General features: G+C 55.7%; 106 protein-coding genes (1 of these 106 running past the window's edge). 44 read left to right on the top strand and 62 right to left on the bottom strand.

The features are described from left to right. Positions 1-908, top strand: partial view of an ABC transporter ATP-binding protein gene (locus tag OGY07_RS03535; RefSeq protein WP_211935168.1) — the final stretch only. Its footprint begins 994 nt before the window's first position; 908 of the gene's 1,902 nt are visible here — the last part of the coding sequence; its start codon lies beyond the left edge, outside the window; its stop codon occupies positions 906-908. Between the two features lie 15 nt (positions 909-923). After that, on the top strand, positions 924-1,856 hold the full coding sequence (locus OGY07_RS03530) for a LysR family transcriptional regulator (RefSeq protein WP_211935167.1): 933 nt from the start codon (positions 924-926) through the stop codon (positions 1,854-1,856). A gap of 65 nt (positions 1,857-1,921) precedes the next feature. Here the strand turns inward: OGY07_RS03530 and mdcH are convergent, their stop codons facing one another. The 8 genes from mdcH to mdcA form a co-directional block, all read right to left on the bottom strand. Further along, positions 1,922-2,821 carry a malonate decarboxylase subunit epsilon gene (gene mdcH / locus OGY07_RS03525; RefSeq protein WP_286598682.1) on the bottom strand — a complete coding sequence of 300 codons (900 nt, stop codon included), beginning with the start codon at positions 2,819-2,821 and terminating at the stop codon, positions 1,922-1,924. Next, the gene (locus OGY07_RS03520; RefSeq protein ID WP_286598679.1) at positions 2,821-3,438 is read right to left on the bottom strand and encodes a malonate decarboxylase holo-ACP synthase; all 618 of its coding nucleotides are present in this window, start codon (positions 3,436-3,438) and stop codon (positions 2,821-2,823) included. The genes mdcH and OGY07_RS03520 overlap by 1 nt, the downstream gene beginning before the upstream one ends. A 2-nt stretch (positions 3,439-3,440) precedes the next feature. Beyond that, the gene (locus OGY07_RS03515) at positions 3,441-4,400 is read right to left on the bottom strand and encodes an AEC family transporter (RefSeq protein ID WP_205612542.1); all 960 of its coding nucleotides are present in this window, start codon (positions 4,398-4,400) and stop codon (positions 3,441-3,443) included. Positions 4,401-4,524: 124 nt separating this feature from the next. Then, on the bottom strand, positions 4,525-5,325 hold the full coding sequence (mdcE, locus tag OGY07_RS03510) for a biotin-independent malonate decarboxylase subunit gamma (protein ID WP_286598708.1): 801 nt from the start codon (positions 5,323-5,325) through the stop codon (positions 4,525-4,527). Further along, a complete protein-coding gene (locus OGY07_RS03505) occupies positions 5,325-6,158 on the bottom strand; it encodes a biotin-independent malonate decarboxylase subunit beta (protein ID WP_211935163.1) in 834 nt (277 codons plus the stop codon). The genes mdcE and OGY07_RS03505 overlap by 1 nt, the downstream gene beginning before the upstream one ends. Continuing rightward, entirely contained in the window at positions 6,151-6,450 is a 300-nt protein-coding gene (mdcC, locus tag OGY07_RS03500) for a malonate decarboxylase acyl carrier protein (protein WP_042286285.1), read from the bottom strand. Before mdcC ends, OGY07_RS03505 begins: the two co-directional genes overlap by 8 nt. A gap of 9 nt (positions 6,451-6,459) precedes the next feature. Then, the gene (locus OGY07_RS03495) at positions 6,460-7,317 is read right to left on the bottom strand and encodes a triphosphoribosyl-dephospho-CoA synthase (RefSeq protein ID WP_286598673.1); all 858 of its coding nucleotides are present in this window, start codon (positions 7,315-7,317) and stop codon (positions 6,460-6,462) included. After that, positions 7,317-8,972, bottom strand: a complete 1,656-nt coding sequence (gene mdcA / locus OGY07_RS03490) for a malonate decarboxylase subunit alpha (RefSeq protein WP_042286290.1) — start codon at positions 8,970-8,972, stop codon at positions 7,317-7,319. Before mdcA ends, OGY07_RS03495 begins: the two co-directional genes overlap by 1 nt. 250 nt (positions 8,973-9,222) lie before the next feature. Here mdcA and OGY07_RS03485 point away from each other — a divergent pair, with 250 nt between their 5' ends. From OGY07_RS03485 to OGY07_RS03475, 3 genes are read left to right on the top strand one after another with little or no spacing between them, the layout of a single operon-like run. Then, a complete protein-coding gene (locus OGY07_RS03485) occupies positions 9,223-10,245 on the top strand; it encodes a hydrolase (protein ID WP_286598671.1) in 1,023 nt (340 codons plus the stop codon). Continuing rightward, positions 10,242-10,460 (top strand): YheU family protein, encoded by a 219-nt coding sequence (locus tag OGY07_RS03480; RefSeq protein WP_042286296.1) that lies wholly within the window; start codon positions 10,242-10,244, stop codon positions 10,458-10,460. The genes OGY07_RS03485 and OGY07_RS03480 overlap by 4 nt, the downstream gene beginning before the upstream one ends. Before the next feature lie 54 nt (positions 10,461-10,514). After that, a complete protein-coding gene (locus tag OGY07_RS03475; RefSeq protein ID WP_042286299.1) occupies positions 10,515-11,384 on the top strand; it encodes a phosphoribulokinase in 870 nt (289 codons plus the stop codon). Positions 11,385-11,451: 67 nt separating this feature from the next. Here the strand turns inward: OGY07_RS03475 and OGY07_RS03470 are convergent, their stop codons facing one another. Further along, on the bottom strand, positions 11,452-11,856 hold the full coding sequence (locus OGY07_RS03470; RefSeq protein ID WP_042286302.1) for an OsmC family protein: 405 nt from the start codon (positions 11,854-11,856) through the stop codon (positions 11,452-11,454). A 307-nt stretch (positions 11,857-12,163) separates the two neighbouring features. On the opposite strand from OGY07_RS03470, the gene crp reads away from it, so the two are divergent. Both crp and OGY07_RS03460 read left to right on the top strand, forming a co-directional pair. Beyond that, a complete protein-coding gene (gene crp, locus OGY07_RS03465) occupies positions 12,164-12,796 on the top strand; it encodes a cAMP-activated global transcriptional regulator CRP (RefSeq protein ID WP_000242758.1) in 633 nt (210 codons plus the stop codon). 51 nt (positions 12,797-12,847) lie between these two features. Next, on the top strand, positions 12,848-14,935 hold the full coding sequence (locus OGY07_RS03460) for a YccS/YhfK family putative transporter (protein WP_286598664.1): 2,088 nt from the start codon (positions 12,848-12,850) through the stop codon (positions 14,933-14,935). A gap of 13 nt (positions 14,936-14,948) precedes the next feature. Here OGY07_RS03460 and argD read toward each other — a convergent pair whose 3' ends face one another. The 5 genes from argD to ppiA all read right to left on the bottom strand — a co-directional run bounded on the left by argD (position 14,949) and on the right by ppiA (position 18,288). After that, positions 14,949-16,169, bottom strand: coding sequence for a bifunctional acetylornithine/succinyldiaminopimelate transaminase (gene argD / locus OGY07_RS03455; RefSeq protein WP_286598662.1), 1,221 nt, complete (start codon positions 16,167-16,169; stop codon positions 14,949-14,951). Between the two features lie 85 nt (positions 16,170-16,254). Then, positions 16,255-16,818, bottom strand: a complete 564-nt coding sequence (gene pabA, locus OGY07_RS03450; protein ID WP_181822440.1) for an aminodeoxychorismate synthase component 2 — start codon at positions 16,816-16,818, stop codon at positions 16,255-16,257. Between the two features lie 31 nt (positions 16,819-16,849). Continuing rightward, complete coding sequence (locus OGY07_RS03445; RefSeq protein ID WP_042286314.1) at positions 16,850-17,452, bottom strand: putative adenosine monophosphate-protein transferase Fic; 603 nt, start codon at positions 17,450-17,452, stop codon at positions 16,850-16,852. Further along, positions 17,442-17,609, bottom strand: a complete 168-nt coding sequence (ficA, locus tag OGY07_RS03440) for a FicA/YhfG family antitoxin (protein ID WP_060571196.1) — start codon at positions 17,607-17,609, stop codon at positions 17,442-17,444. Before ficA ends, OGY07_RS03445 begins: the two co-directional genes overlap by 11 nt. Before the next feature lie 106 nt (positions 17,610-17,715). Next, on the bottom strand, positions 17,716-18,288 hold the full coding sequence (gene ppiA / locus OGY07_RS03435) for a peptidylprolyl isomerase A (protein WP_042286322.1): 573 nt from the start codon (positions 18,286-18,288) through the stop codon (positions 17,716-17,718). Positions 18,289-18,581: 293 nt separating this feature from the next. Here ppiA and tsgA point away from each other — a divergent pair, with 293 nt between their 5' ends. From tsgA to OGY07_RS03405, 6 genes are all read left to right on the top strand, one after another. Further along, entirely contained in the window at positions 18,582-19,763 is a 1,182-nt protein-coding gene (gene tsgA / locus OGY07_RS03430; protein ID WP_042286325.1) for an MFS transporter TsgA, read from the top strand. Between the two features lie 326 nt (positions 19,764-20,089). Then, positions 20,090-22,633, top strand: a complete 2,544-nt coding sequence (gene nirB, locus OGY07_RS03425; RefSeq protein ID WP_200035616.1) for an NADPH-nitrite reductase large subunit — start codon at positions 20,090-20,092, stop codon at positions 22,631-22,633. Continuing rightward, positions 22,630-22,956, top strand: a complete 327-nt coding sequence (gene nirD, locus OGY07_RS03420; RefSeq protein WP_286598656.1) for a nitrite reductase small subunit NirD — start codon at positions 22,630-22,632, stop codon at positions 22,954-22,956. The genes nirB and nirD overlap by 4 nt, the downstream gene beginning before the upstream one ends. 191 nt (positions 22,957-23,147) lie before the next feature. After that, positions 23,148-23,957 (top strand): nitrite transporter NirC, encoded by an 810-nt coding sequence (gene nirC, locus OGY07_RS03415; RefSeq protein ID WP_042286332.1) that lies wholly within the window; start codon positions 23,148-23,150, stop codon positions 23,955-23,957. An 11-nt stretch (positions 23,958-23,968) separates the two neighbouring features. Further along, a complete protein-coding gene (gene cysG, locus OGY07_RS03410; RefSeq protein ID WP_042286335.1) occupies positions 23,969-25,342 on the top strand; it encodes a siroheme synthase CysG in 1,374 nt (457 codons plus the stop codon). A gap of 245 nt (positions 25,343-25,587) precedes the next feature. Next, on the top strand, positions 25,588-25,755 hold the full coding sequence (locus tag OGY07_RS03405; RefSeq protein ID WP_042286337.1) for a YhfL family protein: 168 nt from the start codon (positions 25,588-25,590) through the stop codon (positions 25,753-25,755). Between the two features lie 69 nt (positions 25,756-25,824). On the opposite strand, the gene trpS is transcribed toward OGY07_RS03405, so the two are convergent. From trpS to OGY07_RS03345, 12 genes are all read right to left on the bottom strand, one after another. After that, positions 25,825-26,829 carry a tryptophan--tRNA ligase gene (gene trpS / locus OGY07_RS03400; protein ID WP_042286340.1) on the bottom strand — a complete coding sequence of 335 codons (1,005 nt, stop codon included), beginning with the start codon at positions 26,827-26,829 and terminating at the stop codon, positions 25,825-25,827. Then, positions 26,822-27,580 carry a phosphoglycolate phosphatase gene (gene gph / locus OGY07_RS03395; protein ID WP_060571192.1) on the bottom strand — a complete coding sequence of 253 codons (759 nt, stop codon included), beginning with the start codon at positions 27,578-27,580 and terminating at the stop codon, positions 26,822-26,824. The genes trpS and gph overlap by 8 nt, the downstream gene beginning before the upstream one ends. Then, positions 27,573-28,250, bottom strand: a complete 678-nt coding sequence (rpe, locus tag OGY07_RS03390) for a ribulose-phosphate 3-epimerase (RefSeq protein ID WP_042286346.1) — start codon at positions 28,248-28,250, stop codon at positions 27,573-27,575. The genes gph and rpe overlap by 8 nt, the downstream gene beginning before the upstream one ends. 17 nt (positions 28,251-28,267) lie before the next feature. After that, positions 28,268-29,104, bottom strand: coding sequence for an adenine-specific DNA-methyltransferase (gene dam, locus OGY07_RS03385; protein WP_042286349.1), 837 nt, complete (start codon positions 29,102-29,104; stop codon positions 28,268-28,270). 65 nt (positions 29,105-29,169) lie between these two features. After that, entirely contained in the window at positions 29,170-30,459 is a 1,290-nt protein-coding gene (damX, locus tag OGY07_RS03380; RefSeq protein WP_286598650.1) for a cell division protein DamX, read from the bottom strand. A gap of 97 nt (positions 30,460-30,556) precedes the next feature. Beyond that, positions 30,557-31,645 (bottom strand): 3-dehydroquinate synthase, encoded by a 1,089-nt coding sequence (aroB, locus tag OGY07_RS03375; RefSeq protein WP_042286355.1) that lies wholly within the window; start codon positions 31,643-31,645, stop codon positions 30,557-30,559. An 80-nt stretch (positions 31,646-31,725) separates the two neighbouring features. Next, positions 31,726-32,247: a shikimate kinase AroK gene (gene aroK, locus OGY07_RS03370; protein WP_042286358.1), complete on the bottom strand. Its 522-nt coding sequence runs from the start codon at positions 32,245-32,247 to the stop codon at positions 31,726-31,728. 306 nt (positions 32,248-32,553) lie between these two features. Further along, a complete protein-coding gene (hofQ, locus tag OGY07_RS03365) occupies positions 32,554-33,792 on the bottom strand; it encodes a DNA uptake porin HofQ (RefSeq protein ID WP_286598646.1) in 1,239 nt (412 codons plus the stop codon). Beyond that, complete coding sequence (locus OGY07_RS03360) at positions 33,704-34,108, bottom strand: HofP DNA utilization family protein (RefSeq protein ID WP_181822434.1); 405 nt, start codon at positions 34,106-34,108, stop codon at positions 33,704-33,706. Before OGY07_RS03360 ends, hofQ begins: the two co-directional genes overlap by 89 nt. Further along, complete coding sequence (locus OGY07_RS03355; protein WP_181822433.1) at positions 34,101-34,556, bottom strand: HofO family protein; 456 nt, start codon at positions 34,554-34,556, stop codon at positions 34,101-34,103. Before OGY07_RS03355 ends, OGY07_RS03360 begins: the two co-directional genes overlap by 8 nt. Further along, positions 34,540-35,079 (bottom strand): PilN domain-containing protein, encoded by a 540-nt coding sequence (locus OGY07_RS03350; RefSeq protein WP_286598643.1) that lies wholly within the window; start codon positions 35,077-35,079, stop codon positions 34,540-34,542. The genes OGY07_RS03355 and OGY07_RS03350 overlap by 17 nt, the downstream gene beginning before the upstream one ends. Beyond that, entirely contained in the window at positions 35,076-35,858 is a 783-nt protein-coding gene (locus OGY07_RS03345) for a DNA utilization protein HofM (protein ID WP_286598641.1), read from the bottom strand. The genes OGY07_RS03350 and OGY07_RS03345 overlap by 4 nt, the downstream gene beginning before the upstream one ends. A 120-nt stretch (positions 35,859-35,978) precedes the next feature. Here OGY07_RS03345 and mrcA point away from each other — a divergent pair, with 120 nt between their 5' ends. Next, entirely contained in the window at positions 35,979-38,531 is a 2,553-nt protein-coding gene (gene mrcA, locus OGY07_RS03340) for a peptidoglycan glycosyltransferase/peptidoglycan DD-transpeptidase MrcA (protein ID WP_042286376.1), read from the top strand. Positions 38,532-38,618: 87 nt separating this feature from the next. Here mrcA and nudE read toward each other — a convergent pair whose 3' ends face one another. Beyond that, entirely contained in the window at positions 38,619-39,179 is a 561-nt protein-coding gene (gene nudE / locus OGY07_RS03335; RefSeq protein WP_060571183.1) for an ADP compounds hydrolase NudE, read from the bottom strand. 324 nt (positions 39,180-39,503) lie between these two features. Between nudE and igaA the strand changes: the two genes are divergently transcribed. The 5 genes from igaA (at position 39,504) to pckA (ending at position 45,670) form a co-directional block, all read left to right on the top strand. Beyond that, positions 39,504-41,636 carry an intracellular growth attenuator protein IgaA gene (gene igaA / locus OGY07_RS03330; protein WP_042286382.1) on the top strand — a complete coding sequence of 711 codons (2,133 nt, stop codon included), beginning with the start codon at positions 39,504-39,506 and terminating at the stop codon, positions 41,634-41,636. Between the two features lie 65 nt (positions 41,637-41,701). Beyond that, positions 41,702-42,370: a GMP/IMP nucleotidase gene (yrfG, locus tag OGY07_RS03325; protein WP_286598638.1), complete on the top strand. Its 669-nt coding sequence runs from the start codon at positions 41,702-41,704 to the stop codon at positions 42,368-42,370. Between the two features lie 10 nt (positions 42,371-42,380). Continuing rightward, positions 42,381-42,782, top strand: coding sequence for a ribosome-associated heat shock protein Hsp15 (gene hslR, locus OGY07_RS03320; RefSeq protein WP_042286386.1), 402 nt, complete (start codon positions 42,381-42,383; stop codon positions 42,780-42,782). 24 nt (positions 42,783-42,806) lie between these two features. Next, positions 42,807-43,685: an Hsp33 family molecular chaperone HslO gene (hslO, locus tag OGY07_RS03315; RefSeq protein ID WP_042286939.1), complete on the top strand. Its 879-nt coding sequence runs from the start codon at positions 42,807-42,809 to the stop codon at positions 43,683-43,685. A 365-nt stretch (positions 43,686-44,050) separates the two neighbouring features. After that, positions 44,051-45,670: a phosphoenolpyruvate carboxykinase (ATP) gene (gene pckA, locus OGY07_RS03310; RefSeq protein WP_042286388.1), complete on the top strand. Its 1,620-nt coding sequence runs from the start codon at positions 44,051-44,053 to the stop codon at positions 45,668-45,670. 81 nt (positions 45,671-45,751) lie between these two features. Here pckA and envZ read toward each other — a convergent pair whose 3' ends face one another. After that, positions 45,752-47,104: a two-component system sensor histidine kinase EnvZ gene (gene envZ / locus OGY07_RS03305; RefSeq protein ID WP_042286390.1), complete on the bottom strand. Its 1,353-nt coding sequence runs from the start codon at positions 47,102-47,104 to the stop codon at positions 45,752-45,754. Beyond that, a complete protein-coding gene (gene ompR, locus OGY07_RS03300) occupies positions 47,101-47,820 on the bottom strand; it encodes an osmolarity response regulator transcription factor OmpR (protein ID WP_001157751.1) in 720 nt (239 codons plus the stop codon). Before ompR ends, envZ begins: the two co-directional genes overlap by 4 nt. A 226-nt stretch (positions 47,821-48,046) precedes the next feature. On the opposite strand from ompR, the gene greB reads away from it, so the two are divergent. The 6 genes from greB to OGY07_RS03270 all read left to right on the top strand — a co-directional run bounded on the left by greB (position 48,047) and on the right by OGY07_RS03270 (position 55,302). Next, the gene (greB, locus tag OGY07_RS03295) at positions 48,047-48,520 is read left to right on the top strand and encodes a transcription elongation factor GreB (protein ID WP_042286394.1); all 474 of its coding nucleotides are present in this window, start codon (positions 48,047-48,049) and stop codon (positions 48,518-48,520) included. Between the two features lie 88 nt (positions 48,521-48,608). After that, positions 48,609-50,930, top strand: a complete 2,322-nt coding sequence (locus tag OGY07_RS03290; RefSeq protein ID WP_205612553.1) for a Tex family protein — start codon at positions 48,609-48,611, stop codon at positions 50,928-50,930. Between the two features lie 429 nt (positions 50,931-51,359). Continuing rightward, positions 51,360-51,587 carry a ferrous iron transporter A gene (gene feoA / locus OGY07_RS03285; protein ID WP_286598628.1) on the top strand — a complete coding sequence of 76 codons (228 nt, stop codon included), beginning with the start codon at positions 51,360-51,362 and terminating at the stop codon, positions 51,585-51,587. Positions 51,588-51,605: 18 nt separating this feature from the next. Further along, positions 51,606-53,930, top strand: coding sequence for a Fe(2+) transporter permease subunit FeoB (gene feoB, locus OGY07_RS03280; protein WP_042286400.1), 2,325 nt, complete (start codon positions 51,606-51,608; stop codon positions 53,928-53,930). Between the two features lie 10 nt (positions 53,931-53,940). Next, on the top strand, positions 53,941-54,177 hold the full coding sequence (feoC, locus tag OGY07_RS03275) for a [Fe-S]-dependent transcriptional repressor FeoC (RefSeq protein ID WP_060571179.1): 237 nt from the start codon (positions 53,941-53,943) through the stop codon (positions 54,175-54,177). 198 nt (positions 54,178-54,375) lie between these two features. Further along, positions 54,376-55,302 carry an Rpn family recombination-promoting nuclease/putative transposase gene (locus OGY07_RS03270; RefSeq protein WP_286598625.1) on the top strand — a complete coding sequence of 309 codons (927 nt, stop codon included), beginning with the start codon at positions 54,376-54,378 and terminating at the stop codon, positions 55,300-55,302. A gap of 37 nt (positions 55,303-55,339) precedes the next feature. Here the strand turns inward: OGY07_RS03270 and bioH are convergent, their stop codons facing one another. After that, positions 55,340-56,110 (bottom strand): pimeloyl-ACP methyl ester esterase BioH, encoded by a 771-nt coding sequence (bioH, locus tag OGY07_RS03265; RefSeq protein WP_042286408.1) that lies wholly within the window; start codon positions 56,108-56,110, stop codon positions 55,340-55,342. Positions 56,111-56,147: 37 nt separating this feature from the next. Here bioH and gntX point away from each other — a divergent pair, with 37 nt between their 5' ends. From gntX to gntT, 3 genes are all read left to right on the top strand, one after another. After that, positions 56,148-56,831, top strand: coding sequence for a DNA utilization protein GntX (gene gntX, locus OGY07_RS03260; protein ID WP_060571176.1), 684 nt, complete (start codon positions 56,148-56,150; stop codon positions 56,829-56,831). 58 nt (positions 56,832-56,889) lie between these two features. Then, the gene (gene nfuA, locus OGY07_RS03255; RefSeq protein WP_012908340.1) at positions 56,890-57,465 is read left to right on the top strand and encodes a Fe-S biogenesis protein NfuA; all 576 of its coding nucleotides are present in this window, start codon (positions 56,890-56,892) and stop codon (positions 57,463-57,465) included. A 347-nt stretch (positions 57,466-57,812) separates the two neighbouring features. Then, a complete protein-coding gene (gene gntT / locus OGY07_RS03250; RefSeq protein ID WP_042286414.1) occupies positions 57,813-59,129 on the top strand; it encodes a gluconate transporter in 1,317 nt (438 codons plus the stop codon). An 87-nt stretch (positions 59,130-59,216) separates the two neighbouring features. Here gntT and malQ read toward each other — a convergent pair whose 3' ends face one another. Further along, positions 59,217-61,301: a 4-alpha-glucanotransferase gene (gene malQ, locus OGY07_RS03245; protein ID WP_286598621.1), complete on the bottom strand. Its 2,085-nt coding sequence runs from the start codon at positions 61,299-61,301 to the stop codon at positions 59,217-59,219. 9 nt (positions 61,302-61,310) lie between these two features. Further along, positions 61,311-63,704 carry a maltodextrin phosphorylase gene (gene malP / locus OGY07_RS03240; RefSeq protein ID WP_286598619.1) on the bottom strand — a complete coding sequence of 798 codons (2,394 nt, stop codon included), beginning with the start codon at positions 63,702-63,704 and terminating at the stop codon, positions 61,311-61,313. A 386-nt stretch (positions 63,705-64,090) separates the two neighbouring features. Between malP and OGY07_RS03235 the strand changes: the two genes are divergently transcribed. The 4 genes from OGY07_RS03235 (at position 64,091) to malT (ending at position 68,978) form a co-directional block, all read left to right on the top strand. After that, positions 64,091-64,570: an Hcp family type VI secretion system effector gene (locus tag OGY07_RS03235; protein ID WP_286598617.1), complete on the top strand. Its 480-nt coding sequence runs from the start codon at positions 64,091-64,093 to the stop codon at positions 64,568-64,570. Positions 64,571-64,598: 28 nt separating this feature from the next. Next, entirely contained in the window at positions 64,599-65,459 is an 861-nt protein-coding gene (locus OGY07_RS03230) for a hypothetical protein (protein WP_286598615.1), read from the top strand. A 32-nt stretch (positions 65,460-65,491) separates the two neighbouring features. Continuing rightward, positions 65,492-65,899: a DUF1240 domain-containing protein gene (locus OGY07_RS03225; RefSeq protein WP_286598612.1), complete on the top strand. Its 408-nt coding sequence runs from the start codon at positions 65,492-65,494 to the stop codon at positions 65,897-65,899. Positions 65,900-66,272: 373 nt separating this feature from the next. Then, positions 66,273-68,978, top strand: coding sequence for an HTH-type transcriptional regulator MalT (malT, locus tag OGY07_RS03220; RefSeq protein WP_286598609.1), 2,706 nt, complete (start codon positions 66,273-66,275; stop codon positions 68,976-68,978). 27 nt (positions 68,979-69,005) lie between these two features. Here the strand turns inward: malT and OGY07_RS03215 are convergent, their stop codons facing one another. Then, positions 69,006-69,914, bottom strand: coding sequence for a LysR family transcriptional regulator (locus OGY07_RS03215; RefSeq protein ID WP_211935141.1), 909 nt, complete (start codon positions 69,912-69,914; stop codon positions 69,006-69,008). A gap of 416 nt (positions 69,915-70,330) precedes the next feature. Between OGY07_RS03215 and OGY07_RS03210 the strand changes: the two genes are divergently transcribed. The 6 genes from OGY07_RS03210 to OGY07_RS03185 all read left to right on the top strand — a co-directional run bounded on the left by OGY07_RS03210 (position 70,331) and on the right by OGY07_RS03185 (position 75,890). Then, positions 70,331-71,635 carry a CitMHS family transporter gene (locus OGY07_RS03210; protein WP_181822417.1) on the top strand — a complete coding sequence of 435 codons (1,305 nt, stop codon included), beginning with the start codon at positions 70,331-70,333 and terminating at the stop codon, positions 71,633-71,635. A 34-nt stretch (positions 71,636-71,669) separates the two neighbouring features. After that, a complete protein-coding gene (locus tag OGY07_RS03205) occupies positions 71,670-73,010 on the top strand; it encodes an acyclic terpene utilization AtuA family protein (protein WP_286598606.1) in 1,341 nt (446 codons plus the stop codon). Then, entirely contained in the window at positions 73,010-73,309 is a 300-nt protein-coding gene (locus OGY07_RS03200) for an AtuA-related protein (RefSeq protein ID WP_211935139.1), read from the top strand. The genes OGY07_RS03205 and OGY07_RS03200 overlap by 1 nt, the downstream gene beginning before the upstream one ends. A 90-nt stretch (positions 73,310-73,399) precedes the next feature. Further along, positions 73,400-74,056 (top strand): acetate CoA-transferase subunit alpha, encoded by a 657-nt coding sequence (gene atoD / locus OGY07_RS03195; protein WP_286598603.1) that lies wholly within the window; start codon positions 73,400-73,402, stop codon positions 74,054-74,056. Then, the gene (locus tag OGY07_RS03190) at positions 74,056-74,715 is read left to right on the top strand and encodes a 3-oxoacid CoA-transferase subunit B (protein ID WP_181823228.1); all 660 of its coding nucleotides are present in this window, start codon (positions 74,056-74,058) and stop codon (positions 74,713-74,715) included. Before atoD ends, OGY07_RS03190 begins: the two co-directional genes overlap by 1 nt. After that, on the top strand, positions 74,712-75,890 hold the full coding sequence (locus OGY07_RS03185) for an acetyl-CoA C-acetyltransferase (protein WP_286598600.1): 1,179 nt from the start codon (positions 74,712-74,714) through the stop codon (positions 75,888-75,890). Before OGY07_RS03190 ends, OGY07_RS03185 begins: the two co-directional genes overlap by 4 nt. 46 nt (positions 75,891-75,936) lie before the next feature. Here OGY07_RS03185 and OGY07_RS03180 read toward each other — a convergent pair whose 3' ends face one another. The 3 genes from OGY07_RS03180 to glpE form a co-directional block, all read right to left on the bottom strand. Then, a complete protein-coding gene (locus tag OGY07_RS03180) occupies positions 75,937-76,695 on the bottom strand; it encodes a DeoR/GlpR family transcriptional regulator (protein WP_042286437.1) in 759 nt (252 codons plus the stop codon). A gap of 15 nt (positions 76,696-76,710) precedes the next feature. Beyond that, positions 76,711-77,541: a rhomboid family intramembrane serine protease GlpG gene (glpG, locus tag OGY07_RS03175; protein ID WP_042286439.1), complete on the bottom strand. Its 831-nt coding sequence runs from the start codon at positions 77,539-77,541 to the stop codon at positions 76,711-76,713. A 74-nt stretch (positions 77,542-77,615) separates the two neighbouring features. Then, a complete protein-coding gene (glpE, locus tag OGY07_RS03170) occupies positions 77,616-77,942 on the bottom strand; it encodes a thiosulfate sulfurtransferase GlpE (protein ID WP_286598597.1) in 327 nt (108 codons plus the stop codon). Between the two features lie 207 nt (positions 77,943-78,149). Between glpE and glpD the strand changes: the two genes are divergently transcribed. Continuing rightward, the gene (gene glpD / locus OGY07_RS03165; protein ID WP_042286444.1) at positions 78,150-79,658 is read left to right on the top strand and encodes a glycerol-3-phosphate dehydrogenase; all 1,509 of its coding nucleotides are present in this window, start codon (positions 78,150-78,152) and stop codon (positions 79,656-79,658) included. Positions 79,659-79,747: 89 nt separating this feature from the next. Here glpD and glgP read toward each other — a convergent pair whose 3' ends face one another. The 6 genes from glgP to asd all read right to left on the bottom strand — a co-directional run bounded on the left by glgP (position 79,748) and on the right by asd (position 90,546). Beyond that, on the bottom strand, positions 79,748-82,195 hold the full coding sequence (gene glgP / locus OGY07_RS03160) for a glycogen phosphorylase (protein WP_042286448.1): 2,448 nt from the start codon (positions 82,193-82,195) through the stop codon (positions 79,748-79,750). A 19-nt stretch (positions 82,196-82,214) separates the two neighbouring features. Then, positions 82,215-83,648: a glycogen synthase GlgA gene (gene glgA, locus OGY07_RS03155; protein WP_042286452.1), complete on the bottom strand. Its 1,434-nt coding sequence runs from the start codon at positions 83,646-83,648 to the stop codon at positions 82,215-82,217. Then, complete coding sequence (glgC, locus tag OGY07_RS03150; RefSeq protein ID WP_042286454.1) at positions 83,648-84,943, bottom strand: glucose-1-phosphate adenylyltransferase; 1,296 nt, start codon at positions 84,941-84,943, stop codon at positions 83,648-83,650. The genes glgA and glgC overlap by 1 nt, the downstream gene beginning before the upstream one ends. Before the next feature lie 13 nt (positions 84,944-84,956). Then, positions 84,957-86,933, bottom strand: coding sequence for a glycogen debranching protein GlgX (gene glgX / locus OGY07_RS03145; RefSeq protein ID WP_286598593.1), 1,977 nt, complete (start codon positions 86,931-86,933; stop codon positions 84,957-84,959). Continuing rightward, entirely contained in the window at positions 86,930-89,116 is a 2,187-nt protein-coding gene (glgB, locus tag OGY07_RS03140; RefSeq protein ID WP_042286460.1) for a 1,4-alpha-glucan branching enzyme, read from the bottom strand. The genes glgX and glgB overlap by 4 nt, the downstream gene beginning before the upstream one ends. A gap of 326 nt (positions 89,117-89,442) precedes the next feature. Then, entirely contained in the window at positions 89,443-90,546 is a 1,104-nt protein-coding gene (gene asd, locus OGY07_RS03135; protein ID WP_042286462.1) for an aspartate-semialdehyde dehydrogenase, read from the bottom strand. 190 nt (positions 90,547-90,736) lie between these two features. Here asd and yhgN point away from each other — a divergent pair, with 190 nt between their 5' ends. Next, positions 90,737-91,330, top strand: a complete 594-nt coding sequence (yhgN, locus tag OGY07_RS03130; protein ID WP_012908322.1) for an NAAT family transporter YhgN — start codon at positions 90,737-90,739, stop codon at positions 91,328-91,330. Positions 91,331-91,408: 78 nt separating this feature from the next. Here the strand turns inward: yhgN and gntU are convergent, their stop codons facing one another. The 5 genes from gntU to OGY07_RS03105 form a co-directional block, all read right to left on the bottom strand. Further along, positions 91,409-92,749 carry a gluconate transporter gene (gntU, locus tag OGY07_RS03125; protein ID WP_042286465.1) on the bottom strand — a complete coding sequence of 447 codons (1,341 nt, stop codon included), beginning with the start codon at positions 92,747-92,749 and terminating at the stop codon, positions 91,409-91,411. Between the two features lie 3 nt (positions 92,750-92,752). Next, the gene (gene gntK / locus OGY07_RS03120) at positions 92,753-93,280 is read right to left on the bottom strand and encodes a gluconokinase (protein ID WP_042286469.1); all 528 of its coding nucleotides are present in this window, start codon (positions 93,278-93,280) and stop codon (positions 92,753-92,755) included. 139 nt (positions 93,281-93,419) lie between these two features. Next, positions 93,420-94,415 (bottom strand): gluconate operon transcriptional repressor GntR, encoded by a 996-nt coding sequence (gene gntR, locus OGY07_RS03115; protein WP_042286472.1) that lies wholly within the window; start codon positions 94,413-94,415, stop codon positions 93,420-93,422. Positions 94,416-94,556: 141 nt separating this feature from the next. Further along, positions 94,557-95,252, bottom strand: coding sequence for a pirin family protein (locus OGY07_RS03110; RefSeq protein ID WP_042286476.1), 696 nt, complete (start codon positions 95,250-95,252; stop codon positions 94,557-94,559). A gap of 124 nt (positions 95,253-95,376) precedes the next feature. Continuing rightward, complete coding sequence (locus tag OGY07_RS03105) at positions 95,377-96,414, bottom strand: oxidoreductase (protein ID WP_286598587.1); 1,038 nt, start codon at positions 96,412-96,414, stop codon at positions 95,377-95,379. 468 nt (positions 96,415-96,882) lie between these two features. On the opposite strand from OGY07_RS03105, the gene yhhY reads away from it, so the two are divergent. Next, positions 96,883-97,371: an N-acetyltransferase gene (gene yhhY, locus OGY07_RS03100; RefSeq protein WP_181822408.1), complete on the top strand. Its 489-nt coding sequence runs from the start codon at positions 96,883-96,885 to the stop codon at positions 97,369-97,371. A gap of 86 nt (positions 97,372-97,457) precedes the next feature. Here the strand turns inward: yhhY and ggt are convergent, their stop codons facing one another. Next, positions 97,458-99,203, bottom strand: a complete 1,746-nt coding sequence (gene ggt, locus OGY07_RS03095; protein WP_286598585.1) for a gamma-glutamyltransferase — start codon at positions 99,201-99,203, stop codon at positions 97,458-97,460. A 121-nt stretch (positions 99,204-99,324) separates the two neighbouring features. On the opposite strand from ggt, the gene OGY07_RS03090 reads away from it, so the two are divergent. Further along, complete coding sequence (locus OGY07_RS03090; RefSeq protein WP_042286487.1) at positions 99,325-99,693, top strand: DUF2756 family protein; 369 nt, start codon at positions 99,325-99,327, stop codon at positions 99,691-99,693. Here OGY07_RS03090 and ugpQ read toward each other — a convergent pair. The 12 genes from ugpQ to livK form a co-directional block, all read right to left on the bottom strand. Next, complete coding sequence (gene ugpQ, locus OGY07_RS03085) at positions 99,677-100,423, bottom strand: glycerophosphodiester phosphodiesterase (protein ID WP_286598582.1); 747 nt, start codon at positions 100,421-100,423, stop codon at positions 99,677-99,679. The two genes, OGY07_RS03090 and ugpQ, sit on opposite strands and share 17 nt — an antisense overlap. Then, complete coding sequence (locus tag OGY07_RS03080; RefSeq protein ID WP_286598580.1) at positions 100,420-101,490, bottom strand: sn-glycerol-3-phosphate import ATP-binding protein UgpC; 1,071 nt, start codon at positions 101,488-101,490, stop codon at positions 100,420-100,422. The genes ugpQ and OGY07_RS03080 overlap by 4 nt, the downstream gene beginning before the upstream one ends. A 1-nt stretch (position 101,491) precedes the next feature. Next, positions 101,492-102,337 (bottom strand): sn-glycerol-3-phosphate ABC transporter permease UgpE, encoded by an 846-nt coding sequence (ugpE, locus tag OGY07_RS03075; RefSeq protein WP_286598578.1) that lies wholly within the window; start codon positions 102,335-102,337, stop codon positions 101,492-101,494. After that, a complete protein-coding gene (gene ugpA / locus OGY07_RS03070) occupies positions 102,334-103,221 on the bottom strand; it encodes a sn-glycerol-3-phosphate ABC transporter permease UgpA (RefSeq protein WP_042286499.1) in 888 nt (295 codons plus the stop codon). Before ugpA ends, ugpE begins: the two co-directional genes overlap by 4 nt. Positions 103,222-103,319: 98 nt before the next feature. Then, positions 103,320-104,636, bottom strand: coding sequence for a sn-glycerol-3-phosphate ABC transporter substrate-binding protein UgpB (ugpB, locus tag OGY07_RS03065; protein ID WP_286598576.1), 1,317 nt, complete (start codon positions 104,634-104,636; stop codon positions 103,320-103,322). A gap of 242 nt (positions 104,637-104,878) precedes the next feature. Beyond that, positions 104,879-105,247 carry a type II toxin-antitoxin system death-on-curing family toxin gene (locus OGY07_RS03060; protein ID WP_060571156.1) on the bottom strand — a complete coding sequence of 123 codons (369 nt, stop codon included), beginning with the start codon at positions 105,245-105,247 and terminating at the stop codon, positions 104,879-104,881. Next, positions 105,244-105,465, bottom strand: coding sequence for a type II toxin-antitoxin system Phd/YefM family antitoxin (locus OGY07_RS03055; protein WP_060571155.1), 222 nt, complete (start codon positions 105,463-105,465; stop codon positions 105,244-105,246). The genes OGY07_RS03060 and OGY07_RS03055 overlap by 4 nt, the downstream gene beginning before the upstream one ends. Before the next feature lie 142 nt (positions 105,466-105,607). Continuing rightward, the gene (gene livF, locus OGY07_RS03050) at positions 105,608-106,321 is read right to left on the bottom strand and encodes a high-affinity branched-chain amino acid ABC transporter ATP-binding protein LivF (RefSeq protein WP_042286504.1); all 714 of its coding nucleotides are present in this window, start codon (positions 106,319-106,321) and stop codon (positions 105,608-105,610) included. Between the two features lies 1 nt (position 106,322). Continuing rightward, positions 106,323-107,090 carry a high-affinity branched-chain amino acid ABC transporter ATP-binding protein LivG gene (gene livG, locus OGY07_RS03045; protein WP_286598571.1) on the bottom strand — a complete coding sequence of 256 codons (768 nt, stop codon included), beginning with the start codon at positions 107,088-107,090 and terminating at the stop codon, positions 106,323-106,325. Continuing rightward, complete coding sequence (gene livM / locus OGY07_RS03040) at positions 107,087-108,364, bottom strand: branched chain amino acid ABC transporter permease LivM (RefSeq protein WP_286598569.1); 1,278 nt, start codon at positions 108,362-108,364, stop codon at positions 107,087-107,089. Before livM ends, livG begins: the two co-directional genes overlap by 4 nt. Continuing rightward, the gene (gene livH, locus OGY07_RS03035) at positions 108,361-109,287 is read right to left on the bottom strand and encodes a high-affinity branched-chain amino acid ABC transporter permease LivH (RefSeq protein ID WP_042286511.1); all 927 of its coding nucleotides are present in this window, start codon (positions 109,285-109,287) and stop codon (positions 108,361-108,363) included. Before livH ends, livM begins: the two co-directional genes overlap by 4 nt. 61 nt (positions 109,288-109,348) lie before the next feature. Beyond that, on the bottom strand, positions 109,349-110,458 hold the full coding sequence (livK, locus tag OGY07_RS03030) for a high-affinity branched-chain amino acid ABC transporter substrate-binding protein LivK (RefSeq protein ID WP_181822399.1): 1,110 nt from the start codon (positions 110,456-110,458) through the stop codon (positions 109,349-109,351). A gap of 424 nt (positions 110,459-110,882) precedes the next feature. Here livK and panM point away from each other — a divergent pair, with 424 nt between their 5' ends. Further along, positions 110,883-111,266 carry an aspartate 1-decarboxylase autocleavage activator PanM gene (gene panM / locus OGY07_RS03025; RefSeq protein WP_199957570.1) on the top strand — a complete coding sequence of 128 codons (384 nt, stop codon included), beginning with the start codon at positions 110,883-110,885 and terminating at the stop codon, positions 111,264-111,266. Between the two features lie 134 nt (positions 111,267-111,400). Here panM and livJ read toward each other — a convergent pair whose 3' ends face one another. Both livJ and OGY07_RS03015 read right to left on the bottom strand, forming a co-directional pair. Beyond that, positions 111,401-112,504 carry a branched chain amino acid ABC transporter substrate-binding protein LivJ gene (gene livJ, locus OGY07_RS03020; RefSeq protein ID WP_120714933.1) on the bottom strand — a complete coding sequence of 368 codons (1,104 nt, stop codon included), beginning with the start codon at positions 112,502-112,504 and terminating at the stop codon, positions 111,401-111,403. Between the two features lie 252 nt (positions 112,505-112,756). Continuing rightward, on the bottom strand, positions 112,757-114,001 hold the full coding sequence (locus OGY07_RS03015; RefSeq protein ID WP_042286519.1) for an aromatic amino acid transport family protein: 1,245 nt from the start codon (positions 113,999-114,001) through the stop codon (positions 112,757-112,759). A gap of 73 nt (positions 114,002-114,074) precedes the next feature. Here OGY07_RS03015 and OGY07_RS03010 point away from each other — a divergent pair, with 73 nt between their 5' ends. Continuing rightward, on the top strand, positions 114,075-115,079 hold the full coding sequence (locus tag OGY07_RS03010; protein ID WP_000427619.1) for an IS110-like element IS5075 family transposase: 1,005 nt from the start codon (positions 114,075-114,077) through the stop codon (positions 115,077-115,079). Positions 115,080-115,343: the final 264 nt, after the last annotated feature.

Raw genomic sequence — 115,343 nt, 5'->3', positions numbered from 1 at the left:
AGCTGAATCTGGTGCCTGGCTCGCGCATTGGCCTGCTTGGCCGCAACGGCGCCGGGAAGTCTACGCTTATCAAGTTGCTGGCGGGCGAGCTCGCGCCGGTCAGTGGTGAAATCGGCCTGGCGAAAGGCATTAAGCTTGGCTATTTCGCCCAGCATCAGCTGGAGTACCTGCGCGCCGACGAGTCACCGCTGCAACACCTGTCGCGCCTGGCGCCGCAGGAACTGGAGCAGAAGCTACGCGACTATCTCGGCGGCTTTGGCTTCCAGGGCGATAAGGTCACGGAAGAGACGCGGCGTTTCTCCGGCGGCGAAAAAGCCCGTCTGGTGTTGGCATTGATTGTCTGGCAGCGCCCGAACCTGTTGCTGCTTGATGAACCGACCAACCATCTCGATCTCGACATGCGTCAGGCGTTGACCGAAGCATTGATCGAATTCGAAGGCGCGCTGGTCGTCGTGTCGCACGACCGTCACCTGTTGCGCTCCACCACCGACGATCTCTACCTGGTCCACGACCGTAAAGTCGAACCGTTTGACGGCGACCTGGAAGATTATCAGCAGTGGCTGAGCGAGGTACAGAAACAGGAAAACCAGCCTGCTGAAGCGCCAAAAGAGAACGCGAACAGTGCGCAAGCGCGTAAAGATCAGAAGCGTCGTGAAGCCGAGCTGCGTACGCAGACCCAGCCGCTGCGCAAAGAGATCGCCCGTCTCGAAAAAGAGATGGAAAAACTGAACGCGCAGTTAGCGCAGGCGGAAGAAAAGCTGGGCGACAGTGAACTGTACGACCAGAGCCGTAAAGCAGAGCTGACCGAGTGCCTGCAACAACAGGCCAGCGCCAAAGCCGGGCTGGAAGCATGCGAAATAGCCTGGCTGGACGCGCAAGAGCAGCTTGAGCAAATGCTGGCCGACTAACCACAGGAAACCACCATGACGCCGCTCATCACCAACGATATTACTTTCCGCAAGCTCAGCATCTTCATGACGTTTATGGAGAAAGGGAATATTGCCCGCACGGCGGAAGCGCTGGATATCAGTGGGGTGAGCGTGCATCGCGCGTTACATACGCTGGAAGAAAATGTCCGTTGTCCGCTGTTTGTGCATAAAGGTCGCAACCTGATCCCGCAACCGGCGGCCTGGACACTGCTGGAATATTGTCAGGAAGTCACTCAGCTTATGGCGCGAGGGCTGGAGGAAGCGCGTAAAACGGCGGGTGTCGGCCAGGGGCGCTTACGCGTCGGCACACTTTACTCGCTGACGCTGGAGACCGTCCCGCATCTGATCATGGGCATGAAGCTACGGCGTCCCGACCTCGAACTGGATCTGACGATGGGATCTAACGAAGCGTTGCTTGCGATGCTGGAAGAAGGCACGCTGGATGCGATCCTGATTTCTATTTCGGAAAGTGAAATCGATCGCAACAGTCTGGAAGTGCTGCCGCTGTTTCATGACGACATCTATCTCGCCGCACCGTCAACGGCGACGCTGGACAGCTCCTCGCCTGCCGATCTGCGCGATTACCGGGAGCAGAAGTTTGTTTCTCTGGCGGAAGGCTTCGCCACCTATGCCGGCTTTCAGGAAGCCTTTCACATCGCCGGATTCGAGCCGGAGATCGTCACCCGCGTGAATGACATTTTCTCGATGCTCAGTCTGGTGCAGGCGGGTGTCGGCTTTACCCTGATGCCGGGACGCATGAAGAAGATGTATGAGAATTCCGTGCAGCTACTGAAGCTGGCGCAGCCCTACCAGATGCAGCAGCTTATCGCGATTGTCTTCGCCCGCAACCGCGAGCGCGACCCGAATCTGCTGGCGCTCGCCGCTGAAGGTCGGATGTACGCGCGCAGTCTGCAGGCTGGCGTTTGATTGCCGGTTAGCCTGAAGCCAATACATCCTGTAAGCAGGAGAAGCATCGCGCCAGCGGGCAACAATCACAACAACTGTACCCGCCGCGCCAGATGCACGGCAACGTCCACGCCGCTACGTTCCAGGGAAATCGACTCCCCTTCCCACGCCGCCTGACGCGTCAGGCAGGTCAGCACGCCGCCGGGCGGCATCTCAATGGCTAACCGCGCCTCGCGTTCGTTCGCGGCAATGACCGCTTCCTGCCAGCGCACGGTGCGCGCCATGTTCATCGCCAGATCGTCGGCAATTCTTTCCGGCTGCCAGAGCACGCGCCCGGTGCTGCCGCTCAGATACGCGCAGCGCGGGCGTGAAAGCGTGACCGAGTTAAACGCCGCCGCCAGCTTCTGCGCCGGTTCCGCCAGCAGCTCGCAGTGCGACGGCACGCTCACGGCCAGCCGCTTTGCTTTGCTCGCGCCTTTTTCCAGGGCGCGTTTTGCCACCTGCGCCATCCCTTCATCGGATCCGGCAATGACAATCTGCGTTTCGGCATTCAGGTTGGCAATGTATGTTCCGCTACCTTCGATCAGCTGTTCCACCTGCGGCAGGGTTAAGCCCATGATTGCCGTCAGGCCGTAGCCGTGCGGCCAGGCCTGTTCCATCAGATCGCCGCGCAGCGCCACCAGCTTCAGCGCGTCCGTAAATTCCAGCGCGCCCGCCACCACCGCCGCGGGATAAGCGCCAATCGATAAACCGCTAACGATGTCAGCCGACACGCCGCGTCGCTCCAGCTCGCGCGCCCAGGACACGCCGGCAATTAACAGCGAAAGCTGCACCGCGCGGGTGTGGGTTAACGAGGCTGCGCTGTCCAGCGTATCGACTTCCGCCCCCAGCACGTCACGAGCCTGTTCCAGCTCCGTTCCCGGCAGGTTTTGCAGCATACCTTCATGCTGCGTGCCCTGGCCCGGAAAGGTAAACAGTATTTTCATCACTCCTCCCTGCGCCATGGATCTGCCACCAGGCGTGGCCCACGGCGGGTTTTCAGCAGCGTTTTACCGTCGCGCAGCCACTCCGCCAGCGCGAATCCGCCTTCCGGCGTATCCACCTGCGTATCCGCCCGGCACAGCGCGCGGCCGAGCTGAAGCTGCCAGCCAGCAAAAGCGTCAGGGGAAACGGCGTGCGGAGCGCGGATCAGCAGGTCGAGATCGCTGTCGGCATGGATCACCGGAATACCGGTCGCCAGCGCGTAGCCGGTGCTGCCGGTAATGCCCCACGTCCACGGCCACGCCTGCTGAGCAAGCTGAAGCGCCACCTGTACCGGCGGCTGGGTGACAAACGGCGAACGCAGCAGATCGGCGGTGACGCACAGCTCTTCAGGCGACACCACGCGTAGCACATTCTCAGGCTGCACCCATCCGGCTGCCCGCTGGTCGCGGCGCAGTCCGCGCACGCCAACGGGAATTCGGCCTTCGTTATCCACATCACGCCGTACCACCACCGGCAGGCCGATATGCCAGGCTGATTCAACCCAGGATTCGGTAATACCTTCCAACGCGTCGCGCGAGGTAAGCCAGATGAGGTCGTGGGGGCGTAATGTTGTGGTCATAATTACATTCCTGACGTCAGCGAGATAAACAGCGGCAGCGACAGGATACACAGTACGGAGCTTAACAGCAGCACGGCTTCTGCATCCGGCGACTGCACGCCAAAGCGGTTACCGAACACCACGCCGAAGAAGCCCGCGGACAGCGCAATCATCAGGATGGCGGTGATCGCCACGGAGCCATGCAGACCGAAGATTAAAACGATACCCCAGGCGATCGCCGGCTGGATCAGCAGTTTGGCGACGGTGGAGGTGATCACCATGGTGTTGATCTGCAGCTTACGGGCAGAGAGGATCACGCCAGTCAGGAACAGCGCCGCAGCGGTTGCGGACAGCCCCAGCGGTTTAATCGCCGCCAGCACCAGTTCCGGCATTTTGATGCCGATAGCGGACAGGATCACCCCCAGCAGCGGGCCCATCACGATCGGTTTTTTAATGGAGCGCCACATCAGCACCGGCAGCATGGAGAGCGTTGAGCCGGAGTTATTGCCCTCGGCGCGCGCTTTTTCACGCTCCAGAATCAGCAGGCAAAACGGGGTCATCAGCACGGAACCACAGGCGATAGAGACCGCCACGGACAGTGAGGTGGAAGAACTTTCGCCCAGCACGCTGCCCAGAATCGGCAGGCCAAGCGCCGCATAGTTTGGCAGGGCGACGGTGAGCGTCAACACGGCCGCATCCTGCGGCGATTTTTTGAATACGCCGGTAGCAAGGAAATAGATCGCCGCGTAGGTGATCCACATCGCCAGCGTCAGTACCACAATCAGCGGCGACTGCGCCACGATGCCCGCCCAGGGCGTCTGTACCGTCGCGCTGAACAGCGCCGCAGGTAATGCGAAATCCATGACGAAGATGTTGAGCAGGGAAACATTCTTGTTATCAACCATTTTGGCCTTCCCGGCCCAGAACCCCAGCAACATGATGACGAATATCGGTGCAAGAGCATGAACAATCACGTAAGTCATAAATCACCTGTAATGAAGAAAAAAGTTAGCACGGACGCGATGATTATTATTTTTCGGATGTAGCGGCCCGCGCGGGCGCAGCGCGTGCGCCCACGGAGCCGAACATTCGGCAGGTCTTAATTACTTACCAGCTGGCTCGCATACGTTCGCGTACGAGCGCCGAGCTGCGGCGGTTGTCAGCACCCAGACGGCTTTTCAGCGTGGTGTCCTGACGCGCGTCACTGATGGCCTGTTGCAGGGTGGTTTTCACCTGCGTCAGATCGTTATCGGATGGGGCATCCGGGTTGCTGATGTCCAGCAGGTCGGAAAGCAGCCCCAGCGTGGCGTAGTTGCTGATGTCATACGCCATGGGCGGAATGGTTGCCGCCAGTTTTTCCAGCGCGTCAACGGTACGCAGCGTAATGCGCGCCGCAGACTCTTTGCCCATCGCGTGGATCAGTACGCCTTTATCGTTAAAGGCAATCAGACGGTTAGCCTGGTAGCCGTGCGCCAGAAACGCGCCTGACATTGCCTTACCGACGATAAGACCAATCACCGGATGACCCGCCAGACGCGCGTTGGCGTAGGCGGCAGCGGCTCCCGCCAGCGCCTGGTGGATACCAAACGCCTCTTCGCGACGGCCATAGGCCTGGCTTGGGACGTCGATCACCGCCACTATCGGGCGCTTCACGGCTTTATCAGCATCCGCCGCGACGGTTTCGCTGACCACTTTCGCCAGCGTCCAGCCTTCCAGCAGACCGACTTCCCCTTTCGCCGCGCGCGGGAAGTGGTTGTTGGCATCCGGCACCACGGCGACAAAACGCACCGTTTCACCGTTCAGCTCACCGTCAGCCGCCTGTACAGACGGGCACAGCCCCTCAATACGTTTGGCGTTCGGGGCGAGCGTTTCCAGCCAGCGTTCGCCACGGCTTGTTGCGTTATTCATCATTTCACCTCCCGGGCAAAAAGCGCGTTAATCTGTTCGGCATCGGCCTGTTTGCGGGTGTCGAAATTCGTCAGACGGTTCAGGTAATCGTCATAGTTATCGGTGCGATGTTTCGCCGGTACGCCTTTCGCGATGGCCTCGTTCATCGCGGCTTTCACCGCGTTCACGCCGTCGCCTACCAGCGCATCCACCAGCCCGCTTTCATAGCGTACTTCGCCGCCGGTCATGCTCCAGATAAACGGACGGTCGCGCGAGTCGTACTCTTCAACGCCTGCTTCCTGCTCGATAACCTGCGGGCCGTTGAGGCCGAGACGCGCTTCGCGGGTCACAATCAGGTAGCTGCACAGCGCCGCGGCGATAGACATCCCGCCGAAGCAGCCCACGGTTCCGGCCACGATCCCGACGACCGGGGTATAACGACGCAGGTCAACGATCGCGGCGTGGATATCGGCAATCGCCGCCAGGCCAAGGTTCGCTTCCTGCAGGCGTACGCCGCCGGTTTCGAGGCACAGTACCGCCTGCGTCGGAATGCCGTTGCGGTTATCTTCCGCCGCCAGCTCCAGCGCCGCCGCCATTTTGGCGCCGGAGACTTCGCCCATGCTGCCGCCCTGGAAGGTCCCTTCAATCGCCACGACTACCGCTGGCTGGCCGTTGATGGTCCCTTTCGCGACCACCATGCCGTCATCGGCCTGCGGCACAATGCCCTGTGGCCCAAGCCACGGAGAGATAATGCCTTCAAACGGATCCAGCAGTTCGCGGTAGCTGCCCTCGTCGAGCAGCGCCTGCGCACGCTGGCGCGCTTTTAATTCGATAAAGCTGCTGTCATCACGCATGGCTCACCCCTTCAAACACCTGTTCAATACGAATGCGCGCCACGCCCGGCGTCGCGCCGAAGTCGTGGATGGTCAGTTTGCCTGCGGGCAGGCTGCTGACGGTTTCCAGGCGGCTGAACAACGCCTCCCAGCGTCCGCGGCTGTTGTCGACGGAGGTGGTGATATCAACGGTCAAGGTCTGGCCCGGTTCGGCGGTGAAGAGCACCTCCATATCCCCGGAGCCGACGACGCCTGCCAGCGCCCTGCCGCTGACTTCGCGGCGGGCGGGCACGGTCAATGTAATTTTTTCCATAACATCCTCTTAATGCTTTGAATATGGCGTTTCGACGCGATCGAGAAACAGCGTGGCCGCAAGCAGGTCTGCGGCGCCGCCCGGTGAGGCGTTTAGCGTCAGCATCTGGCGGTCTAACTGCGCCAGCGCCTGCTGCCCCGCGAGGGTTGCGCATCCTCCGGCGTTCAGCACCGCCCGGGCGCCGTTCTGCATGGCGTCCAGCCCCTCCATTCCGGCGCGCGACAGCACGCAGGTATCGGTGAGCGAGGTCATTATTGCCATCAGCGCGTCGAGTCTGGCGTGCGTTTCGCTGCTGCCGTTAAGGCGGCTCAGGCGAAGCTGCGGCAGCGCGCGCTGCATGATGTGCGGAAACGCCTGCTGCGCCTCTTCACGCGCGCCGGGCACGCGGTATCGGTGCGTGGCGCGTAACCCCTTGCTGAACACCTTCGGCGCCACGTCGTCCGGGAGTTTCGCCAGCCGGGCGGCGGTGTTCGCGACGGCCTGCGCGCTGGCATCACCGCCCAACATCGCCACCGCGCTCACCAGCAGCCCCAGCGCCCAGATCGCGCCACGGTGGGTGTTCACGCCGTCGGTAGCGGCCATCATCTGCTGCTCTCCGTCGCGACCGAGTCGCCCTATGGTTTGCCTGAGGGCAATATCCGCCGGACGCTGCCAGCTTTGCTGCGCCAGCGCCTGAAACGTGGGAGTCAGGCTGTGCGCGGAGCGCTCCATCAGCGCAAGCGATAAATCGTGGTGCGCGCCGTTCCCCCGACTGTCCACCAGACCGGGTTTCGGGCTTAAACGTGCTTCGTCAATCAGACACTGCGTGGCGGTTCGCGCCAGCCATTCGGCACCGCCTTCAACCTGGATCCGGGGCAGAAGTTTCATTACCAGCTCCGGAATTTCGCAGGTGGGTTGTACAGGCCGCCGGACCACTCAACGAGGTCGGCCACGCTGCCCGCCGCCAGCAAAGAGCGGGTGGCATCGGTGCGGCGAATCCCCATATCTTCCGGATAGACCACTTTGCCGCTCTGGCGCAGTTCCGCCACGCGTTTGGCATCCACGCCCAGACCGATATCGGTGATGCCCGCCACGGCGGCGACCATGGCGCGACGCTCTTCCAGATCTTTCGCCCGGTAGAGGTAAGCAATCCCCTCTTCCGTCAGCACGTGGGTAACGTCATCGCCGTAAATCATGACCGGCGCCAGCGGCATGCCGGAGGCTTTCGCGACGTCAACGGCGTCCAGTTTTTCCACGAAAGTTGGCTTCACGCCCGCCTGGAAGGTTTCCACCATCTGCACGACCAGTTTTTTACCGCGCTGCATTGGGTCAGGTTCGGTGATCATGTTCAGCCAGGCCGGCGTGGCGTGGCGGCGACCGTGCGGATCGTGGCCCATGTTTGGCGCGCCGCCGAAGCCGGAGAGGCGACCGCGGGTGACGGTTGAGGAGTTAGCGTAGCCATCAACCTGCAGCGTAGAGCCGATAAACATATCGACCGCGTACTGGCCTGCCAGCTGGCAGAAGGCGCGGTTAGACCGCATGGAGCCGTCGGCACCGGTAAAGAACACGTCCGGACGGGCGCGAATGTACTCTTCCATCCCCAGCTCGCCGCCGAAGCAGTGCACGCTCTCCACCCAGCCGCTTTCGATTGCCGGGATCAGCGTCGGATGCGGGTTCAGGGTCCAGTGTTTACAGATTTTACCCTTCAGGCCGAGCTGTTCGCCGTAGGTGGGCAACAGCAGTTCAATCGCCGCGGTGTTAAAGCCAATCCCGTGATTGAGGGACTGCACCTGATGTTCCGCGTAGATGCCTTTAATCGCCATCATCGCCATCAGGATGTGTTCCTGTTTAATCAGGCGCGGGTCGCGGGTGAAGAGCGGCTCAATGAAGAACGGCTTGTCGGCCACCACCACGTAATCGATCCAGGAGCCCGGAATATCGACGCGCGGCAGGTCGCACTCGTCGTCCACCAGCTCGTTCACCTGTGCGATGACGATGCCGTCGTGGAACGCGGCGGCTTCCACCAGCGCCGGGGTATCTTCGGTACTCGCCCCGGTATAGAGGTTACCTTTACGGTCCGCTTTAAACCCGGCAATCAGCGCCACGTTTGGCGCCAGGTCAACATACAGGCGGGAGTAAAGTTCGATGTAGGTGTGAATCGCACCGATTTCGAGCTGGCCATCTTCCAGCAGCTGCGAAATGCGCAGGCTTTGCGTACCGGAGAAGGAAAAGTCCAGCTTGCGGGCAATGCCTTTTTCAAAGATATCCAGATGTTCGCTGCGGCCCACGCTTGGCATGATCATGTGCAGGTCGTGCACTTTTTCGGGATTCACTTCAGCCAGCATGCGGGACAGGAAATCTGCCTGCTTCTGGTTATTGCCTTCTAATACCACGCGGTCACCCGGCGCGATCAGTTTTTCCAGCATCGCGGTCAGGTCTGCGGTAGGCAGTACCTTGCCCTGCACCGGTATAGAAGCCAGACGCCGCTGCTTCTCAGTGCGGCGGGTATTCCAGACGCGTGCGGGTGTTTGCCCAGATAACATTATTAACCTCCTGATTCAGCTAATCATTTTGATTGCTTAACACGCTAATGAGTGTGCGCTCTGGTGAGAAAGTCATCAATTAAGCGTAGAGAGGGATCGTTAGCCTGAGAGTAATAATTGAAGTAACAATTTGTGATGAGGATCAACTACCCCATTCCAGACGCCATCCTGAGCTACGCATTTTTCATAAACACAACAGGCAAGTGGCGGTATAGTAGACGGCTGATAATGAGAGACCATCGCAGCCGTTATGAGCCAAATAACTTCGTCAGACCTTCAACTCACCACCGTAAACTCGCGTGAATTTCGCCCAATGCGTGGTATTCGTAACCGCCATTTGCAGACCATGCTGCCGCGCCTGATCCGCCGCAAAGTGAATTTTGCCCCCCACTGGCAGCGGCTGGAGTTACCTGACGGTGACTTTGTCGATCTGGCCTGGAGTGAAGATCCGGCGTCCGCGAAACACAAACCTCGTCTGGTCGTCTTTCACGGTCTGGAAGGCAGTCTGAACAGCCCGTATGCCCATGGCCTGATTGAAGCGGCGCAAAAACGCGGCTGGCTTGGGGTGGTGATGCATTTTCGCGGCTGCAGCGGCGAGCCAAACCGCATGAACCGTATTTATCACTCTGGCGAAACCGAAGACGGCGCCTGGTTTCTACACTGGCTGCGTCGCGAATTTGGCCACGCGCCAACCGCGGCGGTGGGCTATTCGCTGGGGGGCAATATGCTGGCCTGCCTGCTGGCAAAAGAAGGGAAAAACATCCCGATAGAGGCTGCGGTGATTGTTTCCGCCCCCTTCGTGCTGGAAGCGTGCAGTTACCATATGGATAAAGGCTTTTCCCGCGTTTATCAGCGTTATCTGCTCAATTTGCTGAAGGCGAACGCGTCGCGCAAACTGGCGGCGTATCCGGGCTCCCTGCCAGTCGATCTTGCGCAGTTAAAATCCCTGCGCCGCATTCGCGAGTTTGACGATCTCATCACCGCTAAAATTCACGGTTTTGCCGACGCTATCGACTATTATCGTCAGTGTAGCGCGATGCCCTTACTCAACCGGATCGCCATCCCGACGCTGATCATCCACGCCAAAGACGATCCGTTTATGGATCATCACGTGATCCCCAAAGCCGACGATTTGCCGCCGCAGGTGGAGTATCAGCTAACGGAACATGGCGGGCACGTTGGGTTTATCGGCGGCACGCTGCGTCGCCCTGAGATGTGGCTGGAGGCGCGTATTCCCGACTGGCTGACAACGTATCTGGAGGTACCAAGATGATGATCCCCTGGCAGGAGCTCTCTCCCGAGACGCTGGACAACTTAATCGAAAGCTTTGTGTTGCGCGAAGGCACCGATTATGGTGAACATGAACGTTCACTTGAGCAAAAGGTCGCCGACGTTAAACGTCAGTTGCAGTGCGGAGAAGCGGTTCTGGTCTGGTCTGAATTGCACGAAACAGTCAACATCATGCCGCGTAAACAGTTCCGCGAATAAGCCTGTATCCTCGGCCGACTATAATAAAAAACCTAACCTACTCATGGAGTTGTTATGTCTGCCAAACATCCGGTGATTGCGGTAACAGGATCCAGCGGCGCGGGGACCACCACCACCAGCCTCGCGTTCCGTAAAATTTTTGCCCAGCTCAACCTGCGCGCGGCCGAGGTGGAAGGCGACAGTTTTCATCGTTATACCCGCCCGGAAATGGACATGGCGATCCGCAAGGCGCGCGATGCCGGACGGCATATCAGCTATTTCGGCCCCGAAGCCAATGACTTCGGCCTGCTGGAACAGACCTTCATTGAATACGGGCAGACGGGCAAAGGCCAGTCGCGCAAATATCTGCATACCTACGACGAAGCCGTACCCTGGAATCAGGTGCCTGGCACCTTCACGCCCTGGCAGCCGCTGCCGGAGCCGACCGACGTCCTGTTTTATGAAGGGCTGCACGGCGGCGTGGTGACGCCACAGCATGAGGTGGCGCGCCATGTGGATTTGCTGGTGGGGGTTGTGCCCATCGTCAACCTGGAGTGGATCCAGAAACTGATCCGTGACACCAGCGAGCGTGGACATTCCCGCGAGGCGGTGATGGACTCCGTGGTGCGCTCAATGGACGATTACATCAACTACATCACGCCACAGTTTTCCCGTACCCACATCAACTTCCAGCGGGTCCCGACGGTGGATACCTCAAACCCATTCGCCGCACGCGGCATTCCCTCGCTTGATGAGAGTTTTGTGGTGATACATTTCCGCAATCTCGAAGGCATCGATTTCCCCTGGCTGCTGGCGATGCTGCAAGGTTCGTTTATTTCTCACATCAATACGCTGGTGGTGCCGGGCGGCAAAATGGGCCTGGCGATGGAACTGATCATGCTGCCGCTGGTACAGCGCCTGATGGAAGGCAAGAAGATCGAATAAGCCTCAATGGCGGCTGACCCGATTGTGCCATAAGGCAGTCGAGCGCAGCGCCATCAGGTAAAAATTATCAGGCGGCAATGACTTCATACGAGTGGGTAATATTCACCGCTTTTTCCAGCATCAGCGCCACGGAACAATACTTTTCGGCGGAAAGATCCACCGCCCGCGCCACCGCGGCGTCTTTTAAATCATGCCCCGTCACGATGAAATGCAGATTGATGTGGGTAAACAGGCGCGGCGCTTCTTCACGACGCTCGGAGGTCAGTTTTACTTCGCAATTGGTCACATCCTGTCGTCCTTTTTGCAGGATGGAGACCACGTCGATAGCGCTACAGCCGCCCGCGGCCATTAACACCATTTCCATCGGGCTGGGCGCTTTATCTCCCGAATTGCCGTCCATCAGGATCTGGTGTCCGGAAGCCGACTCGCCCAGGAAGGTTAACCCTTCAACCCATTTCACACGCGCTTGCATATTTTTTTACTCCAGTGCGTCAATTTTCCTGACAGATTACGCGTACATAACAATTCTCGCAACGGAAGGCGACCTGCGTCATGCTGAAGCGAGACACCAGGAGACACACGGCTAAAGCTATGCTAAAACAGTCAGGATGCTACAGTAATACATTGACGTACTGCATGTATGCAGAGGACTTCACATTAAAGGCTGCTGTCCGTTATTGACAGCCTCTTCCCAGGAAGCGGGAAGCACATTTTTGCAACCCCAGAGACAGCGCCGTTTTCTGGCTCTGGAGACAGCTTATAACAGAGGATAATCGCGCATGGTGCTTGGCAAACCGCAAACAGACCCGACTCTCGAATGGTTCTTGTCTCATTGCCACATTCATAAGTACCCGTCGAAGAGCACGCTGATTCACCAGGGTGAAAAAGCAGAAACGTTGTACTACATCGTTAAAGGCTCTGTGGCAGTGTTGATTAAAGATGAGGAAGGTAAAGAAATGATCCTTTCTTATCTGAATCAGGGTGATTTTATTGGCGAACTGGGCCTGTTTGAAGAAGGCCAGGAACGTAGCGCATGGGTACGTGCTAAAACTGCATGTGAAGTGGCTGAAATTTCCTACAAGAAATTCCGCCAGTTGATCCAGGTGAACCCGGATATTCTGATGCGTCTCTCTTCCCAGATGGCTCGCCGCCTGCAGGTCACATCAGAGAAAGTCGGTAACCTGGCCTTCCTTGACGTGACCGGTCGTATCGCCCAGACGCTGTTGAACCTGGCGAAACAACCCGATGCAATGACCCACCCGGACGGTATGCAGATCAAAATTACCCGCCAGGAGATTGGCCAGATCGTTGGCTGCTCTCGCGAAACCGTTGGTCGTATCCTGAAGATGCTGGAAGATCAAAACCTGATCTCCGCGCACGGTAAGACCATCGTCGTTTACGGCACTCGTTAATCCCGTCGGAAATGGCGCGTTACCTGGTAGCGCGCTATTTTTGTTTTCCCGATGTGGCGCAGACTGATTTATCACCCTGAGATCAACTACGCACTACGTCAGACGCTGGTGCTCTGTTTGCCCGTGGCCGTCGGCCTGCTGATAGGCCAACTGCATCTGGGCCTGCTTTTCTCCCTCGTTCCCGCCTGCTGTAACATTGCCGGGCTTGATACGCCGCACAAGCGCTTCTTCAAGCGCCTGGTCATTGGCGCCTCGCTGTTTGCCGGGTGTAGCCTGGCGATGCAACTGTTGTTGGCGCAGGCGGTGCCGTTGCCGCTGATTCTGACCGGGTTGACGCTGCTCCTCGGCGTCACCGCGGAGTTAAGCTCGCTTCACGCCCGCCTGCTTCCCGCTTCGCTGATCGCCGCAATTTTTACCCTCAGCCTGGCGGGAAATATGCCAGTGTGGGAGCCGCTGCTGATCTATGCGCTGGGGACATTGTGGTATGGACTGTTTAACTGGTTTTGGTTCTGGTTGTGGCGCGAACAGCCGCTGCGCGAATCGCTAAGCCTGCTGTATCGCGAACTGGCAGATTACTGCGAAGCGAAATACAGCATGCTGACCCAGCACACCGATCCGGAAAAAGCCCTACCGCCGCTGCTGGTGCGCCAGCAGAAAGCGGTTGACCTGATCACCCAGTGCTACCAGCAAATGCATATGCTGTCGGCGCATCACAATAACGATTACAAACGGATGCTGCGCGCCTTCCAGGAAGCGCTGGATCTGCAAGAACATATCTCGGTCAGCCTGCACCAGCCGGAAGAGGTGCAAAAACTGGTCGAGCGCAGCCACGCCGAACAGGTGATCCGCTGGAACGCGCAAACCGTCGCCACGCGTCTGAGGGTGCTGGCGGATGACATTCTGTACCATCGCCTGCCCACGCGCTTCACCATGCAGAAGCAAATCGGCGCGCTGGAAAAGATCGCCAATCAACATCCGGATAACCCCGTCGGGCAGTTCTGCTACTGGCATTTCAGCCGTATCGCCCGCGTGCTTCGCACCCAGCGTCCGCTCTACGCGCGCGATCTGATGGCGGATAAACAGCGGCGGCTTCCGCTGCTACCGGCGCTGAAAAGCTATCTGTCGCTGAAGTCTCCGGCGCTGCGCAACGCCGGACGCATTAGCGTCATGCTGAGTATCGCCAGCCTGATGGGTACCGCGCTGCACCTGCCGAAGCCGTACTGGATCCTGATGACGGTACTGTTCGTGACGCAAAATGGCTACGGCGCAACGCGCGTACGCATTCTGCACCGTTCGGCCGGAACGCTGGCGGGACTTATCGTCGCGGGCGTGACGCTGCACTTTCATATCCCCGAAGGGTATACGCTGCTTTTAATGCTCTTCGTCACCCTGGTGAGCTATCTGATTATCCGCAAAAACTACGGCTGGGCGACGGTGGGGTTTACCATCACGGCGGTGTACACCCTGCAACTGTTAACCCTGAACGGCGAACAATTTATCATTCCGCGGTTTGTCGATACGATCATCGGCTGTCTGATCGCCTTCGGCGGCACCGTCTGGCTGTGGCCGCAGTGGCAAAGCGGTCTGTTGCGCAAAAATGCCCACGACGCGCTGGAGGCGGACCAGGAGGCGATCCGCCTGATCCTCAGCGACGATCCGCAGGCGACGCCGCTGGCATACCAACGAATGCGCGTCAACCAGGCCCACAACACGCTGTTTAACTCGCTGAATCAGGCCATGCAGGAACCGGGATTTAATACGCACTATCTGGAAGATATGAAGCTGTGGGTCACCCACAGCCAGTTCATTGTCGAGCATATCAACGCGATGACCACCCTGGCGCGAGAACATACAATGCTGACGCCTGATCTGGCCCAACGATATCTGCAATCGTGTGAAATTGCGCTCCAGCGTTGTCAGCAGCGGCTGGAATATGACGGGCCGGGCAGCTCTGGGGATGTAAATATTCTTGAGGCGCCAGAGATGCTCTCCCACGGGCCATTGAGCACGCTGGAACAGCATCTCCAGCGTGTGCTGGGGCATTTAAATACTATGCATACCATTTCGTCGGTGGCCTGGCGCCAGCGACCGCACCACGGGATCTGGCTCAGCCGCCGGTTGCGCGATATGAAAGGCTGACGCTCTATGCGGCCTATTCGCTTACGACTTTCGCGACGGCTTGCGCGAAACGCTGCATTCCTTCGTCGATATCCGCCTCTTCCACCACCAGCGAGGGAGCAAAACGCATCACCTCAGGGCCAGCGTTGAGCACCATCACCCCCGCCTCCGCTGCCGCATACAGGAAATCACGCGCGCGCCCCTTATACTGCGGCTTCAGTTCGGCGCCAATCAACAGGCCCATGCCGCGAATGTCGCTGAAAACGTCAAAGCGTTCATCGATCTGTTGCAGATGCTGAACAAATCTCTGCCGCTTCGTCTGCACCCCACTTAACACGGCTGGCGTACTGATGATATCGAACGCCGCCTCCGCAACCGCACAGGCCAATGGGTTACCGCCATAGGTAGAACCATGCGAGCCCACGTGAAATGCCGAAGCGATATCCTGGGTGGTCAGTACCGCACTTACCGGAAAACCACCGCCCAACGCCTTCGCGCTGGTCAGAATGTCCGGCGTCACGCCATAGTGCATATAAGCGAACAGATCGCCGGTGCGCCCCATGCCGCTTTGTACTTCATCAAACACCAGCAGCGCCTGATGCTCGTGGCACAGCTTGCGCAGGCCTTGCAGGAATTCCGGCGTCGCCGCCAGCACGCCGCCTTCGCCCTGTACCGGCTCGACCACTACTGCGCAGGTGTGATCATCCATCACCGCGCTGACGGCGTGGAGATCGTTAAAGGGCACGTGAATGATATCGGCCGGTTTTGGGCCGAAACCATCGGAATACTTCGGCTGACCGCCCACGGAAACGGTAAACAACGAACGACCATGGAACGCATTATGGAAGGCGATAATTTTGGTTTTGAAGGGGCTATGGCGGACGCATGCATAATGACGCGCCAGTTTAAACGCCGTTTCGTTGGCTTCCGTCCCGGAGTTCATGAACAGCACGCGCTCGGCAAAGGTGGCGGCGATAAGTTTCCGACCCAGACGCAGCGCCGGTTCGTTGGTGAATACGTTACTGGTATGCCAGAGCGTTTCGCCCTGCGCTTTCAGCGCTTCCACCAGCGACGGGTGGCAATGACCGAGCGCGGTAACCGCAATCCCTCCGGCAAAATCGACATAGTCTTTGCCCTGCTGGTCCCAGACCCGGCTGCCTTTACCTTTCACCGGGATAAAGTCCGCCGGTGCATAAACTGGCAGAATGACTTCATCGAAAGTTGCGCGAGTTACTGCCGTTTGTTCAGTTGCCATCTCATGCCCATCCACTTATGCAAAAAACAATGTGAAATAATAATCACAAAATATGCATAAAAAATCACTAAATGGCAACCATAAATCATCGGTTAAGGAAATTAGCCAACAGTTGATGCCCCTGCTCGCTGAGAATACTCTCCGGATGGAACTGAACGCCCTCCAGATCCCAGGTCGTATGGCGAATCCCCATGATCTCCTGCGCCTCGCTCCAGGCGGTGACCTCGAAGCAAGCGGGCAGCGTGGCAGGATCAACAATCAGCGAATGGTAACGGGTTACCCTTAACGGGTTGGCTAAACCCTGAAACACTCCCTGCCCGTTATGGCGGACAGGCGCGGTTTTGCCGTGCATCACCTTCGCCGCGCGGACAATCGTTGCGCCGAAGGCCTGCGCCATCGCCTGATGCCCAAGACAGACGCCAAGCATTGGCAGTCGCCCGGCGTAATGGCGAATCGCCGCCAGCGAAATGCCAGCGTCATCAGGCGTACAAGGGCCGGGGGAGATGACGATTTTTTGCGGGCCAAGCGCGTCAATCTGCGGCAGCGTCAGCTCATCATTGCGCTTAACCAGCACATCCGCGCCCAGCTCGCAAAAGTACTGGTAAAGATTCCAGGTAAACGAATCGTAGTTGTCGATAAGCAGGATCATGGCGGCTCCGGTACAAGAAAACCGCGCTATTCTACTCAGTTTCCTCGACTTCGCTTACCCCTTTCCGAAATATCGCCTCCAGCGCGCTAAGGTCACCCATCGCCCCTTCCTGATTCGCCTGGTTCCAGCGATCGACCGGAATATCCCGCCAGTGCAGTAAATAGCCCGCGTGGATGGCCAACTGTTCAAAGAAAATACGCTGCGCCATACCACTGCCGATGCGGAACGGGTGCAGTACGTTGATCTCACAATAGTAATGCGCCAGGCGATTCACAAACTTCTCTTTGGGCAACCCAACCAGATACCCTTCTTCTTCCAGATCCTGCATCAGGGCGTTGCCTTCTTTCTCGATATACGCGAAATGGCAAAAGCGGGTATCGCCCTGATAAATATCGACCTCGCGCAATTGCCCTGCCCAGTCGAAAACATCCTGGTACAGCTGGCGATGGAGGGCGCATAAATGCGGTAGCCCTCGCTTCAGCGGGCCAAGCTCAATGGTTGCCGCCCGCAGCGCCGTCAGCTCCCATGCCGCCTGCGTCAGCCGCTCCGCCTGGCGGATCCCCAGTCGGTTACGCATGACGTTCAGACCGGGGTAAAGATACGGATCGCGATCGTCGCCGATTTTAGCGCTCATAGTGCCTCCGGAGTTCGTCAAGGCGTGCCAGCGCCTCTGGCGCGGTTAACGTGACTAGCGGGCTGTCGACGCCCTCAAGGCGGCGGCTGGCCTGAAAATTGGTATTGCGCTGCTGCTCCCAGAGCCGGGATTTCTGTCTGTCGGTGAGTTTTTTCACTTTACGCCTCCCTGATAGTCTCGTGTCTGCCAAGTATAAGCGGCAAAACGCGGTTACGCAGGAAGGGGAAACAGGCGCGGGCATGAAACACCCGCGCCGAAAGGGATTACGGCAGGACTTTTGCGGAGAGGATAACGACCGGTTTTGTCGGCACATTCTGGTATGGGCCCACATCTTTGGTCTGAACCTGAGAGATCTTATCGGCAACATCCATCCCTTTCACAACTTTACCAAAGACGGCGTATCCGAAGTCGCGCTGGCCGTGATCGAGAAAGGCGTTGTCGGCGACATTGATGAAGAACTGGCTGGTGGCGCTGTCCTTGTCTGCGGTACGCGCCATCGCAATGGTGCCTCGGGTATTACGCAGACCGTTGTCGGCTTCGTTTTTGATCGGCGGATTCGGCTTCTTCTGCTGCATCTGCTCGTTGAACCCACCGCCCTGAATCATAAAGCCTGGGATCACACGGTGGAACGTGGTGTTGTTATAGAACCCGCTGTTCACGTAATCGACAAAGTTCTGCACTGATACTGGCGCTTTCTGGCTGTTCAGTTCCAGTTCAATATTACCGGCAGAGGTTGTCAGCAGAACGTGCGGATCCCCTTTCGCCGCCAACGCTGCAGGAGAGAGAGCAGAAAGGGCGAAAACAGCTGCGACAGCCGCCAGGGTCGATTTGAGCATGAGAATTCCTTAACGAGAGCGGTAACAAAAAGCAAGTGCTTTGATTCTAAAGAGGCTTCAGAGACAAGGCCATCCCTTTACCTATTTTTACTTACCAGAAACATCTGTAACTTACTGACCGTCAGTCTATGCGTGATTTTGATCACAATAAAAAATGTAACGCACTTATTAATTGCCAATAAAAGTTTAAATGAATCACTAAAGCGCCTAAAATCTGCCCGCTCGTGGCGCAGTCAATGCGCTTTACTTTCTTATACACACAGTTTTCAGGTGCGTATCAACACAGGCCAGCCATGACTAACAGCAACCGCATCAAGCTCACATGGATTAGCTTTCTTTCCTACGCCCTGACCGGGGCGCTGGTTATTGTCACCGGGATGGTGATGGGAAACATCGCAGAGTATTTCAACCTGCCGGTTTCCAGTATGAGTAATACCTTCACCTTCCTGAACGCCGGTATTTTGATCTCCATTTTTCTTAACGCCTGGCTGATGGAAATCGTCCCGCTAAAAACGCAGCTGCGTTTTGGCTTTATCCTGATGGTACTGGCGGTGGCCGGACTGATGTTCAGCCACAGTCTGGCGCTGTTCTCCGCTGCGATGTTCGTGCTTGGCGTGGTAAGCGGTATCACCATGTCGATCGGGACTTTCCTGATCACCCAGATGTACGAAGGCCGTCAGCGCGGCTCGCGCCTGCTTTTTACCGATTCCTTCTTCAGCATGGCGGGGATGATTTTTCCAATGGTTGCCGCCTTTTTGCTGGCCCGCAGCATCGAGTGGTACTGGGTATATGCCTGCATCGGCCTGGTCTATGTGGCGATTTTCCTGCTGACCTTTGGCTGTGAATTCCCCGCGCTGGGCAAACATGCACCGAAAAGCGATACACCGGCAGTAAAAGAAAAATGGGGCATCGGCGTACTGTTTCTCTCCATTGCCGCGCTGTGCTATATCCTGGGCCAGTTGGGCTTTATCTCATGGGTACCGGAATACGCGAAGGGACTGGGAATGAGTCTGAACGATGCCGGTACGCTGGTCAGCAACTTCTGGATGTCTTATATGTTCGGTATGTGGGCATTCAGCGTCATCCTGCGTTTCTTTGACTTGCAGCGCATCCTGACAGTGCTCGCCGGTCTGGCTGCGGTTCTGATGTATCTGTTTATCACCGGCACGCCAGCGCATATGCCGTGGTTTATCCTCGCGCTGGGCTTTTTCTCAAGCGCCATTTACACCACGATTATTACGCTGGGCTCCCAGCAGACGAAAGTGGCGTCGCCAAAGCTGGTTAACTTTGTGCTGACTTGCGGCACCATTGGCACCATGTTGACCTTCGTGGTCACCGGTCCTATCGTGGCGCACAGCGGCCCGCAGGCGGCGCTGTTCACCGCTAACGCTCTGTATGCCGTCGTGTTTGTGATGTGCTTTATCCTCGGTTTTGTCACCCGCCATCGCCGTCACGAGGTGTCCGCGATGCATTAATTCAGTTGCCCGGTAGCGTAGGGTTACCGGGCATCCTGATCTTTCCTGAGACGGATAAAACGTAACGTGTTGTCGTCCGGTCCCCCTCCCTCTAAGGTCTTAGCGCCTCTCTTCGCCGGGAGTAGCTGGAGATGCTGAAAAACCCCTCATTTTGTACGTTATTTATACAATCGCGAAAAGTCTGACATTTCCGTGACTTATAAAAATCCTGACAAATCAGCAATATACCCCTTAAGGAGTATATAAAGGTGAATTTGATTTGCATCAATAAGTGGGGTTGCTGAATCGTTAAGGTAGGCAGTAATAGAAAAGAAATCGAGGCAAAAATGAGCAAAGTCAGACTCGCTATTATCGGTAATGGTATGGTCGGCCATCGCTTTATTGAGGATCTTCTTGATAAATCCGACGCTGCCAATTTTGATATTACTGTTTTCTGCGAAGAACCCCGCAAAGCGTATGACCGTGTGCACCTGTCATCTTACTTCTCCCATCACACTGCCGAAGAACTCTCTCTGGTGCGTGAAGGCTTTTACGAGAAGCATGGCGTGAAAGTGCTGGTCGGCGAACGCGCTATCACCATCAACCGTCAGGAAAAGGTGATCCACTCCAGCGCGGGCCGCACGGTTTACTATGACAAGCTGATCATGGCCACCGGCTCCTATCCGTGGATCCCGCCGATTAAAGGCTCCGAAACGCAGGACTGCTTTGTCTATCGCACCATTGAAGATCTCAATGCCATAGAGTCCTGCGCCCGTCGCAGCAAACGTGGCGCGGTAGTCGGCGGTGGACTGTTAGGCCTGGAAGCGGCCGGCGCGCTGAAAAACCTCGGCGTGGAAACCCACGTCATCGAATTCGCGCCAATGCTGATGGCGGAACAGCTGGATCAGATGGGCGGCGAACAGCTACGCCGCAAAATCGAAAGCATGGGCGTGCGCGTCCACACCAGCAAAAATACCAAAGAGATCGTCCAGACAGGGACCGAGGCGCGTAAGACCATGCGTTTTGCCGATGGTAGCGAACTGGAAGTCGATTTTATCGTGTTCTCCACCGGTATTCGTCCGCGCGATAAGCTGGCCACTCAGTGCGGTCTGGAGGTCGCTACGCGCGGCGGGATCGTGATTAACGACGCCTGTCAAACTTCTGATCCGGACATTTACGCCATCGGCGAATGCGCAAGCTGGAACAATCGCGTTTACGGCCTGGTGGCGCCAGGCTACAAAATGGCGCAGGTCGCCGTTGATCATATCCTTGGCAACGAAAACGTTTTTGAAGGCGCGGATCTGAGCGCTAAGCTGAAGCTGCTGGGCGTTGACGTGGGCGGCATTGGCGACGCGCATGGCCGCACGCCGGGCGCGCGTAGCTATGTTTACCTCGACGAAAGCAAAGAGGTCTATAAGCGCCTTATTGTCAGCGAAGATAACAAAACCCTGCTCGGAGCGGTGCTGGTGGGCGACACCAGCGACTACGGCAACCTGCTGCAACTGGTGCTGAATGCTATCGAACTGCCGGAAAACCCGGACTCCCTGATCCTGCCTGCCCACGCGGGTAGCGGTAAGCCCTCGATTGGTGTGGACAAGCTGCCGGACAGCGCGCAAATTTGCTCTTGCTTCGACGTCACTAAAGGCATGTTGGTCGCCGCCATCAACAAAGGTTGTCACACCGTCGCCGCGCTGAAAGCCGAAACCAAAGCCGGTACAGGCTGCGGCGGCTGTATCCCGCTGGTCACCCAGGTGCTGAACGCCGAACTGGCGAAACAGGGCATTGAAGTGAACAATAACCTGTGTGAGCACTTTGCCTATTCACGCCAGGAGCTGTTCCACCTGATTCGCGTCGAAGGCATCAAAACGTTCGAAGAGCTGCTGGCAAAACACGGAAAAGGTTACGGCTGTGAAGTGTGTAAGCCCACCGTCGGTTCCCTGCTGGCCTCCTGCTGGAACGAATACATTCTGAAGCCGCAGCACACCCCGCTGCAGGATACTAACGACAACTTCCTGGCGAACATCCAGAAAGATGGCACTTATTCCGTTATTCCCCGTTCTGCTGGTGGCGAAATCACTCCGGAAGGACTGGTGGCGGTGGGCCGTATCGCCCGAGAATTTAACCTTTACACCAAAATCACCGGTTCTCAGCGTATCGGCCTGTTCGGCGCGCAGAAAGACGATCTCCCGGAAATCTGGCGTCAGTTGATCGAAGCCGGTTTCGAAACCGGTCACGCCTATGCCAAAGCGCTACGTATGGCGAAAACCTGCGTCGGCAGCACCTGGTGCCGCTACGGCGTCGGTGACAGCGTGGGCTTCGGCGTTGAGCTGGAAAACCGCTACAAAGGTATTCGCACCCCGCACAAAATGAAGTTCGGGGTCTCCGGTTGTACTCGTGAATGCGCCGAAGCCCAGGGGAAAGACGTGGGCATTATCGCCACAGAAAAAGGCTGGAACCTGTACGTCTGCGGTAACGGCGGGATGAAACCGCGCCATGCGGATTTGCTGGCGGCGGATATTGACCGTGAAACGCTGCTCAAATATCTCGACCGCTTCATGATGTTCTACATCCGCACAGCGGACAAACTGACCCGTACCGCGCCGTGGCTGGATAACCTGGAAGGCGGCATCGAGTATCTGAAGTCCGTCATTATTGACGACAAGCTAGGCCTGAACGCCCATCTCGAAGAAGAGATGGCGCGTCTGCGCGAAGCCGTGGTGTGTGAGTGGACTGAAACCGTCAATACACCCTCTGCGCAGGTTCGCTTTAAGCACTTCATCAACAGCGATAAACGCGATCCGAACGTCCAGGTCGTGCCTGAACGTGAACAGCATCGTCCGGCCACGCCGTATGAACGCATTCCGGTCACTCTGGTGGAGGAAAACGCATGAGCCAGTGGAAAGACATTTGCCACATTGATGACATCCTGCCGGAAACCGGCGTCTGCGCGCTGTTAGGCGAGGAACAGGTCGCCATATTCCGCCCGTATCACAGCGATCAGGTGTTCGCGATTAGCAACATCGACCCGTTCTTTGAGTCCAGCGTACTTTCTCGCGGACTGATAGCAGAGCATCAGGGCGAACTGTGGGTCGCCAGCCCGCTGAAAAAACAACGCTTCCGCCTGAGCGACGGGTTGTGCATGGAAGACGAAAGTCATTCCGTCACGCATTACGACGCGCGGGTGAAAGACGGCATTGTGCAGTTACGCGGTTAATTTTTTCGGGAGGCGCAACGCCTCCCTTTTTTGACGTTTTTTTCATTGTTAATTGTGTTCACAACGTCATTTGAGCGGCATCGCGGCGGCTACCGCCTACACCTGGAGCAGAGTCCGCTATGTGACAGGGAGTAAGCGTAACCAGCAACGCGGCAGCGCAGAGGCTGAAGTGAAAAGGGATAATCAATACTATGTTTACTGACACTATCAATAAATGTGCGGCTAACGCTGCGCGTATCGCACGCCTGTCGGCAAAAAACCCGCTGGGATTCTGGGTAAGCTCTGCAATGGCGGGAGCCTACGTTGGCCTCGGCATCATCTTGATCTTCACGCTGGGCAACCTTCTTGATCCTTCTGTTCGACCACTGGTGATGGGCGCTACCTTTGGCATCGCCTTAACGCTGGTGATCATCGCCGGTTCTGAACTTTTTACCGGGCATACTCTGTTCCTGACGCTCGGTGTCAAGGCGGGCACTATCACCCACGGTCAGATGTGGGCGATTCTGCCGCAAACCTGGCTCGGCAATCTGGTCGGCTCCGTGTTTGTCGCACTGATGTACAGTTGGGGCGGCGGCAGCCTGCTGCCGGTTGATACCAGCATTGTGCACTCCGTGGCGCTGGCGAAAACCACCGCGCCAGCCACGGTTTTATTCTTTAAAGGCGCGCTGTGCAACTGGCTGGTATGTCTGGCGATCTGGATGGCGATTCGCACCGAAGGCGCCGCCAAATTTATGGCGATCTGGTGGTGCCTGCTGGCGTTTATCGCCTCCGGCTACGAGCACTCCGTGGCGAACATGACGCTATTTGCCCTCTCCTGGTTCGGTCACCATAGCGAAGCCTATACCCTGGCAGGAATAGGGCATAATCTGCTGTGGGTAACTCTTGGCAATACTTTGTCCGGTGTCGTATTCATGGGATTAGGTTATTGGTATGCTACGCCAAAATCGGAGCGTCCCGTTCCGGCGAAAATTAACCAAACTGAGAATCTGATCAGTGATTAAGGGGTAATGTCGTGGACCATTTGCCTATATTTTGTCAACTCCGTGACCGCGACTGTTTGCTTGTCGGCGGTGGTGATGTCGCAGAACGCAAAGCGCGGCTGCTGCTGGACGCGGGCGCGCGTTTAACGGTGAATGCGCTGGCGTTTGATCCGCAGTTCACCGTATGGGCAAATGAGGGCATGTTAACCCTGGTCGAAGGGCCCTTTGATGAAACCCTTCTTGACCCCTGCTGGCTGGTGATTGCCGCCACGGATGATGATGCGGTTAACCAGCGCGTCAGCGATGCGGCAGAATTGCGCCGAATCTTCTGTAACGTGGTGGACGCGCCGAAAGCCGCCAGCTTCATCATGCCGTCAATTATCGACCGTTCGCCGCTGATGGTGGCGGTCTCCTCGGGCGGCACCTCACCGGTGCTTGCCCGCCTGCTGCGCGAAAAGCTGGAATCCCTGCTGCCTCAGCATCTCGGTCAGGTCGCACATTACGCCGGAACACTGCGCTCACGCGTGAAGCAGCAGTTCGCCACCATGGGCGAACGCCGTCGCTTCTGGGAAAAATTCTTCGTTAACGATCGTCTGGCGCAGTCGCTGGCTAACACCGACGAAAAAGCAGTGGCGGACGTCACCGAGCAGTTACTTAACGAGCCGTTGGATCATCGCGGCGAAGTGGTGCTGGTGGGAGCAGGGCCGGGCGATGCCGGCCTTCTGACCCTGAAAGGACTGCAACAGATCCAGCAGGCCGATGTGGTGGTGTACGACCGTCTGGTGTCAGACGACATCATGAACCTTGTGCGTCGCGACGCGGATCGCGTATTCGTCGGCAAACGCGCGGGCTACCACTGCGTACCGCAGGAGGAAATTAACCAGATCCTGCTGCGCGAAGCGCAAAAAGGCAAACGCGTGGTGCGTCTGAAAGGCGGCGATCCGTTTATCTTTGGTCGCGGTGGCGAAGAGCTGGAAACCCTCTGCCATGCGGGCATTCCGTTCTCGGTGGTGCCGGGAATTACCGCCGCCTCCGGGTGCTCTGCATACTCCGGGATCCCGCTGACCCATCGCGATTACGCGCAGAGCGTCCGTCTGGTCACCGGCCACCTGAAGACCGGCGGCGAGCTGGACTGGGAAAACCTGGCGGCAGAAAAACAGACGCTGGTGTTTTACATGGGCCTGAATCAAGCCGCTACTATTCAACAGAAATTGATCGAATTCGGTATGCAGGCGGATATGCCCGTCGCACTGGTAGAAAACGGCACCGCAGTAAAACAGCGTGTGGTGAAAGGCGAACTCGCACAATTAGGCGAGCTGGCGACGCAGGTAGAAAGTCCTGCATTAATTATCGTGGGTCGCGTCGTCGGATTACGCGAAAAGCTAAATTGGTTCTCCAACCATTAATACTGTCTGAACACGAAGGCCAGCACTGTCTGGCCTTTTTTATTGCCGTCAGGAATAAACGTCCGGAATCATACCTTCTTATAACCTCATGAATTTAAAGACATAAGCATCTTGCCCCGGTTTATTTCTCCATTCCCTTACTGACGCAAAAAATAGATTACGCTATCGTCGAATCCGGGTGGGGAAAATATATTCACCACCTCTATCATTAGTTAAAAATTATATTTTTTACATAGGAAATGTAAATGAACAAGTTTATTAAAATGGCACTGGTGGGCGCAGCGCTGGCTACCCTGACGGCATGTACGGGTCACGTTGAAAACCGCAATAAAACCTGCTCTTATGACTACCTGCTGCACCCAGCCATTTCTATTTCCAAAATTATTGGCGGCTGTGGTCCAACCGCAGAGTAATAGACTCTGAAAAATTGCGCAGATACAAAAAAACCGGGGCTTCCCGGTTTTTTCGTTTTTCGCGTGTTATTACGGTTTGGCGACAAACCCAATCGCTTCGTACACCGCTTTTAGCGTTTCAGAAGCCCTCGCGCTGGCTTTTTCAGCCCCTTCTTTCATCACTTTCTGCAAGAATGCTTCGTCGTTGCGGAAGCGGTGATAACGTTCCTGAAGCTCGGTCAGCATGCCGGAAACGGCTTCCGCCACTTCGCCTTTCAGATGGCCATACATCTTGCCTTCAAAGTGTTTTTCCAGTTCAGGGATACTCTGACCGGTGACGGCTGAAAGGATGTCCAGCAGGTTAGATACGCCCGCTTTATTCTGGGTATCGTAACGCACGACCGGCGGCTCGTCGGAGTCGGTCACCGCGCGTTTGATTTTCTTAACCACCGATTTCGGATCTTCCAGCAGACCAATCACGTTGTTGCGGTTGTCGTCTGACTTGGACATCTTCCTGGTCGGCTCCAGCAGCGACATCACGCGCGCGCCTGACTTCGGAATAAACGGCTCAGGCACTTTGAAGATCTCGCCATACAGCGCGTTGAAACGCTGCGCAATATCGCGGCTCAGTTCGAGGTGCTGTTTCTGGTCTTCGCCGACCGGAACCTGGTTAGTCTGATACAGCAAAATATCGGCTGCCATCAGCACCGGATAATCAAACAGACCGGCGTTGATGTTTTCGGCGTAGCGCGCAGACTTGTCTTTAAACTGGGTCATGCGGCTCAATTCACCGAAATAAGTGTAGCAGTTCAGCGCCCAGGCCAGCTGCGCGTGCTCCGGCACGTGAGACTGAACAAAGATGGTGCTTTTCTCAGGATCGATACCGCACGCAAGGTACAGCGCCAGGGTGTCCAGCGTCGCTTTGCGCAGTTGCTGTGCATCCTGACGCACGGTGATGGCATGCTGGTCAACGATGCAGTAGATACAGTGGTAGTCATCCTGCATGTTCACCCACTGACGCAGCGCACCCATGTAGTTGCCAATGGTCAATTCACCTGAGGGCTGTGCGCCACTAAAAACGATGGGCTTAGTCATTTTTCGATTCCTGATTTTCGCTATGCGGAAGCCCGAGAGCGGGCAGAAGTTCATTTATGCGGTCGTACATGAGGTCAGGCTGGCTCAGAGAGATCGGCTCGCCGTAGTTATAGCCGTAGGTGAGTCCTGCTGACGGGCAACCTGCCGCTTTTGCAGCCTGAATATCATTACGCGAATCCCCGACAAAGAGCAATTGCTCAGGCGAAATACCGAGCTTACTTGCCACCATCAGCAGCGGATCCGGATGCGGTTTTTTGTTTTTCACGTCGTCACCGCCGATAACCACGCTGAAATATTTGCTGATATCCAGCGCGTCCAGCAGCGGCGCGACAAACGGCGTCGGCTTGTTGGTCACCAGACCTAACGGCAGCCCTTTCGCGTGCAGCGCGCCCAGCGTGTCGGCGACATCAGGGAATAAAAACGTCCCTTCTTCAGCCACATCGCCATAGTATCTGTCGAACAGCTTGCGCAGAATGCGGACCTGTTCTTCGGCGGGGATATCATCATCGACGGGGGGTTTGCCCTGGGACTGACGTAACGTGGCGCGCTCCTGACGGGCCCAGGCAAGCGCACGCGCCATTAATACGTCCGCGCCGTTACCTATCCAGGCGATCACGCGTTCTTCGCCTGCCGTCGGCAGTTCCAGCGCGTACAGCGCCATATCCACCGCGGCGGTTAATCCCGGCGCGCTGTCGACCAGCGTGCCGTCGAGGTCGAAGGCGACGCCCCGAATATCCTGCAATTTATCCATGACTTACCTTTGCCAGTTCACGGCGCATTTCATCAATGACTTTTTTGTAGTCAGGCTGATCGAAAATAGCGGAGCCTGCAACGAACATATCTGCTCCCGCCGCCGCGATTTCACCGATGTTGTTTACCTTCACACCACCGTCAACTTCGAGACGAATGTCGTAGCCGGACTCATCGATACGGCGACGCACTTCACGCAGCTTGTCCAGCGTTTGCGGAATAAACGACTGGCCGCCAAAACCCGGGTTTACGGACATCAGCAGGATCACATCCAGCTTATCCATCACGTAATCGAGATAACTCAGCGGCGTTGCCGGGTTGAAGACCAGACCCGCCTTACAGCCATGTTCTTTAATCAGTTGCAGCGTGCGGTCAACGTGTTCAGAGGCTTCCGGATGAAAAGTAATAATGCTGGCGCCTGCGGCGGCAAAGTCCGGGACAATGCGATCAACCGGCTTCACCATCAGATGCACGTCAATGGGTGCGGTAATGCCATATTTGCGCAGAGACTTCAGCACCATCGGGCCGATAGTCAGGTTGGGGACGTAGTGGTTGTCCATCACATCGAAATGCACGACATCCGCACCGGCAGCCAGTGCTTGTGCGGTGTCCTCACCCAGGCGGGCAAAATCAGCCGACAGAATTGAGGGGGCAATCAAATACTGTTTCATCCGCTTCTCCTTGAGAATTATTTTTTCGCGGGTGAAACGACTCCTGGTTTGTACAGAGCCAGCAGTTCGTCCACCTTTTTACGTGTGCCGCCGTTGCTGCTTATACTGCGTCGCACTTTGACCTGAAAATGTTTTGCCGCTTTATACCACTCACGCGTATCGGGCGTGTCGTGGTTCGAAATTAGCACCGGGATCCGCTTACTGACCAGCTTTTCCGCCATCTGAGCCAGGTGCGCCTGCTCTTTGGGACTGAAGCTATTGGTGTGGTAAGCGGTAAAATTCGCCGTCGCCGACAGCGGCGCATAAGGCGGATCGCAATAGACAACCGAATTGCTATCCGCGCGATTCATGCACTCTTCATAAGAGAGGCAATGAAACTCTGCATTCTGCGCTTTTTGGGCAAAGTGATACAGCTCAGCTTCCGGGAAGTAAGGTTTTTTATAACGGCCAAAAGGGACGTTAAATTCACCGCGCAGATTGTAACGACACAGGCCATTGTAGCCATAGCGGTTCAGATACAGAAACAGCACCGCGCGACGGAAGGGATCTTCACTGGAATTGAACTCCTCGCGCAGTTGGTAGTAAACCTCAGCGAGATTTGTTTCGGGCGTAAACAGCTCGCGGGAAGCCTGCACGTACTCGTCGGTACGTGTTTTCACAATGTTGTAGAGGCTGATAAGGTCACTGTTAATATCGGAAAGGATATAACGCGAAAAGTCGGTGTTGAGAAACACCGACCCGGCCCCAACGAAGGGTTCGACCAGACATTCGCCCTTTGGTAAATGCCTTTTAATATCATCCAGCAGGGGGTATTTTCCCCCTGCCCACTTCAGAAAAGCGCGATTTTTTTTCATGCTGACTAACTAATTACACCTTCTCCGGCTGTGGAGAAAGCTCCGACAGCATCCTGCGCTTAACATTACTTGAGATCGGCTTGAACCTGATGCAACGGTTTAGCCCACGGATTTTTTGCCTGCACATCGGCTGGCAGCGTAGACACTGCGCGTTTTGCCTCGTCCTTCGAGGCATAGACGCCCGTTACAAGAACATACCACGGCTGACCATTACGCGTCGTCTGATATACCACATAGTTTTTCAGATTCTCTTTCTTCGCCCAACCGTTCAGGTTGTCGTAGTTAGAAGAACTGCTCAACTGCAGCGTGTAATGACCGGACGGCGCTGACTTGAGAGAACCGACGTTACCGGTGCTTTTCGTTCCACCGGCGCTCCCTGTCGTTGCCGCTGGCGTGGTCTGAGCCGGGGCGGCTTTCTGCACAGGCGTGGCGCTCGCCGTGGCCTTAGGCGCTGTCGTCGCGGCTGGCGCGGACGTTGCCGGTTTAGACGTTGCTGTCGGTTCGGTACGCTTCGGCTGGGTCACCGGCTTTGGTTCTGCTGGTGTCGCTTTCGCGGTTGCCTGCGGTTTCTTCGGCTCAATCACCGCCTGCTTCCGCTCCGGACGGGACGGCGTCGGACGTTCCGCTGTCGGCGCGGTTGCCGTCTGACGCGGCGCATTGCCGTTACGAACCGGCGCCACGGTAGCGGGTTCAGTCGGCAGCGTCGAGTTCACCACCACATTGTTCATCTGTTCCTGACCCTGCGGCTGGGTCAGCGCATTATTCAGGTCACCCTGAACTTCAACACGCTGCTGGCCTTCTGCCGTGGCTGGCGCCTGACCCTGCGTTGGCGTTGAGGAGATCGGCGGCAAAGAGACGTCCTGCGGGGAATTCCCTGCGGTCTGCTCGGCGGATGTAGCGCCTGGCGCAGGCTGCGCCCCGTTAGCCTGGTCTGCGGCATTGCCGGAAAGATCGATGCTCTTTTCGCCTGAGGCCGTTTGTGCGTTGGAAGAAGGCGTGGATGGCGCTTTCAGCGCGGAGCCAATTCCGACGATCAGAAGCAACATCACCAGCACCCCTACGCCCATCATCATGTACTGACGGGAAGCGGGTTTACTGGCCGCTTTTTTACGCTTACGTGGATGACGCTCAACGCGTTCTTCATCCACACTTTCGTCATCGGATTCGTATTCTTCTGGTTCCGGCTCATCAAGACGCTCTTTGCGTCCGCGAGTGGGACGACGATCGTCCGCGTCCAGATCAACATCATCAAAGTTGATCTGCGGCTCACCGCGTTCAGAAGATTGACGAGAACGACCAGGGCGACGATCGCTGGGATCGGGTTTCAGCTCGTCTTCTGGTTTGAATTCATCCATTTAACACCCCACTCAAAGGTTAATGCTTACTACGTTGCACCAAACCTGAATTTAAATGGCCGATACGTGTGCCGTATCAGTCCGACCTTTCTTGTTGTTACGCCTGCTGGCAATCAGCGATAGCGTTAAGAACCACCTCATGCGACACTCCGCCGCGGACTTCACTTTTCCCTATCGCCAGCGGAAGCACTAAGCGTATTTCTCCCGCTAACACTTTTTTATCACGCAGCATGTGCGGCAGGTAAGCCTGCGCGGACATGTCTCGCGGACCGTGAACCGGCAATCCGGCGCGCTCAAGTAAGGTGATAATGCGCTGCGTCTCTGCTGGCGTAAACTGCCCGAGCCGTTCCGAAGTGCGCGCCGCCATTACCATACCTGCTGCGACCGCTTCACCGTGTAACCAATTGCCATAACCCATTTCAGCTTCAATAGCATGGCCGTAGGTGTGTCCCAGATTGAGTAAAGCACGTAAGCCGGTTTCGCGCTCGTCTGCTGCGACAACTTCGGCTTTCAGCTCACAACAACGACGAATACAGTACGCCATCGCCGGGCCGTCGAGACGCAGCAACGCATCCAGGTTTTCTTCCAGCCAGCGGAAAAATTCACCATCAAGGATGATGCCGTATTTGATCACTTCCGCAAGGCCAGACGCCAGCTCGCGCGCGGGCAGCGTTTTCAGGCAGTCGAGATCCACGACCACGGAGGCGGGCTGATAAAACGCGCCGATCATATTCTTGCCGAGAGGGTGGTTGACGGCGGTTTTACCGCCAACGGAGGAGTCAACCTGCGACAGAAGCGTCGTTGGAACCTGAATGAAGCGCACGCCGCGCTGATAGCTGGCGGCGGCGAAACCGGTCAGATCGCCAATCACACCGCCGCCAAGGGCGACCAGTGTCGTATCACGACCGTGCGGTTTTTGCAGCAAGGCGGTAAATACGGTATCCAGCACCGTCAGGCTTTTATACTGCTCGCCGTCAGGCAGGATGACGCTATCAACGTTGACACCCGCATGTTCAAGTACGCTGCGAATCTTATCAAGATAGAGGGGAGCCAGGGTTTCGTTGGTGACCAACATAACCTGATCGCCCGATTTCAGCGGTAAGAAAGAAGCCGGTTCGTCAAACAAACCAGCCGCGATGGTGATAGGGTAACTACGTTCCCCGAGAGTGACGGTGATCCTCTCCATGACGCGACATCCACCTTAATAGCTAATACCCGCTTACCGAGTGTGTATTAAGAGCCTAATGGGCCAGGCTCAAGCCGGAATCAGTTGTTTTCCAGCATATGAATGATCTGATTTGCAACGACTTTCGCGCTCTGATCGTCGGTACGAATAGTGACGTCAGCAATCTCCTCATACAGTGGATTGCGTTCGTCGGCCAACGCTTCCAGAACTTCGCGAGGCGGCGCTTCCACCTGCAACAGCGGACGTTTTTTATCGCGCTGCGTACGCGCAAGTTGTTTTTCGATGGTCGTTTCGAGGTAAACCACGACGCCACGCGCGGAAAGACGATTACGGGTTTCACGTGATTTAACAGAGCCACCGCCGGTTGCCAGCACAATACCCTGTTTTTCCGTCAATTCGTTAATGACTTTCTCTTCACGATCGCGGAAGCCGTCTTCACCTTCTACGTCGAAGACCCAGCCCACATCAGCTCCGGTGCGTTTCTCAATCTCTTGATCAGAATCGTAAAATTCCATATTGAGTTGTTGAGCTAACTGGCGCCCAATGGTGCTTTTTCCGGCACCCATAGGCCCAACCAGAAAGATATTGCGTTTCTCTGCCATTTTTTCGGTACTACTAAGACTGATCGTTAATGATAAACCCGCTTCGCCGACACTGAGCGCAGCAGGACATGAACTGAAACCTCATAAGATATTGCGAGAGTCAGACTGAAAATTATCTCAATACTCAAGCGGGTTTGGCAACTGAATAAATCACCAAACCAGATTGTAGACAACCCGAGTCAGCGTTGCCGGACGGCGATGAGAAGTACCGACTCTCAAATCGGTACTCCTTGTATGCTAAATAGTTGCGCACGTCAAACCCCTGAAACGAGTTAAGTGCAAAAACACCGGTGTTTCATGCATAAATCATTCTGTCGAGACCAATCTGGGGGTAATGAAGACCACCAGTTCACGGCGCTCATTTTCTTTCCCGTCATGGCGAAAAAGCTGCCCAAGCCAGGGAATGTCGCCTAGCAACGGCACGCTGTCTTTACCGGATTTATTCTTACGCGAGAAAATGCCCCCCAGCGCCAGCGTTTCGCCGCTTTTCACCTCAACCTGCGTTTCGATCTCCTGTTTGTCGATAGCCAGCACTTCGCCGTCGGCCTGTTGCAGCACCTGCCCCGGCATGTTCTGGCTGATATGCAGTTTAAGGCGAATCCGCCCCTTTGCCAGCACCGTAGGCGTCACTTCCATTCCCAGCACCGCTTCTTTGAACTCGACTGACGTGGCGCCGCTTTCGCCGCTGGAAACCTGGTAGGGGATCTCGCTTCCCTGCTTTATGCTGGCGGGTTGTAAATGCGAGGCCAACAGGCGCGGGCTGGCGATGATATCAAGTTGCTGTTTTTGCTCCAGTGCGGAGAGCTCCAGATCCAACATGCGCCCATCTATTCGCCCGATATTAAATCCCACGCGCGCTGTCGCCGCGGCAACGGACAGGTCGCCCGCCAGGGCTGTCACCTGCCCTACGCTGCCCGCCTGCTGAGCGTCGGCCAGCGTCCATTTGACGCCCAGTTCGCGCAGGCTTTTCTCGTTTATGGTCACGATATGCGCCGCCAGTTCGACCTGCCCGACCGGAAGATCCATCTGTCCTGCCCAGTGTTCAAGCAATACCAGCGCCGGTCGGGTGTCTCTGACCAGCAGCCGGTTGGTGCGTTTATCCACCGTGATGCTGCCCCGGGGGCTCAGCAGCGCACTCCCCGCTTTCGCTAACTCGCCGGCGTCGGCATAGTGCAGCGGGATAGGGCGATTTTCCAGCGGCAGGCTGGCCTGTCGCCTCGCGTTTTCCGCTTCCCGACGCGCCGCCTCTGCGCTCCGCCAGTCGGCGGAATGGATATGCATAATCGAACCGTCCTGACGCAACACTAAACCCGCGCTTTTTACCACCGTCTGTAACGCCTGCTGCCAGGGCACGTCCGTCAGATGCAGCGACACCGCGCCGCTAACGTCCGGCGAGATCACCAGATTTTTACGCTCCTGCTCGGCAAGCGCCTGTAACACCTGGGCTACCGGCACGTCATCCACCACCAGAGTGACGCTCTGTGCCTTTCCGGCCTGTGCCGGATGCAATATGGCTAACAGTACCGCCAGTATCCAATGCCTCATCAACGTCTCCTTGTCTTTGCCATCGCCATTGCGGCGGGTCACATTCTGTTCCCGTCTGAACGGTTAACGTCTGCTCGTTGAGCTGAATGACCGTCCAGCCGGTATCAAGCGCCGTATTCAGCTCAACCCGCCGCCATCGATGTTCGCTGTCGCGCAGCAGTCCGATATGTCGCTCCCCTTTTCCAACCACGCCCTGATACCGCCACTGCGCCAGTGTAGAGGAATGGCAGCGATCCTCTGGCTGGCGAAAGGGATCGCGCATCCCGGTCAGGAGCAATAGCGAGATAACCGCCAGAAGCCAGCGCCTGTTAGTCATGAAGCGACTCCAGCGTAAGCGTCAGCAGCAGTGCGTTTTTCTCCGCCGTCAGGGAAAAACCGTTGACCGAGATTCCGCGTTCTGCAAGATACGCAAACAGCGAAGGAATCGCCTCCCACTTTGCGCGCAGCGCCAGTTCTCCGCCCTGCGTCGATGGCTGCCAATGGCGCAGGCGCAATCCCGGCAACGCGATAGCGAGCGGTGAGAATGGCGCGGTATTTGCCGTCGTTAACGCAGGGATACGCGCCGCCGACTCTGCAAGGCGATGCAGGCTTTGCCAACGTTGAGCGTTCGCCGCCCGCTGCTGCGCCAGCGATGCGCCGCTTTCCACGGGTGAAAGAAACAGGCAATACGCTGCCAGCGCGCTCAGGGCTAATGTCCAGCCCGCCCAGCAAACGGCCCGTATCCGTGGCGATAACGCACACCAGAGATCAAAGAGCGCTGTCATGCGTATCTCTCTCTGTCAGGCGATATTCAAAGAGCCAGTATCCCTGCTCGTTCTGACGCGTCCCGCCAGTGTGGCTGATGACAAAGGTCCGGGAGCCCCGCAGCGTAGTCTCCAGCGCGCTTAATGCCGCATAGGTCAGCGTTTTACCACTCAGCGCCAGCGTGCTTTGCCTGTACTCGATCTTTGTCAGCCAGGCCTGTTCAGGAAGATGCTGCGCCAGCGCGCGTAGCGCAGACTGCCACCGCCGGGTAGCCTTTCGCCGCTTCTCCTGCGCTATGGCCTGCTGCGTCTGCATCTGGCGCCGCTGCAGATGCGGTTTTATGGCAGTCAGCGCCGACATCCGTTGGTTTTCAGCCTGCAATAACTGCGCATCCACCTGCCCGTTAACGTTTCGGGTGACATACCCCATCATGCCTGCCGCGAGTGCCAGCGCGGCGGATGCGCCAAACATGACGCCCCAGAAACGCAGGCAGGCCCTGCGTCGGCGCTGTCGCCAGGGCAGAAAATTGACAGATGACGTCATGCGTACGCGTCTCCCAGCGCAAGCCCAAGCGCGACGGCGAAGGCGTGGCCCTCTTCAGGGACAGGAGGCTGGCGAACTGAAATCGCCTGCCACGGATCAAACTGCGCTTTCGCACACAGCGCCACGGCGTCTGGCGTAAGGGAAAGAGACGCGGAAAGCCCATCGACAGACGCCACCTCCGCCACCGTTTTGCGCCCCCAGGCGTACCGCGTCGCCCAGAGCCACTGCGTCTCATCGCGCCAGGCCACGCAGGATTGCGTGGGAGGAAGAAAAGGCAGCAGCCGTTGCAGCGCGCAAGCATCTGGTGTGATAGCCGCGACCTGGATCCGGAGCGTTTGCGCGAGCGTTAACAAGGTGGAGACTTCTTTGTCCTGGGCGGCTGTGACCGTAAACGCGGGGGCCAGCGCATCTTCGCTGTAGTCAAAACGCAGGGCGTCCGGGTCCATATCCAGTTCGCGCGCCAGCGAGCCCGTCAGCCACGCTGTTTGCTCTCGTTCGCGTAAGGACATTGATGGTCGGGGAAATGTCTTTTGCCGCGTACGGCTGGCGGGAAACGAGAGATGAACCTGATGTCGCTGCGGCAGTTCACGGCTCCAGGCGTGGAGCGCCGCGGCAAGCGGTTCCGGGTTGTGCATGTGCCCTTCCTGCAAGGTGGATTGCGCCAATGGGATACGCCACCAGCGCTGAAGCGACCACCCCGACGCGCCGCGCACAACGGCCACCGCCAGCGCTTCACGTTGTTGAATATGCAAGCCAATTTGCCAGATTTTAAAAGCCATCGCTGATGATCTCCTTATCACCCGTCGCTCTTACGGGTATATCAATGCGTCAGGCTTGCCTTTATACTACCGCGCGGTTGTTTATAAACTGCCCAAATGAAACTAAATGGGAAATCTCCAGTGAAGTTCGTAAAGTATTTATTGATCCTTGCAGTATGTTGCATCCTGCTGGGAGCAGGCTCGATTTATGGTCTGTATCGTTATATTGAGCCGCAATTGCCTGACGTCGCGACGCTCAAAGATGTACGCCTGCAGATTCCGATGCAGGTGTACAGCGCGGACGGCGAGCTGATCGCCCAATATGGCGAGAAGCGTCGTATTCCGGTCACGCTGAACCAGATCCCGCCGGAAATGGTGAAAGCGTTTATCGCGACGGAAGACAGTCGTTTCTATGAGCATCACGGTGTGGACCCGGTGGGGATCTTCCGTGCGGCCAGCGTCGCGCTGTTTTCCGGCCATGCGTCGCAGGGAGCGAGTACCATTACTCAGCAGCTCGCGAGAAACTTTTTCCTGAGTCCGGAGCGCACGCTGATACGTAAGATCAAGGAAGTGTTCCTCGCCATCCGCATTGAGCAAATGCTGAACAAGGACGAAATTCTTGAGCTTTATCTGAACAAGATCTATCTGGGATACCGCGCCTACGGCGTCGGTGCGGCGGCGCAGGTTTACTTTGGTAAGTCGATCGATCAACTCACCTTAAGCGAAATGGCGGTGATTGCCGGTCTGCCGAAAGCGCCTTCAACGTTCAACCCGCTCTATTCGATGGATCGCGCGACAGCGCGCCGCAACGTAGTGCTGTCACGTATGCTGAGCGAAGGCTACATCACCCAGGCGCAGTACGACCAGGCGCGTGATGAGCCGATCGACGCCAATTACCACGCTCCGGAAATCGCCTTCTCCGCCCCGTATCTGTCCGAAATGGTGCGTCAGGAAATGTATGCCCGTTACGGCGAAAACGCCTATGAAGACGGATATCGCATTTACACCACGATCACCCGCAAAGTGCAGCAGGCCGCACAGCAGGCGGTACGCAATAACGTGCTGGACTATGACATGCGCCACGGCTACCGCGGTCCGGCGAGCGTGCTGTGGAAAGTGGGCGAAACGGCGTGGGACAGTAAGAAAATCACCGACACGCTGAAAGCCCTGCCAACCTACGGCCCGCTGCTCCCCGCCGTGGTCACCAGCGCGAATCCGCAGGAAGCCACTGCGGCGCTGGCGGATGGCTCATCGGTTGCGCTACGTATGGAAGGCATTCGTTGGGCGCGCCCGTACCGTTCGGATACCCAGCAGGGGCCGACGCCGCGTAAAGTCACCGACGTTATCCAGACGGGCCAGCAAATCTGGGTACGCAAGATGGGCGATGCCTGGTGGCTGGCGCAGGTGCCGGACGTGAACTCGGCGCTGGTGTCGATCAATCCTAAAGATGGCGCGGTACTGGCGCTGGTGGGCGGTTTTGACTTCAACCAGAGCAAGTTCAACCGCGCGACTCAGGCGCTGCGTCAGGTCGGTTCCAACATTAAGCCGTTTCTCTATACTGCGGCGATGGATAAAGGCCTGACGCTGGCGAGCATGCTGAACGATGTGCCGATTTCTCGCTGGGATGCCGGCGCCGGTTCCGACTGGCGTCCGAAAAATTCCCCGCCGCAGTATGCCGGTCCGATCCGTCTGCGTCAGGGTCTGGGACAGTCGAAAAACGTGGTAATGGTGCGCGCGATGCGTGCGATGGGCGTGGATTACGCGGCAGAATACTTACAGCGCTTCGGGTTCCCGGCACAGAACATTGTGCATACCGAATCGCTGGCGCTGGGTTCGGCCTCCTTTACGCCGTTACAGGTGGCGCGCGGCTATGCGGTGATGGCGAATGGCGGCTTCCTGGTCGATCCGTATTTCATCAGCAAGATTGAAACCGACCAGAACGGCGTAATTTTTGAGGCGAAGCCCAAAATTGCCTGTCCGGAATGTGATATCCCGGTGATTTACGGCGATACGCAGAAATCGAACGTTCTGGAAAACAGCAACGTGGAAGATGTCGCGGTCTCTGGCGAGCAGCAAAATGCCGCTGTGCCAATGCCAAAACTGGAGCAGGCAAACCAGGCGCTGGTGGCGCAGACGGGCGCGCAGGAATATGCGCCGCACGTCATTAACACCCCGCTGGCTTTCCTGATCAAAAGCGCGCTGAACACCAATATCTTCGGTGAACCCGGCTGGATGGGGACCGGCTGGCGCGCGGGCCGCGATCTTAAGCGTCACGATATCGGCGGGAAAACCGGAACCACCAACAGTTCGAAAGACGCATGGTTCTCCGGCTACGGCCCGGGCGTGGTGACGTCGGTATGGATTGGATTCGATGACCACCGTCGCGATCTCGGACGTACCACCGCTTCCGGCGCGATAAAAGATCAGATCTCCGGCTACGAAGGCGGCGCAAAGAGCGCGCAACCGGCGTGGGATGCTTACATGAAAGCGGTACTGGAAGGCGTGCCTGAAGAGCCGCTAACCCCGCCGCCGGGCATTGTGACGGTGAATATCGATCGCAGCACCGGGCAGTTGGCTAACGGCGGCAACAGCCGGGCGGAATATTTCATTGAAGGCACCCAGCCAACGCAACAGGCGGTGCATGAGGTGGGCACCACCATTATCGACAATGGCGAAACGCACGAACTGTTCTGATCAAAAAAGGCGCTCCGGCGCCTTTTTTATTGTTGTCGATGACCCGTTCTGAACACCGTGTTAGCCATTTTTGCGGGAAAGCGCGTATCAGAGCCTTCCCTGTCCTTTCAGCCATTCACGCACCAGAAATAGCGCGCTCACGTTACGCGCTTCGGTAAAATCAGGATCTTCCAGCAGATCCATCAGATGCGCCAGCGGCCAGCGCACCTGCGGCAGCGGTTCCGGCTCATCCCCTTCCAACGACTCCGGATACAGACCTTCTGCCACCACGATGTTCATTTTGCTGGAGAAATAGGAGGGGGCCATGCTGAGCTTTTTCAAAAACGTCAGATCCTTTGCGCCAAAACCGACTTCTTCTTTAAGCTCCCGGTTTGCAGCCTCGAACACGCTCTCGCCCGGGTCGATCAACCCTTTGGAAAAACCCAACTCGTAGGATTCGGTTCCCACTGCGTATTCGCGAATCAGAATCACATGATCGTCAACAATCGGCACAATCATAACCGCTTCACGATTGGTAGGACGCATCCGCTCATAAACGCGGCGCACGCCGTTACTGAATTCGAGATCCACACTTTCCACGCTAAAAAGCCGCGATTGCGCGACTGTTTCGACATGCAGAATGGTGGGTTTTTGTAATGATTTGCTCATCGTGAGAATCTTTGCCGTGGAATCTACCGTCATTGTGCGATACGCAACACGGTTTCGGCAATGTGAATTGCCGTTTATTTACATCTTTGTAACCTAATAAAAATATAATTCCTATTTCAAATTAAAAGTCAATAGGTTGAAATACGTCCAGGAATTTGCTGATATTCCGCTTTTGCTGGTTTTGCTATCATCAGCATTCACTGGGATGCGCTGAAAAATGCTCAAGTTCAACTCCATGCTTGCCGATAGCCAACCACAGAATCACGTTTATTGTGACAGGGTGCGACTGACCACGCCTGACAGATTAAGTAAGATGGGGAAAGCATGAGCACCATTCTGATTTTTTTAGCGGCGTTACTGGTCGGCCTGTTGCTGGTCTGGTGGCGGTTCACTGTGCGCGCCAGGCGGCGTAAGCTGCCGTGGAGCCATGCGTTCTCTGACGCGGCGACCCGCAAGCTCACGGCGGACGAACGCAGCGCCGTGGAAAACTATCTGGAAAGCCTGAGCCAAATCCAACGGGTTCCCGGCCCGACAGGCGCCAGCGCGGCGCCGGTCTCGCTGACGCTGAATGCTGAAAGCCAAAACGTCATTATTCTGACGCACTCGATCACCCGTTACGGCATTACCACCGACGATCCCAATAAATGGCGCTATTACCTCGATTCCGTCGAGGTCCATCTGCCGCCGTTCTGGGAACAATACATTAATGACGAAAATAACGTCGAGCTGATCCATACCGATACCTTGCCGCTGGTGATCTCCCTGAACGGCCATACGCTGCAAGAGTATATGCAGGAGGCGCGCGGCTATGCGCTACAGCCAGCCAGTTCAACGCAAGCGTCGATCCGTGGTGAAGAAAGCGAGCAGATCGAGCTGCTGAATATTCGTCAGGAAACCCACGAAGAGTACGCGCTGAGCCGCCCTGCGGGATTCCGTGAAGCGCTACTGATTGTCGCCTCTTTCCTGTTGTTCTTTTTCTGCCTGATCACCCCAGACGTTTTTGTGCCGTGGATGGTTGGCGGTGCCGTTTTGCTGCTGGTCGCTGGCTTGTGGGGACTGTACGCCCCGCCGTCGAAATCAGCGCTCCGGGAGATTCACTGTCTGCGCGGTACCCCCCGCCGCTGGGGACTGTTTGGCGAAAATAACCAGGAGCAAATTAACAATATTTCGCTCGGCATTATCGACCTGGTTTATCCACCGCACTGGCAGCCGTGGATAACGCAGGACTTAGGCCAGCAAACGGATATTGATATTTATCTTGATCGCCACGTCGTGCGCCAGGGACGTTTTTTGTCCCTGCACGACGAAGTAAAAAACTTCCCGCTCCAGCACTGGGTGCGCAGCACCGTTATCGCCGGTGGCTCTTTGCTGGTGCTGATCATGTTGCTGTTCTGCATCCCGCTGGATATGCCAATCAAGTTCACGCTATCCTGGATGAAAGGCGCGCAAACCGTTGAGGCAACCAGCGTAAAGCAGCTTGCAGACGCAGGCGTGCGCGTGGGCGACACGCTGAATATTCGCGGTACGGGAATGTGTAATATTCATGCCAACGGCACCTGGAGCGCCCAGACGAATTCGCCGTTTATGCCGTTCGACTGCTCGCAAATCATCTGGAACGACGCGGCTGCGCTGCCGTTACCGGAGTCCGATCTGGTCAACAAGGCCACGGCGCTGTCGCAGGCGGTTAACCGTCAACTGCATCCTAAGCCGGAAGATGAATCCCGCGTCAGCGCGGCGTTACGTTCGGCGATTCAGAAATCAGGGATGGTGTTGATTGATGACTTTGGCGATATCGTGTTGAAAACCGCAGATTTGTGCGCGGCAGAAGATGAATGTGTGCGTTTGAAAAACGCGCTGGTAAATCTGGGGAACAGCAAAGACTGGAGCGCGCTGGTTAAACGGGCCAACACCGGTAAGCTGGATGGCGTAAACGTTCTGCTGCGTCCGGTCAGCGCGGAGTCGCTTGATAATCTGGTCGCCACCTCAACGGCGCCCTTTATCGCCCGCGAGACTGCCCGCGCCGCCCAGTCGCTGAACAGCCCCGCGCCGGGCGGATTTCTGATCGTCAGTGACGAAGGCAGCGATCTCGTCGATCAGCCGTGGCCTGCTGTTTCGCTGTACGATTACCCGCCGCAGGAGCAGTGGAACGCCTTCCAGCGTCTGGCGCAAATGCTGATGAAAACGCCGTTTAGCGCCGAGGGGATCGTCACCAATATCTATACTGACGCCAACGGCACGCAACACATCGGCCTGCACCGTATTCCGGATCGCTCCGGATTATGGCGCTATCTCGGCACCACGTTACTGATGCTGACGATGCTGGTCAGCGCCGTCTATAATGGCGTGCAGGCTTTCCGTCGCTATCAGCGTCACCGCACCCGCATGATGGAAATTCAGGCGTATTATGAAAGCTGTCTGAATCCCAAGCTCATTGCCTCTCCGGATAGCCTCATCTGATACCCTGTCTGCGCGACGGGATGTGCTACCCTGTCGCGCAACGCGTTTCACTCTGGAGAGTTCCCATGCATATGAATATTGCCTGGCAGGACGTCGATACCGTTCTGTTAGACATGGACGGCACACTGCTCGATCTGGCATTTGACACCTTCTTTTGGCAAAAACTGGTGCCCGAAACCTACGGCGCACAGCGAGGGATCTCGCCGCAGGAAGCGCAGGCCCATATCCGTCAGGAGTACCATGCGGTTCAGCATACGCTAAACTGGTACTGTCTTGATTACTGGAGCGAGCGTCTGGGGCTGGATATCTGCGCGATGACGACGGCGATGGGGCCACGCGCCGTCCTGCGCGACGATACAGTGCCTTTTTTAGAGGCTTTAAAAGCCTGCGGCAAGCGTCGTATTTTGCTGACCAACGCGCATCCACATAACCTGGCGGTGAAGCTGGAGCATACCGGCCTGGCCTCGCACCTTGATTTATTACTTTCCACCCACACATTTGGTTATCCCAAAGAGGATCAGCGGTTATGGCGCGCTGTTGCCGAAGAAACGGGGCTGGACGCCGAAAAAACGCTGTTTATCGACGATAGCGAACCGATTCTCGACGCAGCGGCGACGTTTGGCATTCGTTATTGCCTCGGCGTGACGAACCCCGATTCTGGCGTAGCGGAAAAACAGTATCTCCGTCATCCGTCATTGAATGACTACCGCCGGCTGATCCCCTCACTGTTGTGAAGGAGACGCCATGAAAGAGAAGCCCTCAACTGAGGTCAGACTGGACAAATGGCTATGGGCCGCGCGTTTTTACAAAACCCGCGCGCTGGCTCGCGAAATGATTGAAGGCGGCAAAGTTCACTATAACGGGCAGCGCAGTAAGCCAGGCAAGATAGTCGAACTGAACGCGACCCTGACGTTACGCCAGGGCAATGACGAACGTACGGTGGTGATCAAAGGGATCACTGAGCAGCGTCGGCCAGCCAGTGAGGCCGTCGCCCTGTATGAAGAAACAACGGAAAGCGTCGAGAAACGCGAAAAAATGGCGCTGGCGCGTAAACTTAACGCACTAACGATGCCGCATCCGGACCGACGTCCGGACAAAAAAGAGCGCCGCAACCTGTTACGATTTAAACACGGCGACAGTGAGTGACTGTCGTCTGCAAGAGAGATGATTATGCCGCAACATGACCAATTACACCGCTATCTGTTCGAAAACTTTGCCGTGCGCGGCGAACTGGTGACCGTATCGGAAACCCTGCAACAGATCCTGGAAAACCACAGCTACCCGCAGCCGGTAAAAACGGTGCTGGCTGAGCTGCTGGTCGCCACCAGCCTGCTGACCGCGACGCTGAAGTTTGCCGGTGATATCACCGTGCAACTGCAGGGCGACGGCCCGCTGAGCCTGGCGGTGATCAACGGCAACAATAACCAGCAGATGCGCGGCGTCGCGCGTGTGCAGGGCGATGTGCCGGAAAACGCCGATCTGAAAACGCTGGTGGGGAACGGCTATCTGGTGATCACGATTACGCCGGAAGAAGGCGAGCGCTATCAGGGCGTGGTCGGGCTGGAAGGCGACACTCTGGCGGCTTGCCTGGAAGATTACTTCCTGCGCTCCGAGCAGTTACCGACCCGCCTGTTTATTCGCACTGGCGATGTTGACGGTAAAGCCGCCGCAGGCGGTATGCTGCTGCAGGTGATGCCTGCGCAAAACGCTCAGGCGGATGATTTCGATCATCTGGCGACGCTGACAGAAACCATCAAGGCAGAAGAGCTGCTGACCCTGCCGGCTAACGATGTACTGTGGCGTTTGTACCACGAAGAAGAGGTGACCCTCTACGATCCGCAGGACGTGGAATTCAAATGCACCTGTTCGCGTGAACGCTGCGCGGGCGCGCTGAAAACCCTGCCGGACGCGGAAGTGGATAGCATCCTGGCGGAAGAAGGCGAGATCGACATGCACTGCGACTATTGCGGCAGCCATTATCTGTTCAACGCGATGGATATTGCGGAAATCCGTAACAACGCCTCCCCTGCCGATCCGCAGGTGCATTAATCCTCCTTTCTGAAAAACCGGATGGCGGCCTGACGCCCCATCCGGTCCTTTCGACAAATGCCTGATTTTTTATTTCGTGATGAATCGATATTTCGTATGTAAGACTTACGTAAATTTCTTACGTGAATGCGATTACACTCACAACATTTCCGTCAAAAACACTCTGTTTTAACGTTTTAGGAACATTTTCCACAACAAAAAGTCCTTTCCTGCCATAATAACCGCCGCTTCGTGACAGGAGTCACAGCGTTTTCAGTCAATCGTGATTTTGTCCAGATAAGTAAATCTATGAGCCTTGTCGCGGTTAACGACCCTCAAAAAACCTTACTATTCCAGGTAATACATATTGGCTAAGGAGCAGTGATATGCGCGTGAAACGATTAACCCCGCAAGATCTCAAGGCTTATGGTATCAACGACGTTCAGGATATCGTTTACAACCCCAGCTACGAAACGCTCTACCAGGAGGAGCTTGACCCTTCTCTGGAAGGCTACGAGCGTGGCGTTCTGACGAACCTCGGCGCCGTTGCCGTTGATACCGGTATTTTCACCGGACGTTCACCAAAGGATAAGTACATTGTCCGTGATGACACCACGCGTGACACGCTCTGGTGGTCCGACAAAGGAAAAGGCAAGAACGACAACAAACCGCTTTCCCAGGAAACCTGGCAGCACCTGAAAGGGCTGGTAACGCAGCAGCTCTCCGGTAAACGCCTGTTTATCGTTGATGCCTTCTGTGGCGCGAACGCCGACACCCGTCTTTCCGTTCGCTTCATTACCGAGGTGGCCTGGCAGGCACATTTCGTGAAGAACATGTTTATCCGCCCGAGCGATGAAGAACTGGAAGGCTTCGAGCCTGACTTTATCGTAATGAACGGTGCGAAATGCACCAACCCGCAGTGGAAAGAGCAGGGTCTGAACTCCGAGAACTTCGTGGCGTTCAACCTGACCGAGCGGATCCAACTGATCGGCGGAACCTGGTACGGCGGAGAAATGAAGAAAGGGATGTTCTCGGTGATGAACTACCTGCTGCCGCTGAAAGGCATCGCGTCTATGCACTGCTCCGCCAACGTCGGCGAGAAAGGTGACGTGGCAGTCTTCTTCGGCCTGTCCGGCACCGGGAAAACCACCCTTTCCACCGACCCGAAACGTCGCCTGATTGGCGATGATGAGCACGGCTGGGACGACGACGGCGTGTTTAACTTCGAAGGCGGCTGCTACGCGAAAACCATCAAGCTGTCGAAAGAGGCTGAACCCGAGATTTACAACGCGATCCGCCGCGATGCGCTGCTGGAGAACGTTACCGTTCGTGCCGACGGTTCGATTGATTTTGATGACGGTTCGAAAACAGAGAACACCCGCGTTTCTTATCCTATCTATCACATCGAGAACATCGTCAAGCCGATCTCTAAAGCGGGTCATGCCACGAAGGTGATCTTCCTGACCGCCGACGCGTTTGGCGTGCTGCCGCCGGTTTCTCGCCTGACGGCTAACCAGACGCAGTACCATTTCCTGTCTGGCTTTACCGCCAAACTGGCCGGTACCGAACGCGGCGTAACCGAACCGACGCCAACCTTCTCTGCCTGCTTCGGCGCAGCGTTCCTGTCGCTGCATCCGACCCAGTATGCGGAAGTGCTGGTAAAACGCATGCAGGCCGCAGGCGCGCAGGCGTACCTGGTCAACACCGGCTGGAACGGCACCGGCAAACGTATCTCGATCAAGGATACCCGCGCCATCATCGACGCCATCCTGAACGGTTCGCTGGACGATGCGGAAACCTTCAGCCTGCCGATGTTCGATCTGGCGATCCCGACCGAACTGCCGGGGGTGGATACGCGCATTCTCGACCCGCGTAATACCTACGCGTCGCCGGAACAGTGGCAGGAAAAAGCCACCGCGCTGGCGAAACTGTTCATTGAGAACTTCGAGAAGTACACCGATACCCCTGCAGGCGCCGCGTTGGTCAGCGCAGGTCCGAAGCTGTAACTGACATGACCGGATGACGGCATACGGTACAGCGTTACCGGCTGTTACCACAACAAAGGGGAGGCTAAATGCCTCCCCTTTTTATGCCTCTTTCGTGGTTCCCTGGACACGCGCCACGGGAACGGGCAGCCAGGCGCGGATAGAAAGGCCGCCGCGCTCGCTGGTGCCGATTTCCAGCATACCGTTATGGTTGTCAACAATGCGCTGCACGATCGCCAATCCGAGTCCGGTGCCGCTGGTGCTGCGCGCGCTGTCGCCGCGCACAAACGGCTGGAACAGGTATTTCCGCTGTTCGGGCTTGATGCCCGGCCCGTCGTCTTCCACCTGAAACCACGCCCGATGCTGTTCCGTACCGCTGCTAACCTTAATCCAACCGTTTCCGTAGCGGGCGGCGTTCACCACCATATTGGCGAGCGCGCGCTTGATAGAGAGCGGGTGCATTTTCAGTTGAATGCTGCCTGGCTGTAGCGCGGTTTCAATTTCACGCTCGTAGCCGCTCTCCGCCGCCACAACCTCGCCGAGCACCGCATTGAGATCGGCCATTTCCATCGGCATCTCCTGGCCGGTACGCAGGTAGTCGATGAACTGCTCAATGATCGCGTTACACTCTTCGATATCTTTGTTGATCGACTCCGCAAGATAACCATCCTGCTCCCCCATCATCTCCGTGGCCAGACGAATGCGCGTCAGCGGGGTGCGAAGATCGTGGCTGACGCCAGCCATGAGCAGCGTACGGTCGTCGGCCAGCTGCTTCACCCCGGCCGCCATATGGTTGAAGGCGCGAGTTACCGAGCGCACTTCGGACGCGCCGTACTCACGCAGCGGCGGCGGAATAATCCCTTTACCGACCTGTAATGCGGCATGTTCAAGATCCACTAACGGTCGGTTCTGGATTCGGATAAACAGCCACGCCCCGCCTATCGCCAGCAGCATAATCGCCAGCGTATAGCGAAACAGCGGCGAGAAATCGCCCTGATGAATTTCTGTTAAGGGTACGCGCACCCAGATATTGGGTGACAGCCAGGTTTTCAGCCAGACGACAGGCGAACTCTTGTTAACCTCAACGCGCACTTCCGTCGGGCCGCCCAGCTGCTGCGCCATCTGATGGCTTAAAAACTCATAATGTTGCGCCCAACGCAGCCCTGCCTCTTCGGCGGCCTCGTTGGAATAGAGAGAAATTCCCAGCTCACGGTAAATTTCCCGTCGAAAAGCGGGAGGCACCACCAGTTGCGTACCGTCCTCCAGTTGCAGCTTGTCGGTCATCAGCATACGCACTTCGTACGCCAGTACCTTGTTAAACTGCTGGAGGCTCGGCAGAATCGCAAAGTTCAGCACCACCAGATAGGTCGTCACCAGGCTGACAAACAGCAACGTGACGATGAGCAACAGCGTGCGGGCAAATGAACTTCGTGGCGAGAAGCGCATTCGCCTCATGCTTTAGAACCGTCCGGCACGAAAACGTAGCCCAGACCCCACACGGTCTGAATGTAGCGCGGATGCGCCGGATCCTCTTCCACCATGCGGCGCAGACGGGAAATCTGCACGTCAATGGAACGTTCCATCGCGGAATACTCGCGACCACGCGCCAGGTTCATCAGCTTATCCCGGGAAAGCGGTTCACGCGGGTGGCTCACCAGCGCTTTCAGCACCGCGAACTCTCCGCTGGTGAGCGGCATCGGCTCATCTTCACGGAACATTTCGCGGGTGCCGAGGTTCAGTTTGAACTTACCAAAAGCAATGACCGCTTCTTCCTGGGAAGGCGCGCCCGGCAGCTCGTTGGCCTGACGACGCAGCACTGCGCGAATACGCGCCAGCAGTTCACGTGGGTTAAACGGTTTCGGGATGTAATCATCGGCGCCGATTTCCAGACCGACGATGCGGTCCACTTCTTCCCCTTTCGCCGTCACCATGATGATCGGCATCGGGTTGCTCTGGCTGCGTAGGCGGCGGCAAATTGACAAACCATCTTCACCCGGCAGCATGAGATCCAGTACCATAAGGTGAAAAGATTCGCGGGTTAGCAGACGATCCATTTGCTCAGCGTTCGCGACGCTTCGAACCTGGAAGCCCTGCTCGGTAAGATAACGCTCCAGCAGCGCACGCAGACGCATGTCGTCATCCACCACCAGAATTTTATAGTTCTCTTGCATTGTTTGTACTCCCAAAGGTTCGCAACAATTGAAGGTATGTATTCTTAAAAAAGCTTACGTTCGTCACCAGCGAATTCTGGTATGAATTCCAGGCTAAATTGTTACAAAGCATATTTAACAGCAGCTTAAGTATACAATGAAACGTGCGGCACATTATTTATTCTGTTAGCAGGGTGACGTAATACGATTTGTGCGCATCGTCACAGACTTAAAGGTATTCAATAAGATGAAAACGCCCCTGATCACCCGGGAAGGGTACGAGAAACTGAAACAAGAGCTGAATTATCTCTGGCGTGAAGAGCGCCCGGAAGTCACGAAAAAGGTGACCTGGGCCGCGAGCCTTGGCGACCGCAGCGAGAATGCCGACTACCAGTATAATAAAAAGCGCCTGCGTGAAATCGACCGTCGGGTTCGTTATCTTACGAAATGCATGGAAAATTTAAAAATCGTCGACTATTCACCGCAGCAGGAAGGCAAAGTGTTTTTCGGCGCGTGGGTGGAGATTGAAAATGACGACGGCGATATCCGCCGCTTTCGTATTGTCGGCTACGATGAAATTTTCGGCCGTAAGGATTACATCTCGATTGACTCGCCAATGGCGCGCGCGTTGCTGAAAAAAGAGATCGGCGACCTTGCTGTGGTCAATACGCCCGGCGGAGAAGCCAGCTGGTACGTCAACGCCATCGAGTACGTAAAATAATCCGAGAGCGCCCTCCGCGACTGGCATTTTATCGTGCCAGTCCGTATAACTATCCCCTGATTTTTGATCCTAAAGATGAAGCCTATCCATGATGAACAATTCTTTCTGCCGCATTATTGCGGGTGAAATTCAGGCACGCGCCGAACAGGTTGAAGCTGCCGTTCGCCTGCTTGATGAAGGGAACACTGTGCCGTTTATCGCACGTTATCGTAAGGAAATCACCGGCGGTCTGGATGATACACAACTGCGTAATCTGGAAACCCGACTGGGCTATCTGCGTGAACTGGAAGAGCGCCGCCAGGCCATACTGAAGTCCATTTCTGAGCAAGGCAAGCTGACTGATGAGCTGGCTAACGCCATCAACGGCACGTTAAGTAAGACCGAGCTGGAAGACCTGTATCTCCCCTACAAACCCAAACGCCGCACCCGCGGTCAGATCGCCATTGAAGCGGGTCTTGAGCCGCTGGCGGATCTGCTGTGGAACGATCCATCGCACGATCCTGACACGGAAGCGGCGAAATTTATCGACGCCGACAAAGGCGTTGCCGACAGCAAAGCCGCCCTTGACGGCGCGCGCTACATCCTGATGGAACGGTTCGCGGAAGACGCGGCGCTGCTGGCAAAAGTGCGCGATTATCTGTGGAAAAACGCGCATCTGGTTGCCACTGTGGTCAGCGGCAAGGAAGAGGAAGGCGCGAAATTCCGCGATTATTTCGATCATCACGAACCCATTTCCGGCGTGCCGTCTCACCGCGCGCTGGCGATGTTTCGCGGCCGTAACGAAGGCGTCCTGCAACTGTCACTGAACCCCGACCCACAGTTTGATGAGCCGCCAAAACAGAGCCACGGTGAGCAGATCATTCTCGATCACCTCGGTCTGCGGCTGAACAACGCGCCAGCGGACAGCTGGCGCAAGGGCGTGGTGAGCTGGACATGGCGCATTAAAGTCCTGATGCACCTCGAAACCGAACTGATGGGCACCGTGCGTGAACGCGCGGAAGACGAGGCGATCAACGTGTTTGCCCGTAATCTGCATGACTTGCTGATGGCCGCGCCGGCGGGCCTGCGCGCAACCATGGGCCTCGATCCGGGTCTGCGTACCGGGGTGAAAGTGGCGGTGGTGGATGGTACCGGTAAGCTGGTCGCCACTGACACCATTTATCCCCATACCGGCCAGGCCGCTAAAGCCGCGATGGTCGTCGCCGCGCTGTGTGAAAAATATCACGTTGAACTGGTGGCGATTGGTAACGGTACGGCCTCGCGTGAAACCGAGCGTTTCTTCCTCGACGTGCAGAAGCAGTTCCCGAAAGTCACCGCGCAAAAAGTGATTGTCAGCGAAGCGGGCGCGTCGGTTTATTCCGCCTCTGAGCTGGCGGCGCAGGAATTTCCGGATCTTGACGTTTCCCTGCGCGGCGCGGTCTCTATCGCCCGCCGTCTGCAGGACCCGCTGGCGGAGCTGGTGAAGATCGACCCGAAATCCATCGGCGTCGGCCAGTATCAGCATGACGTCAGCCAGACACAGCTGGCGCGTAAGCTGGACGCGGTGGTGGAAGACTGCGTAAACGCCGTCGGCGTGGACCTGAACACCGCCTCCGTCCCCCTGCTGACCCGCGTGGCGGGCTTAACCCGTATGATGGCGCAAAATATCGTCGCCTGGCGCGATGAAAACGGACAATTCCAGAATCGTCAGCAGTTGCTGAAGGTAAGCCGTCTGGGGCCAAAAGCCTTTGAGCAGTGCGCGGGCTTCCTGCGCATCAACCACGGCGATAACCCGCTTGACGCCTCAACCGTCCACCCGGAAGCGTATCCGGTGGTAGAACGTATTCTGGCGGCAACCCAGCAGGCACTGAAAGATCTGATGGGCAACAGCAGCGAACTGCGCAACCTGAAAGCCGTTGACTTCACCGACGACAAATTCGGCGTGCCGACCGTGACTGACATCATCAAAGAGCTGGAAAAACCGGGGCGTGACCCGCGTCCGGAGTTCAAAACCGCGCAGTTTGCCGACGGCGTCGAAACCATGAACGACCTGCAGCCGGGGATGATTCTGGAAGGCGCCGTCACCAACGTCACCAACTTTGGCGCGTTTGTCGATATCGGCGTCCATCAGGATGGCCTGGTTCACATCTCTTCCCTGTCGAACAAGTTTGTGGAAGATCCCCATACTGTAGTGAAAGCAGGCGACATCGTGAAGGTGAAAGTGCTGGAGGTGGATCTGCAACGTAAGCGCATTGCCCTGACCATGCGTCTCGATGAACAGCCAGGAGAGACTCAGGCGCGCCGTGGGGGGACGAACGGGAACGAACGTCCCGCCGCGAAAGCCGCCAGACCGCGCGGTCGCGACGCGCAGCCGACAGGCAATAGCGCGATGATGGATGCGCTGGCGGCGGCAATGGGTAAAAAACGCTAACCCAGAAACCTGTGCCGGATAACGACGCGAATGCGTCTTGTCCGGCCTGGAGGACAATGTCGCGCTGTCTGCCGGAAAGGCGGTTAACCCGCCATCCGGCAACATTCAATTCTTCTTTTACCCCCGCACTAATATTTATCACATCGTTAACAGATGAAACGATAATTAAACATTAATACTATTAATTTATTAATTCCTCGAATCATTTCACCTGTCGACAATAAATGTTGAGCCATGTCAAAGTTGACGCAAATTATTATTCAAACCAACATTCCGTCACATTTATTCTATTGATGATAGAAACCATTCTCATTATCATCGCATTGTTGATTATTTAATCTTTCCTTCGTTGGCTAATCAGCTGGTCTCATGCCGCGTTCCTCAGCCCCATGAGGTAATAACCAGTAAGCAAGATACAAGTAGGCTCTTATGCAATTTACTCCAGATACTGCGTGGAAAATTACCGGCTTTGCCCGTGAAATAAGTCCTGCATACCGTCAGAAACTGCTTTCCCTCGGCATACTGCCGGGTTCCTCATTTAACGTGGTGCGCGTCGCGCCCCTGGGTGATCCGGTGCATATCGAAACCCGCCGCGTCAGCCTGGTATTACGGAAAAAAGACCTGGCGTTATTAGAAGTGGAAGCGGTTTCCTGCTAATACAGTGAGTCTATAACAATGAAAAAATTAACCATTGGTTTAATTGGTAATCCAAATTCCGGCAAGACAACATTATTTAACCAGCTTACCGGCGCGCGCCAGCGCGTGGGCAACTGGGCTGGCGTGACGGTCGAACGCAAAGAAGGCCTGTTTTCTACCACTGACCACCAGGTGACGCTGGTCGACCTGCCCGGCACTTATTCTCTGACCACCATTTCGTCACAAACCTCTCTCGATGAGCAGATTGCCTGCCATTACATTCTGAGCGGCGACGCAGATCTGTTAATCAACGTCGTGGACGCCTCCAACCTCGAGCGCAACCTGTACCTGACGCTGCAATTGCTGGAGCTGGGGATCCCCTGCATTGTCGCGCTTAACATGCTGGATATCGCCGAAAAACAGCAGATCCGAATCGACATTGATGCGCTGTCCGCGCGTCTCGGCTGCCCGGTAGTTCCGCTGGTGTCCACCCGTGGACGCGGTATCGAAGCACTGAAGCTGGCGATCGATCGCCACAGCAAAAATGAAAACGTCGAATTGGTACATTATGCCCAGCCGTTGCTACGTGAAGCGGATAACCTGGCAAACCTGATGGCGCAGACCATGCCTTCGCACCAGCGTCGCTGGCTCGGTTTACAGATGCTGGAGGGCGACATTTACAGCCGCGCTTACGCCGGGGATGCCGCGCAGCAACTGGACGCCTCGTTCGCTCGCCTGAGCGAAGAGATGGACGATCCGGCGCTACACATCGCTGACGCCCGCTACCAGTGCATCGCCGCCATCTGCGACGTGGTGAGCAACACCCTGACGGCGGAGCCCAGCCGCTTCACCACGGCGGTGGACAAAATCGTCCTCAACCGCTTCCTGGGGCTGCCAGTCTTCCTGTTTGTGATGTACCTGATGTTCCTGCTCGCCATTAACATCGGCGGCGCGTTGGCGCCCATCTTCGACGCCGGTTCTGTCGCCGTCTTTATTCACGGCATCCAGTGGATTGGCTACACCCTCCACTTCCCGGACTGGCTGACCATTTTCCTCGCCCAGGGGATTGGCGGCGGTATCAATACTGTTCTGCCGCTGGTACCGCAAATCGGCATGATGTACCTGTTCCTTTCTTTCCTCGAAGACTCCGGTTACATGGCGCGCGCCGCGTTTGTCATGGACCGCCTGATGCAGGCGCTGGGGCTACCAGGAAAATCGTTTGTTCCGCTGATCGTCGGCTTTGGCTGCAACGTCCCGTCGGTGATGGGCGCCCGTACGCTGGACGCGCCGCGTGAACGCCTGATGACCATCATGATGGCGCCGTTTATGTCCTGCGGCGCGCGCCTGGCGATTTTCGCCGTCTTTGCGGCCGCCTTCTTCGGGCAAAACGGCGCGCTGGCAGTGTTCTCCCTGTACGTGCTGGGCATTGTGATGGCAGTGCTGACCGGCCTGATGCTCAAACACACCATTATGCGCGGCGAAGCCTCGCCGTTTGTGATGGAACTGCCGGTTTATCATATCCCCCACATTAAAAGCCTGGTGATCCAGACCTGGCAGCGTCTGAAAGGCTTTGTACTGCGCGCCGGTAAAGTGATCGTCATCGTCAGCATCTTCCTGAGCGCGTTTAACAGCTTCTCGCTGGACGGTAAAATCGTCGACAACATCAACGACTCTGCCCTGGCTTCCGTTAGCCGCGTAATTACGCCTGTCTTCAAGCCGATCGGCGTACACGAGGATAACTGGCAGGCCACAGTAGGTCTGTTCACCGGTGCGATGGCGAAAGAAGTGGTTGTCGGTACGCTCAACACCCTTTACACCGCGGAAAACATTCAGGAAGAGGCGTTTAACCCGGCTGAGTTCAGCCTTGGCGGCGAACTGCTCGACGCGCTGGAAGAAACCTGGCAGAGCCTGAAAGATACGCTCAGCCTGAGCGTTCTGGCGAACCCGATCGAAGCCAGCAAGGGTGATGGCGAAATGGCGACCGGCGCGATGGGCGTCATGGATGCGAAATTTGGCAGCGCGGCGGCGGCTTACAGCTACCTGATTTTCGTCCTGCTGTACGTTCCGTGCATCTCAGTGATGGGCGCAATCGCTCGCGAGTCCAGCCGCGGCTGGATGGGCTTCTCCATTCTGTGGGGGCTGAACATCGCATACTCGCTGTCGACCCTGTTCTATCAGGTCGCCAGCTACGGCGAACATCCAACCTATAGCCTGGTGTGCATTCTGGCGGTGATTCTGTTTAACGTCGTGGTGATTGGCCTGCTGCGTCGGGCGCGGAGCCGGGTGGATGTTAATCTGCTGGCGACGCGTAAAAGCGCCAGCGCCTGCTGCGCCGCGTCGACCACCACCGGCGACTGTCACTAAGGGCTGAACGATGGCTTCACTGATTCAGGTTCGCGATTTACTGGCGCTGCGAGGGCGCATGGAGGCGGCGCAAATCAGCCAGACGCTGCATACGCCACAGGCAATGATCGACGCGATGCTGAATCAACTGGAAACGATGGGAAAAGCCGCGCGGATTCAGGAAGAACCCGACGGCTGCCTTTCGGGAAGCTGTAAAAGCTGTCCGGAAGGCAAAGCCTGCCTGCGCGAATGGTGGACATTGCGCTAAACCCTCCCCCGGCGCTAAAAACGATACCTTCTGCCCCGTGTCGTTTTTTGCGCGCTCCGTTCCGCGAAAATGAACCGCTTTCACCACGCGTGATGATTCCTTCGTCCTCTTTCGCAGGATGAACTTTTACCGGGTGCGGCCAACAGCCCCGACGTTTACGCTTCCGTCCTCTGACTATTTACGTGACGGAACACCATAATGACCTCAACGCCGCATGATGCGATTTTCAAAACCTTTCTCCGCCATCCCCCAACCGCGCGGGACTTCCTTAAACTCCATCTGCCCGCAGCGGTGCGACACCTCTGCGATTTGAAAACGCTGAAGCTGGAATCGGGCAGCTTTATCGAGGAACAACTGCGGGCTTATTATTCCGATATCTTGTGGTCGCTTAAAACCCGCGAAGGAGACGCCTATATCTACATTGTTATTGAGCATCAAAGCACGCCGGATGCGCACATGGCGTTTCGGCTGATGCGTTACGCCATCGCGGCGATGCAGCAGCACCTGGACGCGGGGCATAAAAAATTGCCACTGGTGGTGCCGATGCTGTTTTATCACGGCACGGAAAGTCCCTACCCATTTTCCCTTTGCTGGCTTGATGAATTTGATAACCCCTCACTGGCAAGAGAGCTTTATGCCACCGCATTTCCCCTTGTGGATATCACCGTCATACCGGATGACGAGATCATGCAGCATCGACGAATGGCGTTGCTTGAGCTGATACAAAAGCATATTCGCACCCGTGACCTGCTTGGGCTGGTGGAAAAGCTGGCGACGCTGCTTGTTAAAGGACACGCTAATGACAAACAGCTTAAAGCGCTATTTAATTATCTCTTGCGTTCCGGCGACACCGATCGCTTTGATGAGTTTATTCACGCGGTGACCGAACGTTTACCCCAGCACAAGGAGAGGATGATGACGATTGCCGAAAGATTACGCCAGGAAGGCCATCAACGCGGCCTTGAAAATGGATTGAAAAAGGGTATAAAAAAAGGCTTACGGTTAGGTAAACGCGAAGAAGCGCAACGCATTGCGCGCACCATGCTGGCGGATGGAATCGATCGGCGTACGGTGTCAAGAATCACCGGCCTGTCTGCCGCTGAAGTAATGCGATTAAGCCACTGATACCCTGCCCGGCGAGTGCCGGGCCTGGCAACAGGCATTACAGTGACTGTTTCAACGCAATCAGCGCTTCACAAAACGCCGCTGGATGAGAAATAAACGGGGCATGTGCCGCCTTCGTAAAGATCTGCGATTCACTCTGCGGCCACAGCGCATCCAGCACTGGCACAATCTTACGCGGCACCAGACCGTCCAGGTAACCGTACAGGCGCAGGAAAGGCACCTGCACGGCTTTCAGCGGTTCGCGCAGATCAACCGTTTTAAGGATCTCCAGTCCGCCGTTGAGCACGTCTACCGGCGGCATGGGCAACGCCAGCACCGTTTTCTTCAGCGCGCGGGCATCCTGGCGCGCCGACGCCGTGCCCATGGTTTGCAGCGCCAGAAAACGCTCAACCGTCCGCTGAAAGTCCTCACTTAGCTGCTGCTGGAAACCCGCCAGTACTTCAGGCTTGATCCCCGGCCAGCCGTCACGGGCGCTAAAGCAGGGAGAGGACGCCACCGTTACCAGCGCCTGCACACGTTCAGGACGCGTTAGCGCCACCTGGCTTGCCACCAGCCCTCCCAGACTCCAGCCCAGCCAGATCGCGTTCTCTGGCGCCTGTTTCAGTACGTGAACCGCCATCTCCTCAAGCGACATCGCGCCAAACCCCTGACTGCGCCCAAAACCGGGGAGATCGACCAGATGCAGCGTGAAATGCGAGCTAAGTTCCTCGCTAATGCAATGCCACACCTCCGCATTCAGTCCCCATCCGTGCAGCAGCACAAGATGACACTTTCCCTCGCCGCGGGTCTGCCACCAAATGTCATTCATCAGTTACTGTTCTCTTTTCACTTACAAGGATGAACCTATGCTAACAGTACCGGGATTATGCTGGCTATGTCGGATGCCGCTGGCGCTAAGCCGTTGGGGTCTTTGCTCCGTCTGCCAGCGGGCGACGGGCCACCGCGTCTTGCTTTGTCCGCGCTGTGGGCTGCCTTGCGCGCATCCAACCCTGCCCTGCGGCCGCTGTCTGCAAAAACCGCCGCCGTGGCAGCGGTTGATTATGGTAAACGACTATACGCCGCCGTTGAGTACGCTTATTCACCAGCTTAAGTTTTCCCGACGCGGGGAGATCGCCCCCGCGCTGGCGCGTTTGCTGTTGCTGTCAGTGTTACAGGCACGTCGTCAGAGCGGATTCATCCGCCCAGACAGGCTGATTAGCGTTCCGCTCTGGTCGCGTCGCCACTGGCGCAGAGGATTTAATCAAAGCGAACTGCTGTGCCGACCGCTGGCGCGTTGGCTAAATTGTCCCTGGGACGATCGCTGCGTCACGCGCATACGTCCTACCGCGCCCCAGCATCATCTCAGCGCCCGACTGCGTAAACGCAACCTGAAAAACGCCTTTCGCCTTGAATTGCCGGTAAAGGGACTCCATATGGTTGTTGTGGATGATGTCGTCACTACCGGCAGTACCGTCGGGGAGCTCGCGAAGCTGCTTTTGCGCAACGGCGCGGCGACGGTCCAGGTATGGTGCCTGTGTCGAACCTTGTAGAGCCTCGATGATGGGCGTATTATAACCAACTAAAATAGTCAACTATTAGGCCATTACTATGATCCGTATTTCCGATGCTGCACAAGCGCACTTTGCCAAACTGCTGGCAAATCAGGAAGAAGGGACACAAATCCGCGTATTTGTGATCAATCCCGGTACGCCTAACGCTGAATGTGGCGTTTCTTATTGTCCGCCGGACGCCGTGGAAGCAACCGACACCGCCCTGAAATTTGATCTGCTGACTGCGTATGTTGATGAACTGAGCGCACCGTTTCTGGAAGATGCGGAAATCGATTTCGTCACCGACCAGTTAGGTTCTCAGTTAACCCTGAAAGCGCCGAACGCCAAAATGCGTAAAGTGGCTGACGATGCGCCGCTGATGGAACGCGTTGAATACATGCTGCAATCGCAGATTAACCCGCAGCTTGCCGGTCACGGCGGTCGCGTTTCACTGATGGAGATCACCGACGAAGGCTACGCCATCCTGCAGTTTGGCGGCGGCTGTAACGGGTGCTCCATGGTTGACGTCACCCTGAAAGAAGGGATCGAAAAGCAGCTGCTGAACGAATTCCCGGAACTGAAAGGCGTTCGCGACCTGACTGAACACCAGCGCGGCGAACACTCATACTACTAAGTCCGGCCTCCCTTTTGCCCGGTGGGCTACCGCTTACCGGGCCTGCTCACGCGTATCTGTCTTGCACATACGGCTGTTCATCCGTCATAAAATGCCCTTCTGCTACCCCAATAATTTGACCTGCCTCGCATAATTTAAATTTTGCCTACCGGGGTGATTTTCAATCACAACATGTTACCCGTATCATTCGCATGGGCACCCAACACACACATAACATCCGACTAAACTAAATAGTTCGAAGGAAATCAGTCACGGTGCCGTTACGTCTCTGTTCCCAGTTGGGACAACCGGAAATTGTCGTCTAAACACTGACGTTACCCATAACAAAATGAAAGGCCAGGTAAATCATGCCATTAGTCATCGTTGCTATCGGTGTAATCTTGCTATTACTCCTGATGATCCGCTTCAAAATGAACGGCTTCATCGCTCTCGTCCTGGTGGCGCTTGCTGTTGGATTGATGCAAGGAATGCCGCTGGATAAAGTTATCGGCTCGATCAAAGCGGGCGTCGGCGGTACCCTGGGAAGCCTCGCCCTGATCATGGGCTTTGGCGCCATGCTGGGCAAAATGCTGGCGGACTGCGGCGGCGCACAGCGTATCGCCACCACCCTGATTGCCAAATTTGGTAAACAGCACATCCAGTGGGCCGTGGTATTAACCGGCTTTACCGTTGGTTTCGCCCTGTTCTACGAAGTGGGCTTTGTGCTGATGCTGCCGCTGGTCTTTACGATTGCGGCTGCGGCCAACATTCCGCTGCTGTACGTCGGCGTCCCCATGGCGGCTGCGCTGTCCGTCACCCACGGCTTTCTGCCGCCGCACCCGGGCCCGACCGCTATCGCCACCATTTTCCAGGCCGATATGGGTAAAACGCTGCTGTTCGGTACTATCCTGGCGATCCCGACCGTTATTCTGGCAGGTCCGGTATTTGCTCGCTGCCTGAAAGGCATCGATAAGCCGATCCCGGAAGGTCTGTACAGCGCGAAAACCTTTAGCGAAGAAGAGATGCCGAGCTTTGGCGTCAGCGTCTGGACTTCGCTGGTCCCGGTTGTGCTGATGGCGATGCGCGCCGTTGCCGAAATGGTCTTGCCGAAAGGCCACGCCTTCCTGCCGGTGGCGGAGTTCTTTGGCGACCCGGTAATGGCGACACTGATTGCGGTGCTGATCGCCCTGTTCACCTTCGGCCTGAACCGTGGTCGTTCGATGGATCAGATTAACGACACCCTGACTTCTTCGATCAAAATTATCGCCATGATGCTGTTGATCATCGGCGGCGGCGGTGCGTTCAAACAGGTGCTGGTTGACAGCGGCGTGGACAAATACATCGCGTCAATGATGCATGAAACCAACATTTCCCCGCTCCTGATGGCGTGGTCTATCGCAGCCGTTCTGCGTATCGCGCTGGGTTCTGCAACCGTTGCAGCAATTACCGCTGGCGGGATTGTCGCGCCGCTGATTGCCACAACCGGCGTGAGTCCTGAGCTAATGGTGATTGCAGTTGGCTCCGGTAGCGTAATTTTCTCTCACGTGAACGATCCGGGCTTCTGGCTGTTTAAAGAATACTTCAACCTGACAATCGGTGAGACCATCAAGTCCTGGTCGATGCTGGAAACCATTATCTCAGTCTGCGGCCTGATTGGCTGTCTGCTGCTGGGGATGGTGGTCTGATCGCTTTCTGTGCCGGATGGCGACACGAAACGTCGTATCCGGCACATCATCAGGACAGTAAAAACCCGTCTTTCGACGGGTTTTGTTTTACCTCTTCTTCGTGGCCGCGCGTCGCCGCTTGTCCAGATCCTTAATCAGTTTATTCACCTTTTCATCCGCAAACATCGTTTCAAGCGTGGCGGACAGCTTACGACGCCAGTTTTTGTACTGATAGCTGGTGCCCGGAATGTTCACCGGTTCCGCCATATCCAGCCAGTCTTCCGGCTGTAAACCCAACAGGGCACTGTTACTGTCGGCGATATATCGCTGCATACCGCGATTCAGCGTTGGCGTCATCGCCATCAGCGAAGCCTTATGCCCGGCGCGTTTAGGCAGACAGCCATACTTGTGCAGAGCGTCCAGCAGCCCCTGCTTCGCCAGCTCGCGATCCTGATACAGGCCGCGCAGCACGACATCGTCAGGATACAGCCCCAGCGTTTTACCAAGCGTCAGGTCTCCGCTCTCCCAGTAGCCTCGCAGCGTAGGAAGGTCATGCGTCGTCGCGACAGCCATTGATTGTTCCGGATACGCTTTCGGCGCACGGTAGGTCTTCTCATGATCGTTCTCGAAGTAGAGGACTTTGTACGAGTACACGCCGCTGTCACGCAGCTTGCCGACAATCTCCACCGGCACCGTACCCAGATCTTCCCCAATCACCATGCACTGATGCCGGTGGCTTTCAAGCGCCAGAATCGACAGCAGATCGTCGACCGGATAATGAACATACGCGCCGTGGTCGGCGGTTTCACCATACGGGATCCACCACAGACGCAGCATCGACATCACATGGTCGATACGCAGCGCGCCACAGTTCTGCATATTGGCGCGCAGCAGCTCAATAAATGGTTCGTAAGCGCGCGCCGCCATAATATGCGGATCCATTGGCGGCAGCCCCCAGTTTTGCCCAAGCGGACCGAGAATATCCGGCGGCGCGCCAACCGACGCTTTCAGGCAATACAGCTCGCGGTCGCACCAGGTTTCCGCCCCGCCTTCCGCCACGCCTACCGCCAGATCACGGTACAGGCCGACCGGCATGCTATAGCCCTGGCTGGTTTCCCAGCACGCCGCAAACTGGGTGTACGCCAGCCACTGTAGCCAGAGATAAAAATCCACTTCGTCGCGGTGTGCGTCACAAAAGGCTTTGACCGCCGGTGAGTCCACCGACTGATACGCCTGCGGCCAGACCGGCCACCCCCAGCGCAGTTCGTCTTCTTTCACCTGTGCGGCATGCAACGCATCAAACGCCGCCTGCCAGTAGAGGCTTTCGCCTTCCTGCGCCACAAAATGGCGGAACGCCGCCATCTGCTCATCATCACGCACGGCAAAGCGTTTCCACGCCATGCGCAGAGCCGCCAATTTAAGCGCGGTGACGGTCGAATAATCGACCCATTCGGCCTCCCGCGCCTGCTTCAATGTTTGCTGCGTGGTTGGCATTTGCCACCATGCCTGCGCCTCTTCACTCAGGCGGAAATCGTCGACCGCATTCACGTCAATATAAATCACGTTCAACCAACGGCGTGACGATGGGCTATAAGGGCTGGCGCTTTCAGGGTTGGCAGGATAAAGCGCGTGAATCGGATTTAATCCAATAAACGCCCCGCCGCGTTTGGCGACGTCAACCAGCATGGCTTTCAGATCGCCGAAATCGCCAATTCCCCAGTTGTTGTCTGAGCGCAGCGTATAAAGCTGCACGCACGCGCCCCACAATTTTTTACCGTCCAGTAATGCCTGCGGTTCATAGCAGCGCTTCGGCGCGACGATAATCCGGCAATGGCTGCGCTGCTCCCCTTGCGTCAGCGTCAGCGAGTGATAACCGGGCGGCAGCTTCGCCGGCAGGTTGAACGCTTTGCCGCCTGTCGCATGGCCTTTGAACGGCTCGCCCTGTTCGGTCGTCAACAGCCAGCTAAACTCGCCTTTGCCTTCGACGGTGAGCGACATTTTTTTGCCCGCGGTAAACACCCTGACGCCCGGCACAGGCGTCGTCGCCTTCCCGGCGTCGGGGATACGGTGCATTGCGTCCAGCAAACGCCGCTTGGTTTCGGCGCCAATTGACTGCGGTTTGCCGTGGGCATTGATGTAATGGGGGCTGATCCCCGCCGCCAGCGCGGCATTATCAAGACGTTTGCTCTCCATCGCGCTCCCTTAGCGTTTGGCCTGCCAGATACGGGTCTGATAATCACGGATAGAACGATCCGAGCTGAACATGCCGCAGCGCGCAGAGTTCAGGATCGCCGCGCGAGTCCAGCCCTCCGGGTCACGGTACAGCACATCCACCTGCTTCTGCGCCTCTACGTAAGCGGCGAAATCGGCCATCACCAGATACGGGTCGCCGCCCTGCTTGCCGATGCTGTGCAGCATCGGATCGAAAGCGTGTTTGTCGCCGTCGCTGTACTTACCGCTTTCCAGCTCTTTCAGCACCGCATCCAGCAGCTTATCTTTCTTACGCCACTTCACCGGGTCGTAGCCTTTCGCCTTCAGGGCTTTCACTTCTTCCACGGTATGGCCAAAAATAAAGATGTTTTCATCACCAACTTTCTCGGCGATTTCGACATTCGCCCCGTCCAGCGTACCGACCGTCAGCGCGCCGTTCAGCGCCAGCTTCATATTGCCGGTTCCGGAGGCTTCTTTACCCGCCGTGGAGATTTGCTCCGAGATATCCGCCGCCGGGATCAGCATTTCCGCCGCCGACACGCAGTAGTCCGGCAGGAACACCACTTTCAGCTTATCGCCGACCTTCGGATCGTTGTTGATGGTGTCCGCCACTTTATTAATAGCGAAGATGATATTTTTCGCCAGGTAGTAGCCCGGCGCCGCCTTCGCGCCAAACAGGAATACGCGCGGCACACGGTCAGTCTGGGGGTTTTCGCGGATCTCTTTATACAGCGCCACAATATGCAGCAGGTTCAGATGCTGGCGTTTGTACTCATGCAGGCGCTTAATCTGAATGTCAAAAATCGCCTGCGGGTTAATCGCAATACCGGTACGCGCTTTTACAAACTCGGCCAGACGTACTTTGTTAGCCTGTTTGATGTCGCGCCAGGTCTGACGGAATTTCGCGTCGTCAGCGTACTTCTCAAGGTTGATCAACTGATCGAGATCGTTGGCCCACTCTTTTTTCAGCGTCTTATCCAACAGCGCCGCCAACTGCGGGTTGCACTGTTTGATCCAGCGGCGCGGGGTAATGCCGTTGGTGACATTGTGGAATTTGTTTGGCCACAGCTGATGGTATTCGGGGAACAGATCTTTCACCACCAGATCGGAGTGCAGTGCCGCCACGCCGTTAACCGCAAAGCCGCTGACCACGCACAGGTTCGCCATGCGCACCTGTTTGTCATGCACCACCGCCAGCTTCGCCCAGACCTGCTTGTCGCCAGGCCAGGTTTTATCGACCAGCGTTTTAAAGCGGGTGTTAATCTCTTTAATAATCTGCATATGACGCGGCAGCAGCGCTTTTACCAGCTTCTCATCCCAACACTCCAGCGCTTCCGGCATCAGGGTGTGGTTGGTGTAGGCGAAGGTGCGGCTGGTGATCGCCCAGGCGTCATCCCAGCTCATCTGATGTTCGTCAATCAGCACACGCAGCAGTTCCGGGATCGCAATGGTCGGATGGGTGTCGTTCAGTTGAATGACTTCGTAATCCGCCAGCTCGTGCAGCTTACGCCCCGCCAGATGATGGCGACGCAGAATGTCGGCCACCGAGCAGGCGCACTGGAAATATTGCTGCATCAGGCGCAGCTTTTTGCCTGCGGTATGGTTGTCGTTCGGGTAGAGCACTTTGGTCAGTTTGTCAGCATCGATGCCCTGTTGCTCGGCACGCAGGAAATCGCCGTCGTTAAATTTGGTCAGGTTAAACGGATGCGCATGGGTGGCTTGCCACAGACGCAGCGGTTGCGCTACGCCGTTACGGTAACCCAGTACCGGCAGATCCCACGCCTGCCCGGTGATCGTAAAGCCAGGCTCCCAGCGCCCGTCCTTCGTTACTTTCCCGCCGATCCCCACCTGCACGTCAAGCGCTTCATTATGGCGGAACCACGGGTAGCTACCGCGATGCCAGTCGTCCGGCGCTTCCATTTGCTTACCGTCGGCAAACGACTGGCGGAACAGCCCGTACTGGTAGTTGAGGCCATAGCCGGTCGCAGACTGTCCGACGGTCGCCATGGAATCAAGGAAGCAGGCCGCCAGACGGCCCAGCCCCCCGTTGCCCAGCGCCGGGTCAATCTCTTCTTCCAGCAGGTCAGTGAGGTGAACGCCGTGTGCTTTCAGCGTCTCGCTCACCCCTTCATACCAGCCCAAATTCAACAGGTTATTACCGGTCAGGCGTCCAATCAGAAACTCCATTGAAATGTAGTTCACATGGCGCTGGTTTTTCACCGGCTTCGCCACAGGTTGGGCGCTGAGTAATTCCGCCAGCGCGCCGCTGACCGCCTGCCACCACTGGCGGGACGTCATCTCGTGAGCTGACAGTAAACCGAAACGCTGCCACTGACGCGTCAGGGCAGCCTGAAATTGCTCTTGATTGAAGGTAGGCTGTGACATAGGAATTCCGGGTCCTTTGGTAATAAAACAACGTTATCGCTAGTTTGCCTGGCTCATTGTTGACCTTCCTCATCCCACCCGGGATTAGACAGGGAGGAGTAGTGGGGATGAGCGCAAAAATGTGATCGAGGCCACTTTCGCGCATCTTTCCCTGCGGTTCAGCTTACCGTCACTTGCTTATTTGAACCCAAATTTGGTTTGGCCAGACCAACTTCCGTGAATGGGGATGAATCGCCTGTCCGGTATATATGAGAATGTGTTACGACGTCTTTTATTATTACTGGAATGCAATAATAAAAATAGTTGAATTACCGATATAACACGCGCACACTTAAATAGCTTTATTTCAATATATTATTTACGCAAATATTTTATAAGGAAATAATATGGCTCATTTATCCTGGCTTACGCTAAAGGGAGAGTTACAGGGTGATATCTCGGCCCGGTGCGGCTCACGGAATTCGATTGGTAATAAATCTCAGGCCAGTCGTATTGATCAGATAATGATTTACGCACTTGAGCATGAAACATCCCGCCAGCAAAATGTTTGCCATCATGAATTGCAAATCATCAAGCCCGTTGACCGTTCGTCGCCGTTACTCAACAAAGCTATAAATGATAACGAAACGCTTGAGTGTGAGATCCATCTCTATCGGGTTAATCCGGAAGGGCATCAAGAGATTTATTATAAAATAAAGTTATTCAAAGCGCATATTTCTAACATCAAAATGATAGTACCACATAATATTATTGAAAATGGTAACGAAGCACAGGAACGCGTTTGTTTTACGTATGAATCCATCAGTTGGGAACACTGTATAGCGAGCACCAGCGCTTTCAGTTTCTGGAACGACCGTCTTTTCTGAATCTGGACAGCTTATATAAGGGAATAGTATGCGTCACCGACCCTCTTCGTTATACAACACCGATCATTACAGGGAAGATCCACTACGCGATTCATCAGACTTCCGCTGGCATTCAATGAATCCTGCGCTGCGTGATATGGCTTTTATGGATGGTTCATTTATTACCCAACATCATCACATTCTCCTGCTGACCCTGGAAGAAGCGCAGCAAGTTATCGACGATTTGATGGGTGGCGTCGATCGTTTTTTTTCATATCGGGCAGGGCCTGGCAATATAAAGGATGGGCTGGATGCCTTTCGCAGTCTGTCAAAGCTCACCACCTGGTACAACCCTGCTAAGGAGTTGATGTTTAACTTTGATGTTTTGAAAATCAAAGCCATTGAATACAAAGTGGGCGGTAAAACCTATATAAAAATTACCGGATACCCTGGCTTACGGCGCATACTTACCGGTACTCGCTACGGCGCTAATCACCCCCAAATACTGGAGATGGCCATCGGTAAACGGGGGCTTTACCACAACATCCGCAATGGAGTCAGATATTGCATCTATTTTTCGCTGGCCTGGCGGGCTATCGAACTCATTTTTAAGTCTGACTATGACCTGACTGATTTTCTGGTCGATATCACAATGGATATGGCAAAAGCTGTGGTGTCGGGAGTTTTGATTGGGTTAGTCGCAGGCGTTTTGGCTTTGATGAGTTTACCTATAATTGTTACAACCGGCTTTATAATTGCCATAGGCATAGGTATCAATATTGGATTAAACATACTTGATGACAAGTTGGGGCTATCAAACGAGTTAAAGGGAAAGGTTCGGGATTATACGCTTCATCATATAAAAAGTTGTAATTACGAATTCCCCTCCCCTGACTCCCACTTATATTGAGGATGCTTATGCATAATTTATGGTTACGAATCATGGTCATTATTTTTATGATTTTCTGCATTATTTTTATAGATTTTTTATTATTTGGTTTAGTAATGACAGATTTTTTATCTTTAATTAAAGCAGGGGATATTATATCTTACAACAAAACATGTATACTTATTGGCGCGACTCCTTTAGTCATATATGTTGCATTAGCTATGATTCGTATTTTATTTAGTCAAGACGTAAAGTACAAAGCGCTTCCCGACCCTTATGAAAAATGGGTACTTCTTACCATTACCTTTTCTTTTATCCTTGGTTTCATTGCTGATTGCATTATCCCTTTTTTATTCATGGCGTTGTCTTACCATTCCTGCCCTCAGGACACGCTTCGCGATTATCATGTAACCGATATCGCGCTCTGCAAAACGCTCGTCGATAATCGTAGTTTCTGGTGATGATCCTTAAACAACGTCTGTTGCCAGGAAAATACTGCTGCTATTTCAAACCGTTTTCTGCTGCTTCGCCGCAGGGCATTTTCAATAATAATTTATCACCGTAAGTTACAATTAACGCGGTCACTTTCATGAATGCAAGTCCTTGCAAACTGTAATTATTCTTCAGCAAGAGTAAAAAAACCAACGTCATGCCGGGCAAACCAGACCCGACGCGGATTAGGCTTCAGAAAAATTTGTGATGCAGTGCAAATTAAGGCAGTCCATTACCGGACATAACTTGCAAAAGTTTCTAATCTGGCCGACCTTATAACCATTAATTACGAAGCGCAAAAAAAATCGCAGTTCCCCCATTTTCCACAGTGAAGTGTTAACTATGTTGATTCCGTCTAAACTAAGTCGTCCGGTTCGTCTCGACCATACGGTGGTTCGCGAGCGCCTGTTGGCTAAACTTTCCGGCGCGAACAATTACAGGCTCGCCCTGATCACAAGTCCTGCGGGATATGGGAAAACCACGCTCGTTTCACAATGGGCCGCAGGCAAAACCGATCTCGGCTGGTATTCGCTGGATGAAGGTGACAACCAGCAGGAACGGTTTGCCAGCTATCTGATTGCGGCAATTCAACAGGCCACCAACGGACACTGCGCCACCAGTGAAGTGATGGTGCAAAAACGCCAGTACGTCAGTCTGACCTCGCTGTTTGCGCAGCTGTTTATTGAACTGGCCGAATGGCATCGCCCGCTGTACCTGGTTATAGACGACTACCACCTGATCACCAATCCGGTGATTCACGAATCCATGCGCTTCTTCCTGCGCCATCAGCCGGAAAATCTTACCCTGGTGGTGCTGTCGCGTAATTTACCGCAGTTAGGCATTGCCAATCTGCGCGTACGCGATCAGCTTCTGGAGATCGGCAGCCAGCAGTTGGCCTTTAATCATCAGGAAGCGAAGCAGTTTTTCGATCGCCGTTTATCCTCCCCCATTGAAGCGGCTGAAAGTAGCCGGATGTGCGACGACGTTGCCGGTTGGGCGACAGCCCTGCAGCTGATCGCCCTTTCTGCACGGCAAAATAATAACTCAGCCCACCAGTCCGCACGCCGACTGGCAGGAATCAACGCCAGCCATCTCTCAGATTATCTGGTTGATGAAGTGCTCGACAGCGTCGACGTCAGCACCCGTCATTTCCTGCTGAAAAGCGCCATTCTGCGATCAATGAACGATGCGCTGATCGTCCGGGTGACCGGTGAAGAAAACGGTCAAATGCGTCTGGAGGAGATCGAGCGTCAGGGTTTATTCCTGCAACGAATGGATGACACCGGCGAATGGTTCAGCTACCACCCACTGTTTGGTAGCTTCCTGCGCCAGCGCTGCCAGTGGGAACTGGCGACAGAACTGCCGGAGATTCACCGCGCCGCCGCCGAAAGCTGGATGGCGCAGGGCTTCCCGAGCGAAGCTATCCACCACGCGCTGGCGGCAGGTGACGCGCATATGCTGCGCGATATCTTGTTGAATCACGCCTGGGGTCTGTTTAACCACAGCGAACTGGCGCTGCTGGAAGAGTCACTCAAAGCGCTGCCGTGGGAAAGTTTGCTGGAAAACCCGCGTCTGGTGCTGCTCCAGGCCTGGCTGATGCAGAGCCAGCACCGCTACAGCGAAGTGAATACTCTGCTGGCGCGCGCAGAACAAGAGATCAAAGGCATGATGGACAGCACCCTGCATGCCGAATTTAACGCGCTGCGGGCGCAGGTGGCGATCAACGACGGCAACCCTGACGAAGCGGAACGCCTGGCGAAACTGGCGCTGGACGAACTGCCCATTGCCTGGTTCTATAGCCGCATTGTCGCCACCTCGGTGCACGGCGAAGTGTTGCACTGTAAAGGCGACCTCTCCCGCTCGTTGGCGCTGATGCAGCAGACCGAGCAGATGGCGCGTCATCATGACGTCTGGCACTACGCGCTGTGGAGTCTGATCCAGCAAAGCGAAATCTTGTTTGCCCAGGGCTTTTTGCAGGCCGCCTGGGAAACACAGGAAAAAGCGTTCCAGTTGATCAAAGATCAGCATCTGGAACAGTTGCCGATGCACGAGTTCCTGGTACGCATCCGCGCACAGTTACTGTGGGCATGGGCGCGTCTGGACGAAGCGGAAGCCTCTGCCCGCAGCGGCATTGAAGTCCTTTCCACCTTCCAGCCCCAGCAGCAGCTCCAGTGTCTGGCCCTGCTGATCCAGTGCTCGCTGGCGCGCGGCGATCTGGATAATGCCCGCAGCCATCTTAACCGTCTGGAAAACCTGCTCGGCAACGGTCACTACCATAGCGACTGGATCTCCAACGCCGACAAAGTACGGGTAATCTACTGGCAGATGACCGGCGATAAAAAGTCCGCCGCTAACTGGTTGCGCCACACACCGAAACCGGAGTTTGCCAATAACCACTTCCTGCAGGGCCAGTGGCGCAACATTGCCCGCGCGCAGATCCTGCTGGGGGAATTCGAACCCGCGGAAATCGTGCTTGAAGAACTGAATGAGAACGCGCGCAGCCTACGGCTGATGAGCGATCTCAACCGTAACCTGCTGCTCCTGAACCAGCTTTACTGGCAGGCAGGGCGGAAAAACGACGCCCAGCGCGTGCTGCTCGACGCCTTACAGCTTGCCAACCGCACCGGTTTTATCAGCCATTTTGTGATTGAAGGCGAAGCGATGGCGCAGCAGTTACGCCAGTTGATCCAACTGAATACCTTGCCGGAGCTGGACCAGCATCGCGCCCAGCGGATCTTGCGCGAAATTAACCAGCATCACCGCCACAAGTTTGCCCACTTCGACGAAGGCTTTGTCGAGCGTCTGCTGAACCATCCGGAAGTGCCGGAGCTGATCCGCACCAGCCCGCTGACCCAACGTGAATGGCAGGTGCTGGGGCTGATTTACTCCGGGTACAGCAACGAGCAGATCGCCGGAGAGCTGGCCGTCGCCGCGACCACCATCAAAACCCACATCCGCAACCTGTATCAGAAACTTGGCGTGGCGCACCGTCAGGACGCGGTACAGCATGCGCAGCAGTTGCTGAAAATGATGGGTTATGGGGTGTAGCGCGCCGGTCTTTCGCGGGCGTTAACATCATATATGTTCTGACGCGAACTGGTGCGCCTGGCAGGTAATGAATTCCGCAAACGACGCGACTCCAGGCGCGAGATGTCGCCCCTTCGGCGTCACCAGATAGATCGCCCGCTCCAACGCCAAATCTTCAAATGGTAAAATCACGATATCTTTATGGTTGAACTGGAACAGGGTTAATCCGGTCGTAATGCTGACCCCGTAGTTGGCGGCAATCAGGCCCATCATCGTAGTTAGCTGCCGCACTTCCAGTTGATAATTAAAGCTCATGGACAGATTTTCGCAGAGCTTATCGGTGTACTGCCGAATACTGGTGCCGACACTGAAACCAATAAAGGGATAATCGCAAACCTGACTGAGCGATACCGAAGATTGTTGTGCCAGAGGATGTTCGCGATGACAGAGCAGATAAAATTTATCCGAGAACAATAACGTTGAATCGAACGTGGTCAACGAGGGTTGCCCGGCGGTTAATGCCATGTCCGCCTGACCATCAAGTAATGCCTTCAGACAGCGATCCCACTGGGTGTCGATCAATTTCACATTACTTTGCGGCACCCTCTTAGTGTATTTCACCAGTATTTCAGGTAGCCATTCCACCGCCAGCGAAGGCAACACCGCGAGGGTGATATCGTTATTATTACCTGCTACCCGGTCTTTGATTTCGCCCACGGCATCATCATGGCTCTGCACAATCTTGCGCGCCAGATCGAGAAAATGAATGCCATCCGCATTCAGCAACACACGCCGCGTATCCCTGTCGAATAGCCGGTAGCCAATCTCCTCTTCCAGAGATGCAATCAGAGTACTAAACGCGGGCTGAGAAAGGTTAAACCGCCGGGCCGCCTGAGTAAAACTATCAGCCTCGCTTAATATTAAAAAGGCCCTGAGTTGCTTAATCGAAAAATTCATTTCCTACTCCTGCCATCGAAATCATTAATTATTTTATCGGTTTTTAAAATGAATAAAAGGCAGTTAATTTCTTTTTATGACCCACCCCACATTAACCGCATTCCATTTCCGATGCACTACCCTGCCGCCACAAAAGTCATTTAAGCAAAACATACATAACAGACAGAGCAACCCTATGTTTACAAGGTCATTTTTATATTTAAGCAAATTAGTTATAGGGTTATTTTCATTTCAAATAGTCGCATTAAGACTTACAACAAATGACTCCATTGGATTTACAAATTAGTACCAACCGGCGCACTGTGATAAAAATTAATGCACTGCTAAAACATATAACCCCTGGGCATAATTAACATTGCATTTACTTTCATACTTTAGAAGCAGATAAATTTAATAAAAATATTAAGGAGAAACTCATGCTGGCGCTAATAGGTGTGCTTACCATAGCCACCTTATTATTTTTTATCATGTCTAAAAGGATGTCACCTCTGGTTGCCCTGATCGTTATTCCGGTGATTGGCGCGCTGGCTGCAGGTTGCGGAACAGATACCGCAAAATATGTGGTCGAAGGCATCACAAAACTGGCCCCGATGGCGGCGATGTTTGTCTTTGCGATCGCTTTTTTTGGCGTCGTGACCGATGCCGGGATGTTTGACCCTATCGTACGCGGTATATTGCGATTCGTCGGGACCAACCCGGTTAAAATCATCATCGGCACGGGCCTTCTGGCGCTCATCGCCCATCTTGACGGTAATGGCGCCGTGACCTTCTTAATCACCGTCCCCACCATGCTGCCGCTGTTCAATCGGCTCGGTATGGACAAACGGATCTTGCTTGGGATTGTTGCGCTCAGCGCCGGAGTCAACTTTTTACCCTGGACCGGGCCGATGATTCGCGCCTCTGCTGCATTGAACGTCACCACCCATGACCTCTTTATTCCGTTAATTCCAGCACAGCTCGCGGGCCTGACCTTTATGGTCATCATGGGCTGGTTCTGGGGTAAACGCGAAGAGAAACGCCTTGGCGCGGCCCACTTTGCTGCGGCCGCAGGCGATTTTTCGCATCATAAAGAACTGACCGAGCAGGAAAAAGTCCTGCGTCGTCCGCATCTTTTCTGGGTGAATATTGCGCTGGTTATTGCCGTGATCGGCACGATGGTGTTCACCCGCATCTCCCCCACCGTTGCCTTCATGATCGCCCTGACGCTGGCATTAATGATCAACTATCCGAATGTTGAAATGCAAAAAGAACGGATCAACGCCCACGCAAAAGCGGCGCTGATGATGGCCAGTATCCTGTTCGCGGCGGGGGCATTTACCGGAATCATGGGTGGTGCTGGCATGCTGAAAGCCATGTCCCATGCGGCGGTAGAGTTTATGCCTGAGGCACTGGCATCCCATATTCCGTTCATCGTCGGACTGATCTCGATGCCGCTGTCGTTGATTTTCGATCCAGACTCTTACTACTTCGGCATTATGCCTGTCGTCGCGCATACCGTGGATATTATGGGTATCCCTGCCATTCAGGTAGCTCAGGCATCAGTGCTCGGTCAGATGACCACCGGCTTCCCGGTCAGTCCACTGACTCCCGCGACCTTCCTGTTGGTCAGTCTTGCCGGTGTCGACCTCGCGGACCATCAAAAATTCTCCATCCCGGTCCTGTGGGCAGCCAGTGTCATTATGACCTTTGCCGCCGCCCTCACCGGCGTCTTCCCGATTTAACAGCACATTTCTTGTTAAGAATTAAGGAAATAAAATGAAAACCATTCGAATTGGTTCCGGCGCAGGCTACGCAGGCGACCGCATTGAGCCTGCGGTTGAACTGGCCGAAAAAGGGGAACTGGATTACCTGGTGTTTGAATGTCTGGCAGAGCGCACTATCGCCATTGGACAAAAACAGAAGCAGCAGGATCCGAACAAAGGCTATAACGAACTGCTCGAAGCGCGGATGCGCGCGGTGTTACCGATCTGTCACGCCAATAGTGTGCGGATCATCTCTAACATGGGTTCCGCCAACCCGCTCGCCGCCGGAAAAGTGGTGCTGAAAATTGCCCAGGAACTGGGTTTGCATGGCCTTAAAGTCGCGGTGGTCACGGGTGATGAAGTATTGTCTCTCATACAGTCGATGGACCTGACGCTGGACGAAGCCAGTGTTCCCGTTTCTCGCTTTGAAAAAACCTTACTTTCCGCAAATGCCTATTTAGGTGCGGCGGGGTTACTGGAAGCGCTTGATTCCAGGGCAGATGTGGTGATTGCCGGACGCGTCGCCGACCCGTCGCTTTTTCTTGCACCGATGATGCATGAGTTCAACTGGGCCGCTGATGACTGGCATCACCTGGGCATGGGGACCTGTATCGGCCATCTTCTGGAGTGTGCCGGGCAAATCACCGGCGGATATTACGCCGATCCGGGGGTGAAGGATGTTCCTCATCTGGCACACCTCGGTTTCCCACTGGCTGAAGTCTGTGAAGATGGCAGCGCCACCATAACCAAAGTGGCGGGCTCTGGCGGACTGATCACCGAAGACACCTGCAAAGAACAACTGCTGTACGAGATTCACCGACCGGATCGCTATCTCACCCCTGACGTAGTCGCTGACTTCAGCCATGTGCGTTTTAGCCAATGCGGCCCGGATGAGGTGCGGGTGACCGGTGCGACGGGTGCGCCACGTACCGAAACGCTGAAGGTTTCCGTCGGTTATCAGGACGGTTTTATCGGTGAAGGCGAAATTTCCTACGCCGGTCCGGGCGCGGTAAATCGTGGGCGTCTCGCTCTCGACATCGTGCGTGAGCGCTTCGCGATTTGTCACTTTAACGCGCAGGAAATACGTTACGACCTCATTGGTGTCAATGCGTTGCATGGTGAAACGCGCGGTCAGTACAGCGCCCCCTATGAAGTTCGCGCTCGTGTTGCTGCCCGCTGCGCCACTCGCGCGCAGGCGGTTATCGTCGGCAACGAAGTGGAAACGCTTTATACCAACGGCCCTGCGGGCGGTGGTGGTGTCATGAAATCGGTAAAAGAAATACTGGCCATGGACTCCACCCTTATTCCGCGTCACTGCGTTCAACACCATGTTACCGTACTGGAGAATAAATAATGAAATTACGTGAAATAGCGCATTCCCGTACCGGAGATAAAGGAAATATTTCCAATATTTCATTAATTGCCTGGCGTCCGGAAGATTATGCCACGCTGGCAGAACAGGTCACCGCCGAAAGAGTCAAAACCTGGTTTGGCGATATTGTACAGGGCGAGGTGATTCGCTATGAATTACCGGAACTCGGCGCACTGAATTTCGTGATGCATAAAGCGCTGGGAGGTGGCGTTACTCGCTCACTGGCGCTGGATATGCACGGCAAAGGGCTGAGCTCCGCGTTGCTGGATATGCCCATTTAATTCTTTTCGGACAAGAGGATCCTCACTGTTCGGCGGGGTTTCATTACTCCGCCAGGGGATCCTTGTCCTCAATACAGCAAGTACACCATTATGCAAAACAAAAGAATAACGGCGGATAAATTCCGCGAACTATTACATGACGGCATGAGCATTATGTTTGGCGGCTTCATGGGCGTCGGGACGCCGGAATATCTGGTAGCAGAAATTATGCGCTCCGGTGTTAAAGCGTTGACGCTCATCGGCAATGACACCGCTTTTGTCGATAAAGGCATTGGTCCGCTGATTTCTAATGGCCAGGTCAAAAAAGTGATCGCTTCTCATATTGGCACCAACCCGGAAACCGGCAAGAAGATGATTTCCGGTGAGCTCGATGTTCAGTTAGTGCCGCAAGGAACGCTCGCCGAGCAGATCCGTGCTGGCGGCGCCGGGCTGGGGGGATTCCTCACGCAAACCGGGCTGGGCACAGTAGTGGAAGAAAATAAACAAACCCTGCTGGTCAACGGTGAGAAATGGCTGCTGGAACAACCTCTGCGCGCCGACCTCGCCATTCTTCTCGCCAGTCATGCCGATGAGGCTGGCAATCTCACCTATGACCTGACCGCCCGAAACTTCAACCCGGTAATGGCGCTGGCCGCCGACGTGGTTGTGGCCGAAACCCGCAACATCGGGGCGTTGGGAAGCATTCCTCCCGTGCACGTCATCACCCCTGGTGCGCTGGTGGATTATCTGTTCATGGAGGCCCAGTGATGAATGCAAAAGAACGTATTGCCCGCCGCGTAGCGCAGGAGTTACACGATGGCGACGTCGTCAATCTGGGCATTGGCCTGCCAACGCAGGTCGCGAACTACCTGGCCGAGGATATTCAGGTCACGTTGCAGTCAGAAAATGGTTTTCTTGGCCTCGGCCCTCTGGACGAGGTGAATGCCAGCCTTGTCAATGCAGGCGGTCAGCCTTGCGGCATGATCCCAGGTGCGGCAATGTTCGACAGTTGCTTCTCTTTCGCCCTTATTCGCGGAGGACATGTTGATGTCTGCGTGCTCGGCGGTTTGCAGGTTGATGAACGCGGAAACCTCGCCAACTGGATGGTGCCTGGCAAAATGGTGCCCGGCATGGGCGGAGCGATGGACCTCGTGGCAGGAGCGAAAAAAGTCATTATTGCGATGGAGCATTGCGCAAAAAATGGCGAACCGAAGCTGCTACATCAGTGCAGTTACCCCTTAACAGCGGTCGGCAAGGTCAGCAAAGTCATCACCGAACTCGCCGTATTCAGCTTTGTGAACGGCGAAATGATCCTTGATGAAATCAGCGACACCATCACGCTTGATGAACTTCGTGCGCGCACGGAAGCGAACTTCCGTCTTAGTGCACACCTGAAAACATTGCAGCCTGCGGGGACTCTGGCATGAACGACTCGATTGTGATTGTGAGTGCGAAACGCACCCCTATCGGTAAATTTGCTGGCAGCCTGGCTGACGTCCCGGCGGTAATGCTGGGCGCGACCTGTGTCAGGGCAAACCTGCTGGACCTTCCGTCAGATATCAACATTGACGAAGTGATCCTCGGCAACGTGTTGCAGGCCGGATTAGGGCAAAACCCGGCTCACCAGGTGACACATCACGCGGGCCTGGCGGAGAGCGTTCCGTCATTCACGGTCAATAAAGTCTGCGGTTCCGGGCTAAAAACCGTTGTGCTGGGCGCGCAGTCCATTCTGAGTGGTGATAATCAGACCTGTATTGTCGGCGGGATGGAAAACATGAGCGCCGCCCCCTACCTGCTGGCCCGCGCGCGCCAGGGATACCGCATGGGCAACGGTGAGCTGACAGACGTGATGATCCACGACGGTCTCTGGTGCGCCTTCAATGATTACCACATGGGGGTCACGGCAGAAAACATTGCCAAACGCTATAATTTAAGCCGTGAAGAACAAGACCAGGTGGCGCTGGCATCGCAGCAAAAAGCGAAAGCCGCAATCAACGCCGGTTATTTCAGACAGGAAATCGTACCGGTGACCCTGAAGCGTAAAAAAGAGGTCTGTCTGTTTGATACCGATGAGTTTCCACGTCCGGAGACCGATGCCAGTTCGCTGGCGAAACTGCGTCCGGCCTTTAAAAGTTCAGGGACAGTAACTGCAGGCAATGCCTCCGGCATCAATGATGCGGCGGCGACGCTGGTCCTGATGTCCGAACGCGCTGCGCGCGCGCATGGGATTACGCCGTTGGCGCGCCTGAAGAGCTGGGCGTCGGCTGGGGTGGATGCCAGTATAATGGGACTTGGGCCGATCCCGGCAACAAAACGGGCGCTGGAAAAAGCCAAAATGACAGTCAGCGATCTGGATTTAATCGAAGCCAACGAAGCCTTTGCCGCACAGTATCTGGCGGTTGCGCGTGAACTCGACTTTCCGGAAGAGAAAGTGAACGTCAATGGCGGCGCGATCGCGCTGGGGCATCCAATCGGCGCAAGCGGCGCACGGATTCTGGTAACACTGGTTCACGCGTTGCAGCAGCGCAATAAAACCACCGGGCTGGCAACGCTGTGCATCGGCGGTGGTCAGGGGATCGCCGTGATTGTTGAACGGCTGTAAGCGTGTCGTCTGCATGTCCCCGACACGCCAGGGACATGCAGTACGTTTAACACAGTTCCAGTTGAATATGGTTGTCCGAAATCACCTGCATAATGCCTGCGGGCGGCAGGGTGTCGGTATAAACGGCATCCACCATACTAATGCTGCCCATATTCACCATCGCGTTACGGCCAAACTTCGAATGATCCACCACCAGCATCACATGGCGGGAATTTTCAATGATCGCACGCTTAGTGCGCACTTCGTGATAGTCGAACTCCAGCAGCGAACCGTCGCTGTCGATGCCGCTGATCCCCAGAATGCCGAAATCAAGACGGAACTGCGAAATAAAGTCGAGCGTCGCTTCACCAATAATTCCACCGTCGCGGCTGCGCAATTCGCCGCCCGCGAGGATAATGCGGAAATCGTCTTTCGCCATCAGCGTGTTCGCCACGTTCAGGTTGTTAGTCACAATACGCAAATTGCTGTGACCGAGTAGCGCGTGGGCCACGGCTTCCGGCGTGGTGCCGATGTCAATAAACAGAGTGGAACCGTTGGGGATTTGCGTGGCCACTTTGCGCGCAATGCGCTCTTTTTCCGCCGTCTGAGTGGCCTTTCGATCGTGCCACGGGGTATTCACCGAACTGGACGGCAGCGCGGCGCCGCCGTGATGACGCAGAATCATGTTTTGATCGGCCAGATCGTTGAGATCGCGGCGAATGGTTTGCGGGCTAACGGAGAAATGCTCCACCAGCTCTTCGGTACTGACGTATCCCTGTTTTTTTACCAGCTCAATGATCGCGTCATGTCGTTGTGTTTGTTTCATTGTTATTCCCTGGAATCATGTTCGTTTTCGCGCATTCAGCGTGTCAGCCAGCGCCATCGCCAGTCCGACCGCCAGCCCGGCAATGTGTGCGCCATTCGCCATCGACATGCCGAAGAAATCCAGCCAACCGGCAACAATCCAGATTAACGCGAAAATAATCAGTCCGCGTTGCAAAAAGATACCGCTTTGCGGATCGCGTTCGCCGCGCAGCCAGACGTAGCCCATCAGCGCGTAGACCACACCGGACAGGCCACCGAACCACGGACCGCTGAATTTCTGCTGTACGTAGCCGCTCAGTAGCGCGCTGATCACGGTAATGACTATCAGCTTCCCGCTGCCAAGTCGCTTCTCTACCGCGCCGCCAAGATACCACCACCACAGCAGGTTAAAGAGGATATGCATCAGTGAGAAATGCATAAAGGCATGCGTGAAGTAGCGCCAGACATCAAACTTCAGTGACGGATCGAACGGCCAGGCCAGCCATACCATTACCGTCTGATCGCCCACGATATTTTGCACGATAAATACCACAACGCAGAGCGCCATGATAAACCAGGTGACCGGTCCGGCGCGCTCGCGCAGGGTGGCGAGAAACGGGAAGCGACGGTAGTGCAGGCCGCTGCCGGTATGCCCCGACTGCCAGCTGGCCGCAAGATAGCGCGGATCGGCAGGATTCTCCAGAAAACGCGCCAGCTCTGCCTGTACCCGTTCAGCCTGGGAGTCATCCGCCAGCCAGACATCGCTTTGCTGATGTTGTTGAATGGTCAGGATAACGCCCTGCGTCGCCATATAGTCGACAAAAGCCTGGGCCACGCGGGGGTTAGCAAAAGAAGTAATCATCAACATTGTTGCTGTCGCTTATTCCACACAAAAGAGGACAGTATATAGGCCCTTCTTCCTTCAGGCTGCATTTTGTTGGCTTAACCGCCATACGCCACTTCGGCGGGAAAGTTGCGGTGCCAGGCGTCAAAGCCGCCGTCTACGCTGTAGACCGCATCATACCCTTGCTGTAACAAATATTGCGCCGCGCCTTTGCTGCTGTTGCCGTGATAGCACATCACCATGACCGCCGTGTCAAAATCATGCTCGCGCATAAACGCGCCCAGCGTGTCGTTCGTCAGATGAAACGCCTGCGGAGTATGTCCCATTGCGAAACTTTGCGGATCGCGGATATCCACCAGCACCGCCGCGTCCTGATGCAGCTTCTGGTGCGCTTCTTCTACGTTGATACATTCAAACTGATCCATACATTCTCTTCTTTATCGTACAGGTTATTGCAGGTGACGTTTTTCAGGCATGTTACCGTGTAGTGTACGTCCCGGCGGCAGTGAAACGCCATAATGTTATATGTATCACTGTAAATTGTTTATTCGATGTTACCAATAGCGCGTTTCTTTGCTATTATGTTCGATAACGAACATTTATGAGCTATAACGAAAGTGCAAGAGGGCAGCATGGAAACCAAAGATCTGATTGTGATAGGGGGAGGCATTAACGGTGCCGGTATCGCGGCAGATGCCGCTGGACGCGGTTTATCCGTGCTGATGCTGGAAGCGCAGGATCTCGCGTGCGCCACCTCTTCCGCCAGTTCAAAACTCATTCATGGTGGCCTGCGCTACCTGGAACACTACGAATTCCGCCTGGTTAGCGAAGCGCTGGCCGAGCGAGAAGTGCTGCTGAAAATGGCGCCGCATATTGCCTTTCCGATGCGTTTTCGTCTGCCGCATCGCCCCCATTTACGTCCGGCATGGATGATCCGCATCGGTCTGTTTATGTACGATCACCTCGGCAAACGCACCAGCCTGCCGGGTTCGACCGGTTTGCGTTTTGGCGCAGAATCCGTTCTTAAACCAGAAATCGTGCGCGGTTTCGAATATTCTGACTGCTGGGTGGACGATGCCCGACTGGTGCTGGCGAATGCGCAGATGGTGGTGCAAAAAGGCGGTGAGGTGTTAACCCGCACCCGGGCTACCTCAGCGCGCCGCGAAAACGGTCTGTGGATTGTCGAAGCAGAAGACATTGATTCCGGCAAAAAATACACCTGGCAGGCGCGTGGTCTGGTCAACGCTACCGGTCCGTGGGTAAAAGAGTTTTTCGACGAGGGCATGCATCTGCCTTCACCGTACGGTATTCGCTTGATCAAAGGCAGCCACATCGTGGTGCCGCGCGTTCATACCCAGAAACAGGCGTACATTCTACAAAACGAAGACAAACGCATCGTGTTTGTGATCCCGTGGATGGATGAGTTCTCGATCATCGGCACCACCGACGTTGAGTACAAAGGCGATCCGAAAGCGGTGAAAATCGATGAAAGCGAAATCAATTACCTGCTGAAGGTGTATAACGCCCACTTTAAAAAACAGCTGGGCCGCGACGATATCGTCTGGACCTATTCCGGCGTACGTCCGCTGTGCGACGATGAATCCGATTCTCCGCAGGCCATCACCCGCGACTACACGCTGGATATTCATGATGAAAATGGTAAAGCGCCGCTGCTGTCGGTATTCGGCGGTAAGCTGACCACCTACCGTAAACTCGCCGAACACGCAATGGAAAAACTGTCGTCGTACTATCAGGGTATCGGTCCGGCGTGGACCAAAGACTGCGTGCTGCCGGGCGGTGAGATTGGCGGCGACCGTGAAGATTATGCCGCTAAATTGCGCCGCCGCTATCCGTTCCTGAGCGAATCACTGGCGCGCCATTATTCCCGCACCTACGGCAGCAACACCAGACTGATCCTCGGCGAAGCGACGTCGCTGGCGGATCTCGGCGAAGATTTCGGTCATGAATTCTACGAGGCGGAGCTGAAGTATCTGGTGGATCATGAATGGGTGCGCCGCGCGGACGATGCACTTTGGCGCCGCACCAAAGAGGGAATGTGGCTCAACGCTGAGCAACAGTCACGCATAACCCAGTGGCTGGCGGCGTATACGGAAAAACAGGCGCTGTCGCTGGCATCGTAAAACCAGCATTGGCGGATGACAGTTACGCCCTACCCGGCCTACAACGCGCGTTGTAGGCCGGGTAAGCGAAGCCCCCGGCGCTATGCCTGTTACAGCCGAACCGGATCGATATGCCAGATGGTATCGGCATACTCTTTGATGGTTCGGTCAGAAGAGAAATACCCCATATTCGCGATATTGAGCATCGCTTTTGCGGTCCACTCTTCTGGTCGACCATACAGCTCATCGACCTTGTCCTGACAATCCACGTAGCTGCGATAGTCAGCCAGTACCTGATAGTGGTCGCCAAAGTTAATCAGCGAATCCACCAGATCACGATAGCGTCCTGGCTCATCCGGACTGAACATCCCGCTGCCAATCTGCGTCAGCACCTGGTGCAGTTCTTCATCTTTCTCGTAGTACTCGCGCGGTTTGTAGCCCTGCCTGCGCAGTTCCTCCACCTCTTCCGCGGTATTACCAAAAATAAAGATATTCTCTTCACCGACGTGCTCCTGCATCTCGACGTTCGCGCCGTCCAGCGTACCGATGGTCAGTGCGCCGTTGAGGGCGAACTTCATGTTACTGGTGCCTGACGCCTCCGTCCCTGCCAGAGAAATCTGCTCAGAGAGATCCGCCGCCGGAATAATCAACTGCGCGAGGCTGACGCTATAGTTCGGGATAAACACCACCTTCAGCTTGTCGCCAATCTGCGGGTCGTTGTTGATCACCTTCGCCACGTCGTTAATCAGATGAATAATATGCTTCGCCATGTAGTACGCCGACGCGGCTTTACCGGCAAAAATATTCACCCGCGGCACCCACTGCGCATCCGGATCGGCCTTGATCCGGTTGTAACGGGTGATCACATGCAGCACGTTCATCAGTTGCCGCTTGTACTCGTGAATACGTTTGATCTGCACATCAAACAGCGATTTCGGGTTCACCACCACGTTCAGTTGCTGAGCGATATACACCGCCAGCCGCTTTTTATTTTCCAGCTTCGCATGACGCACCGCGTGATTCACCAGCGGAAAATCGCAGTGCTGCTCCAGTTCGCTGAGCTGGCTGAGATCGGTACGCCAGGTGCGGCCAATGTTTTCATCCAGCACCTCAGAAAGTGACGGATTCGCCAGCGCCAGCCAGCGACGCGGCGTCACGCCGTTGGTCACATTACAGAAGCGGGTCGGAAAGATAGTGGCGAAATCGGCGAACAGCGACTGCACCATCAGGTTGGAGTGCAGTTCAGACACGCCGTTCACCTTATGGCTGACGACCACAGCCAGCCACGCCATACGCACGCGGCGACCGTTGGACTCATCAATAATCGAGGCGCGTCCCAGCAGACCGGTATCGTTCGGATACTGCTCCTGCAGGGTTTTCAGGAAGTAGTCGTTTATTTCAAAGATAATCTGCAAATGGCGCGGCAGGATTTTACCAAGCATATCCACCGGCCAGGTTTCCAGCGCTTCACTCATCAGCGTGTGGTTGGTGTAAGAGAAGACCTGACAGCAGACTTCAAACGCGTCATCCCAGCTAAACTTATGCTCGTCGATCAACAGGCGCATCAGCTCCGGGATCGACAGCACCGGATGGGTGTCGTTGAGGTGGATGGCGATTTTATCCGCCAGGTTTTTGTAGGTTTTATGCAGTTGGTAATGACGGCTGAGAATATCCTGCACCGTGGCGGAAACAAGGAAATATTCCTGCCGCAAACGCAGTTCACGCCCGGAATAGGTAGAGTCATCCGGATACAGCACGCGCGAGACGTTTTCAGAGTGATTTTTATCTTCCACCGCCGCGAAGTAGTCGCCCTGGTTGAATTTACCCAGGTTAATTTCGCTACTGGCCTGGGCGTTCCACAGACGCAGGGTGTTGGTGGCGTCGGTGTCATAGCCGGGGATGATCTGGTCGTAAGCGACCGCCAGGATCTCCTCGGTTTCAATCCAGCGCGTTTTCTTGCCTTCCTGCTGGATACGCCCGCCGAAACGCACCTTATAGCGTGTGTTGTGACGTTTAAATTCCCACGGGTTGCCGTATTCCAGCCAGTAGTCGGGGGACTCTTTCTGCCGTCCGTCGACGATGTTCTGCTTGAACATGCCGTAGTCATAACGAATACCGTAGCCGCGTCCCGGCAGCCCTAACGTCGCCAGCGAATCAAGGAAACAGGCCGCCAGACGCCCAAGACCGCCGTTACCCAGCCCCGGATCGTTTTCTTCGTCGATCAGTTCTTCGAGATCGAGCCCCATCGCCTCCAGCGCGCCTTTCACATCGTCATAAATGCCCAGCGATAACAGCGCGTTGGACAGTGTGCGGCCAATCAGAAACTCCATCGACAGATAGTAAACCTGGCGAGTTTCCTGCGACAGCTGGGCCCGGTTAGAACGCAGCCAGCGCTCCACAAGACGATCGCGCACCGCAAACAGCGTGGCGTTCAACCATTCATGCTTATTGGCAATGACCGGATCTTTACCAATCGTGAACATCAGCTTATAAGCGATAGAGTGCTTAAGCGCTTCTACGCTCAGGGTCGGCGATGCATAGGTAAATGGAGCATTCATAATGGTGATTCCTGAATAACTATTTCAAGCGATAGTAAAGCTCGCGGTATGACTTCGCCGCGACTTGCCAGCTAAAATCCATCGCCATCGCTTGCCGTTGCACAAACCGCCAGAGCGAAGGTCGTGACCACAACACAAACGCACGCCGGATCGCCCGTAGCAGAGACCAGGCGTTGCTGTCCTCAAACACAAAGCCGCTGGCGATGCCGTCCGCCAGATTTTCCAGCGAACTGTCGGACACCGTGTCCGCCAGACCACCGGTACGCCGCACCAGCGGCAGCGTGCCGTATTTCAAACCATAAAGCTGCGTTAAGCCGCACGGCTCAAAACGGCTCGGTACAAGGATAACGTCCGCGCCGCCCATGATGCGGTGCGAAAAAGCCTCATGGTAGCCGATCTGCACGCCCACCTGACCGGGATGTTCCGCCGCCGCGGCAAGAAACCCTTCCTGCAATACGGGGTCGCCCGCGCCAAGCAGCGCCAGTTGACCGCCCTGTTCCAGTAAACCCGGCAGCGCTTCCAGCACCAGGTCCAGCCCTTTCTGACTGGTCAGGCGGCTCACGACGGCAAACAGCGGTACTTTGTCGTTGACCTTCAGCCCCATCGCAATCTGTAACTGACGTTTGTTCTCGGCCTTTTCTTCCAGTGAATCCCGGGTGTAGCGCGAGGCCAGCAGCAGATCCGTCTCCGGGTTCCAGATTTTTTCATCCACCCCGTTCAGCACCCCGGACAGTCGGCCTTCACGGTGGCGCTGCTGCAACAGCCCCTCCATACCGTAGGCGAACTGCGGTTCAGTGATTTCCCGCGCATAGGTTGGGCTGACCGCCGTAATATGGTCGGCGTAGTACAGACCGGCCTTCAGGAAGGAGATCTGTCCGTTAAACTCCAGACCATGCATATTAAAGAACGACCATGGCAGTTCGATGTCATTCATATGCTGTGCATAAAACATGCCCTGATACGCCAGATTGTGTACGGTAAAGACCGACTTCGCCGGGCGCCCGCGCGCCGCCAGATAGGCGGGCGTCAGGCCCGCGTGCCAGTCGTGCGCATGCACCACATCCGGGCGCCAGAACGGGTCAAGTCCGCAGGCCATCTCACAGCCCACCCACCCGAGCAGCGCGAAACGCAGCACGTTATCGGTATAGGCGTACAGGTTCGTATCGTGATACGGGCTCCCCGGACGATCGTAAAGATGCGGCGCATCGATCAGGTAAATCCCCACCCCGTTGTAATGGCCGAACAGCAGGCTGATCTTGCCTGCGAAGGTATCACGACGCGATACCACCTGCGCATCCGTAATGCCGCGCCGAATATCCGGGAACGCGGGTAACAGTACGCGGGCATCCACGCCGTCCGCAATTTGCGCCGCAGGTAACGCACCTAACACATCTGCCAGACCACCTGTTTTGAGCAGGGGGAACATCTCCGAACATACATGTAAAACCTGCATTATCGCTCCTGTTTGACGTGCAGTTTGCGCAGCATTTCGCGCGTAACTAAAACAATGCCTTCTTCGGATCGGTAGAAGCGACGGGCATCTTCTTCCGCGTTTTCGCCAATAACCATCCCTTCCGGGATAACGCACGCGCGATCGATAATGCACCGACGCAGGCGACACGAGCGTCCTACCCAGACTTCCGGCAGTAACACCGCCGAATCAATATTACAGAATGAGTTCACCCGTACCCGCGGGAACAGGACAGACTGCACCACCACCGAACCCGAGATAATACAGCCGCCGGACACCAGCGAGTTCAGGGTCATGCCGTGGCTGCCGGAGCGGTCCTGAACGAACTTCGCCGGCGGCAGGGATTCCATATGAGTGCGAATCGGCCAGTTCTGATCGTACATATCCAGTTCTGGCGTCACCGAGGCTAAGTCAAGATTGGCTTTCCAGTACGCTTCAAGCGTTCCGACATCGCGCCAGTAAGGTTCCGATTCCGGGTCCGACTGCACACAGGACAACGGGAAAGGATGGGCATAGGCCATGCCAGCTTTCGTGATGGACGGGATAATGTCCTTACCGAAGTCATGGCTGGAGGCGTCGTTAGCGTCGTCCTGTTCCAGCAGCTCGTAAAGGTAATCAGCGTCGAAAATATAGATCCCCATGCTCGCAAGGGACTTCGTGGCATCCCCTGGCATGGCGGGCGGATTCGCCGGTTTTTCAACGAAATCGATAATCTTGTCGTTTTCGTCCACCGCCATCACGCCAAAGGCGCTGGCTTCTTCAATAGGTACCGGCATACAGGCCACGGTACAGCGCGCGCCCTTCTCGACATGGTCGATGAGCATACGCGAGTAGTCCTGCTTGTAGATGTGGTCTCCGGCAAGGATCACCACGTATTCCGCTTTGTAGCGACGAATAATATCAAGGTTCTGCGTCACGGCATCGGCAGTGCCGCGATACCAGTTTTCACCCTGCATTCTTTGCTGCGCGGGCAACAGGTCGACAAACTCGTTCATCTCTTCGCTAAAGAACGACCAACCGCGCTGAATATGCTGAACCAGAGTGTGAGACTGATATTGCGTGATCACGCCGATACGGCGGATCCCGGAGTTAATACAGTTGGATAAAGCAAAATCGATAATGCGGAACTTACCGCCAAAATGAACGGCCGGCTTTGCGCGCTTGTTCGTTAAATCTTTCAGACGGGTACCCCGCCCGCCCGCCAGAATCAGGGCAACGGATTTCAACGGCAACTGGCGCGCCAACATTAAACGGTCGTTCTTCTCTAAACTCACCATGACTAACTCCTTTTTATCCTCTCTGGAACACACACAATCCGTGCGCAGGTCCCGGCCAGACAGCCGTAATCACCGGATTATCCTCACCGGCAAATGGGGGAACAGCGCGCCACTCCCCGTCAGGTAATACAATTTCAGCCACTTCAGTGGTGGCATTGATCGTGATGAGAAAACGGCCCGACAGCAGGATTTGCATCTGTCTGGCGCCGTTCTGCCACTCGTTTGCGCTTAAAGGCTGCGCGAAGCGGTTAAGCCAGCGCACATTGCCATCGCCCTCTTCCCACCAGCGGTCGTCCACCAGCGCGGGGATTTGCTGGCGCAGATGTATCAACGCGGCGGTAAAGTCGATCAAACCGTCGCTTGCCTGCGACCAGTCCAGCCAGGTCAGCGCATTGTCCTGGCAATAGGCGTTATTGTTGCCGTGCTGGCTGTGACCCTGTTCATCGCCCGCCAGCAGCATCGGCGTTCCCTGTGACAGCAGCAGCGTCGTCAACAGCGCGTGAATGCTGTCGCGCCGACGCTCAACCACATCCAGCGTCCCGCCTAACCCTTCTTTACCATGATTATTACTCTGGTTGTTGTCGGTTCCGTCCCGATTTTCCTCTCCGTTCGCCTCATTGTGTTTCTGGTTGAAACAAACGCAGTCCCTGAGCGTGAAACCGTCATGGGCCGTCACCAGATTGACCGACGCGCTGGGCAGACGTCCGTCACGTTTAAACACGTCGCTGGAGGCGGCAACGCGTCCGGCGAATTCGCCGAGCGTCAGGTTTTGCCGTAGCCAAAAGCGGCGCGCGGCGTCGCGAAAATGGTCGTTCCACTCCGCAAACGGCGGCGGGAAGTTGCCCACCTGATACCCGCCTTCGCCAATGTCCCACGGTTCTGCTATCAGCTTCACGCGGGAAAGCACCAGACAATTTTTGATGGCCGTAAACAATGGCGCATCCTGACGAAACGCCGGCGTGCGGCCCATGACCGACGCCAGATCAAAACGGAAACCGTCTACATGGCAGGTCTCTACCCAATAGCGCAGGCATTCGCAAGCATATGCCACCACGTTGGGCTGACTGAGATTCAACGTGTTGCCGCAGCCGGTCCAGTTGTGGTAATCACCATCGTCCCTTATCCAATAATAGCTACGGTTGTCGATTCCGCGCAGGGAGAAGAGAGGTCCGTCCAGATCCAGCTCGGCGCTGTGGTTCAGCACGATGTCGAGAATGACTTCAATACCGGCGTTGTGCAGCGCTTTGACCGCATCGCGAAACTCGTCGAGCGCCGTTTCGGGCGAACAGGCATAGGCCGGATGCAGCGCAAACAGCGCTACCGGGTTGTACCCCCAGTAATTCGAAAGCCCCAACCGTTGCAGGCGCGGTTCGCTGGCGAAATGCGCCACCGGCAGCAGTTCCAGCGCGGTGATCCCGAGACGCTTAAAATGCGCGATCATCACCGGATGGCCGAGCGCCCGATAAGTGCCGCGGATCGCCGCCGGGATCTGTGGATGCAGATACGTTAAGCCTTTGACATGGGCTTCGTAGATCACGCTCTTGCCCCACGGCGTGCGGGGTGGCGTATCGCCTTCCCAGTCATAGTTATCGGCGGTTACCACACACTTCGCTGCGATGGCGACGTTATCGCGATGATCCGGTGCGTCATAACCCGCATGGAACAGCGGGTTGTCTTTAAAATCTCCCTCAACGCGCCGCGCGCAGGGGTCAATCAGCAACTTTGCCGGATTAAAGCGGTGCCCCTGAGCAGGCGCCCATGGGCCATGCACGCGATAACCATAGCGCAGACCGGGGCGCGCGTCGGGCAAATAGCCGTGCCAGATATCGCCAGTACGCGCAGGCAGATCGTAGCGCTGCTCGTTACCCTGCGGGTCAAACACGCACAGCTCGACGCGCTCGGCATGGGCGGAGAACAGCGTGAAGTTCACGCCGTGCCCGTCATACGTCGCGCCGTGAGGCGTCGCATTGCCCGTCTCCAGTTGGCTCATTCCCCCTCCCGAACCAGCCAGATGGTCGCCAGCGGCGGCAGGGTGAGGCTCAACGACTGCGGACGTCCGTGGCTGCCGATGTTGTCGGTTTGCACGACACCGCCGTTACCCGCGTTGCTGCCGTGGTAATGCATCGAGTCGGTGTTGAGGATTTCACGCCATTTGCCCGGCTGATTTACGCCAAAGCGATAATCGTGGCGCGGCACCGGGGTGAAGTTACTGGCAACAATAATTTCGTTGCCGACCTTATCGCGGCGCACAAAAATCAGCACCGAGCGCGCGTTGTCATCCACCACCAGCCATTCAAAACCATAGCTGTCAAAATCGAGTTCGTGCAGCGCTTTATGGTGTCGGTAAGTGTGGTTGAGGTCGCGTACCAGCCGCTGGACGCCATGATGCCAGTTGTCGCCCCCTTCCAGCAGATGCCAGTCGAGACTGGCGTCGTGGTTCCATTCGCGGCCCTGGGCGAATTCGTTGCCCATAAACAGCAGTTTTTTGCCAGGGAAGGCCCACATCCAGCCGTAGTAGGCGCGCAGGTTGGCGAACTTCTGCCATGCATCGCCCGGCATACGGTCGAGAATCGATTTCTTGCCGTGAACCACTTCGTCATGCGACAGCGGCAACACAAAGTTTTCAGTGTAGTTGTAGAGCATGCCAAACGTCAGTTTATCGTGGTGATACTGACGATAGACCGGATCCAGTTTCATGTAGTCGAGGGTGTCGTGCATCCAGCCAAGATTCCATTTGTACCAGAATCCCAACCCGCCCATGTCCTGCGGACGGGACACCCCGGCGAAGTCGGTGGATTCTTCCGCCATGCTCACCGCGCCCGGCACTTGTTCGCCAAGGATCCGGTTGGTATTGCGTAAAAATTCGATCGCTTCCAGGTTCTCCCGTCCGCCGAACTCGTTCGGGATCCACTCTCCCTCTTTCCGGCTGTAGTCGCGGTAGATCATCGACGCCACCGCATCCACGCGCAGGGCGTCAATGCCGAAGCGTTCAATCCAGTACAGGGCGTTGCCGACCAGATAGTTGCTGACTTCACGGCGTCCGTAGTTGTAGATCAGCGTGTTCCAGTCCTGGTGATAGCCTTCCCGCGGGTCGCTGTGTTCGTACAGCTTCGTGCCGTCAAATTCCGCCAGGCCAAAGTCGTCGGAGGGGAAATGACCCGGCACCCAGTCGAGAATAACGTTCAGCCCGGCGTTATGCGCGGCGTTGATGAAATAGCGGAAATCATCGCGGGTACCGAAGCGACGGGTCGGCGCATACAAACCGGTGGGCTGATAGCCCCAACTGCCGTCGAACGGATGCTCGTTAACGGGCAACAGCTCAATATGGGTAAAGCCCATCCACTTCACGTACGGGACAAGCTGGTCCGCCAGCTCACGGTAGCTCAGCCAGAAATTGTTGTCGGTATGACGACGCCACGACCCAAGGTGCACTTCATAAATGGAGATAGGCGCATCGAATTGATTGGCTTTTTTGCGCTCTTCGGTTTGCTCAACCTTTTCCGGCAGCCCGCAAATCAGCGAGGCGGTATCCGGGCGCATCTGCGCTTCAAACGCGTAAGGATCGGCTTTCACGCGCAGATTGCCGTTGGCGTCGATCATTTCGTATTTATACAGCTGACCGTTCTGCGCGCCCGGAATAAACAGCTCCCAAATGCCGCTCTCTTTGCGCAGGCGCATCGGATGACGACGTCCATCCCAGTAGTTAAATTGCCCCACAACCGAGACGCGTCGGGCGTTCGGCGCCCACACCGAGAAGCGGGTTCCAGTCACGCCATCCATCGTATCCGCATGGGCGCCGAGGGTTTCATACGGACGAAGATGGGTGCCTTCCGACAGCAGCCAGGCATCCATCTCCTGAATCAATGGACCAAAACGGTAGGGATCGTCAATCAAGTTCTGCTGGCCGTGCCAGACAACCGCAAGCTGATAGCGAAAAGGATTTTTACGACGCGGTAATACGCCGCTGAAGAAACCGCGCGAGTCAAGGCATTCGAGTTTGCCGACTTTACGTCCGGTTTTCGGTTCAATGACCCACACTTCGGTGGCGTCAGGTAACAGAGCGCGGACTTCAAGTCCGGCGGGGGTCTGGTGCATTCCGAGTACGGAAAAAGGATCCGCAAAATGGCCTGCAATTAGCGCGTTAATCACGTCTCTATCGATACGAACGGACATGGTTGTCATCCTGTTTTACAGCCTCCCTTTCCCGCTGCTTGTGGCATCGGGCGGAGACGCTTTTTTAACTTTAACAGCGCAGCACAATTGTGCATCCTCTCTGCGCCGTCCTGGCTTCAGGCAAAACCGTAATACCGCGGAGGTATCAGGGCACCTTTAAAGAATAGCCAACGCTTTAATTAACTCCTGTGAAAAAATGAAACATCTGCGATTACTCCTGTATAACGCATAAAAAAGGGTGACTCAGCACCCTGGATAACACTTTGACAAATTTTTGCGGATTACCCGCAGGCCCGATACGCAAAGCGCGATCGGGCAATTCACGGTTACGCCAGTTGGCGCAGCATCCGGCGCAGCGGTTCCGCCGCGCCCCACAGCAGCTGGTCGCCCACGGTAAAGGCTGACAGGAACTCCGGTCCCATATTCAGCTTACGCAGACGGCCCACTGGCGTGGTCAGCGTACCGGTAACGGCCGCCGGGGTCAGTTCGCGCAGGGTAATATCCCGATCGTTTGGCACGACTTTGGCCCACGGATTGTGCGCCGCCAGCAGTGCTTCCACGGTCGGAATAGACACATCTTTTTTCAATTTAATGGTGAAAGCCTGGCTATGGCAGCGCAGCGCGCCCACGCGCACACAAAGGCCATCCACCGGGATCACGGAAGCGGTATTGAGAATTTTGTTGGTTTCCGCCTGGCCCTTCCACTCTTCGCGGCTCTGGCCGTTATCGAGCTGTTTGTCGATCCACGGGATCAGGCTGCCTGCCAGCGGTACGCCAAAGTTATCCACCGGCAGATCGCCGCTGCGGGTAAGATGGGTGACTTTACGTTCGATATCGAGAATCGCTGAAGAAGGGGTCGCCAGTTCATCCGCCACGTGGTTATGCAGTTGGCCCATCTGGTTGAGCAACTCACGCATATGCCGCGCGCCGCCGCCGGAAGCCGCCTGGTAAGTGGCAACAGATACCCAGTCCACCAGGTCGTTAGCAAACAGGCCGCCCAGCGACATCAGCATCAGGCTGACGGTACAGTTACCGCCGACAAACGTTTTGATGCCTTTATTCAGGCCATCGTTGATGACATCCTGGTTAACTGGGTCGAGAATGATGATGGCGTCATCTTTCATACGCAGCGAGGAGGCGGCGTCAATCCAGTAGCCCTGCCACCCGCTTTCACGCAGCTTTGGATAAATTTCGTTGGTATAATCGCCGCCCTGGCAGGTCACAATAATGTCGAGCGCCTTCAGCGCCTCGAGATCGAATGCGTCCTGAAGTGTGCCGGTGGTGCCGCCAAACGTCGGCGCAGCCAGACCCAGCTGAGAAGTCGAAAAGAAAACAGGGCGAATGGCGTCGAAGTCGCGCTCTTCAACCATGCGTTGCATGAGAACAGAGCCGACCATACCGCGCCAGCCGATAAAACCAACATTTTTCATAGCGTTTTTTCCTGCAGAGATGTGTGCTGTGTATGCTAACCAGTGTCCTACTGGCTTATCCTTCACCATACAAAAAGCAGCCAAAGTCGCAAGTGAAATTAATCAATGATAGCGATGCCATCAGTAATGCGACTTATCCCGCTGCGTTAGCAAGCAGAAAGTCCGCGGCAATTATCAGGGAATTTGAGTTATGAATGAAATCATTTCAGCAGCAGTTTTATTGATCCTGATTATGGATCCGCTCGGTAATCTGCCTATCTTCATGTCCGTACTGAAACATACCGAGCCAAAACGGCGTCGCGCGATTATGGTTCGCGAGCTGTTTATCGCGCTGCTGCTGATGCTGATTTTTCTTTTCGCGGGCGAGAAAATTCTCGCTTTTCTCAATTTACGCGCCGAAACAGTGTCCATCTCCGGGGGGATTATCCTGTTCCTGATCGCCATTAAAATGATTTTCCCCAGCGCGTCGGGCAACAGCGCGGGGTTACCGGCGGGTGAAGAGCCCTTTATCGTGCCGCTGGCCATCCCGCTGGTGGCCGGTCCGACCATTCTGGCGACGTTAATGCTGCTGTCACATCAATATCCAAACCAGATGGGACATCTGGTCATTGCTCTGCTGCTGGCCTGGGGCGGCACGTTTGCCATTCTGATGCAGTCATCGCTGTTCCTGCGCCTGCTTGGCGAAAAAGGCGTAAACGCGCTGGAGCGCCTGATGGGGTTGATTCTGGTGATGATGGCGACCCAGATGTTCCTCGACGGCATCCGGATGTGGATGAAGGGGTGATAAAACGGCGGGGGTGCTACGGTTTCAACCTGTGCAGTACTCAGGCCCGGGAAGCGCAAGCGCCACCGGGCACAGTAATCAGCTCAATAGCTGAAAGGCAATCATCCCGACGATCGCGCCGACAGTACCGAGGATGGTTTCCATCATCGTCCAGGTCTTCAGCGTTTGCGCTTCGGTCGCGCCGGTGAATTTACCGAACAGCCAGAAACCGGCGTCGTTAACGTGGCTGACAACAATCGAACCGCCCGCGATACAGATAGACAATGCCGCCATCTGCGCACCGGAGAAGTTCAGTTGTTCAATCACCGGCATCACCAGCCCCACCGCCGTCAGACAGGCCACCGTCGCGGAACCCTGAATGATGCGCACTGCCGCGGCGAGTACGAAGCAGGTAATGGCAATCGGCAAGCCCATGCCGGTCAACGCTTCCCCCAGCGCCGGGCCCACGCCGGAATCCACCAGCACCTGCTTAAACACGCCGCCTGCGCCAATCACCAGCAGAATAATCCCCGCCGGCTGCAGCGCGTGACCGCAGATTTCCATTACTTTATCTTTTGGCATTCCCTGACGCATCGCCAGGCCATAGATCGCCACCAGACAAGCAACCAGAATCGCGGTGAACGGATGGCCGATAAATTCAAACCATTCGTAAGCCGTTGACCCTTCCGGTACAAAGCGCGCGGCGATGGTTTTCAGCCCCACCAGCACCAGCGGCAGCAGGATCAACGACAGGCTGAAGCCAAAGGATGGCATCTTGCCTTCGCCGAGGTGTGGCTCGGTAATATCGTCGGGTATGCGCAGCTCCACAAAACGGCTGATGAAGTTGCCCCACAGCGGCCCGGCGATAATCATTCCCGGAATCGCAGCGCACAGGCCAATCAGGATCATCCAGCCAAAGTCGGCGTGCATTTGTGAAGCCAGCAGCATCGGCGCAGGCCCGGGCAGCAGGAAGGCCGCAGCCGCCGCAACCCCGGCAAACAGCGGGATCACCAGCTTCACCAGATTGGTGCCGGTATGACGCGCCATCGAAAACGCGACGCTAATCAGCAACACGATCGCCACTTCAAAGAACAACGGCAGCGCGCAGATCAAACCGGCCAGGCCAATCGCATAGTGCGCGCGGCTGTGACCAAAGGATTTCAGCATCTTGACGGCGATCTGATCGACCGCGCCCGTTTCATGCAGGATCTTACCGAACATAGCGCCCAGCGCGACCACAATGGCCAGGAAGCCAAGCGTACCGCCCATTCCCTTTTCCATCGTCGCTGCAATTTTATCGAGCGGCATACCGGAAAAGAGCCCTGCGCCAATAGACACCACCATCAAAGCAACGAAGGCATGCATTCGCGCCTTCATCACTAAAAACAACAGCAGTAAAACGGAGCCTACTGCTGTTAAAACAAGCGTTAATGTACTCAAAACTTACTGCCTTTTAGTAATGACCTCGATGGTGCTTGCAACAACACCGTCCAGCGGCTGATCGATATCCACCACCAGCACGTCTTTCTCGTCAGCGTCCGGTTCCTGCAGCGTGTCGAATTGTGTCACCAGCATCTGCGTTTTGAAGAAATGGCCTTTACGCGCCTTCAGACGGCTTTCAATGACGTCGAAATCGCCTTTCAGGTAGATAAAAGAAAGGTTTGGATTACCGTCGCGCAGGATGTCGCGGTAGTGTTTTTTCAGCGCGGAACAGACGATCAGCGACACTTTGTTGGTACGCTGCATGGCAAACGCGGCGTCGTTCAGCGCCTGCAGCCACGGTTTACGGTCGTCGTCATTTAAGGGTTCGCCAGAGGCCATTTTCTCAATGTTGCTACGCGGATGGAGAAAATCGCCGTCAAGGAACGCGGCATGAAGTTGATGCGCCACTTCGCTTGCGACAGCGGATTTGCCGCTGCCCGATACGCCCATCAGAACGTAAACGTGGTGATCATGGTTAGTCGTGCTCAAAGTGGTGCCCTCACAGTACAAAGTTCAGGAATTGTTACGGGTAACTGTTATCGGTAACATTGTCCGACCGGACAAACCTGGACGCAATGTCCAAACGTGCCAGAAGTGAATAAGTGTGAGCTACTTCAAATTTGTTGGCTTAAATAGATCCGCCCGGTGACAAGGTGAAACCTAAATCTAACATTTTCGGCGTCACGCTTTCACCACGGATGCGAGCCAGCAGGCGCTCTGCGCCAATGCTGCCCATCCGTTCACGCGGCGTCAGGACGCTGGCCAGACGCGGTTCCATCACCTGTCCGATATCATGACCGTGGAACCCGGCAATCGCCATATCACGCGGAATTGAAAGCCCCAGGCGCTGGCATTCAAACGCCGCCCCGACCGCCAGGTCATCGTTGGTACAGAAGATCCCGTCAAGCTGCGGATATTCGCGGCGCGCCTGGCGGATCAGTTCGATCCCCGACGAGTAAGATGAAGACTGCTCAACCATCACACTGTAAGGCACCAGGCCAGCATCCCGCATCGCCTGCTCATACCCCTTCTGTTTGATGATAGTACGTTCGTCGAGACGCGCGCCAAGATAGGCGATATGACGATGCCCGCGGGCAATAATCGCGGCAGTCATCTGACGGGCAGCTTCAAAGTTGTCAAAGCCGACGGCGATGTCCAGACACGGCGACTGGCTGTCCATCAGTTCAACCACCGGGATGCCTGCCACTTCTATCATTTTCAGGGTGCGCGGAGTATGGGTACGTTCGGTCAGAATCAGACCGTCGATATTCCAGGAAAGCATCGACTCCAGGCGCTCCTGTTCCATTTCCGGCTTATAGCCGTAGTGCGCGAGCATAGTCTGGTAGCCGTGGGCATCCGTCACCGCCTCAATCCCGCGCAGCACTTCTGCGAAGACCTGGTTGGTTAATGAAGGCAGCAACACGCCGATCGCCCGGCTGGTGGCGTTTGAAAGAATATCAGGGGCGCGATTGGGAATGTAACCCAGTTCATCAAGTGCAGCGGCGATCTTGCCGCGTAGCGCGACGGAGACCTGCTCCGGGTTACGCAAAAAGCGGCTGACCGTCATTTTGGTCACGCCTACGCGGTCGGCGACATCCTGAAGTACGGGTCTTTTCTTTTTCATCGTCCTGAAAGATATAAAAGGGATAGATTTTCCCAGTTTACCACGGACATGAAGAATTAATGACACACGAAAAAAGCCGGATAGCGACGTTTTCACGTCGCATCCGGCCTGTAAGCCCTCGTTGGGCAGGGTGATGTCGATTTATACTGGCGGTAAGTCAAACAGCAGCACTTCACTATCGCTGTCGGCATGAATTGAGATCGCTTGTTCATCCCAAATCGCCAGACCGTCGCTGGTGGTCGCTTTGGTGCCGTTTATCGTCACCTCGCCTTTCACCACCTGGATCCAGACGCGGCGTTCTGCGGCAATCTGATGCACCGACTGCTCGTCTTTTACCAGCGCCCAGCGGTACAGTTCCATATCCTGATACACTTTCAGCGAACCGTCGCGGGCATCCGGCGACAGCACCAGTTGTTTCCCCTGCGTGGCATCGAAACGACGCTGTTCGTAACGCGGCGTTATGCCGGTTGTTTCCGGGATGATCCAGATCTGGTAAAGACGCAGACGATCCGTTTTGCTCGGGTTGTACTCAGAGTGACGTACCCCTGTTCCCGCGCTCATGATCTGGAATTCACCGGCTGGCACCTGCTCTTTGTTGCCCATGCTGTCCTGGTGTTCTACTGCGCCTTCCAGCACGTAGGTCAGGATCTCCATGTCTTTATGCGGATGGGTACCGAACCCCTGTCCCGCATCAATCACGTCATCGTTAATCACCCGCAGCGCCGAAAAGCCCATAAAGTTCGGGTCATAATAGTCGGCAAACGAAAAGGTGTGCCAGGAATCCAGCCAGCCATGATTGGCGTGGCCGCGGTCATTTGCTTTGCGTAAGTAGATCATTGTGTTCACCCCCAGATGTTTTCGATGGAGTCAGTGTGGACCCAATCGCGCTGCGATCATAGAGGGTGAAAATTGACTCCTCTGTTCAAAAAATATGAACAAGAGCATAGAGGAGCCGTAAGCCTTATCTGGCAAGGGTAATGGTGGCCGGAGACGCCTGCTCAAACGCCCGTTCCAGGAGTTCGAGATTTGTCAAAACCTCAGATTCCTTGACGTAATTTGGCGCCCCCTGGGTAATCGTTTTGAACAGCGCATCATAAACGCGACCATAGTCCCCCACCTCCGGCGTGATCTCTTCGCGCACCGTCACACCGTCATCATTGACGTACTCCAGCACGCCCAGCGACTCATCGGCTGCAAACCCCGGTTCAACCGGCATGATGTTGGCCTTCAGGCTGGTTTCCTGCTGGTCGATGCCGTATTTAATAAACGAGCCTTTGGTGCCATGAACGATAAATTTCGGGTAATCGATTTTCACCAGATGGCTGGTTTTAACGATCGCTTTCAGGTCGCCGTAAAACAGCTGCGCCTCAAAGGTATCGTCCGGGTTCGCTTTGTTGCGCAGACTACGGATGTCATACGCGGCGTGATCCGGACGCCCAAACAGCGAGATAATCTGGTCCATGGTATGCACGCCGAGACCGTAGAACGAGCCGTCCTGCGGCAAACCCGGTTTGGTTTCCGCCACCGGTCGGTAGTAGTCGAAATGACTTTCGATTTCGACAATCTCCCCCAGCTTGCCGCTTTCGATGACTTTTTTGGCGGTCAGGAAGCAGGCGTCAAAGCGGCGGTTCTGATACGGCGATACCGTCAGCCCTTTGCTTTGCGCCAGTTCAAACAGCACCCTGGCCTCTGCCAGGGTTGGGGTGAAGGGCTTTTCGACCAGCACGTTTTTCCCTGCTTCCAGCGCACGCTTCGCGTATTCAAAATGGCTGTCGGCATGGGTACAGACAATCACCAGTTTTACCTGTGGGTCATTTAACACTTCATCAAGATCGCTGGTGAAATGGATATGAGAATAGATCGGCGCCTGTTCTTCCGGCTTCGCGCGGCGGCGGTAAATATGGGCGACGTGCCAGGTGTCTTTACGGTTGAGTACATAAGGAAGATGATAACGGGTCGTGCTTTTCCCAAAGCCAATAAATGCGCAATGTAACGTCATGAAGGTGTCCTTTTTAAGGTGATTGACTACACCTTAGCGCAAACCAGGGAAAGACGACACGTCAGAGCCCGAAACCGTTGCCGGATGGCGCTGACGCTTATCCGGCCTACAAAAGCAAAACCAAAAAATCAGCCGCCGCCGTCGCCGTCAGTTTGTTCACGGCAAGCGCGCAGGGCCCGGAGCGTACTTAATGTACGTGAGGAGCACTCCCCGGGGACAAAATGACAAGTAAGCCAGGCTGAAACAAACCCCAAAAAAAAAGCCAGCAGAGGCTGGCTAAAGTAATACTGGAAGCAATGTGAGCAATGTCGTGCTTTCAGGTTCTCCGCAAGGGTCTCCCTGAATGCAAAGCAATAATAATCATTCTCATTCGCAGTTGTCCAACACTTTTTGCAAATAAATGCATTTGACTGCGATGTGAAAGTCAATGATGTTAAAAAGGACTTTACCCCCACCGGAGAGACAAGAATGAGCGAAATAGTGATACGCCACGCTGAAACCAGAGATTATGACGCGATTCGTCAGATCCACGCCCAGCCTGAGGTGTATCGCAACACGCTACAGGTTCCGCATCCCTCGATGGAAATGTGGCAGGCGCGACTGGCCGACCAGCCGGGCATTAAACAGCTTGTCGCCTGCATTGACGAGCAGGTTGTCGGGCATTTGTGCATTGAGGTTACGCAGCGCCCCCGCCGCAGCCATGTCGCCGATTTTGGCATCTGCGTTGACGCCCGCTGGCAAAACCGCGGCGTTGCCAGCGCGTTGATTCGCACGATGATCGATATGTGCGATAACTGGCTGCGGGTAGATCGCATCGAACTGACGGTGTTTGTCGATAATGCGCCAGCGGTGGCGGTCTATAAAAAGCATGGCTTTGACATTGAAGGCACCGGCAAGCGCTACGCCCTGCGCGACGGCGAGTATGTGGACGCGTATTATATGGCAAGAATAAAGTGACACATCGCCCGGTGGCGCTACGCCTACCGGGACTGATAAGACTGAAACGCAGGCCGGGTAAGGCGAAGCCGCCACCCGGTAACACGTTAATACCCCGCCGTTAAATCATCCACCGAACGTGGGTCGGAAGCCCCATACAGCTCGCCATCAGGCCCAACCATGATGCTCTGGGTGCTGCCCATCGCCTCTTTCAGCACGACTTTTTGTCCTTTTTGCTCCAGCAGCTTCAACGTATCCGGGCTAAAGCCTTTCTCCACGCGCAGCTCATCCGGTAGCCACTGGTGATGGAAGCGCGGCGCGTTGGTTGCCTCTGCAACGTTCATCCCAAAATCAATGCTGTTGACCACCATCTGCAGCACCGTGGTGATAATACGGCTGCCGCCCGGGCTGCCCGTCACCAGCCAGGTTTTCCCGTCCTTCACCACGATGGTTGGCGACATCGACGACAACGGGCGCTTCTTCGGCCCGACGGCGTTGGCATCGCCGCCCACCAGTCCGTAGACGTTTGGCACGCCCGGTTTCGCGGAGAAGTCATCCATTTCGTTGTTCATCAGAATGCCGGTATTGCCTGCCACGATGCCAGTACCAAAGGTGGTATTCAGGGTATAGGTCACCGCCACTGCGTTGCCGTCTTTGTCCACCACCGAGAAGTGCGTGGTCTGATTGCTTTCATAAGGCGCGAGTTTGCCGGGGCGAATTTCGCTGGACGGTTTCGCTTTGTTGATATCGATCTTGTCGGCGATCGTTTTGGCATAGGCTTTGTTGGTCAGCGCCTGCCACGGCACTTTCACGAAGTCCGGATCACCCAGATACTCCGAACGATCGGCATAAGCGTATTTTTCCGCTTCCGCCATAATTTGCATGGCGTCTGCGCTGCCAAAGCCATATTTTTTCATATCGACGTTTTCAAGGATGTTGAGGATTTGGACGATATGAATCCCGCCGGATGAAGGCGGCGGCATGGAGAAGACCTGATACCCGCGATAATCACCGCTAATTGGCGTACGCTCCACCGCTTTGTAGTTGGCTAAATCCTCTTTGGTGATAAGCCCGCCGTTCTTCTGCATCTCCTGGGCAATTTGATCGGCAATGGCGCCTTTATAGAACGCATCCGTACCGCTTTCGGCGATCATCTCCAGGCTTTTCGCCAGATTCTTCTGTACCAGCGTGTCGCCTTTCTTCAGCGGCTCGCCGTCCTTCCAGAAAATCGCTTTGCTGTTTTCATGATGGGGAATGACTTCACTGCCGTACGTTTTCAGATCCTCCGCCAGCGCGTCGTTAACCACAAAGCCGTCCTGCGCCAATGAAATAGCCGGACGCACCACTTTGTTCAGCGGCATCGTGCCGTATTTTTCCAGCGCCAGTGAAAACCCCGCCACGGTGCCTGGCGTCCCGGACGCGAGATGCGAAGTCAGCGATTTTTTACTGTCGGGATTCCCCTGATCGTCAAGGAACATATCGCGCGTAGCATTAGCGGGCGCCATTTCGCGAAAATCGATGGCGGTGGTCGTACCCTCTTTCGTGCGCAGCAGCATAAAGCCGCCGCCGCCCAGGTTCCCCGCCTGCGGATGGGTCACCGCCAGCGCGTAGCCTACGGCGACAGCGGCATCGACGGCATTACCGCCCTGCCTGAGGATATCCACCCCCACCTTTGTCGCCATCGCATCCACCGAAGCCACCATGCCCTGCTTTGCGCGAACGGGATGGAATACATCCTCTTCCACGCCGTACGAGACCGGAGGCGGCGCTGGCGGCGCGGCTACCACACTAAAACAACTTCCTGAGAGCAGAGCAGCAATGGCTACCCGGCGCAAAAACGTCGGTTTCATCATCGTTATTCTCCAGAATTGAACGGGCAACGCCCCACTAAGCCTGGTGCATAACTCTGAAATAACCATCGTTTCGCCGGGAAAGGCGTAAACTTAAGAGATACCTCACACAGGAGGAATGACGATGAAACGACTCTTCATTTTGACAGCGCTACTGCCGTTTGCCTGTTTCGCACAGCCGATCAATACCATGAACAACCCGAACCAACCGGGTTATCAGATCCCCAGCCAGCAGCGGATGCAGACGCAAATGCAGTCGCAGCAGATCCAGCAGAAAGGGATGCTGAACCAACAGCTCAAAACCCAGACTCAACAACAACAGCAGCATCTGCAAACGCAGATAAACAGCAATCAGCAACGGATCCAGCAGGGCCAAATGCGTGAACAGCCGCTCCCCAACAGCGGCGGCGGGATGCTAAGCGGCGGCCAGAGCAGCAGTCAGAAGATGCTGCCCCAGCGGCAGAACGGCGATATGCTTAACCAGCAGAAATAACGTCCGGACCGATAATATCAATGGCATCCGTACAGATGCAGTCCACGCCCCAGCGCAGCAACTCAGCGGCGCGCTGGGGTTTATTGACGGTGTACACCAGGATGCGCAGCCCGGCGTCTTTTAGACTGCTCACGCGCGCTTCATCGAGCAATTTATGATTGAGATGGATCGACACGCAGCCTAAGCGGGAGGTTAACTCGCGCCAGTCCTGGCGCCATTCGTCCAGCAACAGCCCGCGGGGCAGTTCCGGTGCCGCAACCTGCGCAGCCTCCAGCGCATCAATGTCAAACGATGAAAGCAATGGCGCGGTCATCCCCGCCCACAGCTCACGTGCGGCAAGGGCAATCACTTTTCCCGTCAGCGCCCCGGTGCCGGTGGTCGGTTTGATTTCGATATTGGCCATCATTCCGTGTTGACGACAGCGGTCCGCCACATCCGCCAGCAGCGGCAGCGGTTCGCCTTTAAACTCCCCGCTGAACCAACTTCCCGCATCGACACGCAATAAATCCTGCCAGTTCAGCTCACCCGCCACGCCCCAGCCGTTGCTGGTTCGCTCGAGATTATCGTCGTGCAGCAGAAAGATTTCGCCGTCTTTTGACAGCTTAGCGTCGAACTCAATCATGGTGTGTCCGAAACGGGCGCCCACGTCGATTGCTGCGAGGGTGTTTTCCGGCGCCAGTTTACCGCCGCCACGGTGGGCGACGATGCGGGGATACGGCCAGTTACTCATACACGTTGTCCTGTTTCACCGTCAAAAAGATGCAAATGATTTCCCGGTAGATGCAGCCACAGCGTGCTGCCTGCTTTCGGGCGTTGCTGATGGGTAAGGCGCACCACCAGCTTTTGCTCGCCCCAGCGTCCGTGGGCCAGATTGTCAGCCCCCAGCATCTCGAGGGTGTCCATCACCAGCGGCACGCCGCCTTCCGTCTGCGAGCTTAGCGCAATATGCTCCGGACGAATACCCAGCGTCATCTTACGCCCGGCGTAACTACGGTAGTCTCCCCCAATCGGCAACGCCATGCCACTTTCCAGCTCAATATGCGTGCCCGATCTGGTGATGCGCCCGTCCAGCAGGTTCATTGCCGGACTGCCGATAAAGCTCGCCACAAAGCGGCTGGCGGGTTTTTCATACACCTCTACCGGCGTGCCAATCTGTTCGGCGATGCCTTTGTTCATCACCATCACCCGCTGGGCAAGCGTCATCGCCTCAACCTGATCGTGGGTCACATACAGGGATGTCGTGTTCAGGCGACGATGCAGATGTTGCAGCTCGAGGCGCATCTGCACGCGCAGTTTGGCGTCGAGGTTGGAGAGCGGCTCATCAAACAGAAACACCGCCGGATCGCGCACGATGGCGCGCCCCATCGCCACGCGCTGGCGCTGGCCGCCGGAGAGCTCGCGCGGGCGGCGCTTAAGCAGGCCATCCAGTTCCAGAATGCGCGCCGCCTCTTTCACCCGTGCTTCAATATGGCCTTTACCCATCCCGCGAATTTTTAGCCCCCAGGCCATGTTCTCCTCCACGCTCATATGTGGATAGAGGGCGTAGTTCTGGAACACCATCGCGATACCGCGATCTTTTGGCTCCATCTCGGTGACGCGCTGGCGGTCGATCCAGATATCCCCGGAGGACACGCGCTCCAGCCCCGCCACCATGCGCAGCAGTGTGGATTTTCCGCAGCCGGACGGCCCGACCATCACGATAAACTCCCCGTCCGCCACGTCGAGGGTGAGCGGCTGAATGACCTGGGTTTTGCCATCCCAGCTTTTGGTTACTGCCTGTAATTTTAAACCTGCCATCTTATTTCTCACTGTCCACTAAACCACGCACAAACGCACGCTGCATGGCTAAAACGATAACGACCGGGGGGATAAGGGTAAGCAACATCGCCGCCATCACCTGATTCCAGAGGGTGGAGCCTTCGCCGGTGGCGATCATGCCTTTAATACCCGCCACGGTAGTGCCAAGATTAATGTCGGTGATAATCAGCAGCGGCCACAGGTACTGGTTCCAGCCGTAGATAAAGGTGATGACAAACAGCGCCGCGAGGTTGGTTTTCGACAGCGGCAGCACGATGTCGCGGAAAAAACGCATCGGCGACGCGCCGTCGATACGCGCGGCCTCAATCAGCTCGTCCGGCAGGGTCATAAAGAACTGGCGGAACAGGAAAGTGGCCGTCGCCGAGGCCATCAGCGGCAACGTCAGACCTGCGTAACTGTCGAGCATTCCAAGGTTGGCAATCACTTCCACCGTCGGGAAGATACGCACTTCCACCGGCAGCATCAGGGTGATGAAAATCATCCAGAAGAACAGGTTACGCAGCGGAAAGCGGAACCAGACGATGGCGAAGGCCGAAAGCATCGACACGGTGATTTTGCCCACCGTAATACCGAATGCCATGATGAAGCTGTTGAGCATCATCAGCCAGAACGGCGCGCTGTTGGCGCCCACGCCGTTGACCCAGATATTTTTCATGTTTTCAATCAGGTGTGATCCTGGGATCAGCGTCATCGGCGTGTCGAATACCGCCCGGTTATCCAGCGTCGCCGCGACAAACGCCACGTACAGTGGAAACAGGATGACGGCAATCCCCAGAACCAGCATGGTATGGCTGAAAATCGTCAGCCCGCGACGGTTCTCAATCATTGATAACGCACCTTACTTTCCACATAGCGAAACTGCACCACCGTGAGGATGATGACGAGGAACATCAGCACCACCGACTGCGCGGCGGAAGCTGACAGATCCAGCCCGGCGAAACCTTCGCGGTAGATTTTATAAATTAGCGTGGTGGTCGCCTGCACAGGCCCACCGGCGGTGGCGGCGTCGATCACCGGGAAGGTGTCGAAGAAGGCGTACACCAGGTTAACCACCAGCAGAAAGAAGCTCACCGGGGCAATCAGCGGCAACGACAGCCTGAAGAAGCGGCGCACCGGCCCCGCGCCGTCAATGGCGGCGGCTTCCACCAGCGAACGGGGAATCGACTGCAGCGCGGCGAAGAAGAACAGGAAGTTGTAACTAATTTGCTTCCAGACCGACGCAAACACCACCAGGAACATGGCCTGACCGCTATTCTGGGCGTGGTTCCAGTCATAACCGAACTCGGCCAAAAAATGCGTAATCAGCCCGCGCCCCGGGTTAAAGAGAAAGATCCACAGCACGGCGGCGACGGCGGGAGCGACGGCGTAAGGTAGCAGCATCAGCGTCTGGTACAGGCGGCTGCCGCGCACCACGTAGTCGACCAGCGCGGCGAAAAACAGCGAGGCCAAAAGGCCGCTGACGGTCACCAGCGCGCTGAATTTCACCGTCGTCCAGAAGGAATCGAGGTAGTAGCGGTCATGGAACAGTGCGACGAAGTTATCCAGCCCGACAAACTGGCTGGACAGCCCAAACGGATCGACGCTTTGCAGCGAGTACCACAGCGCCTCGCCCGCAGGCCAGATAAAGAAAATAAGGGTAATTGCCAGCTGCGGCGCGACCAGAAGATAAGGCAGCCAGCGCGAGCGGAATACCGGACGAGAAGATGACATGAAAATTGGCTTTCCTGAACAGCGCCGGGCGGCGGCTTCGGCTTACCCGGCTTACACTCTTGTCGGCCCGGTAAGCTGAAGCCACCGGGCAACTCACATTACGATTTGGTCGACTGCTCGAAGCGGCGTAGCAGTTGATTTCCGCGCTCTACCGCAGAATCCAGTGCCTGTTGCGGGGTTTTCTTGCCGGTCCATACGCTTTCCAGCTCTTCGTCCACAATGGTACGGATTTGCGGCATATTGCCCAGACGCAGGCCTTTGGTGAACGGTAACGGCGGCTTGTTCAGCATCTGACGCGTAGCGATATCCGCGCCCGGATTTTTGTCATAAAAACCCTGTTCGCGGGTCAGATCGTAGGCAGCTTTGGTGATCGGCAGATAGCCGGTTTTCTGATGCCATTCAGCAGCGTTTTCCGGTTTCGCCAGGAAGTCGAGGAACGTCGCCACGCCTTTGTAGGTCTCTATGTCTTTCCCTTGCATCACCCACAGGCTCGCCCCGCCGATAATGGCGTTCTGCGGCGCGCCTTTTACGTCGGCATCGTACGGCATCATGCCCACGCCGTAGTTAAATTTGGCGTAGTGACGAATGTCTGCCAACGAACCAGAGGAAGCGGTGGTAATGGCGCAGTCACCGTTGTAGAACTTCTCGGTGGATTCGTCTTTACGTCCGAAGTAGCTGAAATCACCCTTCTTATTGAGTTCCTGCAACAAGGTGATGTGTTTCACCTGCTCCGGCTTGTTAAATTCCAGCACCGCGTCAGTACCGTCAAAGCCGTTGTTTTTGGTCGCCACCGGCAGACCATGCCAGGCGCTGAAGTTTTCGATCTGGATCCAGCCCTGCCAGCCGCTGGCGTAGCCGCACTTCATCCCTGCCGCTTTCAGCTTCGCGGTGTAGTCGGCCAGATCCTGCCAGGTTTTTGGTGGTTGTACGGGGTCTAACCCGGCTTTTTGGAAGGCGTCTTTGTTGTAATACAACACCGGAGTGGAGCTGTTAAACGGCTGAGACAACAGGTGACCGGTTTTGGAATCGGTGTAGTAACCAGAGACGGTCGGCACGAACTGTGACTCATCAAAATGAATACCCGCGTCTTTGAACACCTCATAAACGGGCTTGATAGCCTTCGACGCCATCATCGTCGCCGTGCCTACTTCGTACACCTGAAGCAACGCCGGCGCGTTGCCGGTACGGAAGGCGGCGATGCCCGCGCTCAGACTCTGTTCGTAGTTGCCTTTGTACACCGGCACAATTTTGTAATCCGGATTGGCGGCATTAAAACGTTGCGCCAGAGAATCCACCTCTTTCCCCAGCTCGCCTTCCATAGAATGCCAGAACGGAATGGTGGTCACGGCCATAGCATTTCCCACGAATGCCAGGCTTAACGCCACGCCTAACGCTGTATGTCGTAACGATGTCATTCGGTTATCTCTCTTGTTGTGCCGGATGCGCGATATCACGCGTTTTTTGTTCGCGAGTTAACATGCCATGCGCGAATGACAGAAAAATAACCGTTTATTTACAAAAAGATGACAGCCAGGCGTCAACGGGATGATGGAAATATGAAAAGTGTTATGAATAAAAACCGGGGGCGGCTTCGCCTTACCCGGCCTGGGGAGCACGGTGTTGTCAGCCCGGATGCTGCACGCATACGGGCCATATGTTAACAACGGAGACGCTGAACAATCTGTTCAAGCGACAAACGGCCTGCCGCCGCCTCCACCGTCATCGCCACAAAATCTGGATTAGCCTTCAGCGATATGCCGTTACGTTTGAGAAACAGTAGCGTAATAAAGAGCGCCGTACGCTTATTACCATCATTGAAGATATGACCGCGTGAGATTGCCAACAAATGCATTGCCGCAAGGATCCAGATATCGGTTACGCCTTCGTACTCATATTTATTCAACACCCGGTACAGAAGGGCTTCCGCCCGACCTGGATCCGCCATTCCCGCCACACCGGGTGTGATGCTCAGCAGTTTGTCATGAAACAAAACGATCTCTTCCGCTGAGATAAATTGCAGAGTCATTTATCAGCCAGTTCCCTTATTTCACTGCCGTGAATCCCCATGATGGCATCAAATTCGGCATCCAGCTTCGCTGCCTGATAGCGCTCAAATTCTTCAGCGCTGATGATAACCGCGGGCTTATGCCCCCGACGCGTGATAGTTACTGGCGTTCCGGTCGCTGCGGAATCCAGCGCTGAGGCCAGATTCTGCCGTGCTTCGCTATAATTCATCGTACGCATAACCCCCCCTTTTAAGTACAAAATAATTGTACAACTAAAACGTACAAGAAACAAAAAGGCCGGGAGGCGGCTTCGCCTTACCCGGCCTGGGGAGCACGGTGTTGTCTGCCCGGATGCTGCACGCATACGGGCATGACAGGCGTTACCCGCCGAGGTAAGCGCTGCGCACCGCCTCATTCGCCAACAGGGCGTCGCCCGTATCGGAGAGCACGACGTGACCGTTTTCCAACACGTATCCACGGTCAGCGAGCTTTAGCGCCTGGTTGGCGTTCTGTTCGACGAGGAAGATGGTCATTCCCTGCTCGCGCAGTTGCTCAATGGTGTCGAAAATCTGCTGGATGATAATAGGCGCAAGTCCCAGCGACGGTTCGTCCAGCAGCAGCAGGCGCGGCTGGCTCATCAGCGCGCGACCAATCGCCAGCATTTGCTGCTCGCCGCCAGACATGGTGCCCGCTCGCTGAATACGGCGTTCGTGCAGACGCGGAAACAGTTCATAGACCCATTTGATGCGCTCCTGGAATTGGTCGCGCTCGGCAAAAAAACCGCCCATCGCCAGGTTCTCTTCTACCGTCATACGGGAAAAAACGCGGCGCCCTTCCGGGACAATCGCCACCGCTTCACGCATGATTTTGGCGGTTTGCCAGTCGGTAATGTCTTTGTCATCAAAGACAATCCGACCGCTGGTTGCGCGCGGGTCGCCGCACAGCGTACCGAGCAGCGTGGTTTTCCCTGCGCCGTTAGCGCCAATCAGAGTCACGATTTCCCCCTGATTGATATGCAAGCTCACCTCATGCAGCGCCTGGATTTTTCCGTAGTGGGCACTGACTTTGTCAAAGGACAACATGACTTTTTCCATCTTAGGCCTCACCAAGGTATGCGCGGATCACGTCCGGGTTATTACGAATCTGCTCCGGCGTCCCGTTCGCCAGCGGCGTGCCCTGATTCACCACGTAAATCCGGTCAGAAATCCCCATCACCAACTTCATATCGTGCTCAATCAGCAAGATGGTGGTGTTGTGATGATTGCGCAGCTCAGCGATCAGTTCGTCAAGCTCTTTCGTCTCTTTCGGGTTCAACCCCGCAGCCGGTTCGTCGAGCATCAGAATGTCCGGTTGGGTCACCATGCAACGCGCGATTTCCAGACGACGCTGATCGCCGTAAGCCAGGTTGCTGGCCTGTCGGTTGGCGTGCTCTAACAGACCGATACGCTCAAGCCAGGTGGCGGCGCGGTCCAGCGCTTCACTCTGGGCCCGGCGAAACGAGGGTGTCTTCAGCAGACCGGAAAACACGCCGGTTTTCAGCTGTTGGTGCTGCGCCACCAGCAGATTCTCGATCACCGTCATTTCACGAAACAGACGTACGTGCTGGAAAGTGCGAACTACGCCCATACGGGCAATCTGCTGGCCCGGCAGCCCTTCAAGGTGCTGATCGCGCAGCATGATCGTACCGCCGGTCGGTTTGTAAAACCCGGTCAGGCAGTTAAAGACCGTGGTTTTCCCGGCGCCGTTCGGCCCAATCAGCGAAACAATCTCGTGGGGATGCAGTTCCAGATCAACGTTGTTGACCGCTAACAGACCACCGAAGCGCATCATCAGGCCGTTAACCGATAATAATGGCTGACTCATGCCTGCTCTCCTTTCGCTTCCCCGTTTTTCAGCTTCAACTGTGGACGGGTCATCGGCAGCAAGCCCTGCGGACGCCAGATCATCATCAGCACCATCAAACCACCCAGCATCAACATGCTGTATTCATTGAAATCACGCATCAGCTCGCGCGAAACCACCAGCAATACCGCCGCAAGGATCACCGCAAACTGCGAGCCCATCCCCCCCAATACCACAATTGCCAGCACAAATGCCGATTCGGCAAAAGTGAATGATTCCGGGCTGACAAAGCCCTGGCGCGCGGCGAAAAGCGTCCCGGCGAAACCGGCGAACGCGGCGCTGATGGTAAATGCGGTCAGTTTAATACGCGTCGGGCTCAGACCCAGCGAGCGGCAGGCGATCTCATCTTCACGCAAAGCTTCCCACGCGCGACCCAGCGGCATACGCAGCAGACGATTGATAACAAACAGGCTCAGCACCACCAGCAGTAACGCCACCAGATACAGGAAGATAACGCGATCGGACGGGTCATACTTCACACCGAAGAAATTGCTGAAGGTATCCCAGCCGCCTTCACGGGCGCTACGGCTGAACTCGAGACCAAACAGCGTCGGTTTCGGGATCTGGCTGATGCCGTTCGGCCCGCCGGTCACTTCGGTATTATTGAGTAACAGGATGCGGACGATTTCGCCAAACCCTAAGGTCACAATCGCCAGATAGTCGCCGCGCAGGCGCAGCACTGGAAAGCCGAGCAGGAAGCCGGCGGCAGCGGCCACCAGCCCCGCCAGCGGCAGGCAGGTCCAGAAACCGAGGCCGTAATAGTGGTTCAGCAACGCAAAGGTGTAAGCGCCAATTGCGTAGAAACCGCCGTAACCCAGCACCAACAGCCCGGACAGTCCCACCACTACGTTCAGTCCCAGACCGAGGATGATGTAAATCATCGTCAGGGTAGCGATATCCACCGTACCGCGCGACACCATAAACGGCCACGCGACGGCCACCACCAACAGCGCAATCAGAAACAGCTTCTGTTTAACCGTTGAGCCATCAATGGCCGGCAGAATGAACTTAGGCCCGGAAACGTTTTTCAGCCCTTTCTGGAACGCCGGACGCAGAAGCTGGAAGAAAAAAACCACTGCGGTGCCAATAAACACCCACTGCCAGCGGATGTCGGCAGCGATATCCACCACCAGCTTCGTGCCGTCAAGCTCCAGCTGAACGCCCATAAAGACGCCAGCCAGCACAAAGAACATGGCGGCAGAGAGCAGCGCCATTGCAAAATGCATCGGTTTCATACTTTCTCTACCTCCGGACGACCCAGAATACCGGTCGGCATCACCAGCAGCACCAGAATCAGCAGCGCGAACGACACCACGTCTTTATATTCCGTACTGAGATAAGCAGAAGAAAGCGCTTCGGCGACGCCGAGAATCAGGCCGCCAATCATCGCCCCCGGAATACTGCCGATCCCGCCAAGCACTGCGGCGGTGAAGGCTTTCATCCCGGCCATAAAACCGATGTAGGGGTTGATCACCCCGTAGAACTGACCGAGCAGAACACCCGCCACCGCCGCCATCGCCGCGCCGATCACGAAGGTCAGCGCAATCACGCGGTCGGTGTTGATCCCCAGCAGGCTGGCCATTTTCAGATCTTCGGCGCAGGCGCGGCAGGCACGTCCCATGCGGGAATAACGGATGAAAAGGGTCAATGCCAGCATGGCGAGGAAGGTGACGATCCAGATCACCAGTTGCATGGTGGTAATGCTGGCCGAAAAGTGTTCGCTGGCCCCCACAATCCACTGGCCGTTAAACAGGCTTGGCAGCGCGACATCGCGCGAGCCCTGGGTCAGGCTGACGTAGTTTTGCAGAAAGATGGACATCCCAATCGCGGAAATCAGCGCAATCAGGCGCTTGGAGTTGCGCACCGGCCGGTAGGCTACCCGCTCAATACTCCAGCCGTAGGCGCTGGCGATGACGATCGCCCCGACAAACCCGGCCGCCACCAGCAGCCAACTGGTATCAATACCCATCATCATTAGCGCGGCGATGATCATGAATGAGACATAGCTGCCGATCATGTAAACCTCGCCGTGGGCGAAGTTGATCATGCCAATAATGCCGTACACCATGGTGTAACCAATAGCGATCAGCGCGTAGGTACTTCCCAGCGTGACGCCGTTAAACATCTGCTGCAGAAAATAGAGGAACTGCTCGGACATAAGGTAACCTTTCTCAACCCGCCCGTTTTGCGCGGGCGGTGGGATAACTTGTCTTCAGGAATTACTTCGCGGCGGTAGACGAACCGTCGGCGTGCCACTGAAAGACACCAAATTCAAATCCCTTCAGATCGCCTTTTTCATCCCATTTCAGCGGCCCAATCACGGTGTCAGCACCGTTCGCTTTTAAATCTTTCACCAGATCCAGCGGCGCTTTGCTGCCGGAACGGTCCATTGCGGTTGCCAGCGACTGCACCGCCGCATAGGTGATCCACACATAAGGACCGCTTGGATCTTTTTTGTCTGCTTTCAACGCATCGACAATCGCTTTGTTGGCTGGATCCTGGTCATAACGTTTCGGCATCGTCACCAGCATGCCTTCTGCGGCATCACCGGCGATGTTCGACAGCGACGCATTACCGACCCCTTCCGGCCCCATAAACTGGGTTTTCAGGCCAACCGAACGCGCCTGTCGCAGCATTTGTCCCATTTCCGGGTAGTACCCGCCGTAATAAACAAAGTCGATGTTCTCTTTTTGCAGACGGGCAAGCAGCGCGGAGAAATCTTTTTCACCGGCGGTAATACCGTCGAAGAAGACAATATTGGCGTTCGCCGCTTTCAGGCCGTCCTGTACGGAGCGCGCCAGCCCTTCACCGTACTGCTGTTTATCGTGAATGATGGCGATGCGCTGCGGCTTCACCTTCTCCAGAATGTATTTTGCCGCGGTCGGCCCTTGAGAGGAGTCCAGCCCGGCGGTACGCATGATGTGCGCATAACCGCGCTGGGTCAGCTCCGGATTCGTCGCCCCCGGGGAGATCATCAGGATGCCTTCATCCTCGTAAATATCCGATGCAGGTTGGGTAGAAGAGGAACACAGATGGCCAATCACGTACTGAATGCCGTCATTGACAATTTTGTTGGCGACCGCAACGGCCTGTTTCGGATCGCAGGCGTCGTCGTACTCTACGCCCACCAGTTTGTCGCCCTTGATACCGCCTTTGGCGTTGATGTCTTTAATGGCCTGACGCGCGCCGTTAAATTCCATATCGCCCCACTGGGCGACCGGCCCGGACATCGCGCCCACAACGGCAACCTTGATCTCATCTGCCATTGCCGCCTGCGACATCGCTAATGCAATGACGCCTGCGATAACTGTTTTCGCATTCCGTTTCATACTGAATCCCCATTCGTGACGAAGTGTACTTATTTTTTATTTGTATGCGTAAAAAGAAGACTGTGTTTTTTTTGTACTACACTGTTTTTTACCAGTCTGATTAATGGTTTAGCGCAGTGTTTTTGACAAAAACAGAGTAAAACCCCTATTTTTCAGTCTATTAAGAACAGATAATATTCTGCTTTTCACCATAGATAAACAAAAAAAAGCGCGTTTGTCAGCATAAAATAACGGGACAAAGAGCCGAATAAATCACTACCTTCCAGGGGAATATCCTGCCTGTTTTTCATTCTCTGACGTTTCGCGCTAAGGTTGCGACTGACAAAAAACTAATCACCTGCCAAATGAATTAAAAAAGTGAAAGCATCCCGCTAAAAATTTTCGGTACACTGACGCTCTCTTTTGTGATTTGGACATGCTGTCGATGAAGCTGACCATCATTCGATTAGAACACTTTAGCGATCAGGATCTGATAGATCTGGGCAAAATCTGGCCGGAATATTCCGCCGCCTCGTTAAGCGTAGATGAAACGCACCGGATTTACGCCGCGCGTTTCAATGAGCGTCTGCTGGGCGCGGTACGCGTGACGCTAAGCGGAGCGCAGGGCGCGCTGGATTCCCTGCGGGTGCGTGAGATCACACGTCGTCGCGGCGTAGGGCAGTATCTTGTGGAAGAAGTCATACGCGATAACCCTAACGTCTCCTCCTGGTGGATGGCGGACGTCGGCGTGGAAGACCGCGGCGTGATGGCGGCGTTTATGCAGGCGTCGGGTTTTACCGCGCAGCAGGATGGCTGGGAGAAACGTTAAAAAGCCGGGTGGCGTCGCCATACCCGGCCTGCATATCGCTGTTCACTAAGGCCGGTTAAGCGTAAGCGTCATCCGGCATTGAGGTTTTCGGCGTTTTCCCGGACGTTCCATACTGTAGAAAAACGACGGGAAAATTATTTGGCGTCGGTCGCCGTACCGTTAGCGTGCCAGTTAAAGACCCCGAACTCGAAACCCTTCAGATCGCCCTTCTCATCCCATGACAGCGGCCCCATAACGGTTTCGACGGTATTCCCTTTCAGGTATTTCGCGATTTCCGCCGGATCATCGGACTGGTTCAGGCCCGCCTGCAGAGACTGCAACGCGGCGTAGGTGGTCCACACAAACGCGCCGCTTGGATCCTGTTTCTTCGCTTTGATCGCGTCCACGATGGGTTTGTTCGCCGGAACCTGATCGTAGTTCTTCGGCTTGGTCACCAGCAGACCTTCCGCAGACTCACCGGCGATGTTAGACAGCGAGACGTTCGCCACCCCTTCCGGCCCCATAAACTGGGTTTTCAGACCGGCGGCACGCGCCTGGCGTAGGATCTGGCCCATTTCCGGGTGATAGCCCCCGTAATACACAAAATCGATATTCTCTTTCTTCAGACGCGCCACCAGCGTGGAGAAGTCTTTCTCTCCGGCGGTAATGCCGTCAAAGAACACCACGTTCGCGTTGCCTTTTTTCAGGCCATCCTGCACCGCGCGCGCCAGCCCTTCACCGTACTGCTGTTTGTCGTGGACGATGGCGATGCGCTGCGGCTTCACTTTTTCCAGAATGTATTTCGCGGCGGTCGGTCCCTGATCGGAATCCAGACCGGTGGTGCGCAGCACCAACTGATAGCCACGCGCGGTCAGCTCCGGCGCGGTGGCAGCCGGGGTGATCATCAGGATGCCTTCATCTTCGTAGATATCAGACGCGGGTTGAGTCGATGAGGAGCACAGGTGACCGATGACATATTTAATGCCGTCATTGATAACCTTGTTCGCCACCGCGACAGCCTGTTTCGGGTCACAGGCGTCGTCATACTTTACCGCAACCAGCTTATTTCCCTTGATGCCGCCCTTGGCATTGATATCGGCGATGGCCTGCTCCGCACCGGTAAATTCCTGGTCGCCGTACTGCGCGACCGGACCTGACATCGCGCCGACAACGGCGACTTTGATATCTTCCGCCAGCGCCGGGCTGCTCATCATTAAGGCAATACATCCTGCCAGTAACGTTTTACCCTTCATATTCATCCTGAAGCTCCCCATTATTGTGGTTTTTGCATTTGTTATGATGTTGTTTGTCAGCGCATTATTCTGTTATATGAAATAAGAAAAGCATATGATAGCTATCTCAAGGGCTGCCTTTCGCGCTTTTGCAGCACACTATGCTAAACATACCGTTATTTACTGGCGTTTGAAAAGACTAAATTGCGGCGAATGTAACAAATGAGTGACAAAAAAAACCGCGTCCTTCCGGAAGACGCGGGGGAGTAAAATACCGGATCACCAGCCAGCCGGAAGGTAACCCAGCGCAGAAGCAATGGCATACACGGCGCTGCACAGGTAAAGCAATACGATGAATCCCTGAATAACAGGATGAGTAATCCATGCCGGGCAGGTCCAGCCAGGCGTTACATCGCCGCGCTGACGCGCGCCTTTCAACATGAGAATGGGCATAATCGACAGAATCACGCCGCTGAACACCCCGGCGAAATAGAGCGCATTTACAAACGACACCATACCGCTGTAGGCAAGGATAAACGGCGGCACGGCCACCACCACCAGCACCAGAAAGCGCTTCAACGGCTGCGCATCATCGCCCAGGCGAAACTGATCGAAAATATTGGTCAGAAAGCTGCCGCCCAGCCCCCAGTACGAAGTCAACATGGCGCACAGCGCAAACAGGTTCGCCGAGAAGAAAGCCCACTCTCCCAACGCGCGTCCCCATGAGATGGTCGCCACATCGGTAATGTTATCGAGGCCGTTTAACATGATGACCGACATCGGCACCAGCGCCAGCAGGCTGAAAGTAATCGCCATTCCGACCATAATCGCTTTTGGCAGTTTTTCCGGCTTATCGACAAAGCCGCGCGCCATTTCCGGCACGATGTACTGCGCGGAGAAGCAAAATGCTACCACGTTAAACACCGGCACCATGTACAGCCAGTTGCCGTCCAGCAGATAGCGTACCTGGGTAGTTTCTTTCAGCATCGTGGCGACGATCAGCACAGCGATCATGACGACCATCCCGATGCTGATAAATTTCTCCCCGCGACCAATTGCCTTCAGGCCAAGATAAAGCACGCCGGCCGCCGGAATAAAAAACAGCGCGCTGCCGAGCGCGGGCGAAATCCCTAATAACGAGTGCAACAGTTTGCCGCTACCGGTCATGTAGGCAATGAGCGCGCCGACGCTGTTGACGCAGACGGACATAAACATCATCAGCGCCCCAAACCGTCCGACGTAACGGTGCGACAAACCGCTGAGCTGTAGATGCTTGCGGGTGCGAAGGGTGGATTCTGCAACGTACAACATGGTGATGGTGGTCAGGCTGCCAACCAGCACCAGCCAGAACAACAGCGGCAGGAAACCCGCTTTGCTGGAGGCGTAAGCGATGGATAATACCCCTGCGCCGATGTTGGTGCCGACGATCATCGACACGCCCTCAACAAAGCTCAACGATTTAGCGGGTACAGCGGTACGCTCCCGACGCGTCAGCGCCGGAGAAAAGGTGGAGTTTTCAGACATAATATTTAATGAGATGGTCACTCCCTCCTTCCCAGTACTATGCTGAGGACAGGCTTTCATTCGGAGAACCATCATGGAAAACATTGCGCTTATTGGTATCGATCTGGGTAAGAACTCTTTCCATATTCATTGTCAGGATCATCGTGGGAAGGCCGTTTACCGTAAAAAATTCACCCGACCAAAGCTAATCGAATTTCTGGCGACATGCCCGGCAACAACCATCGCGATGGAAGCCTGTGGCGGTTCTCACTTTATGGCACGCAAGCTGGAAGAGTTAGGGCATTTTCCAAAGCTGATATCACCGCAATTTGTCCGCCCATTCGTTAAAAGCAACAAAAATGACTTCGTTGATGCTGAAGCTATCTGTGAAGCAGCATCACGTCCATCTATGCGTTTCGTGCAGCCCAGAACCGAATCTCAGCAGGCAATGCGAGCTCTGCATCGTGTCCGTGAATCCCTGGTTCAGGATAAGGTGAAAACAACTAATCAGATGCATGCTTTTCTGCTGGAATTTGGTATCAGCGTTCCGCGAGGTGCTGCCGTTATTAGTCGACTGAGTACCCTTCTTGAGGACAGTAGTTTGCCTCTTTATCTCAGCCAGTTACTGCTGAAATTACAACAGCATTATCACTATCTTGTTGAGCAGATTAAAGATCTGGAATCTCAGTTGAAACGAAAGTTGGACGAAGATGAGGTTGGACAGCGCTTGCTGAGTATTCCCTGCGTTGGAACGCTGACTGCCAGTACTATTTCAACTGAGATTGGCGACGGGAAGCAGTACGCCAGCAGCCGTGACTTTGCGGCGGCAACAGGGCTGGTACCCCGACAGTACAGCACGGGAGGTCGGACGACATTGTTAGGGATTAGCAAGCGGGGCAACAAAAAGATCCGAACTTTGTTGGTTCAGTGTGCCAGGGTATTCATACAAAAACTGGAACACCAGTCTGGCAAGTTGGCCGACTGGGTCAGGGAGTTGTTGTGTCGGAAAAGCAACTTTGTCGTCACCTGTGCTCTGGCAAACAAGCTGGCCAGAATAGCCTGGGCACTGACGGCGCGACAGCAAACTTACGAAGCATAAAGGCAGAAATACACCAGTTTAAACAATCATTCATCTGGTTTTGCGAATACTGATATTGATGATACTAACGGCCCACCGGCCTGTTGAGGAACCTGTAAAACGGAAAGGCTCATTGAAGCCGTATATTTTCTGGAGGTTCATCAGGCGCGGAACTCATCGAGGCGCGGGAATAAAATCCCATTCAGACGCCGGATAGATTCAAGCAAGCCAACTTGTCGTCAAAATCGGTGTTGCAAAAACGGGAGTGACCATAGATTCCGTTTT

This window comes from Citrobacter sp. Cs237 (genome assembly GCF_030332325.1).
Taxonomy (GTDB): domain Bacteria; phylum Pseudomonadota; class Gammaproteobacteria; order Enterobacterales; family Enterobacteriaceae; genus Citrobacter_A; species Citrobacter_A sedlakii.
Note: the sequence above shows the minus strand (reverse complement) of the source record. Positions and strands in the feature narration are given on the sequence as shown.

What these genes read in the sequence shown, in the direction of transcription:
- OGY07_RS03405 (WP_042286337.1), top strand. Translation starts at nt 25,588, where the DNA reads ATGAACAAGTTTATTAAAATGGCACTGGTGGGCGCAGCGCTGGCTACC.
- malQ (WP_286598621.1), bottom strand. Translation starts at nt 61,301, where the DNA reads ATGGAGAGCAAACGTCTTGATAATGCCGCGCTGGCGGCGGGGATCAGC.
- OGY07_RS03530 (WP_211935167.1), top strand. Translation starts at nt 924, where the DNA reads ATGACGCCGCTCATCACCAACGATATTACTTTCCGCAAGCTCAGCATC.
- OGY07_RS03180 (WP_042286437.1), bottom strand. Translation starts at nt 76,695, where the DNA reads ATGAAACAAACACAACGACATGACGCGATCATTGAGCTGGTAAAAAAA.
- OGY07_RS03445 (WP_042286314.1), bottom strand. Translation starts at nt 17,452, where the DNA reads ATGAGCGCTAAAATCGGCGACGATCGCGATCCGTATCTTTACCCCGGT.
- OGY07_RS03190 (WP_181823228.1), top strand. Translation starts at nt 74,056, where the DNA reads ATGAATGCAAAAGAACGTATTGCCCGCCGCGTAGCGCAGGAGTTACAC.
- OGY07_RS03110 (WP_042286476.1), bottom strand. Translation starts at nt 95,252, where the DNA reads ATGATCTACTTACGCAAAGCAAATGACCGCGGCCACGCCAATCATGGC.
- glpD (WP_042286444.1), top strand. Translation starts at nt 78,150, where the DNA reads ATGGAAACCAAAGATCTGATTGTGATAGGGGGAGGCATTAACGGTGCC.
- OGY07_RS03215 (WP_211935141.1), bottom strand. Translation starts at nt 69,914, where the DNA reads ATGAATTTTTCGATTAAGCAACTCAGGGCCTTTTTAATATTAAGCGAG.
- envZ (WP_042286390.1), bottom strand. Translation starts at nt 47,104, where the DNA reads ATGAGGCGAATGCGCTTCTCGCCACGAAGTTCATTTGCCCGCACGCTG.
- OGY07_RS03200 (WP_211935139.1), top strand. Translation starts at nt 73,010, where the DNA reads ATGAAATTACGTGAAATAGCGCATTCCCGTACCGGAGATAAAGGAAAT.
- feoB (WP_042286400.1), top strand. Translation starts at nt 51,606, where the DNA reads ATGAAAAAATTAACCATTGGTTTAATTGGTAATCCAAATTCCGGCAAG.
- yhhY (WP_181822408.1), top strand. Translation starts at nt 96,883, where the DNA reads ATGAGCGAAATAGTGATACGCCACGCTGAAACCAGAGATTATGACGCG.
- ugpA (WP_042286499.1), bottom strand. Translation starts at nt 103,221, where the DNA reads ATGTCATCTTCTCGTCCGGTATTCCGCTCGCGCTGGCTGCCTTATCTT.
- feoA (WP_286598628.1), top strand. Translation starts at nt 51,360, where the DNA reads ATGCAATTTACTCCAGATACTGCGTGGAAAATTACCGGCTTTGCCCGT.
- igaA (WP_042286382.1), top strand. Translation starts at nt 39,504, where the DNA reads ATGAGCACCATTCTGATTTTTTTAGCGGCGTTACTGGTCGGCCTGTTG.
- OGY07_RS03235 (WP_286598617.1), top strand. Translation starts at nt 64,091, where the DNA reads ATGGCTCATTTATCCTGGCTTACGCTAAAGGGAGAGTTACAGGGTGAT.
- malP (WP_286598619.1), bottom strand. Translation starts at nt 63,704, where the DNA reads ATGTCACAGCCTACCTTCAATCAAGAGCAATTTCAGGCTGCCCTGACG.
- OGY07_RS03080 (WP_286598580.1), bottom strand. Translation starts at nt 101,490, where the DNA reads ATGGCAGGTTTAAAATTACAGGCAGTAACCAAAAGCTGGGATGGCAAA.
- OGY07_RS03205 (WP_286598606.1), top strand. Translation starts at nt 71,670, where the DNA reads ATGAAAACCATTCGAATTGGTTCCGGCGCAGGCTACGCAGGCGACCGC.
- OGY07_RS03010 (WP_000427619.1), top strand. Translation starts at nt 114,075, where the DNA reads ATGGAAAACATTGCGCTTATTGGTATCGATCTGGGTAAGAACTCTTTC.
- ggt (WP_286598585.1), bottom strand. Translation starts at nt 99,203, where the DNA reads ATGATGAAACCGACGTTTTTGCGCCGGGTAGCCATTGCTGCTCTGCTC.
- argD (WP_286598662.1), bottom strand. Translation starts at nt 16,169, where the DNA reads ATGGCAACTGAACAAACGGCAGTAACTCGCGCAACTTTCGATGAAGTC.
- glgC (WP_042286454.1), bottom strand. Translation starts at nt 84,943, where the DNA reads ATGGTGAGTTTAGAGAAGAACGACCGTTTAATGTTGGCGCGCCAGTTG.
- OGY07_RS03495 (WP_286598673.1), bottom strand. Translation starts at nt 7,317, where the DNA reads ATGAAACTTCTGCCCCGGATCCAGGTTGAAGGCGGTGCCGAATGGCTG.
- OGY07_RS03210 (WP_181822417.1), top strand. Translation starts at nt 70,331, where the DNA reads ATGCTGGCGCTAATAGGTGTGCTTACCATAGCCACCTTATTATTTTTT.
- hslR (WP_042286386.1), top strand. Translation starts at nt 42,381, where the DNA reads ATGAAAGAGAAGCCCTCAACTGAGGTCAGACTGGACAAATGGCTATGG.
- hslO (WP_042286939.1), top strand. Translation starts at nt 42,807, where the DNA reads ATGCCGCAACATGACCAATTACACCGCTATCTGTTCGAAAACTTTGCC.
- livH (WP_042286511.1), bottom strand. Translation starts at nt 109,287, where the DNA reads ATGTCCGAGCAGTTCCTCTATTTTCTGCAGCAGATGTTTAACGGCGTC.
- OGY07_RS03225 (WP_286598612.1), top strand. Translation starts at nt 65,492, where the DNA reads ATGGTCATTATTTTTATGATTTTCTGCATTATTTTTATAGATTTTTTA.
- OGY07_RS03515 (WP_205612542.1), bottom strand. Translation starts at nt 4,400, where the DNA reads ATGACTTACGTGATTGTTCATGCTCTTGCACCGATATTCGTCATCATG.
- ppiA (WP_042286322.1), bottom strand. Translation starts at nt 18,288, where the DNA reads ATGCTCAAATCGACCCTGGCGGCTGTCGCAGCTGTTTTCGCCCTTTCT.
- mdcC (WP_042286285.1), bottom strand. Translation starts at nt 6,450, where the DNA reads ATGGAAAAAATTACATTGACCGTGCCCGCCCGCCGCGAAGTCAGCGGC.
- asd (WP_042286462.1), bottom strand. Translation starts at nt 90,546, where the DNA reads ATGAAAAATGTTGGTTTTATCGGCTGGCGCGGTATGGTCGGCTCTGTT.
- crp (WP_000242758.1), top strand. Translation starts at nt 12,164, where the DNA reads ATGGTGCTTGGCAAACCGCAAACAGACCCGACTCTCGAATGGTTCTTG.
- OGY07_RS03350 (WP_286598643.1), bottom strand. Translation starts at nt 35,079, where the DNA reads ATGACGTCATCTGTCAATTTTCTGCCCTGGCGACAGCGCCGACGCAGG.
- bioH (WP_042286408.1), bottom strand. Translation starts at nt 56,110, where the DNA reads ATGAATGACATTTGGTGGCAGACCCGCGGCGAGGGAAAGTGTCATCTT.
- glgP (WP_042286448.1), bottom strand. Translation starts at nt 82,195, where the DNA reads ATGAATGCTCCATTTACCTATGCATCGCCGACCCTGAGCGTAGAAGCG.
- nirD (WP_286598656.1), top strand. Translation starts at nt 22,630, where the DNA reads ATGAGCCAGTGGAAAGACATTTGCCACATTGATGACATCCTGCCGGAA.
- mdcH (WP_286598682.1), bottom strand. Translation starts at nt 2,821, where the DNA reads ATGAAAATACTGTTTACCTTTCCGGGCCAGGGCACGCAGCATGAAGGT.
- OGY07_RS03460 (WP_286598664.1), top strand. Translation starts at nt 12,848, where the DNA reads ATGTGGCGCAGACTGATTTATCACCCTGAGATCAACTACGCACTACGT.
- nirB (WP_200035616.1), top strand. Translation starts at nt 20,090, where the DNA reads ATGAGCAAAGTCAGACTCGCTATTATCGGTAATGGTATGGTCGGCCAT.
- OGY07_RS03480 (WP_042286296.1), top strand. Translation starts at nt 10,242, where the DNA reads ATGATGATCCCCTGGCAGGAGCTCTCTCCCGAGACGCTGGACAACTTA.
- OGY07_RS03090 (WP_042286487.1), top strand. Translation starts at nt 99,325, where the DNA reads ATGAAACGACTCTTCATTTTGACAGCGCTACTGCCGTTTGCCTGTTTC.
- OGY07_RS03485 (WP_286598671.1), top strand. Translation starts at nt 9,223, where the DNA reads ATGAGCCAAATAACTTCGTCAGACCTTCAACTCACCACCGTAAACTCG.
- mdcE (WP_286598708.1), bottom strand. Translation starts at nt 5,325, where the DNA reads ATGAATAACGCAACAAGCCGTGGCGAACGCTGGCTGGAAACGCTCGCC.
- ugpB (WP_286598576.1), bottom strand. Translation starts at nt 104,636, where the DNA reads ATGACATCGTTACGACATACAGCGTTAGGCGTGGCGTTAAGCCTGGCA.
- OGY07_RS03520 (WP_286598679.1), bottom strand. Translation starts at nt 3,438, where the DNA reads ATGACCACAACATTACGCCCCCACGACCTCATCTGGCTTACCTCGCGC.
- trpS (WP_042286340.1), bottom strand. Translation starts at nt 26,829, where the DNA reads ATGACTAAGCCCATCGTTTTTAGTGGCGCACAGCCCTCAGGTGAATTG.
- glgA (WP_042286452.1), bottom strand. Translation starts at nt 83,648, where the DNA reads ATGCAGGTTTTACATGTATGTTCGGAGATGTTCCCCCTGCTCAAAACA.
- greB (WP_042286394.1), top strand. Translation starts at nt 48,047, where the DNA reads ATGAAAACGCCCCTGATCACCCGGGAAGGGTACGAGAAACTGAAACAA.
- nfuA (WP_012908340.1), top strand. Translation starts at nt 56,890, where the DNA reads ATGATCCGTATTTCCGATGCTGCACAAGCGCACTTTGCCAAACTGCTG.
- OGY07_RS03360 (WP_181822434.1), bottom strand. Translation starts at nt 34,108, where the DNA reads ATGACTAACAGGCGCTGGCTTCTGGCGGTTATCTCGCTATTGCTCCTG.
- OGY07_RS03055 (WP_060571155.1), bottom strand. Translation starts at nt 105,465, where the DNA reads ATGCGTACGATGAATTATAGCGAAGCACGGCAGAATCTGGCCTCAGCG.
- atoD (WP_286598603.1), top strand. Translation starts at nt 73,400, where the DNA reads ATGCAAAACAAAAGAATAACGGCGGATAAATTCCGCGAACTATTACAT.
- OGY07_RS03355 (WP_181822433.1), bottom strand. Translation starts at nt 34,556, where the DNA reads ATGACAGCGCTCTTTGATCTCTGGTGTGCGTTATCGCCACGGATACGG.
- livG (WP_286598571.1), bottom strand. Translation starts at nt 107,090, where the DNA reads ATGAGTCAGCCATTATTATCGGTTAACGGCCTGATGATGCGCTTCGGT.
- damX (WP_286598650.1), bottom strand. Translation starts at nt 30,459, where the DNA reads ATGGATGAATTCAAACCAGAAGACGAGCTGAAACCCGATCCCAGCGAT.
- OGY07_RS03475 (WP_042286299.1), top strand. Translation starts at nt 10,515, where the DNA reads ATGTCTGCCAAACATCCGGTGATTGCGGTAACAGGATCCAGCGGCGCG.
- rpe (WP_042286346.1), bottom strand. Translation starts at nt 28,250, where the DNA reads ATGAAACAGTATTTGATTGCCCCCTCAATTCTGTCGGCTGATTTTGCC.
- mdcA (WP_042286290.1), bottom strand. Translation starts at nt 8,972, where the DNA reads ATGTTATCTGGGCAAACACCCGCACGCGTCTGGAATACCCGCCGCACT.
- nudE (WP_060571183.1), bottom strand. Translation starts at nt 39,179, where the DNA reads ATGAGCAAATCATTACAAAAACCCACCATTCTGCATGTCGAAACAGTC.
- ompR (WP_001157751.1), bottom strand. Translation starts at nt 47,820, where the DNA reads ATGCAAGAGAACTATAAAATTCTGGTGGTGGATGACGACATGCGTCTG.
- gph (WP_060571192.1), bottom strand. Translation starts at nt 27,580, where the DNA reads ATGGATAAATTGCAGGATATTCGGGGCGTCGCCTTCGACCTCGACGGC.
- ugpE (WP_286598578.1), bottom strand. Translation starts at nt 102,337, where the DNA reads ATGATTGAGAACCGTCGCGGGCTGACGATTTTCAGCCATACCATGCTG.
- hofQ (WP_286598646.1), bottom strand. Translation starts at nt 33,792, where the DNA reads ATGAGGCATTGGATACTGGCGGTACTGTTAGCCATATTGCATCCGGCA.
- ugpQ (WP_286598582.1), bottom strand. Translation starts at nt 100,423, where the DNA reads ATGAGTAACTGGCCGTATCCCCGCATCGTCGCCCACCGTGGCGGCGGT.
- OGY07_RS03015 (WP_042286519.1), bottom strand. Translation starts at nt 114,001, where the DNA reads ATGTCTGAAAACTCCACCTTTTCTCCGGCGCTGACGCGTCGGGAGCGT.
- glgB (WP_042286460.1), bottom strand. Translation starts at nt 89,116, where the DNA reads ATGTCCGTTCGTATCGATAGAGACGTGATTAACGCGCTAATTGCAGGC.
- gntT (WP_042286414.1), top strand. Translation starts at nt 57,813, where the DNA reads ATGCCATTAGTCATCGTTGCTATCGGTGTAATCTTGCTATTACTCCTG.
- livM (WP_286598569.1), bottom strand. Translation starts at nt 108,364, where the DNA reads ATGAAACCGATGCATTTTGCAATGGCGCTGCTCTCTGCCGCCATGTTC.
- gntR (WP_042286472.1), bottom strand. Translation starts at nt 94,415, where the DNA reads ATGAAAAAGAAAAGACCCGTACTTCAGGATGTCGCCGACCGCGTAGGC.
- glgX (WP_286598593.1), bottom strand. Translation starts at nt 86,933, where the DNA reads ATGAGCCAACTGGAGACGGGCAATGCGACGCCTCACGGCGCGACGTAT.
- glpE (WP_286598597.1), bottom strand. Translation starts at nt 77,942, where the DNA reads ATGGATCAGTTTGAATGTATCAACGTAGAAGAAGCGCACCAGAAGCTG.
- yhgN (WP_012908322.1), top strand. Translation starts at nt 90,737, where the DNA reads ATGAATGAAATCATTTCAGCAGCAGTTTTATTGATCCTGATTATGGAT.
- OGY07_RS03185 (WP_286598600.1), top strand. Translation starts at nt 74,712, where the DNA reads ATGAACGACTCGATTGTGATTGTGAGTGCGAAACGCACCCCTATCGGT.
- OGY07_RS03290 (WP_205612553.1), top strand. Translation starts at nt 48,609, where the DNA reads ATGATGAACAATTCTTTCTGCCGCATTATTGCGGGTGAAATTCAGGCA.
- malT (WP_286598609.1), top strand. Translation starts at nt 66,273, where the DNA reads ATGTTGATTCCGTCTAAACTAAGTCGTCCGGTTCGTCTCGACCATACG.
- pabA (WP_181822440.1), bottom strand. Translation starts at nt 16,818, where the DNA reads ATGATCCTGCTTATCGACAACTACGATTCGTTTACCTGGAATCTTTAC.
- nirC (WP_042286332.1), top strand. Translation starts at nt 23,148, where the DNA reads ATGTTTACTGACACTATCAATAAATGTGCGGCTAACGCTGCGCGTATC.
- OGY07_RS03230 (WP_286598615.1), top strand. Translation starts at nt 64,599, where the DNA reads ATGCGTCACCGACCCTCTTCGTTATACAACACCGATCATTACAGGGAA.
- OGY07_RS03470 (WP_042286302.1), bottom strand. Translation starts at nt 11,856, where the DNA reads ATGCAAGCGCGTGTGAAATGGGTTGAAGGGTTAACCTTCCTGGGCGAG.
- glpG (WP_042286439.1), bottom strand. Translation starts at nt 77,541, where the DNA reads ATGTTGATGATTACTTCTTTTGCTAACCCCCGCGTGGCCCAGGCTTTT.
- yrfG (WP_286598638.1), top strand. Translation starts at nt 41,702, where the DNA reads ATGCATATGAATATTGCCTGGCAGGACGTCGATACCGTTCTGTTAGAC.
- tsgA (WP_042286325.1), top strand. Translation starts at nt 18,582, where the DNA reads ATGACTAACAGCAACCGCATCAAGCTCACATGGATTAGCTTTCTTTCC.
- livK (WP_181822399.1), bottom strand. Translation starts at nt 110,458, where the DNA reads ATGAAACGGAATGCGAAAACAGTTATCGCAGGCGTCATTGCATTAGCG.
- OGY07_RS03505 (WP_211935163.1), bottom strand. Translation starts at nt 6,158, where the DNA reads ATGCGTGATGACAGCAGCTTTATCGAATTAAAAGCGCGCCAGCGTGCG.
- OGY07_RS03345 (WP_286598641.1), bottom strand. Translation starts at nt 35,858, where the DNA reads ATGGCTTTTAAAATCTGGCAAATTGGCTTGCATATTCAACAACGTGAA.
- dam (WP_042286349.1), bottom strand. Translation starts at nt 29,104, where the DNA reads ATGAAAAAAAATCGCGCTTTTCTGAAGTGGGCAGGGGGAAAATACCCC.
- livJ (WP_120714933.1), bottom strand. Translation starts at nt 112,504, where the DNA reads ATGAATATGAAGGGTAAAACGTTACTGGCAGGATGTATTGCCTTAATG.
- OGY07_RS03060 (WP_060571156.1), bottom strand. Translation starts at nt 105,247, where the DNA reads ATGACTCTGCAATTTATCTCAGCGGAAGAGATCGTTTTGTTTCATGAC.
- panM (WP_199957570.1), top strand. Translation starts at nt 110,883, where the DNA reads ATGAAGCTGACCATCATTCGATTAGAACACTTTAGCGATCAGGATCTG.
- aroK (WP_042286358.1), bottom strand. Translation starts at nt 32,247, where the DNA reads ATGGCAGAGAAACGCAATATCTTTCTGGTTGGGCCTATGGGTGCCGGA.
- aroB (WP_042286355.1), bottom strand. Translation starts at nt 31,645, where the DNA reads ATGGAGAGGATCACCGTCACTCTCGGGGAACGTAGTTACCCTATCACC.
- feoC (WP_060571179.1), top strand. Translation starts at nt 53,941, where the DNA reads ATGGCTTCACTGATTCAGGTTCGCGATTTACTGGCGCTGCGAGGGCGC.
- gntX (WP_060571176.1), top strand. Translation starts at nt 56,148, where the DNA reads ATGCTAACAGTACCGGGATTATGCTGGCTATGTCGGATGCCGCTGGCG.
- livF (WP_042286504.1), bottom strand. Translation starts at nt 106,321, where the DNA reads ATGGAAAAAGTCATGTTGTCCTTTGACAAAGTCAGTGCCCACTACGGA.
- OGY07_RS03270 (WP_286598625.1), top strand. Translation starts at nt 54,376, where the DNA reads ATGACCTCAACGCCGCATGATGCGATTTTCAAAACCTTTCTCCGCCAT.
- pckA (WP_042286388.1), top strand. Translation starts at nt 44,051, where the DNA reads ATGCGCGTGAAACGATTAACCCCGCAAGATCTCAAGGCTTATGGTATC.
- OGY07_RS03105 (WP_286598587.1), bottom strand. Translation starts at nt 96,414, where the DNA reads ATGACGTTACATTGCGCATTTATTGGCTTTGGGAAAAGCACGACCCGT.